Below are 115,343 nucleotides of genomic sequence, written 5' to 3' on the forward strand. Positions count from 1 at the left end.
GGCCGATGACATCCGCCGCTGCCGGATCGTCCGCGAGGAGATCGGGCCGGAGCGCAAGCTGATGGTCGACGCCAACCAGGTCTGGGATGTCGGTCAGGCGATCGAGTGGATGACCCACCTCGCGCCGTTCGACCCGTGGTGGATCGAGGAGCCGACCAGCCCGGACGACATCCTCGGCCACGCGACGATCGCCCGCGCGGTCGCGCCGATCGGCGTCGCCACCGGCGAACATTGCCACAACCGGATCATGTTCAAGCAGCTGATGCAGGCGGACGCGATCTCCTTCTGCCAGCTCGACGCGGCCCGCCTGGGCGGGGTGAACGAGGCGCTGGCGGTGCTGCTGCTGGCGGCCAAGTTCGGCGTGCCTGTCTGCCCGCACGCCGGCGGCGTCGGGCTGTGCGAATACGTCCAGCACCTGGCGATGATCGACTACATCGCGATCAGCGGGTCGATGGAGGGCCGCGTCGTCGAGTACGTCGACCACCTCCACGAGCACTTCGTCGATCCGGTCAGCGTCCTCGGCGGCCGCTATCTGCCGCCGGAGGTCCCCGGCTACTCGGTCGAGATGTGGCCGGAGTCGATCGCCGCCTACTCGTATCCCCACGGTGGGGCGTGGTTGCAGCTGGATTGACCGATGGGCGCGTCTGCCCGGTGGCTTGTGTGTCGTGAAGCATGGGGGTTGTGGCGATGGTGACGGGGAACACGGGGCCGATTGCGGCAGCGCCCACGCGGGGAATGGCGCGGCGTTGGCCGTGGCGCATCTGCATCGTTCTTGCGGCTGTGCTCCTCTTTGTCGGCAATCTCGGCCTGTGGGCCTATCGGACTACCTCCGACCAGACGGTCTTCGTTGATTCGACGCAGAAGGTGTTCGATCGGGAAGATGTGCGAAACGCGGTGGCGACGAAGATCGTCGATCGCATGCTGAGAGATTCCCCACGCATCCTGCAGGGCTTTCGCGACACACTCGTGCCGATCGTGGCCGGCATGCTGAAAAGCGCGCCGTTCAAGGGCGTGCTGGCGGAGATCGTGATCCAGCTCCATCGAGCAATCGTCACTGGCGAGCCGATCAACGTCACGATCAGCTCACCAGAGCTGCAGCAGATGGTTGTCTCGGTGCTGCAGGTGATTTCGCCCGCGGACGCGGCGACCCTGGCGCAGGACGATGCGACCATCACGTTCGAGCTGTTTGCGCACACGAACCTCCCCTCGTACCAGAAGGAGGTCGAGACACTGCGCTGGGTGGGCGTCGTAGGCGGGGTGGCGGGGCTTCTGCTGCTCGCGCTTCCGATCGTGGTCCGGCGCGATCGCTGGTCGGTCTGGCTGGCCGGCCTGGCGCTGATCGGCGTGTTCGTGGCGACAGCTCTCTTCGTGCTGATCGCCGGGCGCGTGATCGACCTGCAGATCATCGACCTACCGACGCGGACGATGGTCAGCGGTGTGGCCGACGAGCTGTTCGAGCGGCTGATCTCGCAGTCGCTGATCGTGCTCGCTATCGGGGTCGTGCTCTGTGTCGTCGGCCTCGTTCGCTGGCCAGGCGGCCGGGCGGGGCGCGTGGCGACAGCCACCTAGCCGGGCCGGCCGCGACGCCCGTCGACTGTATCGGCGAGATTCGCGTCACGCGAGACACGTATCGACAAAAATGGCGCGTCGTACCGCCTGTCGTCTGCTATCGTATCGCTACCTACAATTCTGCACGGTGATCGCAGGATCAGAACGGGTATGGTATGCCGCGCATCTTCGACAACATGAAGCAGAAGCTCTTGCCGGCCATTCGCTCGACCCTGTCGCAAGCCAATGGTATGGATATCTCGGTCGGCTATTTCAACCTGCGCGGATGGCAACTGATCGACGATCTCGTCGAGACGCTGCCGGTGAACGGCGCCGCGCCATGTCGTTTGCTGGTGGGAATGACACTCGCGCCACATGATGAGCTGAGACGAGCCCGGAGACTCAAGCCGGAAGAGGCGCCTGACCAGCAGGAACTGGCACGACGTCGCCGAAAGGTCGCGGAACAGTTCCGCGAGCAGCTAATTTTCGGTAGGCCGACGAACCAGGACGAGGACGGGCTTCGCCGCCTCAGCGCGCAGCTTCGAGCAGGAAAGCTGGTGGTCAAGCTCCATCTCGATCATCCGCTGCACGCCAAGCTCTATCTGTTTCGCCGCGATGATGCCGACAACCCGATGACGGGCTACGTCGGCAGCAGCAACCTCACGATGCCGGGGTTGTCGTGCCAGGGCGAGCTCAACGTTGACGTGCTCGATCATGATGCTTGCGAGAAGCTGGCAGAAGTGGTTCGACGATCGTTGGAGTGATCGCCGGTCGCTCGACATCACTGACCTGTTGGCCGACATCATTGACGAGAGCTGGGCGCGCGAGCAGACGATCCTGCCCTACCACGTCTACATGAAAATGGTCTACCACCTGTCTCGAGAGGCGCGCGAGGGGCTGGCGTCGTTTCAGATCCCCCGGGAGTTTCAGAGCGTGTTGTTCGAGTACCAGGCGGCGGCGGTCAGGATCGCGGCCCACCATCTCAACAAGCGTGGCGGTGTGATGATCGGAGACGTTGTCGGGCTCGGCAAGACACTGATGGCGACGGCGCTGGCGAAGATCTTCGAGCAGGACAGTGGCGTCTCGACACTGATCATCTGCCCCGCCAATCTGCCAACAGATGTGGCGCGACTATGCGAAGCGATATGGATTGCATGCCGAAGTCATGTCGTATGGCAAGGTGGAGAAGGATCTCGCGAAGGTTCCGGCGCGCTTCCGACTCCTGATCATCGACGAGAGTCACAACCTGCGCAACCGCGAGGGCAAGCCGCTACGCGGCGATCCGTGACTACATTCAGACGAGCGATAGCCGGGTGATCATGTTGACGGCCACGCCGTACAACAAGCATTACGACGACCTCGCCAGCCAGCTGCGGCTGTTCGTCGACCCCGAGGCAGGACATCGGCATCCGGCCGGAGGCGTATCTCCGGGAGATCGGTGAGATCACGTTCTCCCAACGCCATCAGGCCTCGCCGCGCTCGCTGGCGGCCTTCGAGCCGAGTCTCTACGCCGACGACTGGCGCGAGTTGATGCGGCTTTTCCTCGTCCGGCGAACCCGATCGTTCATTATCAACAACTATGCCCTCGCCGATCCCGCGACCGGCCGCAGATATCTCCCCCTCGAAGGCGGCGAGCGATCGTACTTCCCGGATCGTAAACCGTTGACGATCGAGTTCCGTGTCGACGAGAACGATCCCGACGACCCCTATGCCCGCCTCTTCGCCACCGATATCGTCGACGATCATCGATAGCCTCTATCTGCCGCGCTACGGACTCGGGAACTATGAAGCGCCAATAGTGATCTCCCGGCCGACGCCCGCCGAGCAGGAGCAGCTGGACAACCTCTCGCGCCGGCAAGCGCCTGATGGGCTTCTGCGCGGACCAACCTGCTCAAGCGGCTCGAAAGTGGCGGCGCTGCATTCCTGCAATCGGTCGACCGGCATATCCTGCGCAATCATGTCTACCTGTACGCCATCGAGAACGGGCTCGACCTGCCGATCGGCACGCAGGAGCCGGAGCAGCTTGACCCCGGCGAGACCGATGTCGACGCGATCACCAACGATGATGAGGCAGCGGTCGAGGAAGAGATTGCCGCGGCAACCCGGAGTGCACGCGACCTACCGACGGCGAGCCGAGGAGATCTATCGTCAGTACGCCGGCCCGTGGAAGAAGCGCTTCAAGTGGCTGCGCCCTTCCCTCTTCGACAAGGAGCTGCGCCGCCACCTGGATAACGACGTATGGGCGCTAATGGAGATCCTGCGTATCGCTGGCGAGTGGGATCCCGCCCGGGACGAGAAGCTGAACGAGCTGACCCGGCTGCTGACACGGACGCATCCATCGGAGAAGGTGCTCGTCTTCACCCAGTTCGCCGACACCGCCGACTACCTCGCCGAGCAGCTTCGCGCACGCGGCATTGCCAGCGTCGCTGGCGTCACCGGAGACTCCCAGAACCCGACGGCGCTCGCCCAGCGGTTCAGCCCGGTTGCCAATGATAAGCGCGGCGAGATTGGCCCCGGCCAGGAGCTCCGCGTGTTGATCGCCACCGACGTCCTCAGCTGAGGGGCAGAACCTGCAGGATTGTCATATCGTCGTGAACTATGACCTGCCCTGGGCGATCATCCGGCTGATCCAGCGCGCCGGCCGCGTCGACCGCATCGGCCAGCAGGCGGAGGCGATCCTCTGCTACTCCTTCATGCCCGCCGAGAGGATCGAGGATCTGCTTCGGCTGCGGGCGCGAGTGCGGCAGCGCCTGCAGTGAGAACGCCGAGGTCGTCGGTACGCGACGAGGCGTTCTTCGGCGATGGCGACGAGAACCGCATCGTCGTTGACCTGTACAACGAGAAGGCCGGCATCCTCGACGCCGACGCCGACGACGACACCGACCTGTCCTCACGGGCGCTGGCAGATCTGGAACAACGCGATCGAGGCGGACCCGCGGTTGAAGGGCATCGTCGAGAGGCTGCCCGACGTGGTCTATTCCTCGCGAACCCACCAACCCACGCCGGAGAACCCTGATGGCGTCCTCGTCTACATGCGCACGGCCCAGGACTACGACGCACTGGCGTGGGTCGGGCGCGACGGTGAACCGTTCACCGAGTCGCAGTTCGCGCATCCTGCAGGCGGCCGCCTGTCATCCAAACACACCAGCCGCGCCGCGCAACGATTCTCACCATGAACTGGTCGCAGCGGGCGTCGCGCGGATCACCGACGAGGCGATGGCCGAGGGCGGCCAGCTTGGCCGCCCCTCCGGCGCGCGGTACAAGACCTACATGCGCCTCAAACGCTTTATCGAGGAGAATGAGCGCACAGTGTGGGTCACCGACGAGCACCGGCGCGCTCTGGCCGATATCTATCGCTACCCCTTGCGCAACACGGCCACCGACACCCTGAATCGGCAATTGCGCGCGGGAATCGTCGATCAGAAGCTGGCCGAGCTAGTCGTTGACCTGCGGCGTGACGACCGGCTCTGCGTCATCCATGATGACGACGAGGACGAGGACGCCGAACCACGAGTCATCTGCTCGCTCGGCCTGTGGGGAGGGAACCAGCCATGAGCGTCGACATCAACCGCATCCGCAGGCGCGTCCGCGAGTTCGATCTGCGAGGGCTATTCATCGAGGAGCTGGGCTGGGACTACGATCGCGCGAAGTCGTTCGAGGCCGAGGGCTGGACGCTGCGGCCAATCGCCCAGAAGCGTGGCTTCCGGGTCTTCCACTGTGCGTCGCCGGATGATGATATGCCCGACCGCGCGATGCGGCAGAAGATCGACGGGCAGGTGGCAAAGAACATTGCGCTGGAACACCTGATCGTCTACACCGACGCCGGCAACACCCAGCAGGTCTGGCAGTGGGCGCTGCGCCAGCCGGAGACGCCGGTGAAGTACTTCACCGACCGGTACGAGGCCGGCCAGAGCGGGCAACGGCTGGCCGAGAAGCTCCAGCGGCTCCACGTCTCGATCGACGACGAGGACCGGCTGACGATCATCGATGTCAGCCAGCGGGCCGCGCAGGCGTTCCGGCGCGACAAGGTGACCAAGAAGTTCTACGACCGCTTCGCGAAAGAGCGCGAGGAGCTCCTGCCGAAGATCGAAGGCATCCCGGTCGAGGACGACCGCGCCTGGTATGCGTCGATCATGCTGAACCGGCTGATGTTCGTCTATTTCGTCCAGCAGAAGGGGTTCCTCAACAACGACCCGCACTACCTGCAGACGAAGCTGCGCGAGGTCCAGCAGCGGCAGGGGCGCGACCAGTTCTACTCGTTCTACCGCGAGTTCCTGCTGAAGCTGTTCCACGAGGGGCTGGCCAGCCCAGCCGCCGCGTCCGCCGGAGATCGAGGCGCTGCTGGGCGACGTGCCCTACCTCAACGGCGGTATCTTCGACCAGCATCAGATCGAGCTGAACCACCCGGACATTCAGATCCCCGACAGCGCGTTCGAGCGGCTCTTCGACTTCTTCGACGACTACCAGTGGCACCTTGACGACCGGCCGCTGCGCAAGGACGACGAGATCAACCCGGACGTCCTCGGCTACATCTTCGAGAAGTACATCAACCAGAAGCAGATGGGCGCCTACTACACCAAGGAGGACATCACCGAGTACATCTCGCAAGAACACGATCGTGCCGTTCCTGTTCGACGCGGCGAAGAAGGACTGCGCGATCGCCTTCGAGCCGGGCAGCGCGCTCTGGGGGCTGCTGCAGACCGACCCGGACCGCTACATCTACGACGCCGTCGCGCAAGGGAGTCGAGGTTCCGCTGCCGGCCGAGATCGCGGCGGGGGTGAAGGACGTCTCCCAGCGCGCCGGCTGGAACCGGCCGGCCGGCGAGGACTACGCCCTGCCGACCGAGACCTGGCGCGAGCACGTCGCCCGGCGGCAGCGCTACGAGGACATCTGGCAGAAGCTGGTCGGCGGCGAGGTGTCGTCGATCGACGACCTGATCACCTATAACCTGAACATTCGCCAGTTCGCCCAGGACGTCATCCACCACGCGGAGGGGCCGGAGCTGGTGCGCGCCTTCTTGCAAGGCGATCGCGAACGTCGCGGTGCTGGATCCGACCTGCGGCTCCGGCGCGTTCCTGTTCGCGGCGCTGAACATCCTCGCGCCGCTCTACGATGCCTGCCTGGAGCGGATGGAGGAGCTGGTCGCCGAGCTTGACCACTCGGCCGAGGCCCACCGGCCGGAGAAGTACAAGGACTTCCGCGCCACGCTGGCCGAAGTCGGGAAGCACGCCAGCCGCAACTACTACATCTTCAAGAGCATCATCATCCAGAACCTGTACGGGGTCGACATCATGGAGGAGGCGGTCGAGATCTGCAAGCTGCGCCTCTTCCTGAAGCTCGCCTGCCGCAGCTGGAGGCCGGCCAGACCGCATCGAGCCGCTGCCTGACATCGACTTCAACATCCGCGCCGGCAATACGCTGGTCGGCTTCGCGACGATGGACGAGGTGCGCAAGGCGGCCGCGATGGACGCCCGCGGCAATATGCGCCTGCCGATGCCGGAGGACGAGGCGGCCATGCGCCAGCTGGAGGAGCGCGCCGAGCTGGCCGATCGCGCCTACCGGCAGTTCCGCGAGCAGCAGACAACCTGGGGTGGCCAGATCGGCCCGCGGGCCAAGCTGGAGCTGCGCGACCGCCTGCGCGACCTCTCGGCCGAGCTGGACCGCTACCTGGCCCGCCTCTACGGCATCCACCCCGAATCCAGCCGCTCGCCGCTGGAGCACGAGCAGCAGTTCAACACGTGGCGCGAGAGCCACCAGCCGTTCCACTGGCTCGTCGACTTCTACGGGATCATGCACCGGGGCGGGTTCGACGTGATTATCGGGAATCCGCCGTATGTCTCGGTCAGGAAGATCTCGTATCTTAAGCCGTCCAACAACACAAGTCGGTATTCTGACATTTATGCATATGTGGTGATGCGCTGCCTCGAGCTGGCAGGGTCGCGTGGTCGATGCGGGATGATCGTTCCGCTGTCGCTCACCTTCAGCGAGGATTTCGGGTATTTGCGGTCGTCACTCAGCGAGTGGGGCCGCGGGTGGTACTCGTCGTACGACAACATCCCGGCTGCGCTCTTCAGCGGCGTCAGCCAACGCTGCACAATCTGGCTCGGCAGTCATGGCGAGAGCCAGATGCTTGTTGGCCCAATGCATCGTTGGCGCGCTAAGTACCGGCCCAGCCTGTTATCTACTATCACGTACACACCCATAGCAGTCACGCACGTACACACGTTCGGGATACCGAAGGTCGCAGGTGCCACGCTGCAAGATATTCTGACTCGCCAGCGGTTGTATGCGAGACCAGGCCCCCTCTATACACGCGACGATCCGCTCGCCACGCACCGGCTGATGTTTGCACCCTCGGCTCGTAACTTCATGTCGGTGTACGCAGAGCGTCCTCCGACCCTTGGCGTGGTATCGCTAGACAGGACCTCTTCAAAGAGTCCTGGTGTCCTTCGATTCCGTTCTAGCGATACGCGCTTTGCGGCACTGGCCTCCACGCTTGGTGAAACGGGGTTCTGGTACTGGCTCACCAGAGGTGATGGCTTCGACGTTACAGGGTGGTTACTCTCCGACTTCCTAATGGCGCTGAATGCGGTTCCAGCCGAGCATTGCGCGCTACTGTGCCAGCTTGGGGAGCTGCTGCATGAGCGGCGTTTCGAGGCGCTGGTGTTCAAGAAGAACGCAGGCAAGTTCGTCGGCAACTTCAACTATCGAGGCATGCCGGAGGTTACGCGGCGAGCCGACTTGGTACTCCTCGCTGGGCTTGGGGCATCGCGAGATGAGGCAGAAGAGTTATTCGACTATGTTCAGCGCACCTTGGCGATCAACGAACAGGCCGGTGAGAAGGGCATCCCCGATTCGATCAAGGCGATGTTCCCGCCGCTCCCTGTGGACGAAGACCGTCATCGATCCGTGTTCCGCGACGCGGACGAGCTCATCCAGCAGCATTACGGGTTCACGGACGAGGAGCTGGACTTCATCATCAATTACGACATCAAGTACCGGATGGGGCGCGCCGGGCTGGCGGCGGGCGGCGATGCGGGCGGGGACGAGTGAGCGGTGGTGATGGACACTGAGCAGATGCGGCAGCTGATCGCGGGTGGCGAGTCGTTCACCGTCGAGTTCAAGAGTGACAAGCAGCGGCTGTCGGATCGTGATCTGTGTGAGAACGTCGTCTGTCTGGCGAACGCCGACGGAGGTGTGATTCTCGTCGGCGTCGAGAACGACGGCCGAGTGACGGGAGCAAAGCCCCGGCACGACGGAACGACCGAGCCGCGCAAGCTCCAGGCGATGATCTTCAATAACACCGTCCCGTCGATCAACACTCGCGTCAGCGTCCATCGCATTGATGACACTGACGTGCTGGCGGTCGAGGTCGATGCCTACCCCGCGATCTGCGCGACGAATGATGGGAAGACCCTGCGCCGGGTCGACGGCATCGACGGGCCCGAGTGCCGGCCCTTCCTGCCCCACGAGCACGCGAGCCGCCGTAGCGACCTGGGCTTGCTTGACTACTCGGCGCAGCGAGTCGACGGCGCGACCTGGGACGATCTTGACCCACTGGAGATCGAGCGCCTGCGGCAGACGATAGCTCGCCTGAGCGGGGATCGGGCGCTTCAGGAGCTCGACAACGCCGACCTGGCACGCGCGTTGCAGCTCGTCGAGAGCAGAGATGGCGGTTTGATTCCGAACGTCGCGGGCATGCTGCTGCTTGGTCGTGAGCCAGCGATCAGGCAGGCCCTACCGACTCATGAGGTCGCGTTCCAGGTGCTTGATGAACGAGGCGACGTGCCGGTCAACGACTGGTTTCATGGCCCGCTCCTACGGACGCTTGAAGAGATCGAGCTGCGCTTCAGCGCGCGCAACGAGGAGCGCGAAGCAATCGTGGGCTTGTTTCGGTTGCCAGTGCCGGACTACGCCCCCGATGCCTTTCGCGAGGCATTAAACAATGCGGTCGTGCATCGCGACTATGCCAGACGTGGCGCAGTCCACATCCAGCTCTATCCGGACCATCTGTTTCTGAGTAATCCGGGTGGGTTTGTCGAGGGTATCCGTCTCGATAACCTGCTCACCCATGAGCCGAAGCCGCGTAATCAGCGTCTTGCGGCCGCGTTCAGAAGAATTGGTCTGGTCGAGACAACAGGACGGGGGATCGATCGTATTTTCGAGGGGCAGTTGCGCTATGGCCGTCCGGCCCCGGATTATGGCGCCAGCGATCGAGAGGCAGTTCGCCTGACGCTCCGTGGTGGTGATAGCAGCCTGGAGTTCGTCGTCTTTGTGTACGAACAGGACCGCGCTGGCAGCCGACTGAGCCTCGAAGACTTGATCGTTCTCGACCAGCTCCAATACGAGCGTCGACTGAGCGCAGAGACAGTAGCTTCGCTCATCCAGCGTGACGAGACGCGGGCGCGTGCCACGTTGGAGCGATTGGTAGAGAGGGGGTTGATTGAGGCAATCGGGAATGCCCGGAGCCGCTCATATCATCTCAGCGCAATGCTCTACCGTCGGTTTGGCACACCATCAGGCTACGTTCGGCTTCGCGGTTTCGATGCGATCCAGCAGGAGTCGATGATTCTCTCCTACGTTACGGCACACGGGCGGATCACTCGCCGTGAGGTCAGGACACTGTGCGGTATTGAGGACCATCAAGCACGCTATCTCCTTCAGCGGCTCGTACGAGAGAATAAGCTGCGGCAACGCGGCGAGCGCCGCGGCGCGTACTACGAGCTTCATTTGGATGAAACGCCATAGTTATGGTAGACAACTAAAACAACATGAGATGTATACCAGAACTATGGTATACCACCATATACCGCTTCATGGTTATGGATTGTACGTTCAGTTACCTGAGGGCTTTCTTCCCTATCGTCGACAACAGACAGCCATTGAAAAAGGGTCGGTGTCGTGACGACCAGCGATACCCCGATATGCCCACTCCTCGCCCTCTTCTGCTCGCGCTCCTGCCCTGGCAGCGTGATCCTGCGCGCCTACGATCTGGCGGTGGCGTTGCGCGGGGCCGGGGTGGCGGTGATCGGCGGGTTCCAGACGCCGATGGAGCGCGAGATGCTGACGGTGCTGCTGCGCGGCCGGCAGCCGGTGGTCGTCGTCGACGCGCGCGGCCCGCGCGCCCGCATGCCGGCCGAGTGGCGCGCGGCGAGCGAGGCCGGGCGCTTGCGCGTCGTCTCGCCGTTCGATGGTGTCCGTCGTCCGACCAGGCAGACGGCGACGGAGCGCAACCGGCTCGTGCTGCGGGCGGCCAGTGCCGTGCTGGTTGTCCATGCCAGCCCTGGCGGCCAGACCGAGGCGCTGGCGCGCGATGCGCCAATGGCCGGCCTGCCGCTGCTGACGATCGACTCCGGCGACGACGCGAACACGAACCTCGTCGCGCTCGGCGCAATCCCGATCTGGGCATCGCGCGATAGCTGGCCGGAGACGCTGCAGGTGCTGGCGCCGTCAGAACCGACAGCCTGACCCGCATCCCTGCTACGATGCGCGGGAACAGGGGCAAGCCCGGGCGGAGGGGAACGATGGGGCAGCCTGCGTCGGCGGTGTTTCCATGGTCGATCGTGCCGGAGCCGGGGGCCGGCGAGAAGCGCACGGGCTATCTGCGCTGGCGCGATGACGCGCTGCGGGGCTGGGAGTGGCCGTATTTCGCCATCCGTGGCAGCCAGCCGGGCCGGGCGGTGGCGATCCTCGCCGCGCTGCACGGCGGCGAGTACCCGGGCGTGCTGGGGGCGCTGCGTCTGGCGCGGATGCTCCAGCCGGAGCGGGTGCGCGGGTCGCTGCTGATCCTGCCGGTCGTCAACCAGCCGTCGTTCTGGGCGCGCTCGGCCTTCGTTACCCCGCCAGACGGCAAGAACCAGAACCGCGTCTTCCCCGGCAACGCGCTCGGCATGCTGACCGAGGTGCTTGCCTGGCGGCTGATGGAGGAGATCGTCGCGCCGGCCGATGTCGTGATCGACCTGCACAGCGGCGATGTCTTCGAGTCGCTCGCCGCGCACGCCTGCCGCTACGACATGGGCGACGCCGGGATCGACGATCTCACCACGCGGATGTGCGCGGCGTTCGGGCTGCCGTTCGCGATCACCTACCCGCGCCCGAAGGTGACCGGGTCGCTGGCCGGCAACGCGGCGCTGGCGGGGAAGCTCTCGATGCTGATCGAGGTCGGCGGTAACGGGCTGGCGACGGACGAGGACGCGCAGGTCATCTTCCAGGGGTTGATCAACACGCTGCGTGTCGTCGGCACGCTTGGCGGGATGCTGCCGGAGACGACGGTGCGTTGGCTGGTGGATGGGCAGCAGCTCCGCGCGCCGGCCGACGCGCTCTGGCGGTCTGCCGTCCGGCGGGGGCAGCCAGTCGCGGCCGGCGACGTGCTCGGCACGCTCTACGATCAGCTGGGTGAGGAGCTGGCGCGGCCGGTTGCCGAGATGGCTGGCATCGCGCTCTATCATCTGAGCGCGCTGGCGGTTCGCGAGGGCGACCCGCTGGTCTACATCACGCCGGAGGTGATGAGGTAGGGGGGTTCCGGCCTGGCGCTGGCTTGTGCAGGGCCGGCGCCAGACCGGGGGATGGAGGTGAGGCGGGGCGGCGTGGTCGCGCCGTCCGTTCTGTGGATGGTTCGCGGGAGGCGGGGGAGACTCCCGCGCGACGACCAGTTCCGTATCCGCGGCGCTCTCGGAGCGTTATCGCGCTCCGACGGAGCCATGCGCCAGCGGGGTTCGGGTCATCGCTCCCGGTCGGAACCGGGTATGCTCATATACTAGACAGATGTCCGAACGAGGACATCCGCACTGGGGACAGGTTGGCGTATCCAGCCGGACGGTTTTGACCCTGTCCTGATGGACAGGTCATGACGGTGCTGCGTGAAGGGGACGATCTCGTGCTGATCTTTGACCGGCTCGTGCTGGACGTCGCGCAGCTGGACCGCGCGATCGCCTTTTACACTCAGGCACTCGATTTCGAGATCGTCACGACCGCCGACTGGCTGGGCCATCGCACGGTGTTGCTGCAGCTCGGCGCGCTCCATCTGCTGCTGCTGGAGCAGCCGAACAGCGCCAATCCATTGAACCTGCCGAAGTCCGGGCCGGTGATGGCCCTGTCCGATACCCAGATCGACGATCGTTACCAGTTGCTCGGGCGGGCCGGAGTTGAGATCCTCGCCCCGATCGCGGAATCTCCCTGGGGCGGGCGCTCGTTTCTCGTGCGCGATCCCGACGACTACCTGATCGTGATCCAGGAGCCGACCGGCGAGCGCTAGCCCCCCTCGCTATTCGTTGCGGCTGCTTCGGCCGGCAAGTGCATCACCCGCAGAACCGCCAGCGCCGCGCCGAGGGCCAGCAACAGGTCGCCGATCGAGATAACGTTCGCCAGCGGCACCCCTTCGGGGATGGCGATGACATCGCCGAGGAACAGCAGGCGGGTGTCGTCGTCGGCGATCGTGCTGTTGGTGAGCAGCCAGTCGTCACCCGGCGCCTGCGCTTCGGACCGTTCGACTGCTTCCAGCTTGCCGGCGCGAGCCAGCGCTGCCTCGGTCGATGGCATGTAGCCGCCGTTGGCGATGATCACCAGCGCGTTCAGCGCAGCGCCGGCCGCCATGATCTTCATCCCCGGGATATGCAGGTTCAGCAGAATCGCGCCGAGGCTGGCCAGGACACTGGCGATGTAGATCAGCGAGCCGTACTCGTGGATGAAGTCGCGCGCGCCCAACAGCGGGGTGAAGATGAGAACCTGGACGACGGCTGCGCCGACGAAGAGCGGCAGGGCGCGAAAGCGCGCCTGGTTGGCGTGGGCCAGCGATCCGCCGGTCAGGTAGCCGGCAACCAGCGCCAGCAGAATGGCTACGAGGAGGACCACGATGCGGCCGATACCGGCTCTTTCGCCGTCTGATCTTCACTGCCGATGCTGCGGATCTTCGACCACTCGTCGACGATTTGCAGGAAGCTGGCGACGACCTGTGGGTCGAACTGGGTCAGCGCGCCGCTGCGGATCTCGTCCACGGCAATCTGCCGGGAGAGGCCCGGGCGATATGGGCGCGAAGTCGTCATTGCGTCGTAGGTGTCGGCGACAGCGATGATCCGGGCGGCCAGCGGGATGCTGGCGCCGACGAGCCCATCGGGATACCCCTTGCCGTCCCAGCGCTCGTGATGCGAGCGGACGATCCCCGTCTCGTGGCGGAACTGGCGGTAGGGGCTCAGGAGCTGCTCGCTGATGATCGGATGCCCCTTCATCACCGCCCACTCCTCGTCGGTCAGCCGGCCGGCCTTGTTGAGGACGTCGTCTCCGATCCCGATCTTGCCGATATCGTGGACGCGCGCGGCGATCCGCAATCGCTCGATGTCGCGCTCGTTCATCCCGTAGACCTCAGCGATCCGCACCGACAGCTCGGTCACCCGAAGCGAGTGGTCAGCAGTGTACGGGTCTCGCCGGTCGATCGCGTCGGCCATCGCGATCATCGCGTCCTGTGTCTGCCGCTGCAGCCGGCGGATCATCTCGAAGGCGATGTAGGTTGTGACGGCCGGGATGGTCAGCAGCGGGATCAGCACCGGGGTGGTCGTCCAGACGACGGCGACGAGAACGCCGACGACCTCGAGACAAATGAATGGCAGCGTCACCGGCACGTCGTTCGTTAGCCAGATGTGCTTCACCGAGCGGTTGCCGATCAGCGCCAGGGTGATATCGGTCAACAGGACGTTGATAGCGTAAAAGGCGGCGATCATCAGCGTGACGACCAGCAGTGTCCACGGCGAGGTGGGCGCCTGGTCTACGGCGATGTTGCCGAACGCCAGATACCAGATGAGCCCGGTCAGCCCGAAGGTGAGCGCGAAATTCGAAGCGTTGAACAACATAGTGAGCAACTGTTTGCCGTGGCGAATATCGGCAATCAGGACGGTGATAACTCCCACGATCGCGGCGAGCGGGAACGGCAGCATGAACACCATCGCCATATAGGTAACGGTCGAGAAGCTCGTGTCGCCGCCGATCAGGAGCGGGAAGTCGATGAATTCGAGCGCCAGGCTCAGCGTCCCGAGGATTACCGCGATGAGGATGACGGACCTGGTGATGTCGACATCGATGGTCGCCAGGGAAATGGCGATGAGCGCGCTAGCTGCAACAGTCAGCGAGAGGATGAAGAGGGTTGCGCTGAGGGGGAAGTCTCTGCGCACCAGGCGCTCCGTTCCACGCCGGAATCGTGGCCATTACCGATCAACAATCCCGGACACAGATGCCCGGCCGGTTTTGTTATCGGCGGACGCGGAGCCCGATACGCCACGATGGCCTGAATAGTACACCCTCGGACATAGTCAAGTCATGCAGTCGATCAAGTATCTGTCGCTGCGATGACGGGGTGCAGCTATCTCGGCATACGACGCCGGAGATACCCACGACGCTAGAACAGCTTGTGGGGAGCGCCGGATGCGACGACGAGTGAGAGGAGGCCGGCGAGCCAGAAGACGGTTGGGCCGACGCGGAGGCTGAGCTTCTTCATGATGAGGTCCCTTTCCAAAGATGCGCTGAGCGCGTTACGAACTAGAACAGCTTGTGGGGAGCGCCGGATGCGACGACGAGGGAGAGGAGGCCGGCGAGCCAGAAGACGGTTGGGCCGACGCGGAGGCTGAGCTTCTTCATGATGAGGTCCCTTTCCAAAGATGCGCTGAGCGCGTTACGAACTAGAACAGCTTGTGGGGAGCGCCGGATGCGACGACGAGGGAGAGGAGGCCGGCGAGCCAGAAGACGGTTGGGCCGACGCGGAGGCTGAGCTTCTTCATGATGAGGTCCCTTTCCAAAGATGCGCTGAGCGCGTTACGAACTAGAACAGCTTGTGGGGTGCGCCGGACGCGACGACGAGGGAGAGGAGGCCGGCGAGCCAGAAGACGGTTGGGCCAACGCGGAGGCTGAGCTTCTTCATGATGAGGTCCCTTTCCAGGCGGGCGCTGAGCGCTCCTGCTAGAAGAACAGGCTGCCGAAAGAATCGAGCTTGTGGGGAGCGCCGGACGCGACGACGAGGGAGAGGAGGCCGGCGAGCCAGAAGACGGTTGGGCCAACGCGGAGGCTGAGCTTCTTCATGATGAGGTCCCTTTCCAGGCGGGCGCTGAGCGCTCCTGCTAGAAGAACAGGCTGCCGAAAGAATCGAGCTTGTGGGGAGCGCCGGACGCGACGACGAGGGAGAGGAGGCCGGCGAGCCAGAAGACGGTTGGGCCGACGCGGAGGCTGAGCTTCTTCATGATGAGGTCCCTTTCCAAGCGGGCGCTGAGCGCTCCTGCTAGAAGAACAGGCTGCCGAAAGAATCGAGCTTGTGGGGTGCGCCGGATGCGACGACGAGGGAGAGGAGGCCGGCGAGCCAGAAGACGGTTGGGCCGACGCGGAGGCTGAGCTTCTTCATGATGAGGTCCCTTTCCAAGCGGGCGCTGAGCGCTCCTGCTAGAAGAACAGGCTGCCGAAAGAATCGAGCTTGTGGGGTGCGCCGGATGCGACGACGAGGGAGAGGAGGCCGGCGAGCCAGAAGACGGTTGGGCCGACGCGGAGGCTGAGCTTCTTCATGATGAGGTCCCTTTCCATGGTGCGATTCCGCCAATATGACAATCGTGCCGGATCACCGATCTCACAACTTATGTGATGCGTTGGAAACATCCTTGAATGGCAACCACCCGGCGACCCGACGCATCGTTGGTCATGTGCAGGCGGCGCGTTTTCTTCATCCGATCTCCTTTCAAGTTGTGGTATGATTTCGTTTGTTGAATAACGTTTCATGCGTAAGGGTGGCGCGTAGCCGATCAGGAGTTAAGAAGCAGCGGCGACAAACAGGTCGGCCAGAGCCAGGCAGTGCGAGCCGGGATATGATGTGTCGCTTGGCTGTGTCCTCCTAATCTGAATAAATTGTCATCAAACACCCCCGCGTTTAATACGGTAACAGAACCGCGACCGAAGATCAATCGGTTGCGCGTTTCTGTGTCCGGACGCATGGTATTCACTGGCCAGAACTCGGCTGCCATGCGGCCAGTCGGTGGACATCGTCTTTCGCCTGCCGCGTTGCCCGCTCGATCCAGATTCTGGTGCGTGACACTGGGTGGGTACTATTTGGGCGGTATACCGGAGCAATGCCCCGGTTGGAGTGTTGAATTGCTACCGGGAGGGTGACGATAGATGGTTGCCTGGATGTATATCGTTATTGTCGGGATGTTCGTGCTGGCTGCTGCCGGCACGGTCTGGATCACGCTCTGGACGATCAAGCGCAGCGGCGGTTACCGCCGATCTGAGCCGCCCGATCAGAAGCACAAGCCGGAATAGCCGCTGGCTTGCTCGATGATTGACCCGGACTTGTTGCTGCCCGACGAGGTGGGACGGGCACGGGTGGCCCTGGCGGCTGGAGATCTCGATCGCGCGGCCGCCGTCTGTGCCGGCCTACTGACGCGGTTCCCCGGGTATGCCGCTGCCTGGCGGCTCCTCGGCGACGCCGAGCGAGGGCGCGGGGATGCCCGCGCCGCCGGCCGCGCCTATGCAGCGGCGCTGGCCCGAGACCCGCGCCTCCCCGAGGCGTGGCTTGGCTACGGGCTGCTGGCTGAGGAGCGCGGCCGGCTCGACGATGCACTCGCCTATTGCCAGGTTGCCTGGGAGCAGGCCCCTGAGCGGGCAGATCTTCGTAGCGCTCTCGAGCGGTTGGCCGGCCTGCGGTTTGGGATTGGCGGCGCGCTGGAGCTGTCTCGCCCGGCGCTGGCCGTGATTCATCTGCGGGCCGGACGGCGCGAACGCGCCGCCAGCGAGTACACCGCGGCGCTGACCGCATTGCCGGATCGGCTCGATCTCCACCTTGGGCTGGCTGAATCTCTCTGGGGATTGGGCCACGACGATGATGCGGAGGCAATCTGCGTGTCTGTCCTGGCGACGCACCCGGAGGTGGCGCTGGCGCTGCTGATCCTCGCCGAGATCGAGCGCGGTCGCGGGGCCAGCGTGCTGACGGACGATCTCAGACGACGGTTGCTTGCGTCCGACCCGGACGGCGCGCTTGCCGGGGCCGCCGTCGCGGCGCACTCGCGCGTTACGTCCAGTTGACCCGGATCGGATCGGGCGTCCGCCAGAATGGAACGACGCGCGGGGCGGGAAAATGGGTGTGATACGCTTCTCCGCTGGTCGCGGGGGCCAGTCTGTGCCGCCCGCCTGGCGGAGTCGAAGCAATGGATACGGGGGCAGACGGGTGGCAGTCGAACGGACGTTGATCATTCTCAAGCCAGACGCGGTGCAGCGCGGGCTCATCGGCGATCTGCTGGGTCGATTGGAACGGCGGGGCCTGAAGTTCGTGGCGCTCAAGCTGATGCAGATCTCGCCGGAGCTGGCCGAGCAGCACTACGGCGTCCACAAGGGCAAGCCGTTCTATGCCGGCCTGGTTGAGTACATCACCTCTGGCCCGGTCGTCGTTGGTGTCGTCGAGGGGCCGTCGGCGATTGACGCGGTCAGCAACCTCGTCGGCGCGACCAATCCGGTCAACGCCGCGCCCGGCACAATTCGGGCTGACTACGCGATCACGATCGGTCGCAACCTGATCCATCGCTCGGACGGTGTGGAGACTGCCGCCCACGAGGTTTCTCTGTTCTTCACCAACGATGAAGTCATCTCATGGGGCCGCGACACCGACCGCTGGATCGTCGAAGAGTAGCTTTTCCCGAATCTTGGCCGAATCTCCGATGCCCCGCTAGCTCAGGCCGGCGGGGCATCATCGTCTCCGGCGACTTCCCGCCGCAGTGTCTCCGCGATCAGCGCGACCGGAACGGATCCGAACGACAGGAACCGGTCGTGGAAGCGGCGGAGTGAGAAGCGTTCTCGCTCCAATCTGGCGATTTCGGCGCGGAGGGCATGAATCTGATCGCTGCCGAAGAGGTAGATCAGGGCCGTGCCCGGAAACATGCTATTCCTGACTGCCTCGGCCCATGCTGCCGCGGCAGGCATTCGCACCGTTGCTTCGTAGAACGCTGCCGCGCCGGCGATCGACAGCCGGCCACCGTGCATTCGCAGGTCCACCAGCGCCCGCGCCGCCATCCGCGCTCGTCCGTGGAGCAGGGAAAGCTCCTGCGCCGGAGTGAGGAACCCGATCTCTCCCATCAGGTCGGTGGCGTAGCACGCCCATCCTTCGGCCATCGTCCCGCCGCTGAACATCGCGATTCGCGCGGCGCAGTCGACCGCCGCAACCTGCCCGATTCGCGATGCCGCCCGATACGCGTGCCAGTTCTGGACGTGGTGGCCGATGCCGCCGTGGTGGATGACGTGGTTCAGCGCGATGACACTCTCGTTCGTTCTTCGAAGAGTCTCCATCTGCTGGCGCGTCGCTGCGGAGTCTAGCGGCTCGATCAGATAGTCGACGACTGCGACAGGATCGAACGCTGCCGGCGCGCGGTAGAAGAGGAAGTAGAGATCCATCGCCGCGTCCTGCGCCCAGTTTGGGCGCGGAATATAGCGAAGCGGATAGTCTGGCCAGGTCAGCAGGCCATCGGTCACAGCCAGTGCGCGCGCTTCCCGCCAGACCTCGCCGAAGCGTGACTGGTAGCGATCGGCGGTCGGGTGGTCGTCAGCCAGAGCAGCGAGCGCGGCGCTCCAGTTGGCGAAGCCCAGCTTCGCTGCGCCGGCCGTTAGCTCGGCCAGGATGGCATCGAGCCGTTCGGCGGCGATGCGTTCCATCTCCTCCACGCCATCATCGAGGAAGTGGCCGCGTCGCAGGAGCAGATCCAGCGCCTCTGGCCCGGCGGCATAATCCTCGGTTGGCCGGCGGCGTAGATCGGCCTGCAGGTACTGGCGGTAGTCCGAGACGGCTCGCGCGCCGCCATCGACGGCCCGGCGGAGTCGCCGCTCCCCTCCTCCGGTGACTCCCTCATCGTGGAGAAGCCGGTCGATTCCATCAGTCAGCAGCGCGAGCGTGCCGTCGCACTCGCGGATCGCCCGTTCCGTCCAGGCCAGCGGCGCGGCGCGGATTGTCTCCTCGGCAGCGCCAAGCAGGGCCGGCATCCCCTCGAGCCGGGTGGCTGCCGAATCCAGGCGCTCCTCCAGCGGCGCAAACGGGCGCAAGAACAGGCTGATGACGCCGAAGGCCGACTCGCCGATCGCACAACCGGGGTTGCCGGCTTCGAAGTGGCGCGAGCGCTGTTCCCACTCCTCGATGTCGAGGAATCCGGCCGCCAGCTCGCGGTCCAGCTTCTGCGGCGCGTCGAGTGGCTCGGCCGGCAGTGAGCGCAGCCGGCTGCGAAGGCGTGCCAGGTCGTTCCTCAGATCCGCCCGTCCCCGGTCGGAATGATCCGGCAGGCGGCTGTCGTACTCATGGATGCCGATGAATGTCGCATTGACTGGCCGGTGGCGATAGTAGCTCTCGAAGAAATCGTCCAGCCAGGCGTCAAACGCCGGGGACGCGGCGGTCACTGTCGATGGGCCAACGGCAGGTCGACCCAGCGGCGCTCGTGGTGCGAGAGCGCGACGGCGTTGATTGCTTCCTGAACGCGGGCGCCATCGAAGAAGCTGCCCTGGTTGCGTTCTCCGCCCTCGATGATCTCGTCGATGAAGTCCTTGATCAGGTTCGCGAAGAAGAGCGAGCGCCAGGATTCGTTCGGGCTGCCGCCGGCCGGGTAGAACCGATCGGGGATCTCCAGCTCGCGGAACTCGACCTCGTCCGGCGTTGCGACACGGATCGTCTCCGCCACGCCGAATTCTTCGACCAGCCGGCAGATGATCGCGCCGCGGCTGCCGTAGATGCGCGCCTCGATGCCGGGGTAGTTACCGATCGTGACATAGCTGGTCTGGATCGAGCCAAGCACGCCATTGGTGTATTCAGCGAGGAAGATGTCACCGTCGTCGATGTTCATCCGCATCATCTGCCCGGTTGCGCGAACCATCCGCTCGGGGATGAAGTTGCGCATTGTTCCGACGACCCTGGCGTACTCCGCGCCAACCCACCAGCGCGAGATGTCGATGATCGGCGCGCCGTAGCTCTCCAGTGACGAGATCTGCAGCGCAGACTGGTCGGCAGTCGGGAGCTCCTGACGCAGCGGGGTTTGCGGGTCGAGCCACTGGGAATTCTGCTCGTACCCGTTGAAGATGAACGGCTCTCCGATGAAGCCGTCATCGATCAGCCACCGCGCGTACTGAACGCCCGGGCTGTAGCGAAACGTGAATCCGAGCTTGGTCTTCAGCCCGCGGTCGCGGGCTGCCGCGGCGAGGGCGAGCGTGTCGCGATCGTCGTGCGCCACCGGCTTCTCGCAGAGGACGTTATGGCCGGCCTCGATCGCGGCGCGAGCCAGCTCGAAGTGCGTGTGCGATGGTGTGACGATGTCGATCACGTCCAGGTCGTCGCGCGTGATGAGCGCCTGCCAGTCGGTCGTCACATCGCGGATGCCGAACTCCCGCGCGACGTCGTGGGCGGTGTCGCGGTCGATGTCGGCGATGGCGACGACCTCAGCGCGCGGGTCGCGTTGCCAGCCGGGGATATGGGCGAAGCGCGCCCATGCGCCAGCGCCGAGGATGCCAACGCGAAGCCTGCTGCTATTCACCGATGCATCACTTCCCGATGCCGTTTGGGTGTCGTCCGGTCAGGAGTCGACGCGATAGATGCGGGTCTGTTGGCGATTCCAGCGGTTCTGGAGCCGCGAGACGAGGCGGCGCGCGTCGGAGGGCCCGAAGGTCTCGTCGATATCCTCGCGGACTACTTCCGGCCGGCCACCGTATCGCTGGTTGTTGGCCATCGACAGGGCGTCGATGCGCAACTGCATCCACTGCGTCTCAGCGATCAGGTTCGTGCCATCGGTCATGAAGTAGAGGCCAAAGCCGGGCGACAGGGTGATGCCGAAGACCCCGGAGCGCGCGATGTTGTCGATGACCACCGGATAGCCAACGGCGGCTCGCCCGGTGTATTCAGCCTTGACCGCCTCCAGCAGTGGCAAGATCCGCGATCGCAGTGTCTGAAGTCGCCCGGCCAGGGCGATCGCGCTATCTGCAGCGGGCGCAGCCGCTATCCTGGAATCTGTTTGCGGATTCGCGTTCTCGCTCGCTGACATGTCCCCCACCCCTGTTCCGGGCTTCGCGCACGCTCGCCCATACGCTCGCTAGTATGGCAACTTTCCCGCGGAACTGTCCAGCCGGCAATCAGGCATCGGCCGGCGCGGCGGTAGTCGGTCGGGCCGGACTGGCGATCCGCACACCCAGGAGGTTGAAGAACCAGTCGATCGAGAGCCCGACCAGCAACGCAAAGATGATCGTGCCGGGGCCGAAGTCGCCCCCGAGCAGGATGCCGATGACGACGGCGGATACCTCGATCAGCCAACGGGCGACGCCGAGACGCAGCCCGGTTCGTCGGTGAACCACCAGCATGAATGAATCCCGCGGGCCGGCGCCGAAGCCGGCCTTGATATAGAGCGCCGAGCCAAGCCCGAGCACAACGACGGCAGCCAGCAGCATCGCGACCCGCGCCGGGTAACCCTCTGCTTTCGGGATCACCCCGCTCCAGAGGATCAGGTCGAGGAATGACCCGATCAGCAGCATGTTGGCCAGCGTCCCGAATCCGGGCTTGATCCCGCCGATCCAGGAGACGATCAGCATGACCAGCCCGACGAGCTGTGTCACGATGCCGATCGAGAGCGGCGTCTGCTTTGCGATGCCGTCGTGCAACACGGTCCACGAGTTGGCGCCGAGGTTGCATTGCAGCGAGAGCGCCATCGACACAGCGAAAATAAAGAGCCCACACACCAGCATCGCCAACCGTGCCGGCACTGACGCCCGGGTGTTACTCACCATCGACAACCGACATTTCCTTCGGTGCGGCAGGCGGCTCGACCGACCGGCTGGTAGCGGCCGCGTCGGCCAGATCGTGTCCCGGTTTGGGGGCCGATGCCTTTGGCGGATCGTTGGACGCGAACCGGCTGGTCATCCAGCGTCCCTGCCGCCAGCGCCAGATATTCATCATCATCAGGATCAGGTTGTCGGACGCCATCGCCAGATAGACGCCGCCCAGCCCCAACCCGAGCGTGATCGCAAACAGATAGGCCAGTGGGATGCGAAATATCCACATCGAGATGCCGGTGGAATACATCGGGAATCGAGTGTCCCCTGCCCCACGGAGCGCCCCGGCCAGCACAAAGCCGACGGCCTGAATCGGTTGGGCGAACGCGATCACCCGCAGCGCCGAGACCCCGGCGTCGATGATCGTCTGGCGCTCGTCGCCGGTCGCGGACAGCCTCATGATCGGCTCGGCGAAGACGAAGAAGAAGACGCCCATTGCCGACATCCAGACGACGCAGGCGCGGGTGGCGGTCATTGCCGCAGCCCGCGCGCGGGCTGGATTGCGCGCGCCGAGCGATTGCCCGACCATCGCCGTGGCCGCCATCGAGAAGCCGAAGCCAGGAAACATCGACAGGAAGACGGCGTTCTGGGCGATCTGGTGACTGGCGGCGACCGCCGTGCCGAGCATGAAAACGATGAAGATGAAGAGAATCTGCCCGCCAGAACGCAGCAGCGATTCCCCCATCGATGGGAGACTGATGTCAGCCAGCCGTTTCAGATAGTAGACATCTGGCACCCAGCCGTCGCGCCCGGCGATCGAGATGCCCTGTCGCCCGCGCAGGAGCAGCCAGGCCATGACCGCCGCGCCGATCACGCGCGAGATGTTCTGGGCCATCGCCGCGCCGTCCAGCCCGATGCCGGGGATCGGCCCGGCGCCGAAGATGAGCGGCAATGCGACGACGACGTTGATGACGTTGATCCCGGCTGTCACCAGCATCGGTGTCCGCGTGTCGCCAACCCCGCGCAAGGCGCCGCCGAGGATGAACATCAGCGCCATGAATACGTAGCCGGCCGACGAGATGCGCTGGAACCGGGCGCCAGCCTCGATGACGTTGGTCTCGGCGCCGAGCATTGCCAGCATCGGGTGGGCGAAGGCAAAGACAATAAAGGCAACGATGACGGCCAGGATCAGGCCGGCCGTCGTCGACTGCTTGGCGGCAACATTGATCCGACCATGCTCGCCAGCGCCATGGGCGTGGGCGACGATGACCGTGGTGCCCATCGAGAGCGCAAAGAATGCCGAAATGAACAGCATCTGCAATTGCTGCGATGCGCCGACGGCGGCGACGTCGGCCGAGCCGAGCCGGCTCACCATCAGGATGGTGATCATGCCCAGGACGCTCTGAAGCAGATTCTCGAGAATCGCCGGCCACGCGATGCGCAGGACGTCACGCCGGATCTGCTTCTGATCGACCGGTAGCTCCACTATAGGAAGAGTGCCGCCGGCCGCGCCGGCCGCCGCTGGACTGCGCCTGATCATCGTTGCATGTGTCTCCGCGCCCCAACGTACGATCGTGGAGCGCCCCCGGGGAAATCGGCATACGGACAACCCGCTGAGGGTAGCAGCGGACGGTGTTACAGTCAAACATCGCCGCTCGCGTCGTTATTCCGATGCGATGGCAACAAGAGGTCAGATTATGTCACCTACGATGACCCGCGCGACGATCACACACCCAGCCGCCTGACCCCAACCTGTACTTTCGGACAGTCGCACATGGTCAATCCGTCCGGTTGCGCAATATCAACGGTTCAGTGAATGCGCGCGAAGAAATCGGTACGATTAGCGATGGCCATCCGGGGCTGGTTGGCGCGCGCGTGTCGCTGGGACGCGCCGGCCGCCCGGCTCACGCGATATTTCGCGCGGTCGATGCTGATCGCGCGTTGTGTATTCTGAAGGGATCAAGCCACCATGTCGACCACAACCGCTGGCACACCGACCATCAACGCCTCCCCGGCGGCAGCGGATACCCCGATCATCAGCGCGTCTGGCGTTGTCAAAACCTACAACACTGGCAAGGTAACCGTTCCGGCGCTGCGTGGCGTGGATCTGACAGTCAATCGCGGCGAGATGGTCGCGATCATGGGGCCGTCGGGGTGCGGGAAGACGACGTTGCTCAACTGCCTCTCGGGGCTGGATACGATCGACGAGGGCGAGATTCTCATCGCCGGAAAAGACCTGGCGCATCTACCCGACGATGCCCGCACCGACTTCCGGGCGCGCAACATGGGTTTCGTGTTCCAGTTCTACAATCTGCTGCCGGTCCTTTCGGCAGTCGAGAATGTCGAGCTGCCGCTACTGGTATCCGGCGTCAAGCCGAAAGAATCTCGCGAGCGGGCGCTGAAGATCCTGGATCGCGTCGGCCTGCGCGACTGGGCCAGCCATCGGCCGGCCGAACTCTCCGGCGGGCAGCGCCAGCGTGTGACAGTCGCCCGCGCGCTCGTCAACGAGCCGGCCATCGTCTGGGCCGACGAGCCGACCGGTGACCTCGATAGCGAAACCGCGGACGATGTCATGAATCTGATGATCGAGCTGAACAAGACCCAGCAGCAGACGTTCGTGATCGTCACCCACGATCCCCGCATCGGCGACATGACGCAGCGCATCATCCGCATGAGCGATGGACGCATTGTCAACGATGGGTTGTCAGGCGATCGCTAGGAGTCATTGACGGCTCTATACAATGACTCAGCAATACACCATGCCTGAAGGGAATACCTGTGGATAGTATCTTCGGTCTGTCGATGACGACAATCATGCTCGTTGTCGTCGCGATCATGGCGCTCTGCCTGCTGACGACAGTCGTCATCGCGCTCAGAAATCCGGTCATCTTTCGCATGGCGCTCCGCAACATCCCACGGCGCAAGGCGCAGACGATCCTGATCATGGTCGGGTTGATGCTGGCGACGTTGATTATTGCTGCGTCGCTGACGACCGGTGACTCGATCGATCATTCGATCACCAGCTCCGCCTACAAGGGGCTCGGCGAGGTCGACATTACCGTCGCCTATGTCGGTGGCACTGGCGGCGAAGGCACGATCTCGGTGAACAATGTGCCGATCGATGCCTCAATCGCCGACCAGCTCGACGCGAAGCTGAAGGCAAACCCTGACATCGACGGCATCATGCCGGTTCTGACCGAAACGGTGCCGATCCTCAATGTCGACAAGCGCCTGTCGCAGCCGGCCGTTGTCATGACCGGGCTCGACCCGGCCAGGGTCCCAAGCTTCGGCGGGATGAAGACGACCTCGGGCAAGGCGATCGACTTTGCCGCCGTGACTGCTGGTTCCGAGCCGCTGCCAGCCGCGGACGTGGCGCTGCTCCAGCAGTACGCCAGCCGGATTCCTGGCGGGCTGAAGATCGACCCGGCCTCGTTGCAGGTATTCCCGGTTGTCCTGTCCAATGACCTGGCGCAGGAGATCAATGCGACCGACGGCGATCTGTTGGTCTTCTTCTATAACAACCAGGCGCAGCCGGTGCGGGTTGCGGCGATCGCCAGCGGCTCGATCATGACCGGTTTCGCTGGCGGCGGCCAGCAGTCGTCCGGCATCCACGGCTTTGCGATGCCGTTGGCAGAAGTGCAACGGATCACGAACCTCGAAGGCAAGGCCCGGTACATCGCGATCTCGAATCGGGGTGGCGTTGAGGGCGGAATCGCGCTGACCGATGCGGTTGTCCCGGCAGTCAAGGAAGCGCTGGCCGGTATCCCGGGCGGCAGCGACCTGGGCGTCAATCCAATCAAGCAGGACGCGATCAAGGGCGCGGAGACGTTCGGCAACGTGTTCATGAGCCTGTTCATTGTTCTCGGCCTGTTCTCAGTTGCGGCGGGCGTGCTGCTGATCTTCCTGATCTTCATGATGCTGGCTGCCGAGCGTCGCTCGGAGATGGGCATGGCCAGGGCGGTCGGGATGAAGCGTCGTCACCTGATTCAGGGGTTCATTGCCGAGGGCACCGCCTACGATCTCGGCGCGGCGCTCCTCGGCGCGGCGGCCGGGGTTGGAGTTGCCTTCGCGATCGCCGGAATCATGGGTCGGCTGCTGGGCGATTTCATCTCGATCGCGCCGTATGCGACATGGCGCTCACTCGTGGTTGCCTATTCGCTCGGCGTGTCGGTGACGTTCGTGACGATCCTCTTTGCCTCGGTGCGTTCCAGCCGCCTCAACATTGTTGCCGCCATTCGTGACCTGCCAGAGGAGGCGCACGCCAGTCGCGACAAGCGGCCGGCCTGGAACTGGTGGTCGAAGCTGCCGCGTGTCGGCCCGTCGATCGGCATCTCTCTGATCAGCATCCTCTGGTTTCCGCTTGAGGTGATCTGGAACGTGCTGCTATCGCCCGTGAAGGCTGCGATCTGGCTGCTGCGGATGCTGGCGGTCCGCGTTGGCTGGGGGCCGGCCGCAGCGGTTGTCGGCGCGCTGCTGATGCTGAGCGGGATGAGCGCGAAGAGTATCTTCCAGTTCTCGAGTGGCCTGACCTTTGTCGCTCTGGGTCTTTCACTGTTCCTGAGCCGCTATCTTCCGAAACGCGCGGTGTACACCTTCTTCTCGGCGGCGATGCTGATCTTCTGGCTGCTGCCGCAGGGCTGGTCGGAGAAGATCCTGCCGAACCTCGGCACTGGCGGCATGGAGATGTTCTTCGTCTCGGGCTTGTCGATGGTCACTTTCGCCACCCTGATCATTATGTGGAATGCCGAGATGGCCGTCGGGGTTGTCGGACTGTTCGGCCGGGTCTTCTCACGATGGATCCCGGCCGTGAAGACTGCGATCGCCTACCCTATTTCGGCGAAGGGGCGAACCGGGCTGACGATCGCGATGTTCTCGATGGTGATCTTCTCCCTGGTGACGCTGACGACGATCAACGCGAACTTCGTCCAGCTATTCTCGACGGACAAGGCGGGCGCGGGCTGGGACATTTCGGTGACGACCAGTCCTGCGAATCCGATCGCAGACCTGAAGGCCCAACTGGCCGGCAGCAAGGTGAACCTCGACGATATCCAGGCTGTTGGCCGGGTCAACGGCATCGCCTACGCGAACACCGAGATCCGTAACGTTGGGACGGACACCTGGAAGCACTGGCCGATCAGTGGCATGGATGACGCATACATGGCCGCGGCCGACATCCCGCTCGAGGCGTGGGCCGCCGGCTATGCCAGCGACGCAGATGTCTGGAAGGCGATCAAGGCCGGCGAGAAGGTTGCAATCATCGACGCGAACGCGCTTTCCACGCAGGGGTTTGGCGACCCGGAGGGGTTCCATGCGCCCGATGGTGTCAAGGTTGTCGACGGCTCGTTCCCGGCGTTCCAGGTCGAAATCGGAAGCAGCCGGAGTGACAAGACCGATACATGGACGATCATCGGGGTGATCGACAGCAAGGTGAGCATGCTGGCGGGCGTCTACACGTCGGATCAGGTGTTCAGCGGCCTGTTCGGCGGGTTCGACAGCTCGATGCTCTTCGTCCAGTTGACGCCAGCGGCGCGATCGCAGGCGGACACGATCGCGAAGGAGATAGAGTCGACGCTGCTGACCAGTGGCGTCCAGGCCGATGCGATTCAGAAGCTGCTGGAGGGCTTTGTCGCCGTCCAGACGGGTATCTTCAAGCTGCTGCAAGGCTTCATGGGACTCGGCCTCTTTGTCGGTATCGCTGCGTTGGGTGTGATCTCGTTCCGCTCGGTGGTCGAACGGCGGCAGCAGATCGGGATGCTGCGGGCGATCGGCTACCAGCGAAACATGGTGGCAGCGTCGTTCTTGCTGGAATCCCTGGTGATCGCGGGGTTAGGCGTGGTCAGCGGCACGGTGCTGGCCCTGATCCTGTCGTACAACCTGATGCATGCCGAGGATTTCACTTCGGGCCAGAGTATGGCCGGGTTCGTCGTTCCGTGGGGCACGGTGATCTTCTTCGTGGTGGCGTCGTTGGTCGCTGCGACGATCATGACCTGGATTCCGGCGCGCAAGGCGGCGTCGGTGCCGATCGCCGAGGCGCTTCGCTACGAGTAGCCGGCTTCACTCGCACCGACCTTACCTGACGATGGCGGCCCAACCGGGCCGCCATCGTTGTCTGGTTCGAAAATTGCAACGGGGGTCATCAGAAAGGAGGCCCCGAGATGGTGTGGTACCGAGACGGCTGGCCTGTTCCACGTGAAACATCGACGGTGAACCTGATCCTCCGGGTGCTCGGTCCCGAGCACACAGAGCGCGACTACGCCGCGTTGATGGAAGACCCCGGCGCGCTCAGAGACTGGAGCGCATCGGCGTGGCCCCCCGACGACTTCACAGCCGCGGAAAACGCCGCCGACCTGACGCGACATGAGGCGGAATGGGAGCGCCGCGAGGCGTTCGCCTACACGGTGCTGAGCGCCGACGAGTCTCGCTGCGAGGGTTGTGTCTACATCCGGCCATATGACAGCAGCCAGTGGCATCCGCGGATCGCCCCGACCAGCGCCGCGCCACAAGCGGACGAACATGCCGCCGTCGTCACCTGGTGGATGCGGCCGAGCGCGGTCGCTCAGAAGCTCGACGAGGAGCTGTTGGCTGGTCTCATGGGCTGGCTGAGGGCCGACTGGCGGTTCTCGGAGGTCTTCTTCCTGGTCAACCAGGAGCGCTCCCGAGACCTGCTGCTCCACCGCGAGGCGGGTCTGCATGAAATCGCGACCGCGCGGTCGGTTGACGGTTCGACGCGCTGGCATCTGTTCCGGCTGCAAGACGAAGGGGCTCCGGAACTGTAATCACGCCGATGTTCCACGTGAAACATCGGCGTGATGACGCTGGATCGAGCTAACGGCTGGTTCCGGGGATCGATCCGTGAATGTCGGCTGCGATTTCGTCGAGGGCGGCCATCGTCTCGCGGAAGACGCTCGTGGCGTACGTGACGCGCAGCGCGCCACACTCGGCGGCTGTGTCCAGCGATAGCGGCCCGCCACGGCGAACCGTCACGTTGATCACTCCCACTGCGTCGACCATCGCGCGAATCGCTGCCGGATCGCTGAGGGCGATCGGATAGATGCAGTCCGCCCCTGCTTCGCGATAGATTCGCGCTCGCCGCAGCCCGTCGGCAAGCTGCGTCTCTAGCGTCCCCTCGGACCGGATGAACACGTCGATTCGCGCGTTCAGCACCAGGTCGACGCCAAGAGCGCGCGCCTCGGCCTTCACCGCTGACAGTAGCTCCGCCTGCGTTTCGGCTGGGATCAGACCGGCGTCGCCGTGATGGTCCGATTCTTCGAGATTCATCCCAGCTACGCCGGCCTCGATCAGGCGTCGCGCGATCTCGGCTGGTGGCAGCTGGTAGCCCGCCTCGAAATCGACCGTGACTGGCGCGGACACAGCGCGGGCGATGCGCGCCGACGCAGCGAGCATCTCGTCGACCGGGGCTGCTTCGTGATCCGCGTAGCCGAGGGCGATCGCAACGCCCCCGCTCGTTGTCGCAATCGCGGGAAAGCCTGCCGCGACAATCCGCTGCGCGCTCGCCGCGTCCCATGCGTTCGGCATCACCAGCATCCCGGGGCCGGCATGCATGGCGCGAAACGCTTCGGTCTTTGCCGAGAGTTGTTCGATATCGGTCATTGCGTTGTCCAACCTGTTGTGCTGCCGGTCATCTCGACCTGGCGGCGTCGTGACTCAGATTCCTGTCTGGTGTCGAGAGGTAGTCGCGACTGGACGATCCTCACTATCCCTCCCAGACGTAGGGCAGGTCGATGATCGTCCCCGGCTCGGAGATCGAAACCAGCGCATTGAGCCCGTCGTTGATGATCTGCCGTTGCAACGCCTCGTCCCGTCCCAGCGGATACCCGAAGGGAAAGCGCAGCGACACGACCCTGGGCAGCTTGAGCTTGACCGCGATCTCACGGAAGAGTGTGACGGATACCGTCGAGATGCCGGCCTCTTCGATTGCCCGCTGAACCAGCCCCACGGACCGGTTGCAGCCCATTCAGGCAGGTGTCATGAAGACGGCGTCGACCCGGTCTTCCTTGAGGTGGCGTGCGACATCTTTCGCCGATGTCTCCGCCAGCGCCTCCAGATCCTTGATATAGCCGTAGAAGGAGTAGCAGCGTGGCCCGAGCTCGCCGATCACGCCCGCCTGCGCCAGCTCACGGAACCGATCCGTCGGCAGCATGAAGTTGAAATCGCCGTCGACATGGGCGTGATCGTAGTGGTTGTGGGTGACCATGAGGTCCGTGGCGGAAGCGTCCGACGGAACCTCCCGGTAGCTCCAGTCGTAGCCGTCGTTGTCGATATCGAACGGCTTCTGTTGCTTGAGGTGAACCCCACCGGTCGTCACCAGCGCCACTCGGCACTCGCTCAACGGCTTGGTCAGAGGCGTCCAGGGAATAGTCTCCATCGCGGGGGTAACCTCTACACCCCGCGGAAAGCGTTCGCCAGGATCAAGATACGCCGTCACACTCCACCAGTCTTCCCTTGCTCCGAGCGTATCCGTCCAGCCGCCGGATTCATCCGGCGTTGCGGAGCTCGTGAGCCAAACACGACGCCATGAGGCGCGGTCATCCGGCCCGGGCGCTACCTGTCACCAGCATCGGGGAGACCGCCAAACGACGGCGAGCCAGTCGTCGCCAATCTATCCCCACTGTTTACCGCCGTCAACAATGGCTGGAAGGCGAGCAGCGCAGAGCGCAAGTACATGACATAACGATGAGACCTGTTGTCGGAGTCGAACGACGTGTGGCGCTCACGTCGTTCGGGAGATCAAGCAGAGATATCGATCGGAAAGCCACTAACAATCGAATTCGTCGATAGTATGATCGGCCGGACCTATTCAGGCCGGAACGCGCCGTAGACGGCGTGGCCGGCGTAGGCCCAGAAGACATCGGCGGCGACGTAGCCGGCCTCGCGAAACCAGTCGAGCTGGTCCGCGATGGGTGAGGGGGTATCGATCGGGTCCGGATGATCGAAGATGTTCCAGTCGTCGCCGTCGAACAGCTCCCAGGCGTCGAGCGTGCCGGTCAGCTCCAGCGACCGGCTGCGCACTTCGTCGTCCCACTCCCGCGCGGCCAGTCGCAGCGCCGCCGGGCTGGCCGGCTGGAAGAGATCAGCAATCAACACCCCGCCGCCCGGTTTGAGCGCCGGCAGGAGTCGCCGGTAGAGCGCGCGCTTGCCAGCGGCGTCCCGGTGGTGAATGGCCAGGCTACTGACGACGCAACGGACTGGCGCAGGAAGCGCGTCGATCCAGCCCTCATCCTCCAGCCGGAACTGCCGGAGCTCGTAGCGGCCGGCGTACTCCGCAAGATTGCGCTCCGCCTCGGCGAGCATCGTGTCGCTGCCGTCGAGAAGGAGTGCGTGGGCGCGTGGGTATCGGGCGAGGATTGCCTTGCTCAGCCAGCCAACGCCAGCGGCGATATCGACGACGGTGAGCTCGGCGTCCGGCTTGCCGGGGACAAGCGCAACGATCGTTCGCTCGATCTCGTCGCGCCGGGGGATCATCACCCTGCCAACGTCGATGAATGTCGCTGAATCACTCTCCTGCCAACTGGCCGACGGGGCCGGCCGATCGCTGGACATGCGGACTCCGATCGCCGGGACTTCCCGGTCCTAGCCAGCTGTGTTTGCGTCGATGCCGTGCAGCAGGAAGTCGAGGACACTATCGGTCGCTTCTTCGGGGCTGATAGTCGCGCGCGCAAGTGGGACGCGATAGGCGCCGAGCAGCGCCAGCGTCATCCGGGCAGCGCTGATTGGATCGAGGGCGCGGAAGACTCCCTCGTGAATACCCTCGCGAATGATCCGCACCAGCAGGTCGCGGACCGGTGCGAAGCAGGCTGCGAAATCCGGGTAACGGTCGGGGCTGGCGATGCCAGCCAGATCCTGGCCCGCTCCGGCATTCGTGGCGAAATATCGCGCCTGGTGATCGACCAGCACACGTAGCCGCGCCCGCGCGCCGACCGCCTCATCGACCGCTGCAGTCGCCCCGTCCATGAAACGCCCGACCTCGCGGGTGAGGTAGGCGAGGAGCAGGTGCTCCTTGTCGGGGAAATAGCCGTAGACGGTGTTGCGGACAACGCCGGCCCGTTCAGCGACGAGGGTCAGCGTAATGTCGCTGTAACCGCGCTCGTCGAGGAGCCCGCCCCAGGCGTCCAGAAGCGCCGTCTCGGTGCGATGTCGATGCTTGGCGATGGTTGCTTCACTGATCCGTGGCATACAGGAAGTATAGCATATGGACGAAACGTCTTGACAAGTCGACGCAATGTCGTGAAAATAGGAGAGACCTGATCCTCACGAAGGGGGCAGCAGGCGAAGAGGCGACGTACGATTCACGTACAGAAGGGCGCACCCGTGCTCCATGCGATAACCGATGCCGCCAGCTCCCGACGGGGAAAGTGGATCTTCCTGGTGGCCTGGATTCTCCTCTCCGCGTTGATCATCCCACTTGCCCCAACGCTATCGAGCATCTCGACAAACGACCAGCTCCAGTTTCTGCCGTCCAGCGCTGAATCGACGCAGGCCGCGAAGCTCGTTCGAGAGCTCTATCCGAGCGCGAACACGCCAGCGATCATTGTGTTCCACAACCAGGCCGGCCTCTCCGATGCCGACATGCAGTCGGCGCAGACGGTCTACAACGCCGTCGCGGCGATGGCGAAAGAGCCTGGCAGCAACGTTGCGGGTGTCGTCTCGATTTTCAACATGCCACAGGCTCGTGGCCAGCTCGTCTCGGCGGATGGCGCGACGATGATGTTGATCGTGCCGATCAGCGGATCGCCGACCGATCCGGCGTTCGAGCAGCGGATCACGGCGATCCGTGAGGCAACGGCGGGTGTGACCGGCGATGTGCAGGTGAAGGTCAGCGGGCCGGCCGGCCTGCTGGCTGATCTCGTCGCCGTCTTCAGCAACGTCGATGTGTTTCTGATTCTCGTCACGGCGAGCCTGGTTCTGGTTCTGTTGATCCTGATCTACCGCTCTCCGATTATCGCCGTCGTGCCGCTGCTGATCGTCGCGCTCGTGCTCCAGCTCGCCGGCGGGCTGGCGGCGCTCCTCCTGCGCGCGCTGAGCTTCCCCGTCGATGCTCAGGCGAGTGGGATCATGACCGTGATCCTCTTCGGGGCCGGGACGGACTACTATCTGTTCATCGCATCCCGCTACCGGGAAGAGCTGCGCCGTCACGAGGACAAGCATCAGGCGATGCGCGCGGCGATGCGTGGCGTCAGCGAGGCGATCCTTTCGGCCGGCGCGACGCTCATGCTGGCGTCGTTGTTGTTGCTCTTCGCCGCCTTCGGCAGCTTCCGCTCGCTTGGCCCGGTCGTTGCGGTTGCGATCGCCACGATGATGCTGGCGGCGATCACGTTTATCCCCGCTGTCCTCACCATCGTTGGCCGCACCGGCTTCTGGCCATTTCGTCCAGAGTACACGCCGGGGGCAGCCGGGGAGCAGACGAGCCGCATCTGGTCCCGCGTCGGCCATCTCGTCCTCCGGCGTCCTGCCGTCGTTCTCGCCTCGACAGTGCTGGTGCTGTTGGTCATGGCCAGCGGTGTTATGCGATTTGTCCCCAGCTATGACACGCTCGAGAGCCTGCCTCCCTCTGTCGAGTCGGTTCAGGGGTTCCAGCTGCTGCGCGCCGGCTTCCCGGCCGGTGATCTCGCGCCGACCGACGTCTACGTTCGATTCCCGGCTGGTCAGTCGGCCTTCGACCCAGCAAACATGGCCACGCTGCAGGCTGTTGGTGTCGCCCTGTCCGGCCTGGATCATGTCGTCCAGGTCAGCGGGCCGATGGCTCCCGTCGGGATCGGCAAGGGTCCTGGCCAGGATGATGTCCTGAAGGCGTACCAGAGTGTGCCGGCCCCATTGCGCGAGCAGATCCAGCGGGGGCGAGCATCGGGGCAGGGCGGTCCGCCGGCCGGGGTCGACCAATCGTCCCCCGAGGCGCAGTCGATCGGCCTCTACACCCAGGCGCTGCAATTCGTGTCGACCGACGCCTCGGTCGCGCGGATCGAGGTCGTCCTCGACGAAAACCCGTATGGCACACCCGCGATGGATCTGATTCCGTCGATCCGCGCGACGGCAACAAGCGCCGCCACCGCGAGCGGGCCGGCAGGGACGACGGTCCTGGTCGGCGCCGACACGGCACAGAACGCCGACGCCCGGACTGCGACGACGCGCGACGAGCTGCTGGTGCTGCCAGCGATCCTGTTGGCGATCATGCTTGTTCTCGGCCTGTTGCTGCGTTCGATCGTCGCCCCGCTCTATCTGGGCGCGACGATCCTGCTGACCTACTTCGCCGCGCTCGGCCTGTCGACCCTCGTCTTCCGCTACGTGTTCGGTCATGAGAGTGTTGGCGCAACGGTTCCGTTCTACCTGTTCGTCTTTCTGAATGGTCTGGGGGTCGATTACAGCATCTATCTGATGTCGCGCATTCGCGAAGAATCCGAGCGAATGCCCCTCTCGCTGGCGACCGAGCACGCGCTCGAGCGGACTGGCGGGGTGATCACCTCGGCCGGAATCATCCTGGCCGGCACCTTCGCTGCTCTGATGACGCTCCCGATGCGTGACCTCTTCCAGCTTGGCTTCGCCGTCGCGGTCGGCGTCCTTCTCGACACGTTCGTGACCCGCTCGCTGCTGGTGCCAGCATTGGTCGAGCTATTGGGGAAGTGGAACTGGTGGCCAAATCGCGCACGGATGGACGCGACGACCGAGGCCGACCAGCGCCCGGCGGCAGGGGCGGCACAGGCAGTTGATGGCATAACGGCTGCATGATTCGGATGTGTTGCCGCACAGCCATTCAGGGCGCGGCGTTGGGAGGGCTTTCATGAGTATCATCGGCTGGATCATCATTGGCGCGCTGGCCGGCTGGATCGCCAGCAAGATCGCGGGACGCGATGCGAGCATGAACTGGCTGGAGAACATCGTCGTCGGCATTGTCGGCGCGTTGGTTGGCGGGTTCATCTGGGGATTGATCAGCGGCGCGAAGTATGCATCGTCGTTCAGTCTCGGCACGCTCCTGGTCGCGATCCTCGGCGCGGTCGTTGTTCTCTTCGCGTGGGGCGCCATCCGCGGCAAGGCGTAACGACCCAGTCGCCGGTCGCGGCAGCACCGGCCCCGTTGAGCTCGTCTCGCGGGGCCGGCTTCGTGTCTATCGCGGCAGACGCGATTGCGCCAAGCGACTGGTCGTGACGTTCGGCAACCGTTAACGTTATGGAGTCAGGACGATGATGTTCCTGCCGGCTGGATGGAGAGTGAGACCATGGACAAACGTCGCCGACGTCGCGCTCCCGGGAGCGTTGCTCTGCTGATCGGCATGCTGGTCATTCTCGGCAGCCTTCTTGCTGCCTGCGGATCGGGCAGCAGTAATGCGACTTCCACGAGCCAGCCTGCCGCGACGAGCACGGCAGCGGCCGCGACGACGCCAACGGCGCCGGCCGAGGCGACGGCCACGGAACCCCCAGCCGAGCCGACCGCGACCAGCGCGCCGGCCGAAGCGACGGCGACCACCGCCGCCCCGACCGCGACGACGTCCGGTTCGGTCGACACGCTGACCCTGTCGGTCTATTACATCCGCGACGAGAAGATCGCGCTGGCGCACCGCACGGCGCCGCACACGCTGCAGGTGGCCGCGGCGGCGATGCAGGCGCTGCTGGCCGGCCCGACGGCCGACGAGCAGACGGCCGGCATGAGCACGTCGATCCCCTCTGGCACGCGCTTCCTCGGCGTTACGATCGACAACAAGGTCGCGACCGTTGATCTGTCCGGTGAGTTCGAATCGGGCGGCGGGAGCGCCTCGGTGGCGGCGCGACTTGCGCAAGTGGTCTTCACGCTGACCCAGTTCCCGACGATTGAAAAGGTCACGTTCTCACTCGATGGCAAGCCGGTCGATGTATTCAGCGGCGAAGGCGTCATGCTGGATCGCCCGGTCGGACGCGCCGACTACGAGGAATGGACTCCGGCCATCTTCGTCGACACCGTCGCCATTGGCGACCACATCAGCAGTCCGGTCCGGATTGCTGGCACGGCCAACGTGTTCGAAGCGGTGTTCTTCGCCCAGATCCGTGCCGCCGACGGCAGCGTCGCCGTCGAGCAGATGGTCACCGCGACATCTGGCACCGGCACGCGCGGCACGTATGACGTCACGCTGTCGTTCGACCTGCCGCCTGGCCCGGCAACGGTCGTCGTCTACGCTGATTCGCCGAAAGACGGCTCGCAGATCAATGTGGTCGAGATCCCGGTGACAGTCGCGAAGTGACGTCGCGCGGGGCGGCACTCGCCGCCCCCGAGCGCCTCATCCTCGTAGACCAGTGGGTCGCGACGCGGTCGATGGTGTTTTGCGACATCGGCGCTCTCTCGGTGATGAAGAGCAGCCAGCGATAGCGCCTATAGCAGGTCACTCTTCGTCGCGGAGCTGGCTGGGAGATCAGGTCAGCCCGCGCCAGGCGATGCCGATCAGCCCGCCGGCCAGCACCAGCCAGGCCGAGTTGACCCGGAAGCGGATCAACAGCACCGCCGCGACGGCCGCGAGGGCGACCGTCATCGCGTCCACGATCGCCGCCGAGGCCAGCTCGATTAGCACCGCCGCCATCAGCCCGAGCGCCGCGACATTGACCCCGTCCAGCGCTGCCGCCGTCCACGGCGACTTGCGGATGTGCGGCAGGACCGGGATCGAGAGGGCAACGAAGGCGAAGGCCGGGATGAAGATGCCCAGCGTCGCCAGCGCCGCGCCCGGGAAACCGCCGACGACGTAGCCGACGAACGTCGCCGTCGTGAAGACCGGCCCTGGCGTGAACTGACCGACCGCGACGGCGTCCAGTAGCTGCTTCTCGGTCAGCCACCCGAGCCGCTCGACGAAGTCGTTGCGCAGGAAGGCGAGCAGGACGTAGCCCGAGCCATAGAGCACCGAGCCGATCTTCAGAAAGGTCAGGAACAGGCGGGATGCGCTGTACTCGATCGTTGCCCCGGCCGCGACCGCCGCGACGAGCGGCAGCGCCCAGGCCGGCGGGGCGATCGAGAGCGTCGTCCCGACCCGCGCCGACCGCATCCGCCGCCAGTTGCGGACCAGCATGACGACCGCCGCCCCGCCGAAGAGCAGGGCGATCTCGTTGCCGCCCAGGAGGTAGAGCGCCAGCACCCCGGCGGCGATCGCCGCCAGGAATGGTCCCTTCAGCGCCACGCGCCCCAGCCCCCAGAGTGCCTGCGCGACGACGGCGATGACGACCGGCTTGATGCCGTAGAGCAGCCACTCGCCGGTGGTCGTCGTGCCGTACTCGACGTAGAGCCAGGCGAAGACGAGGACGAGGAAGGCGGCCGGCAGGATGAAGAGCGACCCGCCGACGACCAGCCCGCGCCAGCCAGCACGCTGGTAGCTGGCGTGGATCACTAGCTCGGTCGAGTTCGGCCCGGGGATCAGGTTCGCGGCGCCCATCAGGTCGAGGAAGTGCCGGTCGGTCATCCACTTGCGCCGGACGACCACCTCGTCGCGCAGCATCGCGGTGTGCGCGGCCGGCCCGCCGAACGCCGTCCAGCCCAGTCGGAACATCAGCAGCGCCACCTCGCGCAGACCGCCCGGCGCCTTCAATGCCGGTAGGTCCTCCTCCAGCTCGTCCCGTGTGGCCATCGTGCCTCCTTCTCAATAGGGGTGGAGACTATGCATCGTTGAGGACGCTTGCAAGAGTCCCGTTCTGTCAGGCTGCGATCCAGGGTAGCTGGAGATGACCATGTTGCGTCAACGCCGAGGCGCATCTTCGACGCATCTTGTCAATGATAATAGATCGCTATACGATGGGTGGGCAGACTCGATCTGAAAGGCGAATCATGCCCCAGTCTGCCGATGAGCACAGCACCATCGACGCCGTCGGCAGCGTGGACCGCGCCGGCAACGGGATTGTCGGTCGCGAGCGCGAGCGCGGGATTCTTCGCGCCCAACTGCGCAGCGCGCTCGATGGCGTGGGGTGCCTCGTGCTGGTGAGCGGCGAGGCGGGGATCGGCAAGACCACCCTCATCGATGACCTGGCCGGCGCTGCTGCTGCGCGCGGCTGCCTCGTCCTCTGGGGCCACGCTTACGACCTGTCAGTCACCCCGGCCTACGGCCCCTGGGTCGAGCTGCTGCGGCGCTACCCGGCCGGAGTCGAACGGCTGCCAGAACCTCCCGCGTTCGTCGAGGACGCACGATCGGCAACTGCCGCTGGCAGCAGCGAGGCGCTATTCTTCGCGGCGGCTGCGTTCTTCGACGACGTGGCACGGGTTCAGCCGCTGCTGCTGATTCTGGAGGACCTGCACTGGGCCGACCAGGGCTCGCGCGACTTCCTGCGATTCCTGGCCCGCCAGCTCGCCGATCGACGAATCCTCGTCGCCGCCACCTACCGCTCCGACGAGCTGCACCGTCGTCACCCGCTCTATACGCTGCTGCCTGTCCTCGTCCGCGAGTCCGGCGTCGAGCGCCTGGACGTCCAGCGACTCGACTCCGACGGGAGCCGCGCCCTGATCGCCAGCCGCTATGCCATCGGCGGGGACGACGCTGCCCGGCTCGAGCGCTACATTCAGGATCACGCCGAGGGCAACCCGCTGTTCGCCCTGGAGCTGCTTCGCAGTCTCGCGGAAGGGGGGGTACTGCGGCTGTCAGGCGACACCTGGTCGCTCGGCGACACCGACCGCGTCCGCCTCCCTACGCTGCTCCTGCAGGTCATCGAGACGCGCCTCGACCGGTTGGGGGACGAGACACTCTCCCTCCTGCGAGTTGCGGCGATCATTGGCCAGGAGGTGCCGCTCGACCTCTGGCAGCAAGTGACCGGGGCGAGCGATGACGCGCTCGTCAAGGCGATTGAGCGAGGGCAGGCGAGCCACATCCTAAAAGAGGCCGCCAGCGGCACGGCCATCCGCTTCCAGCACGCGCTGATCCGCGAGGCACTCTACGAGAGCGTCATCTCCCTGCGACGCCGTGTCTGGCACCGCAAAGTCGCCGAGACACTGGCCGCACTGCCGGCCCCGGTCCCCGACATCGTCGCGCACCACTTCCAGCAGGCCGGCGACGTCCGAGCCGTCTCGTGGCTGCTGGAGGCGGCCCGGCGCGCCCGGATGGTCTACGCAACGACGACTGCCACCGACCGGCTTGAGACGGCGCTAGGGTTGGACGAGCAACAAGGCGGCGCCAGCGGCCTGCGTGGCTGGCTCCTGGCTGGCCTGGCAGGTCTGGGCGAGATGTTCGCTCGGTTTGACGAACGTCGGCGCATGCTCGACGAGGCGAGGGACATCGCGGTGCGCGCCAACGACGCGACGCTGCTTGGGCTCGTTGAATGGTATCGAGCGTTCATCGAGACGCATTTTGACGGTTCGACGGCAGAGGCTCTCGGGAGCGCGCGGGACCGTATTCAACGCCTGCCATCCGGTGAGCGAGCGCGGCTCTACGGCTTTCTCTACGGTATCGTCGGCACGCCGATCGGCGTTGACAGCGTCGATATGACATGCGAGATCATCGTATTTCAGGGACAATCCGGTCAGTATCGCGAAGCACTTGCCGCCATTGAGCGCGTATACGCGGAGTCTCCCATCCTGTCAGCCTCCGCCAGGCTGGATATCGACTCAGCGCTCGGGGCGTCATACCAGGCGTTCGGTCGGCCGGACGAAGTGTTGCAGGTCTACGAACGCCTCCTCCTGTCGTACCGTCGTAGCCACGCCTCAGATTGGGCAATGATCATCACCCATCTCATGCTGCGTGATGTGATCCTGGTCTACTCGGCAGATCGAATCGCGTCGCGACGCACAATCGCGCACGACGCAGTTTCCGCTGCCCGGCTGGCGAAAGCAGCGCAGACGTTCGGTCCCGAGATGCCGGATGAGTTCGGGATCGTCTCGCTGCATCTGCTTGAAGGGCGATGGGATGACGCGCGCCGAGCGTTAGAGCAGGCCGCCGTCGCCGGCCAATGGGCATCCTACCTGACCGCAGCGTTATGGATGAGCCTGTCGCATAACCAGGGATACCCGGACGAGGCACGGGCGCGACTGTCGACCGTGTTCCCCGATGGGGCTGCCGCGCAGCCAGGCCGCCAGAGTTACGAATCGTCCGTCTATTGCATGCATCCAGCGATCGAGATGGCGCTCGACGATGCCGACCTCGACACCGCACGCGCCTGGCTCGAATGCCACGACCGCTGGATCGACTGGAGCGGCCACATCCCGTTTACGACTACAGGCCACCGGCTCTGGGCACGCTATCACCGTGTCGCGGGCGACCGCCATGCTGCCGAGGAGCGCGCCAACCAGGCGCTCACCCTCGCCAGCGCGCCGCGCCAGCCGCTGGCGCTGCTGGCTACCCACCGTCTCCTCGGTGAGCTGGCGACTGAGGGCGGCGACTTCGACGGCGCGCGCCAGCACCTCGTCGAGGCGTTGGCGCTGGCCGACGCCTGCGAGGCGCCGTTCGAGCGGGCACTCACCCTCGTGGCGCTGGCCGAGCTGGCCAGCGCGGAAGGCCGGCCTGCCGTGGCGCTCCCGCTGCTGGCCGAGGCCCGTGCCATCTGTGAGCCGCTCCGGGCGAAGCCGACGCTGGAGCGTATCTTAGCGCTGGAGGCGCACCTTGCCGCCGCGTCCAGCCCGCGCTACCCGGCCGGCTTGAGCGTCCGCGAGGTCGAGGTGCTGCGGCTGGTAGCAGAGGGGTTGACCGATGCGCAGGTCGCGGAGCGACTCTACCTCAGCCAGCGCACCGTTGGCTCGCACTTGCGAAGCGTCTACAACAAGCTCGGCGTCAGCTCGCGGGCAGCAGCCACCCGCTTCGCCGTCGAGCACGGGCTGGTCTAGCGAGATCATCCCGCAATCGCTGCGTAGTCCTACGTAGACCACAGCTTCGACATCGCTAGGACCGATTGCGTAGGTCTCCGGATGTGCGTAGGCCGGCCGGCTCCTATTGTGTTCTCACCACCCGAACTGAGGTGGCAGAGGCAGAGAGGAGCCTTTGCGATGATCAACCCAACCGAGCTCGACACCCGCCTCATGAACCATGTCGCTTGCGTCGATGCCGCCAATCGGTACGGCGCCCTGATCTCGCCAAAGCGCCGCAAGCAGGACGGCCCGGGCAGCTTCGTGCTGCAGCTCCGCCGTCTAGCTGGCTGGTTCGGACTGGCACAGGTCAGCCAGCCGAAGGGTGGCGGCATCGCCGCCTGATCGGTGTCGGCGCCGTGCGCGAGGAGCCACCCATGACGTCATCCATCCCGGCCGCCCTCAGTGACATCGTTGAGCAGGCGCGTGACGTGCGCGAGCGCTGCCTCGACTGCGCCCTGGCCGCTATCCCCGAACGCGATGACGCCGAGGGCTGGCTCCTCTTCGTTACACGCCAGCTCATCCGCCCGCACCTGCTCAACGTCCCGCCCGGCATCTGCGACCTGGCGTGCCCCGGTGAACGGGAGCTCCAACGACTGACCTGCTGAACGACACACGTGAGGATGGAGCATCTCAATGTCCAACATGCAGCTTGACCAGCTCCGACTCCTGGCCGACCAGGCCGAACAATTCAGGACATCGTGCCCTGCGCTCTACGCGCTTCTCGCCGAGCGACAGCGCATGTTACGCCTCGCGCTCTGGCGCATCCCACATCCGGACGACCCCGAGGTAGTCAGGCCAGTGGCCGTCGACGCTGTCCTTATTGGCAAACTCCGATTCCTCGCGGCTGGTATCGACGACGTGCTGGCCGGCAATGCGGGCAGGAGCCACTGATGAAGCGCGACGGTGCACTGACGTTTGTCCTGGCGACTGGCGCATTCACCACAATGTTGCACGGCTCGATGCTGAGTCCTCTGCTCAAGGGTATTTCTACTGACTTCGACGTCAGCGTCGCCAGCGTGGGCCAGCTGGCGACGCTCTACGCCGGTCTCGCCGCCGTGATCGCTTTCGCCATCGCGCCGCTGATGGACCGCTACTCGCGCCGCGCGATGCTGCGTTTCGAGTGCAGCGTCCTCATCATTGCGACGCTGCTCTCCGCCCTGGCGCCGAGCTACGCCTGGCTGACCGTCGGCCGCGGTCTGGATGGGATCGGCGGGGCGTTCATCTTCGGTGTCTGCCTGGCCGCGGCCGGCGACCTGTTCGCCGACCCGGTCGAGCGCAACCGCCGGATCGGGATCATCGCCAGCGCCGGCAGCATCGCGATCATCGCCGGCCAGCCGTTGCTGACCCAGGTCTCTGCCCACGCCGGCTGGCGCTGGGCGGTCGCCGCCACGCTGGTCCCGCCGCTGGTCGTCCTGCTCGGCACCCGCTGGCTGCCCAGCGAGGCGCTACAAGCCGCCGAGGGCCGGCTGTGGGATTCCTACCGCGACCGCTACCGGCAGGTGCTGGCCAGCCGCGAGACCGTCTGGCTGCTCGCCGTCTTCATCGTGATGCTGTCGGTCTGGTCGGCCTTCTCGGTCTATCTCGGCGCGTACCTGGAGACGGAGCTGCGGGCGAACGCCAATGCGACCAGTCTCATTTTCCTGGTCAGCGGTGTCTGTTTCGCCGCCGGCAGCCTCATCGTCCCGCGCGTCATCGAGCGCGTCCCGAAGCGACGGGCTAACGTGACGTTCGCGACGCTGTTGGGTATCAATCTGCTCGGGGCGGGCGTTGTCTACACAAGCATCCCGATGGTGGCGGTCTTCGTGGGCGTCACCGCGCTGCTCGGCGTCAGCCTCTACCTGACCACTGGCATCCTGCTGCTCGACTCGCTGCCCGAGGCGCGCGGCGCAGTGATGGCGTTGCAGTCGGCCGGGAGCGAGGTCGGCCTGGCGCTCGGCGCGGCCTGGGGTGGCGCGGTGCTGGTTGCCAGCAACGACAACTACGTCGCTGTCTATCGGAGCCTGGCGTTCTTGCTACCGGTCGCCATGCTCTGTCTGATGATGAGCGCCCGGAGCATCCGGTTGCGGGCTAGCCCCGGACGCGAGGTGGCGATCGACCCGGGCAGATAGACGGCGCTGACCGCTGCCCAGAGAGTTCCCGCCCCCCTCTCCCAATACTGAGAGAGGGGGGCGGGCGACTGCCTGGAGGTTGGTTACGCTCGTGGCTTCTGCGGGGCGGGGGGCATGACGCCCGCGGGGATCGGGGTCTTGTAGGGCCGGTCGGTCGTGCGCTCCTTGAATTCGGCCTGCGCCTTCGCCAGCTCGTCCGGGTTGGTGTAGAGCTCGGCGGCGGTGATCGCCATCGCCTTGGCGGCGTGGATCATCCCCTTGTGGCCGATCGACATCGCGCCGGTCGCGGTGATACCCCAGCTGTGGCCGGGGATCCCGATCGGCCAGCAGGTGGAGTGGACCTGCACCGTCGGCGTGATCCAGCTGACGTCGCCGACGTCGGTCGAGCCAGCGCCGACCTTGCCCTCGTCGAGCGGGCTGACGATCTCGGTGTGGAGCGGCTTGGCCAGCATGCTCAGTGGCTGCTCCATCGACCGCATAGATGCCTCGCGTGTGCCGGCCGGGAAGCCATCGATGATCGTCTGAGCGAACTGCTGCTCTTCCTCGGTGAACTCCAGCGGCCCCAGCTCGCGCATCAGGCCCAGCGCCAGCTCGGCCAGCGCCCGGTTCGGCAGCACGTTGTATGCGCCGGCCTGGAAGTCTTCCTCGTAGCTCGTCTCGGTCATCAGCGTCGCGCCCTCGGCGATCTTGCGCACCCGCGCGGTGATCTCCTCGACCTGGTCGCGCTCTGGTGCGCGGACGAAGTACCAGACCTCAGCCTCATCCGGCACGACGTTCGGCGCGCCGCCGCCGTTGGTGATGACGTAGTGGATGCGCGCCTTCTCGATGACGTGCTCGCGCAGGTAGTTGACGCCGTTGTTCATCAGCTCGACCGCGTCCAGCGCCGAACGGCCCTGCTCCGGCTGGGCGGCGGCGTGCGCCGTCTTGCCGTGGAAGCGGAAGCGCAGGTTGTCAACCGCCAGCGAGCTGCCGAGCGAGACGGTCGTCGTGCCCCATGGGTGCCAGGTGATCGCGGCGTCGAGGTCGTCGTACGCGCCCGAGCGGGCCATGTAGACCTTGCCGGTGATCGTCTCCTCGGCCGGGCAGCCGTAGTAGCGCACCGTGCCGGACTGGCCGGTCTCCTTCAGCCACGCCTTGATCGCCATCGCCGAGGCCATCGCCGCGGTGCCGAGCAGGTTGTGGCCGCAGCCGTGGCCGGGGGCCTCAGCGACGACCGGGTCCTTGGTCGCCTGCGACTTCTGCGAGAGCCCCGGCAGGGCGTCGTATTCGCCCAGGAAGCCGATGATCGGCGACCCTTCGCCCGCACTCGGCGCTGAACGCCGTCGGCTGGTCGCCGACATTGCGGGTGATGCGGAAGCCATCGGCCTCCATCGTCTGCGCCTGTAGATCGCAGGCGAACGACTCGGCCATCGCGACCTCGGGTCGCTCCCAGATCTGGTCGGAGACGTCGGTGAACTGCTCCTGCCGCTCGTCGATCCAGTCGCCGAGCTCACGTTTTGCTGCCATTGTGTTCCTCCCTGTGGTCCAATCCATACGCGGCGGCACGATAGCACAGTCAGCGTAGGTGTCCAGCGGGAATCTGCAGCCCGTCGTGCCGGTTGGCATGTGCAGCGCGGGCGATTCGTCGTACCCTGTCGGACGGCACACGCTGCTCGCTGCGGAAGATGGGAGAGTGAAGACACGATGCTCAAGCTTGGATGGAAGGCCTCGGCCGAGCAATTCGGCCCGCGCGAGCTCCTCGACTTTGCCGTGATCGCCGAGGAGGTCGGGTTCGACTCAGTCATCGTCAGCGATCATTTCCAGCCGTGGCGGCACACCCACGGCCATTCGCCGTTCTCGTTCGCCTGGCTGGCGGCAGTCGCCGAGCGCACCAGCACTGTCCAGCTCGGCACCAGCGTGGTGACGCCGACCTTCCGCTACCATCCGTCGATCGTCGCGCAGGCGATGGGCACGCTCGGCTGCCTCGCGCCTGGCCGCGTTTTCCTTGGCGTCGGCACCGGCGAGTCGCTGAACGAGATCCCGGCGATCGGCGCTGACTGGCCCGAGTTCAAGGAGCGCTTCGCCCGCTTGCGCGAGGCAGTCGAGCTGATGAAGCGGCTGTGGACCGAGGATCGGGTGACGTTTGAGGGGGAGTACTACCAGACTGAGAAGGCGACGATCTACGACAAGCCGGACCAGCCGGCGCCGCTCTATGTCGCGGCCGGCGGCCCACTGGTCGCCCGCTATGCCGGCCGGGCTGCCGATGGGTTCATCTGCACCAGCGGCAAGGGGGAGTCACTCTACCGCGACAAGCTGGTCCCGGCCGTCCGGGAGGGCGAGGAGAAGGCCGGCAAAGCGCCGGGCAGCGTCGACATGATGATCGAGATGAAGGTCTCCTACGACCACGATCTCGAACGCGCCCGCCAGGACACCCATCACTGGGCCGCGCTGGCGCTGTCGTCGGATGAGAAGACGGGCGTCGAGGACCCGATCGAGATGGAGCGCCTGGCCGACGCGCTGCCGATCGAGCGCACCGCCTCGCGCTGGATCGTCTCCGACAACCCCGAGGCGCAGATCGAGCAGATCAAGCCCTACCTCGACCTGGGCTTCACGCACCTCGTCTTCCACGCCCCCGGCCCCGACCAGGAGCGCTTCATGCGCCAGTATGCCGAGGATGTCCTGCCCCGTCTCCGGGAGATCGCGGGGTAAGGGACGGGGGACGGGGGACGGGGGACGGGCGCGAAACGATCGGTTCGCGTGGAACAGGCGGAGAGCGCCCGCCCGGCGTGCGCCGGATAACGAGTGACCCCGCCTCTTATCCCCTCATCCCTAACCCCCCGTCCCTACGTACCGCCCGTAACGTTCGACCGTCCTGGTGGAGCAGGAGGGCGACGGCGCGGCCGTCCTCGATGACCTGTTCGACGCGGGTGGCGAGGACCTCGGAAGCCCATGCGCGGGCATCCTGGCGGATGAGGCGCATAGGAGGCTGGCCCTGCGGGGCGAGGTAGAGGTCGCCGTAGCGCACCAGCGCGATCAGCTTGAATCCGGACGGCAGCACCCATGTGCCGTCCAGATCGCGGCGTGGCGGGTCGACGACCTCGACGGGCGGATGTTCCGGCGCGGCGGTCTGCCATCCGTGCGCGGTCTGGACCGCATCGATGACCTCGTCGATCAGCCGGTCCGCGCCGCTGTGTGAGTCGGTATTGACCATGACCGCGACGGCGCGGCCGGCCGCTGGCCAGCCGTAGAGCTGGGCCGTGAATCCCGCGTCCGAGCCGCTGTGGCCGAAGCGCGGCGCGTCGGTGTCGTCGTTGACGAACAGGCCGAGCGCGACGAACGTGTCGAGATCCCCGGCCGGCGCAAACGTCGGCAGGATCGGCGTCAGCATCTGCCGCGCCATCTCCTGCGAGATGATCGCTCCCGCCTCCCCCTGCCAGGCGCGGATGATCCCCAGCGCGAAGCGTGCCAGGTCGGATGCGGTCGACCAGAGCCCGGCGGCCGCCATCTCCGGGTAGGTGTGCCAGCCGCCGGGAATCGGCGCGCCCCCGGAGCGGTGGCCCGTCGCGGCCTGCGAGTGGAGTCGCTCCGACAGAGGCTGCTCGTAGGTGCTGTCGTGCATGCCGAGTGGGTCGAGCACCAGCTCGCGCATCAGCGCGGCAAACGGCGTGCCGGTGACATCCTCCAGCACCTGCTGGACGATCGTCGTGCCGCCTCCCGAGTAGCGGAACTGCGTGCCGGGGACGATCGTGACGCGGACCGGATCGGTATTGGCTGGCAGCTCGCCGTCGAGGATCTGTGCCGTCGTTGGCAGCCCGCGGCCGGCCGGATAGCCGGGGAAGCCGTGGACCGTCAGCCCGGCTGAGTGGCTGAGCAGCTGGCGCAGGGTCAGCTCCGGCTGCCAGTCGCCGATCGGCGGCATCTTCCACGAGCGCAGGTAGCTGTTGATGTCGGTGTTGAGCGCGAGGACGCCTTGCTCGACGAGCCGCAGGACGCCGAGCGCCGCGACCGGCTTGCTGATCGAGCCGGCCAGGAAGCGCGTCTCGCTGGTCACCGGGTCGGGTTCGCCGGCCTGGCGGACGCCGTATCCCTTTGCCCAGGCAAGCTCTCCGCTCTCGACCACTGCGACCGACGCACCCGGCGTGTCGAGCCGCGCCATCCGATCGGCAAGGGTCGACTCACGGTCGGGGATGGCCGGCGTCCCGCCGCGGACCACCAGCCGCTGCTCGACCTGCCGCACTCGCGCCTCGAGTTCATCCCTTGCCACGCCACGCCCCTTCCACGAGCCAATCGCCTCGAGACGATACACCACGCGAGTGATCGAGATATGCGGTCAGACCTGATCGAGCTCGCTTTCGCCGGGATGGATGTATGAGTCTTTGATTCCCTCTACCTGTCGTGGCCCGAAATCGGCACAATACCTGCGACGGACTGGCCCGGTCGATGAAGGGATGCGACGGTGACACTGGGCGACTATGGAAGCGATGGCGCCGCGCGGAGGCCGCCCCTGCGGCATGCTGGCATCCTGCTGCACCCGACCAGCCTGCCCGGCCCCGGTGGGGTCGGCGATCTCGGCGATGCCGCGGAGAGCTTCGTCGACTGGCTGGCCGCTGCCGGCCAGACACGCTGGCAGATCCTGCCGCTGGGTCCGACCGGGATGGGCAACTCGCCATACTCGGCGTTCTCCGCCTTCGCCGGCAACCCCGACCTCGTCTCCCTCGACCGGCTCGTCTCCGATGGGCTGCTCTCGCCCGGCGACCGGCGCGCGGCCGCCGAATCTCGCGACGCAGACGCCACCCGGAAGCTACGGGATTCCGCGCTGCGGCTGGCTGCCGAGCGCTTCTTCGCCGGCCAGGGGCAGCAGCTGCGTCCCGCCTTCGACGCGTTTCGTCGCGAGCAGGCCGGCTGGCTGGACGATTTCTGCCTGTTTATGGCGATCCGTGTGGAGCAGGGGCAGACGGGCTGGATCGATTGGCCCGCGCCGCTCCGGCTGCGCGAGCCGGCTGCGCTTGCCGCGGCCCGGGAGCGGCTGGCCGCCGAGATCGACGCCGTCGCCTTCGCTCAGTTCGCGTTCGACCGGCAGTGGGCCGCGCTGCGACGCTACGCCAACCAGCGAGGCGTGCTGATCTTCGGCGATATCCCGATCTTCGTCGCCTACGATAGCGCCGACGTCTGGGCCAATCGCGCGCAGTTCCAGCTCGACTCCGGGGGGCGGCGCACACAGGTTGCCGGAGTGCCGCCGGATTACTTCAGCGCGACCGGGCAACTCTGGGGCAACCCGCTCTACGACTGGGAGCGGATGCGCGAGAACGGCTTCCGCTGGTGGATTGAGCGGTTTCGCGCCGTCTACCGGCTGGTCGACATTGCCCGGATCGACCACTTCCGTGGCTTCGCCGCCTACTGGTCGATCCCTGCCACCGCCCCAACAGCGATCGAGGGCGCCTGGCGACCGGGCCCGGGGATCGCCCTGTTCGACGCTGTCCGGCAGGCCCTCGCCCCGGACGACGCGCTGCCGATCGTCGCCGAAGACCTCGGGCTGATCACGCCGGACGTGGACGCCTTGCGGCATGCTGCCGGCTTTCCCGGCATGAGCGTCCTCCAGTTCGCCTTCGGCTCCGGCGCGGACAACCTCTACCTCCCGCACAACCTCCCGCGCGACACGGTCGTCTATAGCGGCACCCACGACAACGACACGACCATCGGCTGGTACCTTACGGCGGATGAGCGGGCGCGCGACCACGTCCGGCGCTACCTCGGGGTCAGCGGCGACGAAATCGCCTGGGACCTCATCCGCGCAGCATGGCGCTCGGTCGCGGAGACAGCCATCGTCCCGCTACAGGACGTGTTGTCGCTCGGCAGCGAAGCGCGGATGAACGTGCCGGGGCGGGCCGAGGGAAACTGGGGCTGGCAGATGGCGCCCGACGCGCTCGACCCGGATCTCGCTGTCCAGCTCCGCAATCTGACTGTGCTCTACGGCCGGCAGGGAACCTGGGAGGATGCATGATGGATGAACGGCGCGCGATTGTCCTGCTTTCGGGCGGGCTGGATTCGGCTACCTGCCTGGCAATCGCGAAGGTGGAGGGATTCACCCCCTACGCGCTTTCCTTCCGCTACGGTCAGCGTCATGAGGCGGAGCTGGAGGCGGCGCGGCGCGTGGCCGAGTCGCTGGGCGCGGCCGGGCATGTCGTCGTCGATATCGACCTGCGCACCTTCGGCGGCTCGGCCCTCACAGCCGACATCGACGTGCCGAAGGGTCGTGACATCGGCGAAGTGGGCCATGATATCCCGATCACCTACGTCCCGGCCCGCAACACCATCTTCCTCTCCTTCGCGCTGGCCTGGGCCGAGGTGCTGGGCTCGTCCGACATCTATATCGGCGTCAACGCGCTGGACTACTCGGGCTACCCCGACTGCCGGCCGGAATACATCCGTGCCTACGAGGAGATGGCCAACCTGGCGACGAAGGCCGGTGTCGAGGGAGAGCAGCGCCTGACGATCCATACGCCGCTGATGGACCTCACGAAGGCCGGCATCATCCTGCGCGGCGTCGAGCTGGGCGTCGACTATGGCCTGACCGTCTCCTGCTACGACCCGACCCCCGACGGCGCCCCCTGCGGCCAGTGCGACGCCTGCCTGCTGCGCGCCCGCGGCTTCACCGAGGCCGAGCTATCCGACCCTGCGCTGGCGGGGCGATAGGTAGACTCCCGGTTACCCAGGCAGGGGATGTTTGCCGATCAACCCGCGCGCCGATGCCGCTCAATAACCTTGGCCATCCGCGTGGCGACTTCGCGTAGAGCGGACTCGGGCTGGAGGATGGTGAGGCGGATCCAGTCGTCCCAGCCAGTGCCGAAGCCTGCGCCGGGCAGGACGAGGACGTCCTCCTCGTCGAGCAGGTGATAGGAGAGCTGGGTCGCGGTCAGGCCGGTGCTGGTGACGTTGGCCCAGATGTAGAGCCCGCCGCGTGGCCGGCCATAGCCGATCCCCATCCGGTCCAGCTCGGCCATCATCATCCTGCGCCGGGCGTCGTAGATCCGGCGCATCTCCTCGACGCACTCCTGCGGGCCGTCGAGCGCGGCGGCTGCGGCCCACTGGGAGACGGTCGGCGCCTGGACGTTGACCATCTCCTTTAGCGCCGTCGCGGCGCGGATGAAGCTGGCCGGCGCGGCGAGATAGCCGATCCGCCAGCCGGTCATCGCGTACGTCTTCGAGACGCCGTTGAGGGTGATCGTCCGCTCGGCCATGCCGGGCAGCGAGGCGACGCTGACGTGGAGGGCATCATCGTAGATGAACTTCTCGTAGATCTCGTCGGCGATGACGATCAGGTCTCGCTCGACAGCGAGCGCGGCCAGTCCGCGAACCCACTCCGGCGGGGTGACTCCGGCGGTCGGGTTATTCGGCGAGATCAGCAACAGCACCTTCGTCCGCGGGGTGATTCGTCTCGCGACCTCGTCCGGATCGAGCGCAAAGTCGTCCTCGACGCGCGTCGGGACGAGGATCATCCGACCGCCGGCCAGCGCGATCGCCTCGTCGTAGGACGTGTAGCGTGGGTCGGGGACGATGATCTCGTCGCCCGGCTCGATCAGCGCCTGGATGAGCAGGAAGAGCGCCTCCTGCCCGCCGGTCGTCACCAGCACCTCGGTGTCGGGGTCGGCCACAATGCCGTTATCGCGAGCCAGCTTGCGGGCGATCGCCGCCCGTAGCTCCGGCAGGCCGGTCGTGGCGGTGGGACCGGTCCGACCGGCGCGGATCGCCTCGGCCGCGGCGGCGACGATGTGCGGCGGGGTTGGCAGGTCGGGGTCGCCGAGGCCGAGCGAGATCGCGTTCGGCTTCTGCCCCGCCAGCTCGAACAGGTCGAAGATATTGACCGACACCCAGTCTCCTCCCTCAGCCGCAGGTGTTGTGGAACGCGGCCAGCCGCGCGATTCCCTCGCGCAGCGCATCGACGTCAGCGTCCAGCCGGATGCGCGTGTAGCCGCGCGCGGTCGGCCCCCATGCCGACCCTGGCCCGACAATTACCCCGGCGGATTGCCGGATCATCGCCGCGGCCTGCCGGTCGTCGGGGTGGATCAGCCGGGTGTCGAGCAGCAGCGGCGGCCAGGCATCTGGCGGGATTGCCGGGATGCCGGCCGCGTCGAGCGCGGTGGTCGCCTCGTCGCGGATGGCCAGGAAATGGGCGCGGCGACTGGCCAGCCAGTCGTTCGGCCCCTCCAGCGCGGCGAGCGCGGCGAACTGTGACGCGGTGCTGGTGCAGATCGACATCGCCTGCTTGAGCTCCTGCATTCGGGCGCGCTGGTCGAGCGGGGTGGTGAAGTAGCCAGCCCGCCAGCCGGCCATCCCCCAGGCGTGCGAGAACGAACCTGCCGTCATCACACGCGCGCCGATTTCCGCATCGGCGAATGGCATCCCGGCCGGATCGAATGCGCTCCACGCCAGCGAGCGATCGATGATAACCGCCATCTCGCGATCCAGCGCAGCAGCGGCGAGACGTTCGATTGTCCCATGCGGCAGTGTGATTCCGCTGGCCGGCGACGGATTGCCGGCCAGCAGCACGCTCGCCATCGTTCCGGCCGGGATCTCGCCCCCAGCGGGGATCCACTCGACCCGCCCACCCATAAACACGAGCATCCGAGCGACGTTCGGCGCGATGGCGCCGGCCACCAGCACGCCGGTCCCGGGTGTAACGACTGACTGAAGCAGGATGTAGAGCGCCTCCGAGCCGCCGTTGGTGACGACAACCGCGTCGGGCTGGGCCGGATACCCCTCGATGGTCGACTGCTCTGCGATCTTCTCGCGGAGTGGCAGGATGCCCTGGCGATCGGTGTAGTGTGTCTCTCCACGCTCGAGCGCCGCGATGGCAGCGGATTGGACGTGCTCTGCCGGGCCATCGGGGCCAGCAACGGTCAGGTCGATCGCGCCGGCCGGCCCGGACATCTCGCTCACACCGAGCAGCTCCCGAGCGCGTCCCGCAATCCTCTGGCCGATCTGATCGTTCATGCTCGTCCTCCAGCGCATTGACTCACCGGCACGATGGTATCAGCGTTGGGCGCGCGACGACGAACCGCCTCCCCGTCAGGGAGGCGGTTCGTCGATGAGAAGATGTCGATTGAAAGGCTTCGCGCGGGCTAGATGCTGTGGAGAACGTGGATGAGCATCCAGCCGAAGACGGCGATCATGATGACGATCAGAAATGGTAGCAGCAGCCCGACGACCGACTCAGGATTCCAGCCGGTGCCATAGATCCCCACCCGAGCCTTGAGACGATCCCGCATCTCGATCAGCATCCTGTGCACCCCCTGGTCGATACGCCCGCAAACGCATACGCGAAGAGCCGGGGGAGTGAACCCCCACCCATTGTGCCGCTCATTCTAGCATGCTGCGACGGCGCTGATGGAACCCGCGCCTGCCGGCCGAACGCCTGATAAGGCAATTTGGGAAAAGGGTATTGACAACTGGTCACAGACCCGATAGAGTAGGTGTACGGTCCCGATGAGTTACGTCGGAATCGACGCAGCGGAGACGATCGATTCGTCGGTTGTTGAAGTATCGCTCAGAACCACGGCAAACCGAGTCGCATTGATGACATATCAGCTTCGGCTGTGTCTCGATAGCGAAGACGAGGCGGCGGGGACGGGCAGCACCGGAGGCTTCGGCCCGGGTGCAGGCTCAGATCAGATCGAAGCATGGCCGGGAGACTGGTCGAGCGGAGAGAGATCAAAGGCCGGGATAGCGTCGAAACCAGAGGCTCGTCGGGGCCTTTCCTTTTGCCTGCCGTTCTGTCGGGAGCAGCCGATGACCAACCTGGCCTACCACCTTGTTGCCGAGAATTGGTACAAGCGGCAGCCGGCTGACAAGCCCTACCTCCCACAGGCATACCCGCTCGACGGCTTCGTCCACCTGACCCACGGCGAGCACGAGGTGGTCGAGGTCGGCAACCGGTACTACACCGGCGATTCCCGTCCGTACCTCCTGCTGACTATCGACCTCGACCGGGTCACGTCCGAGGTGCGCTACGACGACCCCGACCGCCGCTACCCGCACGTCTACGGCCCGATCGACCGCGAGGCGATCCTGGCAGTGCGGGAGGTCTACCGCGGCCCGATGGGCTTGTTCCTGGCGATCGTCGGCTGACGATGCCGAGCCTGACGATGCCGGCCATCTTGCTCGTTACCGCCTGGGACGACCTGGACTGGGCTATCGCCGACGTGTCCGCCGACGATATGCTGCGGCAGATCGACGGAACCAGCTGCTTTGCCTGGACGCTCGCGCACGTCACCTTTCAGGTCGATTCGTGGATCAATCGTCGCTTCCAGCACCTGCCGCTGGATCCGCTGCTGAGTAGTCCGCGCTTCGGTATTGGCGGTGACGGCGGGGCCGACGACTGGCCAGCGATCCGCGATGCCATCTCCAGCGTGCGCGATCGCCTGCGGCCGTACTTGCTGTCCCTCGACGAGGCGGGCCTCGATCTGACGCTGCAGTACGATGGCAGCTATAAGCCGTTCCGCGAGACTGGCATCAACCTCCGCATCGCGATCGTCCAGTGCGCAATTCATCATGTGTTCCACCTCGGTGAGATCGTCGCCAAGCGCGAGCTGATTGGCTACGACACTGGCGCCTTCCCCGGCGCGTTCGGCGCGGCACTGGTGGGCGCGCACTACCAGCGCTAACGATCGTCGATGCGATAGCATCGACGAGGCAAGCGGAGAGCGGAGTGGCGCGTGAGTGGACAGCTGATTATCGGTGTGTTGTTCCTGGTGGTGTACGTGCCATTGGTCGTCTGGCTCTATGGCCGGCGTGGAAGGTGGACGGCGGCATCCGGCTGGCTGTTGCTGATGGGCGGCGCGTTGCTGGTGCTCGGTGGCGAGGGCGATGCGTTTCCCTGGGCCGGGTTGTTGTGGACAGGCGTAGCCACGTTCGGTGTATTGCTATTGGCGATGGACAGAGTTGCGCTTCGCAAGCGCCGCTAGCAGGCTAGAGGATCGAGCCGACGCCGGCCCAGAGCAGCCAGCAGAGACAGCAACCAACCAGCAGAACGATTGCGGCGATTATCAGGCAGGTCCGGTTTCCTCCACGGACGACCTTCACCCGCCCACTGCTGAATGTCGTCGTCTGCGCGTGGCCCTGCCAGCCGGCGTGCGCCGCCTGCGACTCCTCAACCGGCTCTGGCTCACCGCTCGTCACATCGATGACCTGCCCCGGCCCGCCGAGCCATGCTCCGCAAGAGCGACAATGGACATCCTGTGCGGTGTTCGACGTTCCGCAGTTTGGACATGTGACCGTGCCGGCCAGGTTACGTTCGTCTTGGTCGTCCACTGTTCCGTCCTCTCCGCCGTTTCGTGGGCAACAATACTACTGACTGAGATGAACGAACGAGACGAGGCAGTGTGAGACACGAAGAATCGGGGACAGGGACGCTCTACCTCGTCGCGCTGCCGATCGGTAATCTGCAGGACATCACCATGCGGGCTGTCGATGTCCTCCGCGCGGTCGACCTGATTGCCGCCGAGGACACCCGCGACTTCCGCGCGATCGCGCGAGCGCACGATATCGCCACGCGTGTTGTCTCCTACCACGACTTCAACGAGCAGGCGCGCGCTCCGGAGCTGGCCGGTCGGCTGCTGGCCGGCGAGAACATCGCGCTCGTGTCTGACGCTGGCACGCCGCTGGTGAACGACCCTGGCTTCCGGATCGTTGGCGCGGCGATTGAGGCTGGCGTGCCGGTGACCAGTATCCCCGGCCCGAGCGCGGTAACGACGGCGCTGGCGGCGGCCGGCCTGCCGGTCGCGCCGTTCGTCTTCCTCGGCTTCCCACCGCGCACCAGTGGCAAGCGCCGAACGTTCTTCTCCCCCTGGCTGCGAACCCCCGCGACGATCGTCTTCTTCGAGGCGCCGCACCGGTTGATCGATACGCTGGAGGATCTGCTCGTTGCTGGTGGCGATCGGCCTGCCTGCCTGGCTCGCAACCTGACGAAGCCTCACGAGCGCTACCAACGGGGGACACTGGCCAGTCTGCTGGCCGATCTGCGCGCAGAAGGGGACGTTCGCGGCGAGACGACGGTCGTCGTCGGCGGCGGGGAACCCGGCGCTGGGGAGGACGAGCAGGCCGAAGGCGCTGCCGATGCGGCCGCCGCGATGCTGGCGCAGGGGCTCGACTCGAAGACAATCCTCGACCGGTTGATCCGCGAGCACGGGCTGAAGCGCCGAGCAGCCTACGACCTCATCCTGCGCACCCGGAGCGAGGGAGTGTCCGGTGAGTGAGATCCGGCTGGATGATGTCCTGGCGCGGGTCGCAGTCTCCCGACGCTACCGGCACGTCTCCGATGAGGTTGTCCGGCGGCTGGCGACGGAAGAGATCGTCAAGTCGCACAACCTGGCCGATGCCGAGAAGCGGACGAAACGTCGCCTGCACCAGATATTCGGCGCATATACCGGCCAGCCGGACTATCCGCAGCGCCTGCTGGCCCTGGCCCGCGCGATCGATGGCGGCGACGCGGAGTCCGTCCGCGAGGTCTGCCGTCTGGCAATGGCCGGTCACGTCTCGACGCGTGAACGGCTGCCGATCCTCGATCGCTTCTACGCGGAGCTGCTCGCGGTCACCGGTGTTCCGTCGGTCGTGTGCGATATCGCCTGCGGCCTGAATCCGCTCGCTGTGCCGTGGATGGGATTGCCAGCCGGCGCGCGCTACGTAGCCTGCGACATCGACAGCCAGCTCGTCGGCTTCGTCGCGGCGGCGCTCGATCTGTTCGGCATTGACGCGCAGGTTGAGCTGCGGGATGTCGTGACGTTGCCACCAGCCTGCGACGCGGATATTGCGCTGCTGCTGAAATCCGTGCCCTGCCTCGACCAGCAGGGTGCTGGCGTGGCAGCGCGCGCGCTGGCCGGGCTGCGGGCGCGACACATCGTCGTATCCTTCCCCGTCCAGTCGATCGGCGGGCGGGAGAAAGGCATGGAGCGCACCTACCGGGCGCGCTTCGCGACGCTGATCGATGAGCTGGGCTGGCAGGAGCGGCGGGTTCAGGAGCTGTCAATATCGGGCGAGCTGGTCATTGTGATCGAGGGGGAACGCTGATGGCCGAGGCGCGCGCGACGCTGACGACCCGGCGGGGCGAGATCGCCATGCCAGCCTTCCTGCCGGACGCGACTCGCGCCGTCGTGCGTGGTGTTACGTCGTCTGACCTTGTCGAGGTCGGCACTCCGGCGCTCGTCGTCAACGCCTTCCACCTGCTGCGCCGTCCCGGCGTGCGGGTGGTCCAGGCGCACGGCGGCATCCATGCCTTCATGGGTTGGGATCGGCCGGTGCTGAGCGATTCCGGTGGCTTCCAGGTCTACTCGCTGATCCGACAGAACCCTGACTATGGCGTCATCCGCGCCAACGAGGTGATCTTCCGCGAGCCCGATACCGGCGAGAAGTGGACGCTGACCCCCGAGCGGGTGATCCAGATCCAGTTTCAGCTTGGCTCGGACATCGTCGTCTGCCTCGACGACTGCACTGACGTCGGCGCCGGGCTGGACGAGCAGGAGCGCGCAGTCGAGCGGACCATCCGCTGGGCGCGGCGCTGTCGCGAGGAGTACGACCGGCTGGCCGGCCAGATGAAGCGCGAGCAGCCGCCGCTGATCTTCGCCGTCGTTCAGGGCGGCGGTAGCGAAGCATTGCGTCGAGCCTGCGCCCAAGCCCTGGTCGAGATCGGGTTCGATGGCTTCGGGTTCGGCGGCTGGCCGCTGGACGCCGACGGCGCGCTCCTGACCGACGTGCTCGGCTGGGTGGCCGATGCGCTGCCGCCGGATGCGCCCAAGCACGCGCTCGGCATCGGCAGCCCGGCGCACGTCGTCACCGCCCGCGCGCTCGGCTACACGACGTTCGACTCCAGCTTCCCGACCCGCGATGCGCGACATAACCGGCTCTACGTCTTCCAGCCCGACTTTCCCGAGCGCGCCCCGCGACCAGGCGAGCGCTTCTACCGCACGCTCTACATCCTCGACGCCGACTATCGCGCCGACCGCGAGCCGGTCGACCCGGGCTGCGATTGCCCGCTCTGCCGGACATACTCGCGCGCCTACCTTCACCACCTGTTCAAGATCGGCGACGCGGCCGGCGAGCGGCTGGCGACTCTCCATAACCTGCGCTTCTACGCGCGTCTGCTGGCGGCGCTGCCGTAGGCAGCCTCGTCATGCAGTTGCTCGACCTCGTCGGGCTTCCAGCGAAGCGGCAGGCGTTGGCCTTCCCCGGCGCGCCGATGGTCGCCCAGTAGCGGTCAGGCAGGCGCGCCATCGCGGGCGTAGCACCACCTGACGAACTCCAGATAGCGGCATTCCTGAACGCTGCAGATGTGTTCAACAGATGCATACCGCTCGCGCAGCCTGATCAGTCGCCCGATCTGCTCTGGCGTGAAGCCCTGCACGATCAGGTCGGCGACCGTGATTGTGGTTGCCATCGTCTTACTCCTTGTCGCCTGCAACGCCATGCCTCACTCGTTTCCCGTCATCCTCGCGATCACGCGGTGGTGACATTCACAGCATGCTCTGGCCACCGCGCTCACGCATCCGTTGATGTACGCAATCCCGATCTGTGGCACGGAATACGTAGTGTGACGGGGATAGTGAGATGTCCCGGAATGCGGGGTAAGATCAAGTGTTTGAAATCACGAAGGGGAGGTAGTAGCTGAACATGACCGACGAAGAGCAACAGATGGGGCTGTCCGAGGACGCCGAGCGGGTTGACGGGCAGTCCGAGATAGATCTCAGCACGAAGGCGCTTGCGCCGACTCGGCCAGAAGAGATGCCGAAGCGAGCGTTGGTGATCGTCGCCCATCCGGACGACGCCGAGTTTTCCTGCGGCGCAACGGCCGCGAAGTGGTCGCGCGATGGCTGGGACGTGCGCTATGTGATCGTGACCGACGCATCCGGCGGTGGCGATGATAATGCGACCGACGTTGGCCCCGAGGCGCGCAAGGCGATCTCCGACCGGCGCAAGGCGGAGCAGCGTGAGGCGGCGCGGGTCGCTGGCGTTGCCGGGGTGGATTTCCTCGACCAGCGCGACGGCACGATCGAGCCGACGCTGGCGCTCCGGCGCGAGATCGTGCGCTGCATCCGGCGACACAAGCCGTCGATCATCGTCTGCCCCAGCCCGGAGTATCGCTGGGATCCGTTCTACATCGGCCGGCACCATCCCGATCACCTTGCTGTCGGACAGGCAGTGATCGCCGCGATCTATCCCTCCGCTCGTAATGCCTGGGATTTCCCCGAGCTGCTGGAGGAGGGGCTGCTGCCCCACCGGGTCAAGGAGCTCTGGGTTGTCGGCGCGCCGAACACGAACCACTTCGTCAACGTGTCCGAGACGGTCGATGTCAAGATCGAGGCGCTGCGCGCCCACGATAGCCAGCTCGGCGCGCATTTCGACGAAGTCGCAAAGAACGTTCGCTCTGGCCTGCAGCTCAACGGCTCGAAATACGGCGTCTCAGCGGCCGAGGAGTTCTATCGGGCTGGCGTGGGGTGACCCCTCCCCCGCCCTCCCCTGTGAAGGGAGGGAGAGACGGGGAAGGAACGCGTCATCTCCCGGGGTTGAGAAAGCCCCTCCCTTCCTAGGAGACGGAGAAACGAGGGATGAACGCGTCGGCGCTGAGATTGAGAAAGCCCCTCCCTTCGCAGGGGAGGGGTTGGGGAGGGGTCCGTGACCATCGAAATCCCACGACCAACGCAGGATCCTGAGGCGCTAGAGCGTGTGCTTGGGGCACGTCGCGTGCTATTCGTCGGCGCGCACCCCGACGATCCCGACGCAGCGGCTGCCGGGACGGTGGCGCGGCTGGTCGACGCCGGCGCGCGTATTCACTATCTCGTCGTTACCTCTGGCGATAAAGGCGTGCCGAAGGAGGAGCTGATCGATCCGCGCCACTTCATCGAGCGGCGCGAAGCAGAGCAGCGCGCCTCGGCGGCACATCTCGGTGTCGAGGAGGTTGTCTTCCTGCGTCAGCGTGATGGCGAGGTGTTTGACACACTTGAGCTGCGCGAGAAGATCGTCCGCGAGATTCGCCGCCTCCAGGCCGATCTCGTTATCACCCACGACCCGCTCACCCGCATGCTGCGCCAGCATCCGGACCATCGCGCGGTCGGCTTCGCGACGCTGGCTGCAGTGTTCCCGTCCTGCCGTATCGCCAGCTTCTTCCCCGAGCACCAGGCCGAAGGGCTGTCGTCGCTCGATGTCCACATGTTGCTGCTCGTCGGGGGTGATGAGCCGAACCTGTGGGTCGATATCGCGCCGACGTTCGAGCGGAAGGTCGAAGCGTTGATGCTTCACGAAAGCCAACGCGGGGCGTTCGTCGGCGGTGTTCGTGGCCGAATGGAGACGCGCGCCCGCCGAGAGGGCGCTCTGGTCGGGCTGGATCTGGCCGAGGCGTTCACCTGGGCGTGGCTGGAGTAGCCGTCGCCGGCCTCAGACACAAAAACAGCCCGATCCTTTCGGACCGGGCTGCGTCGCGGGTTGGGTGTGAAGGATTCGCTATGCGGGCGCCTTCGGGCCTCTGGCGGCCTCCGGGCGCATCCCCGTGACTCCTTCGCCCTGGATGAGCGATCCGGCCTTCCACGGAGCGCCGAGGGTTGGGAGCAGGTAGCGGTCGAGACCGAAGTAGCCTGCGACCTTCCAGCCGAGGACCAGGAAGACTGTGATGCCGAACATCACCGGGTTGCTGCTGACTGTGCCGGCCATCATGAAGCTGAAGTTGAGCAGTGTGCCGAAGAAGGCGGCGATGCCTACCACTGCGCCGACGATCAGTCCGAGCCCGATCAGGAACTCGCCAACTGCGATCAGCTTGGCAAACCAGGTGTACCACTCGTTATTCAGCATATAGGTCAGGAGGTTGTGGTACCAGTCGTAGGTGCCGGCTCGTGAGGCGACCGCGCCTTCGGGGATCGCCGTCGCGCCCTTCCAGAAGCCCTTCAGCGCAGTGCCGCCGTCCATCCAGGCGCTCGATCGGACCTTGTGCTCGCCGGCAGTCAACCACTCGTAGCCGATGAAGAAGCGTAGTGGCAGCCAGAGAACCGCGAAGTAGACGTTGCCGAGCAGCAGCCGCCAACTCTTCGGATCCTCGGTCTGGCCTTCGGTCTTCGTGGTTACCGGAGCGATGTCGACACCCGACTCCGGGATTCGCTGCGCCTGCACGACGCCGGCGACGATGATCAGGGCCAGGAACAGATAGGTGAAGATCGTCATGTTGGTGAAGTAGTTGGTGGCAGTCTCACCCGACCCGATCTTCATCGAGAACAGGTGTCCGAGCCTGAACATACCGTCTGCGAATGCCCAGTTCAGGAAAAGGAAGAGTAGAGCCGAAAAGGCTGTCAGGATGTACATTCGTTGGCGCGTCATCACTTGAGTACCCCCTTGATGCGCATGATCGTCGTTCTCGCGTCTGTTTTCGTCTGGTTCACCCGAACCCGCTTTTCCCCCGTGCGATCCTTGCACCTCCCATTAGTCAGGCCTGGTGGGGACTCCGTTGTCCTCACCGATTGTGCGTCTGTCTCGATTGGTAACGTTCCTCGGGGCTTCGATCGTGTGCTTGCCAGTCCGTCCCCGTCGATCTGTATGGGACAACCATAGTCGTCGGGTATCGCCAAAGTCGTAACAGAGATCGGCCTGGGCGTGTAGATTCCGTGACAATTCGGAAAAACCGCCGAGGAGTGATCTGGCCGGCCCGTGTCATTGACCGGCCGGTTCGATCACCCCTGGACATCAATGGACGCGTCTGTTGAGGCTTATTGGGCGATGGTTGAAGCGAGGTGCTCGGCCAGCATCGCGGCCGGAAGGTTGGTGTTGGCCCGCATGACTCGTGGGAAGATCGACGCGTCACAGACCCAGAGATTATCCAGCCCGTGGACGCGGCCATCTGGCCCGACGACGGCGAGTGGATCGTCGGCGCTGCCCATCCGGCAGCTACCAGCGGGGTGGTAGTAGATGCCGACCGCGGCACGGACGAACTCGACGATCTCCTCGCGAGAGAGTGTCTCCAGCGAGGGGCCGAAGCTCCCGCTGAATGGCGCGGTCGCCAGCAGCCCGGCGGCCAGCTCGACACCGTCGGCCAGAACGTCGAGATCGTGATCGTCAGGGTCGGAGAGGAATCCATGGTCGATGACCGGCGCGTCCTTGGGGTTCGTCGAGGCGAGCGTGACCGAGCCATGCGACCAGGGCTCGACGCAGGCGACGCAGACCATGCAGTCCCAGATCCCGGTCGCCGGCGACCGACCCGAGACGGCGTAGAGATGCAGGTCGAACGCCTCGGCGCAGCGGCTGCTGCGCGTCTTGACCAGCGTCTGTTCGTCGGGCAACCATCCGCGCGAGCTTGCGTCCGTCATCCGCGTCTGCAGCGAATCCGATCGATCCAGCCGCAGATTGACGGCAGGGTGATCGGCGAGCGCTTGCCCAACCCCCGCGAGTGGATGCGTTACCGCGATCCCGAGCCGTTCCAGCTCGTCGGTCGGGCCGATACCCGATCGCAGCAGGACGGCCGGAGATCCGTAGGCGCCGGCCGACAGCACGATCCGCCGGGCCGCGATCCGGACTGACGTGTCGTCGATCAGCGCGTCGACCGCGACGGCGCGGCCGTTCTCCATGACAACCCGATCGACGAGGCAGTCACCAACGACGCGCAGGTTCGGCCGCTCGCGGACCGGATCGAGGTAGGCGAGCGCGGTGTTCCAGCGCATACCATCGACGATATTGACTGGCGACGCGCCGACACCGACATTCTCGTCTGGATTGTCGAGGTCGTCGGTCCAGGGGATGCCGTGGGCGATGCAGCCATCGACAAAGACCCGTTGCCAGGGTGTGATCTCGTTGTCGGCGACGGAGCGGACGCGGAGCTGCCGCTTCGCGCGCTCGAATGCGGGTGTCACCGACGCCCAGTCCCACCCGGGCGCGCCGAGCCCCGGCCATGCGTCGTAGTCGGCGCGGGCGCCGGACAGCGCGACGCAACCGTTGTGGGACGAGCAGCCGCCGATGATCCTCGCCCGGTCGTAGCCAGTTGGCTGGGTGTGCGAGGGGTGAGCCATGCCATAGTAGGCCCACTGGTGGCTACGGCAGATCTCGATGGCGTTCAAGGCGTCGGCCGGCCAGCGCCCAGCCGCGAGCGGGCCGTAGTCCGGCCCGGCCTCCAGCAGCACGACCTGCAGGTCCGTGTCTCGCGCGATGATCCCGGCCAGCGCCGCCCCAGCCGTCCCGCCGCCACAGATCAGGATGTCGATATCGCTGGGGATGGAGTGCGTGCCTGCCATGGTGTACCTCGCTCGTTTCGTTCGTCCCGACCGTCGGAGCATCATAATAAAGGAACATGGCATCGCAGCGAGAGAGCGGAGGAGGCGGACATGCCAGAGTCGACGATCGAGAGATCAGATCGCGAGCAACTTCTCGCCGTTCTGGCCGACCGGGCGAAGTTCGTGCGGACCGAGACGCTGCGGCTGATCGCGATCGCGAAGAGCGGGCACTATACCAGCGTCTTCTCCTGCGCCGAGATCTTCGCGGCGCTCTATTACCACACGCTCCGCATCCGGCCCGACGCGCCGCAGTGGGAGAATCGCGACCGCCTCGTGCTGGGCAAGGGCCACGTCGCGGTCGGGCAATATCCGCTGCTGGCCGATCTCGGCTACTTCGAGCCGTCGTTGCTCGACACCTACACCCGCGTCGGCAGCGCTTTCGGCGATCACCCGGACATGAAGCTGATCCCCGGCGCGGACTTCTCGTCCGGCTCGCTGGGCCACAACCTCTCCGTCTCGGCCGGCATGGCGCTGGCCGGCCGGATGGATGGGCTGGACTACCGCGTCTTCTGCCTGCTGGGTGATGGCGAGATGAACGAGGGCCAGAACTACGAGGCGATGATGGCGGCCGGCAACTTCCAGCTCTCCAACCTCGTCGCCATCGTCGACCGCAACCAGATGTCGCTGGACGGCTTCACCGAGGAGGTCATGCCGATCGAGCCGCTGGCCGACAAGTTCCGCGCCTTCAACTGGGAGGTCTGGGAGATTGACGGCCACGACCTCGGCGCGTTGGTCGACACGTTCGACGCGCTCGATCAGCGGACCGACCCGCGACCGCTCTGCATCATTGCCCACACGCGCAAGGGTTACGGCCTGTCGTTCATGGATCTCTCGCGCGAGTGGCACCTCGGGCTGTTGCTGGGGGAGGACTACGACCGGGCGATGGCTGAGCTGGTCGGCGATGAACCGGCCCCGGCCTACGGGAGTTACTCCGAGTGGGCGCGCGAGCACCGCGCCGAGCGCTCGACCATTGCGCGCGCCAAGCCGGCCACCGAGCGCTCCAGTGTCACAGCGCCCGTCTCGATCGTCACGCCACCCACCGCTGCGCCACCAACCGAACTACACGACAAGCGGTCCTGGAGCCTGACGACCTCGGCGAGCCAGACGACGGAGGCCGTCTCCGGTCGGGTACTGGCGGGTCTGGCGGGCCAGCACCCTGAGATCGTTGGTTTGACCGCCGACCTGAAATACTCGAATCGGCTCAGCGACTTCGCCGAGGAGTGGCCGGAGCGTTTCGTCAATGTCGGCATCGCCGAGCAGAACATGGTCTCGCTTGCGGCCGGCATGGCCGCCGCGGGCAAGATGCCGTTCGTTGGCACCTTCGCCGCGTTCGTTGCGCTGCTCTGCGCGGAGCACATCCGCACCGACCTTGCCTACAACAACCTGCCGGTGCGCATCCTGGCCCACCATGCCGGGATCACGATGGGCTACTACGGGACCAACCACCACGCGCTGGAGGATCTGTCGATCACCAGGACGATGGCGAATCTGACCGTCTTCTGCCCGGCTGACGCGCCGTCGATCCGGGCCGGCATCGAAGCGTCGCTCGACTGGCCGGGGCCGATCTACTTCCGGCTGGGCCGCGGCCGCGAGCCGGTCGTCTATCACGATGGCCTGCCGGACTTCGCTTTCGGCAAGGCGATCACCTACCGCGACGGTTCCGACCTGACCGTGATCACCAACGGGTTGACGATGGCGGCGGCGGTTGCCGCAGTCGAGACGCTGGCCGGCGAAGGACTCGACTGCCGGCTGATCGACCTGCACACGGTGCGGCCGCTGGACCGCGATGCGATCGCCCGGGCGGCGCGCGAGACGGGCCGGATCATCACCGTCGAGGAGCACAACATCACCGGCGGTATCGGCTCGGCGGTGGCTGAGGTACTGGCTGAGGAGGGCATCGCTATCCCGTTCAAGCGTCACGGTATCTACGACGAGTTCGCAGTGATCGGCCCGCCGGCCGCCCTCTACGCCCACTACCGCCTTGACGCCCCCGGCATTGCCGAGGTCGTCCGTGAGTGGCTTGCCATCATCTGACGCCAGTGCCGGCGGGTTTCCGGCGGCGAATGTCACGAAGTTGAGATGCTGGAGGATCGGGTTTCATGCGCCTGATACGCAGACGGGCGTAGTCTCGTTACGCAATAGACGAGGAGGGCAGCATGAATCTCACAGCATGGATGAAGACAGCCGCCCGCGAGCACTGGCTGCCGCTGCTGGCTCTGGCAGTGCCGATCTTCTGGGTGGTCTGGAACTCGGATGCGTCCACCGCCATGCCGATGCTTCCGCTGCCGATCGTGGCGCTCGCGGTCGGGTACTTTCTGCAGCCACGTCGTGTCTGGCTGGTCTGGCTCGGCGCTGTCGTCGTTCAGTGGGTCGCGATGCTTGTGCTCGGCAAGTACGGTGATCCAGGCCCCGACGAGACGCGCCTGAGCCTCACGATCGAGGCGTTTGCCTGGATGGCGATGGGTGTCTTGCTGCCGGTCTGGCTTGGCCGGTTCGGTCGGAGGGCGAAAGACGAGGTTCCGCCCAAAGAATTGGCCGGCTAAACCTCGACCTGCACCTCACCGTCGATGACGCGGCAGGAGTACGTGCGCAGTGGCTTCTCGGCCGGCGGGATTTCGACCTCGCCGGTCCGCACATTGAAGACCGCGCGATGCATCGGACACTCGATCTCGTCCCCCTCCAGCAGTCCGCCGGAGAGATAGTAGGCGTCGTGGGTGCAGATGTCGCTGATGGCGAAGAATTCGCCGCCCACGTTGCAGACGGCGATCGGTTGATCGTCGACAAACACCTGCTTCGGTGTTCCTGCCGGGATGTCCGCCGCGCGTGCGACTGTGATGAACCGTGGCATCGCGTATCCTATTCAGCTTTCATTCGTTCATACTCATAGAAGCATCGCTCCCGGTCGGAAGTATGCCCGCTGGGAGCGGTTGTCTGCCCCGTTGATTTGGCTGGGTGGACGGCTGTCGGTACAATCGACAGGTTGCCCGGCATCGGGGAATGCGATTTCGTCATGTCCGGAGGGGGTGACGACGGTCGCTGATGCCGGTATGCTGTCAATATTGACGCTCAACCGCGGGAGATGGCGCGGCCGCGCCGGATTCTGTGGCGGGAAGGATCATTGTGACGCTCCATCTGCCGACGAGGCTGCGAACGGCGCTTCTGTCGTTTGCGCTCGTCCTCACCCTGGTCGCGCCGCTGCAAGCCCCCTTAGTTGCTCGCGCGGAAGAATCGCTCCCGCCGGCACAGGTGGTTGCGACGCCGCTGGAGGTCGCGCCGGCGATCCAGTCGGTCTGGCAGGCCGGCGACGGCGATGCCGCCGCGACTGCGCGGGCGTGGCTGTGGGGCGAGAAGCCATTGGCGATCGCGGTGGAGTATCAGCACGATAGCCCGACCGGTCTCCGCTCGATGGTGTATTACGACAAGGGCCGGCTCGATATCCCCGATCCCTCGAAAGATCAATCCAATCCATGGTATGTCGTGCCAGCATCGCTCGTCCGCGAGATGCTGACCGGGGAGATTCCGTTCGGCGACAACGTCGACGTGCAGCGCGGCAAGGCAACGATCCCGGTCGTCGGCGACGCAGCCCAGCCGCAGGCGCTGACCTATGCGACGCTGGCGCCGCTGGCCTCTCTCGAGGCTGCTCCGAGTGCGCGCACAGGGCTCGGCCTTGTCGAGCACGATGCTGTCACGCCTCGCGTCGCGACGCCGGGTGTGTTGGTGACATCGTTGGTGAGCGCGCAGGGGGGCGTGACACTGGGCGTCGTCACCGACGCTGGAGTCAGAATCAGCACGTTCGACGCGGTCACTGCGCACAACGTCGCCGAGCCGTTTGCCGACTGGGTGGCGGCTCAGCCGTATCCCGATTTCTACCTCCTCGGTCATCCGCTGACTGAGCCGTACTGGGTCGATACGACCTTCGGCGGCCAGCCAGAGCGCGTGCTGATCCAGGCATTCGAGCGCCGTATTCTTGTCTACCGGCCGGCCAATCCTGAGGGCGCGCGAGTCGAATCGACCGACGTCGGTCGACATTACCGGCTCTGGCGCAACCTTTCGCAGCCGACCAATCCATCACTGGCGCCGCTGGCCGGCAGCGTCCCGTTTGGCGAGGAGATCGTCGCCGCCGCGACAGCCAACCTGATCGACCCACATCTGCTGGCCGCGATCGAGCTGGTGGCCTCGAACGGCAACCCTGCCGCGACGTTGAAGAATGGCGGCAAGGGCATCCTCGGCCTTCGGCCGGAGGCAGCGATCGAGCTGGGCGTTCCCGAGAAGACGCAGGCCGAGAAGCTCGCCGAGGAGAAGGCAAAGGCCGAGGCTGTCGCGAAGGCCTCCGGCACGAAGCCGACGACACAGACGGGCACGAAGACGAAGCCGATGATTGTGTCCGCGTCGCCGACATCCGTTGCGAGCGCGACGCCCACAGCCGGCCAGACGCCAACGACGAGCACTTCGATCAACGCGGAGGTTGCCTCCGCCGACGGATCGATGACCCGACTCCAGGTCTCCGACGAGGAGGTCACCGTCCGGACGGTCATGGCAGATCCGGGGCTGAACGCGGCCTATGCCGCCCGAGACGTGGCGCGCTGGAACTCCCAGTCGCTCAACTTCGCTGACATCGTTGCCGACTACTACTCGGGCGGGAAACCGGATGACAACGATCCGGCCCAGAAGGCGTTCGTCGAGCAGGTCGTCAAGACGCGCGATGAGCTGCTGGCAAAGTACCCGTCGGCGCCGATCACTCCAGCCCCTGGCTCGGAGGTCGGCCAGCTTCTTGGCGCTGGCCACTCGGCCTACTACTCGCCCAGCTACGACCGCGCATGGTGGGAGCGGACATTGCGGCTCTACGAGAGCTGGAATCTGGTCGCCCCTGGCTGGAAGGACGATCCGAACGGTTACTACTGCGTGCGGCCGGGCTACATCCCCGGCTACAAGCTGCGACTCGTTGCCAATGGTGTGACGATCGACTGCACCGTCGGTGACATGGTCGCGGATCCACACCTGGGAAGCTGGCTGGCCCACTGGGTCATTGAGATGAACTGGGAGACATTCACGGCGCTCGGCCTGGATCGCAATAACTCCGTTGAGGTCTACCACCTAGGCAGCGATCCGGTTCCCGCGGTGCCGCCTGTCCCGCCGACCGAGCCGACGCCAACTCCGGAGCCGCCGGCAGTCGCCGTCGAGCCCAGCCCGGTTCCGGCGCCGGCGGAGCCGACCGCAACGCCAACGCCAACGCCGGAACCGACCCCGCCGGCCGAGCCAACACCGCCGGCCGTGACGCCGACGCCGTCGCCGGAACCCGCACCGCCGACCGAGCCGACGGCTACTCCACAGCCGAGCCCGACGCCGGTCGTGCCGACGTTCAAGACCGTTGACGAGCTTGCTACCTATCTGGTCGAACGCGAGCCTGCATTCACCGCACTCTCGCGGAACGACCTGGCGACGCTGACGACCGAGGCGGTCAAGCGACGGATCGCGGTCGACGGCATGACGCCAGAGCAGATCACCGCATTGACCCAGGGTGATTACAAGCGTCTGGTGGAAGAGCGCTTCAGAACGCTCACGAACGAACAGATTACTGCGCTGGTCGACGAGCGGATCGCGAAGCTGACCGAGCAGGACATCGTTGCGATCATCGAGACGGTGAAGGTACTCATGCCCGCCCTCCCGACAGCCAAGCCACTTGGCGCGACGCCGACACCGTAATATCTGTCCACACCGAAGCTGACAACGCCCCCGCTGGCCCGGGGGCGTTGTTGTTCCTGCGGTTGTTCGAATGACTGTGCCCGGCGTATTCTGGCGCAGCCGCCCTGGACAGCGGAAGCGGCTGGATGTGGGAGTTGGGGGTGGCCGACGCATGAACGAGGTTCTCGCGCGAGATGGTTTGACCGAGATCAACGGGCTCCGGCTGGCCTGGCAGGAATGGGTTGGCGGCGACGCGCGGCCACCGGTCCTGTTGATCCACGGGCTGGGGTCATCGAAGCGTGTCTGGGATCTGGTCGGGCCGATCCTCGGGCGAGAGCGGCGCGTTGTCGCTCTCGATCAACGGGGCCATGGCGAGAGCGACAAGCGGGATGACGGCTACGACATCGAGCAGATCGTCCGCGACGATCGCGCGCTGGCGGAGGCGCTTGGTCTACGGCTACCGGTCGTCGTCGGCCATTCGTGGGGGGCCGACGTCGCGCTGGCCTACGCATCGCTCTTTCCCTATGGCGTCAGCGCTGTCGTCCTGGTCGATGGCGGAGTCGTTGATATGCGGTCGTTGTCCGACGCGAGCTGGGCGGACATCGAGCACGACCTGCAGTCCCCGGATGTGAGTGGGCTCTCGCGAGATGAGTTCCTGGCGCGGACACGATCGCGGCGCGATCTGCCGTGGCGGCCCGAGCTGGATGAGATCGCCCTCAGCACCGTGTGTGTGCGTGAGGATGGCGCAATCTCGCCTCGACTCACGCGCGAAAGCCAGCGCAAGATTCTTCGCTCGGTCCGGGAGTACCGGCCGGCCGACTACTTCGAGGCGGTTGCCTGCCCGGTGACGATCGTGCTGGCCGATAACTCGACCGCCGATGAGCGGGCGCGCGCATTCCTCGCGCTCAAGCAGCAGGGGGCCGACGCGGCGCTGATGGGACTGCGACGCTCACCCGACCGTCGGGTGGTCTGGTTCTCGGAGACGGCCCACAACATCCCGGTTCACCGCCCGGAGGCGCTGACAGCTGAGATCGAGATGACGATCGCAACGCTGGATGATGAATGAGCGAGATACGAACCGGGAGGGCGATTGCCCTCCCGGCTCGTGGGCCTGTTGGTGGGGTGCGAGGGTATCCGAGGTTACCCCTTGGACTTGACGTAACGCTCGTTGACGGCGTCCCAGTTGATGGTATTCCACCAGGCGGCCAGATAGTCTGGCCGGCGGTTCTGGTATTTGAGGTAGTAGGCGTGCTCCCAGACATCGACGCCCATGATCGGATAGTTCCCGTCCATGAACGGGCTGTCCTGATTGGCGGTGCTGATGACCTCCAGGCCACCGCTGCCATTCGCGATCAGCCAGGCCCAGCCGGAGCCGAACCGGCCAGCGCCGGCCGCGTTCATCTTCGCCTTGAGCTCGTCAAGACTGCCGAACGTGCTCTTGATCGCGTCGGCCAGTGCGCCGGTTGGCTCGCCGCCGCCATTCGGGCCCATAATCTCCCAGAACATGGTGTGATTAGCGTGCCCGCCGCCATTGTTACGGACTGCTGTGCGCTTGGCTTCGGGGACTTTGTCAATATTCCGGAGCAGATCCTCGATCGCCATGTCGGCGAACTCGGTGCCGTCGACCGCGGCGTTGAGGTTGTTGACATAAGCAGCATGATGCTTATCGTGGTGGATACTCATCGTCTGCTGGTCGATATTCGGCTCGAGCGCATCTTCTGCATACGGCAGTTTCGGAAGATCAAATGCCATACGTTGAACCCTCCCTGTGACTATCGCGATGAACCGTTTGGCCGTGCCGTCGGGTGGCAGCGGCGCCAGAACCACAGGCGCCACACGGCTACCGTCTAGAATAGCCAACCATAGCGGCAATCGCAATGCGAAACACGTCGCATGCGCGTGGCCGGCCACATATTCCATAGCACAATGCTTGCCAGGATCAGTCGGACGACGGATGACGAGGAGTAGTTGGATGTGGAGTGATGCCGCGCGGGTCAGTGTTGCGCTGGATCGGCGTCGATTCCTTAGAATTCTGGCCGGCGCGATAGCCATGCCGCTCGCTGCAGCCTGTGGCGGCAAGGGTGATACGACGCCATCCGCCTCGCCGACGACGACGGGCCCACGAACGCATGTGGTCAGCATGACCGATGCGCCAGCGTTCGACCCGGCCGAGCTCACGATCGCGGCCGGCGACACCGTTACCTTTGTCTCGGCCGGCAACGAGCCGCACACGACGACCTGCGATCCGGCCCGGCTGCCCGATATTGCAGCACTCCCCGAGCTCGCCGCCATCTGGGATTCCGGCCCGCTCCTGCCCGGCCAACGCTTCAGTGTCCGCCTGACTGTTCCCGGCGTCTACACCTATGCCTGCATTGACCACGCCACCGAGGGGATGGTCGGGAAAGTGACGGTCGCGGGGTAGGATCCTTACGCCTTGACTAACTGGACCACGCGCCCGCCAGTCAGATCGAGCAGGTCGCGAACGCGAATCTCCAACATTCGGTCATCGCGCCCGGATCCGCACCAGGCGATGTCGATCTGCGTGACGGCCTCGTCGAAGATGACGCGGGCGCGGACGACCGGCGCGATCGGCGCGAGGCCCTCCGGGTCGCAGCCGAGCGCCCAGCGCGCATCGTCGGCCGATGCGGGCGAGAGATCGGCCGGCCGGACACCGACGACGCGCGCCAGTCGGTCCAGGTCGATCGTGTCTCCCAGGCGAATCACCGCCAGCGTCCACTGCCCGCGCCCGGTGTGAAAAGCGACGGTGGTCAGCCAGAGCTGGCGGGTCTGTGGCGCCAGATCGCGGTGGATCAGCCGATACGGAACCCGTTGTTCCAGCAGTTGGCGGAGAATGCGATCATGGGCTGGAAGCATCGTGGAATTCCTCCCCCGGTGGCGTGACGCGAGCCACCGCGCCGATCAGACAGGCACGAGCGGGGTGTGTGGCTCGGCCGGCAGCATGACCTCGACGGTGTCCTCCTCACGGACGATACCGCCGGTGATGACGATGGCCATCACGCCTGCCTTGCGGACGAGGTTGCCCTCGGCGTCGCGGTCGAGTGTCGCCTTCATTAACCCCTGCTCGATCTCGTCGAGGAGCGCGCAGGGATTCCGAAGCCCGGTGACCTCGACAACCGCTTCGGCGCCAAGCCGCAGCCGTGTGCCGGTCGGCAGCCCCAGCAGATCGATGCCGCTTGTCGTCACGTTCTCGCCGAGACGGCCCGGGATGGCTGTGAAGCCTCCGGCCCGCAGCTCGTCGAACAGCTCGGCGTGGATCAGGTGAACCTGACGCAGATTCGGCTGGTCTGGATTGCGCGCCACTCGCGCGCGATGCTTGACCATGACTCCCGCGTGGGCGTCTCCCTCGACCCCCAGCCCTTCCACCAACGTGATCTCCGGCTCGCTCGGCTTGCTCAGCGTATGCGTCGCGCTCCGGCTCACTCCGACAACTTTCCCACTCACTCTGACCCAGCTCCTGTCAACGTGGGCGAACCTCGTGTTCGCCCAAACGAACCCATGTCCTTGCGTCCTGCGTCACGATTACCGCACGCCGACTGCCAACGCGCGACCTTCGACGAATTGAAAGTCGGGACGGTTGAGGATCGACGCGTCCCCGGCTGGCTCGACGAGCGCGGCAAGCGCGGCCTGCTGTTCGGGCCGGAGTGTCTGGATGCCTGGCGATGTGGAACACAGGTATGGGATCGCGACATCCAGGAAGCGTCGCTCGTCGTCGGTCAGTGGATGGACATAATCCCGCATCCGCAGGTATCCGCGCACCTCGCGCAGGCCGGCCTCCAGCAGATAGCCACGCAGCTTGTGGCCGGTGAACCAGTCGACAAACCCCTCGTCAGTCCCGGTGTCGCCGCGCGGCAGGCAATCCTTCAGCGCGATCAGCAGCTCGTCCGGCATCGGGCCGAGCATCATCGGGTGCATTTCGACGTCCTGGACGGCAACCTTGCCCCCCGGGCGAACGACGCGGACCATCTCGCGGATGGCGGAGACCGGGTCTGCGACATACTGGAGCGATCCGGCGCACCAGACGGCGTCGAACGCGGTGTCTTCGAACGGCAGCGACGACATCGGCCCCGTGTGCAGCTCGATCTGCCCCGCCCACGGCTGGCCGGCGATCCGGCTGCGGGCGATCTCCAGGTTCTCGGCGTCCGCATCGACGCCGACAATCCGACCCTCTGGCCCGACGATCGCGGCGATCCAGCCGAAGTGCGTGCCGCTGCCACAGCCAAGATCGAGAACCCGATCTCCCGGCAATAGCTCTGCCTGATTCAGCAGCGAGTGATAGACCTCGGCCATAGCCCGGAAGTGGCTATGCATCCAGAGGTCGCTGGTCAGGTCCAGCGCCGCCTCGCTTCGCAGGATCGAGCGGTGCGACCGTTCGTCAGTCATCCGTCATCCCCCACCCTGTACATCGAGCGCCGCCTCGGTGAAGGCATTGACGAAGGCGTCGATCTCCATCGTGCCCATCGGTGTCGAGAGGCAGCCCATCAGCGACGGCGCGGTGATAATGCCATGCGCCATCAGCCCGCGGTGTAGCGTTGCGACGCGGGTGCGTTCCTCGCCGGCCGGCACGCTGCCGCGATAGTCGCGGATCGGCCGGTCGTGGAGATGAATCTGGAAGAGCGAGCCGGCCCCGGTTACCTGGCCCGGGATGCGCGCGCCATCCAGCGCCTCGGCCAATGCCTCACGGAGATGCGCGCCGAGAGTGGCCAACCTGTCGTACTCGGCCGGCGTCATCTTCTCCATCGCCGCCAATCCGGCGGCCATCGTGATCGGGTTTGCGTTGAACGTGCCGCCATGTGGCGCTTTCGTTGGGCCGTGGCGGGGGTCGAAGGCGCTCATCACCTCGGCCGAGCCACCGACCGCGCCAACCGGGAATCCCCCGCCGATGATCTTGCCCATCGTTGTCATGTCTGGCGTGATGCCGAGTATCGACTGCGCGCCGCCCCAGGCTGAGCGCAGCGCGATGACCTCGTCGAAGATCAGCACGATCCCCCGTGCGCGGGTCATCTCGCGCAGCGCCATCAGGAACGACAGGTCGGCGGGGACGAGGCCGGCCCGCATCGGCATCGGGTCGATCAGCACAGCGGCCAGGTCGTGCCAATGCCGGTCAATCAACCGTTCGGTTAGCGCCAGGTCGTTCATTCGCGAGATGACTACGTTGTCGAGCACCCCCTGCGGTGTGCCGGCCGAGTAGGGCAGCGACGGCGGTTCCGCGAGGTTCCAGGTGTCGGCCGGCGGAGTCATCGACACCTCGGCGAAGTCGTAGGAGCCGTGGTAACAGCCCTCGAACTTCATAATCTTGCCCCGGCCAGTGTGCGCCCTCGCCCCCTTGATCGCGATCATCACCGCCTCGGAGCCGGAGTTGGTGAAGCGGATCTGGTCGACCGACGGCACGCGGCTCGTCAGCAGCTCGGCCAACCGCACCTCCTGCTCGGTCGGCATCGCGAAGGCGACGCCACGCGGCAGCTGGGCGACCACCGCCGCGGTGATGTCCGGGTCGGCGTGGCCGTGGATCAGCGACGTGTAGTTGTTCAGGAAGTCGTACCGCGCCTGGCCATCGACATCGATGAGTACCGCGCCGCGCCCCTCGGCGGCATAAGGCGGGTATGGCGATTGATAGACCGTTGTCCGGCTGTTCCCGCCGGGCATGACCTTGCGTGCCCGCTCGTAGAGCTCACCGGCCTGCGAGCCGGGCGCGAGGAACGCCTCCTCGTGGCGGCTAACCTCGACCATTACTGACCTCCCCGTCGACTGCCGCGCTCAAGACGCGTGCAGAGTAGAGGTTCTTGCCATGAATGACAACGGGCGACGCGCGGGAGAAGCGGCGTCAGCCTTGTCGGGCTTGTGGCGTCATCGGGTCGAGATAGTCGGTCGGGCTGATCGAGTGCTTCCCTTCCGCGAAACGGGTGTAGCGCACCAGGCTCAGGTCCAGCGCGAGCGATCCGCCCGTCGTCATTAGCTCGGCCATCACTGCGCCGACGGCCGGCGAGATCTTGAAGCCGTGGCCACAGAAGCCGACCGCGCAGAAGAGCCCATCGGTCTCCGGCACGCGGTCCAGCACCGGCAGGTCGTCGGGCGTCATGTCATAGATCCCGGCGAGACTCCGCCGGACTCCCGCGTCGTGCATGGCCGGGAATCGCTTTGAGATCCGCTCACCCACGCGCTCGATGTGCGCCGGGGACGTCGTCTCGCTATACGTGTCGGGGTCATCAGGCGTGCCGGTGCCGGTGCCGATCAGGGTGAGATTCGACCCCTCGGGGCGAAAATACAGATCCATCGCCCCGTCGAGGATCGTCATGTGACCATTGGCGAGCGCTGGCGGCCGCTCGGCCACTGCCACCTCGTGCCGTTCGCCATAGATCGGGAGATCCTGACCGACCGACTGCAGGAGCGGACGAGACCACGCATTCGCGGCGATGAGCACGATTGGCGCTGCGAACTGACCCTGACTGGTATCGACGCCCGTCACGCGGCCGTTCTCAGTCAGAATCCCTGTCACCGCAGTGTTGGTGCGGAGCCTGACGCCGCGGTCCCGGGCAGCGCTCATCAGCGAGGATGCGGTTGATGACGGATCCGCGTAGCCGGACTCTGGCTCGTAGGCCGCGGCCTCGATATCGTCCAGCCAGAGACCCGGCTGGATCTCGTCGATGTCGGCTCGGGAGATGACCTGCGTGTTGACACCGATGTCCTGCTGCATCCGCACGTTGGCGCGCAGCTTGGACATCACCTCGGGCGTTGCCAGCCGGAGGACGCCAGTCTGAACGAACCCGCAATCGCCGCCGACGATCTCGTCCCAGTGCTTGAACCACTGAAACGCCCGAAAGGCGAGTTGCGTTTCAATCGGGTTCGTGTAGTGCATCCGCACCAGTCCGCTCGACTTGCCCGTCGCGCCGCTGGCGACCTGCCGGCGCTCGAGGACGAGCACGTTGGTCACACCTCGTCGCGCGAGGCTGAAGGCGGTGCTGGCGCCCACGACGCCGGCCCCGATGATGATGACGTCCGCGGTTTCCATATTGGACCTCTCCTGCCTCTCGAAGATCGATTCGTTACGCAGCGGCGGTTTCAAGCTGTTCGGCGATTACATAACGACACGACACACAAAGTGACGCCACCGTAAGAATTGAACGGTATCGACCCAAGGCGACTTCTCATCTGGGAGACTGTCACGATGCTAGGCGATGCAGGAAGTTGCTGTCAATACACCGTACTAACTACTCATACGCGATCAACCAATGGTGTTGACATTCGCCCCCGAACGAGGGTAATCGGTTGGACATTACGGCGAGTGATAATCAATCTGACAGTGATCTCGCAGAGAGTATCTGCGTGCATCGGTGGCGCCATACGGTTCAGCGGCCAGATCGGTACAAGCCTGTGCCTGGCGTCTCGGCTGCGCCCAGCGTTAGAGGATTGGGCGGAGTACAACTATGTCTTGCGACAAACGTTCTCGATCTCACTCGCTTTTTACGTTGATCGATCGGTGAGAAGTGTCCCGGAAACGTTCAGGTCGGTAGGGAGTCAATTCGGGGACTTCAGCACCAAGAAGGTCCTCGCGCACGAGGTTTGAAACGATCGCCGACAGGGTCATGCCACTATGCATGACGAGATGGTAGAGGCCTGCGATGTCTGGATCAAAACCGATAATTGGGTGGCCGTCCTTTGGCATCGCCAAGATTCCGAGGCGAACCCCCTCCACCCTGACGCCAGCAATACCGGGGATGATCGCCGTCGCATTCTGAACTGCCTGCTGCGGGAATGGGTGACCACTCTCTAGTGGCACTTCCGATTCAACTAATACATCGTAGTCATAGCGAGATAGTAGTAACCGCCAGCCACCGTCGGCGCGCATGGAGGTCTCGGGGGCGTTGATGACGCTGCGTAGCGACACCGGCGCCGGTTCGGTGACAATCAATAGCCCCGACTGGCGCTCTACGGGCAGATCGATTCCGGCTAACGCGGCCACGCGTTTTGCGTCGGGGCCGGCCGCGTTGATCACCGCGTCGGCCGGCAGGCGCTCCCCGCTGGCCAGCACCACCCCCTCGACCGTGCCAGACTGGACCGTAATCCCGACGATCTCGTCGCGGACGATCTGCGCTCCGTAGCGACGGACTGCCGCGCTGAGCGCGCCGTGGCACAAGCCGACGCCATTCAGCCAGCCCTCATGCGGGGCGACGTAGACCTCCTCGACGCGGTCCGGGTCAATGAACAGATCTGGCTCCAGCTCGCGCATCACCTGCTCGGGGCTGAGCGTCTCGACCCGGTAGCCCCACTGACGCAGGCTGCGCACACGCTCGCGCAGCGGCTCGGCGTGGTCGCGGTCGTCGTGGTGCGCCCAGGTGATGCCGCCGCCGATGTGGACCCAGTCGCCGCCCAGCTCGCGGGCGAGGTCCTGATGCTCGCCGATCGAGCGCAGGTTGAGCCGGTGGTAATCGCGCGGGGTCTTGCCGAACGAGTTCAGCCAGGCAAAGGAGCTACCGGACGTGCCGGCCCCCGGGAAGCGTCGCTCGACGACGGTCACCGCCGCGCCGGCCTGCGCCAGCCGGTACGCCGTCGCCGACCCGACCGCCCCGGCGCCAATGATGACTATCGACGCATCACTGAAGTATGAGGCCCCTATTAGCACTGGAACACCACCTTCACATGTTGACCCCGGGGCTAGGTTAGCGCCCCCGAGAGCGTGTCAGCAACTGATCGCTATTGACGATGAGAGCCAGTCTCTGGTCATCATCGAACTGAAGAACGGGCTGCGTGTGCGGAACAAATGCACAGTTAGCGATGTCAGAATGGCACTGAATTGCTTGATGCGCAATGGTGCGGCAAGGATACGGACTTCCTACAAGGTGTCTCGCGCTACTAGCCACTTACCGCTGGGATCGGAGGCAGGGCTAGTACCTCGGGTGTTACGCAGCACGAACTCAGCACCGTCACGCGAGTCAGGCCGGCAGACATTGGAGCGACACAGCGAGAAGCAGAGTGCAGGGTCGTGCAGAGGCGCAGAGTATCTCGCTTGACGTAGTTGATACGGCGTGATAGGTTCACCTTACAGACCACAACGCAGTGGAATCGTTTGAGTTCGGCACACACGGCTGTCAGGCCAAGATGGCTGCCAGGTTCGTCCATCTGGCGATACTGTGGCGCTCTTGAACCGACCAATGATCGTGATGGCGTGGCTTGCTGCAGTGCCTGTGTCCACGTTTTTGCACTACTTGAGTAGCTAGGTGGGTTCGGTTTCCGGAGGAAGGGGACAGCGGTGGACGATTCTACGCGGCAGTATCTGATTGAGCATGTGGCCGGCGTCGGTCGGGCCGGCAAGTTCACCCGCCGACGGCTCCTGTCGTTGGCCCTTGCCGCCGGAGCTACAGGCCTCACCGGCACGCTGCTGGCGGCCTGCGGCGGTGGTGGCGGCAGCCTGAGTTCGGGGCCGACGGCGACAAGCGGGGCCACCGCGCAAACACCGGGAGCCACTGTTCCTGCCGGGCAAACACCTGCTACAGGGCAGACACCGACGGCCGGCAAGGCTACCGAGCCACCTGTTGCGCCTGGCACAGCGACGCCGAAGGGACAGGTCATCGTCGGTTTGTCACAGGAGCCGACGGTCTTTAATCCACTGATGGCGCACATTGAGGTCGATGACGGCGTCTATTTCAACCTGTTTGATCCGCTTTGGGGTGTTGACGAAAAGGGTCAGTATTTCCCGATGCTCGCTACCGAGGTGCCGTCGGTCGAAAATGGCGGCATCTCGGCTGACGGCCTGATTTGGAAGGTCAAGCTTCATGACGGTGTGATTTGGCACGATGGCCAACCGTTCTCTGCTGACGATGTGAAGTTCACTTGGGAACTCATCATGCGGGATGACTTCAAGGCCGGCAGTCGTCTCGGGCACGATCTGATCAAGACCTTTGACGTCACTAGCCCGACCGAAGTTACCTGGACGATGAAGGAGGCCTACGCTCCCTATATCGCCATCCTGGCCTCGACATTCATCGTACCCAAGCACATCCTGGGCAAAGCAGCTGACCCGAATACCGCCGACTTCAACAATGCGCCGGTTGGCACCGGGGCCTTCGTTTGGAGCGAGCGTGTTGCCGGTGATCACATTACGCTTACAGCTAACCCGAAATATCACGGCGACGGGCCATACTTGGAGAAGCTTGTCTTCAAGTATATTCCCGATCTCACTGTGATGTTCACGCAATTCAAGACGGGTGAGATCGACCACACCACCATTCAGGGCATCACTGCCGATCATTATGCAGAGGCTAGCAAGCTCGCTGACCGTACCATCTACGTCGGCCCAGCACCCTTCATCGAGAACATCTGGTTCAATCTCGCCAAGGAGCAGTTTCAGGATAAGGCTGTCCGCGAGGCACTGTACTATGCCATGGACAAAGACACGATCATTAAGAACATCTACTACGGTCTGCCGGGACAGGCTGAGAGCTACTTGCCGAAAGAGTCTTGGGCTTATAACCCTGACCTCCCCATTCATGAGTACAACCCCGATAAAGCGAAGGAAGTACTCGAGACCGCTGGATGGAAGACTGGGTCAGATGGCATCCGCGAAAAGAATGGTGTCAAGCTTGCTTTCCAGAACTCCACTACAGCTGGAAACAAGGTGCGTGAACAAGCGCAGGCATACCTCCAGCAAAACTGGAAAGACATTGGGGTCTCGATGGAAATCAACAACATGCCCGCAGCCGTCATCTGGGGGGACTACTTCAATCAATCACAGTATGACTCCGTCATGATTGGTATTCTCTACGGAATCGGTCCCGATCCGGATGCTTCTGCTTACTTCCACAGCAGGGCTATTCCAGCCAAGGGTGGAAGCGGCAGTAATACGATGCAGTTGATTGACCCGGACCTCGACACGTTGCTGGATGAAGCGACAGCAACAGTTGATGTCTCCAAACGTACGACACTGTACCAGCAGATCCAATCGCGGCTGCGTGAGAACTTGTACTTCCTGCCGATCTTCCAGTACGCCAGCATTGAAGGCACCAAGAAGGAACTCATCGGTTACGTCGCGAATCCTAATGTCCGCTCCAACTGCTGGAACATTCCTACCTGGCGCTGGCAAGCGTAGGGTCGACCATGCAATGACCGAGCAGTCGAAAAACCTGCTCGGTCTGGCTTGGAGAGCGGCATGACTCAGTTTCTCCTGCGACGGCTGATCCAGAGCGTCATTCTGCTCGTCATCGTCTCGTTCATCGGATTCATGATCCTGAACCTTGCGCCGGGTGGGCCGCTGGCGGCCTATGCGCTTAACCCCAACATGACGCAGGCGGATCGGGTACGCCTGGCTCATCAGATGGGCCTCGATGATCCGCTTCCCGTCCAGTACTGGCGTTGGGCATCGAGTCTCGCGCGAGGGGACTGGGGGCGGTCTTTTCGCGACTCGCAGCCCGTGCTGACAATCATCCGTGACCGCATTCCAGCAACACTGCAACTGATGGTGACCTCTACGGTGTTGGCGATTATCCTTGGCTCGCTCATCGGGTTGCTTGGCGCGCTGAAGCGTTACTCATTCTTCGACTACTTGGCGACGATCGGCGCGATGATTGCGCTCTCGATTCCCACCTTCTGGTTCGGGCTCATGATGATCTTCCTCTTTTCGGTGCAACTTGGCTGGCTGCCCTCGGGTAGTATGACAACCATCGGCGGCTCTGGGTCACTCACCGATCGTCTCCATCACCTGATTGCGCCGACTCTTGTCTTGTCACTCGTTACCGTCGCTATCTGGAGCCGATACTCACGCTCAGCGCTGCTTGATGTCGTCGGTCAGGATTACATGCGCACTGCGCGGGCAAAGGGACTGCGCGAGTGGGTCGTCCTGCGTCGTCACGGGTTTCGCAATGCCATCCTGCCGCTGATTACTCTCGGCGGCCTGCAGTTGCCGACGCTATTTGGCGGGGCGCTCGTCACTGAGACTGTCTTCACCTGGCCTGGAATGGGCCGCCTGTTCGTCGACTCGCTTGGTTACCGTGACTACCCCGTATTGCTGGGGATCATGATGGTGACGGCTTTTCTCGTGATCCTCGGCAATCTACTGGCTGACCTGCTGTACGCGGTCGTGGACCCGCGTATTCGCTTGAACTAGGGACCCTGCATGGTGAGTCACACTCAACAGCCTGCCACGCCGACGGAGTTCCAAGCCGAGGCGATGGTCAGCCGGAGCCCCCACCGGATGGTGTTGCGACGCCTGATGGAGCACCGTTTGGCCGTCTTTGGTCTGGCCATGATTGTCTTCCTTGGGCTTGCCAGTGCGATCGGGCCTATGTTGACTCCGTTTGACCCGCTTTTTATCGACTTCAGAGCGAAGTTTGCGCCACCACTAACGGGGCAACACATTCTCGGTGGCGATGAGCTCGGGCGAGATCTGCTGACGCGATTGCTGGTTGGTGGACGGGTCTCTCTGATTGTCGGGCTCGCAGCAATGACGCTCAGTGTCACGATCGGGGCGATCGCGGGCGCGCTCGCCGGCTACTACGGCGGATGGATTGACGTGCTGATTATGCGTTTCGTCGACGCAGTGCTGAGCTTCCCAACCATCTTTTTGCTGCTGGCTCTTGCAGCGTTCATCAAGCCAAACCTGTTCACGATCACCATCATTATTGGCGCCACGGCGTGGATGGAGGTGGCGCGCATTGTCCGCGGTCAGATACTGTCGTTACGCGAGCAGGAATTCGTGCTGGCGGCGCGATCTATCGGTGCTTCGAACTCTCACATCATCGCTCGCCAGTTGTTGCCGAATGCCGTCGCGCCGATCGTCGTCGCGGCGACATTGAATATTGCCAATGCGATTCTGCTCGAGTCATATATCAGCTTCCTCGGCTATGGTATTCAGCCGCCGACCGCGAGCTGGGGGAACATGCTGAATAATGCCCAGAGTTATTTCAATACTGCGCCATGGGTAGCCATCTTCCCTGGCGTGCTGATCACATTAGCTGTGACCAGCTTTAACTTCGTTGGTGACGGCCTGCGCGATGCGCTTGACCCGCGGCTTGGTAAGCGCTGACCTGTATCGGTCTTGATTGCACCGGATGAGGTCGTATCGCGCGTGGGCTTAGAGAGGGTGGGGAGTCGACAGCAGACGTTGTCGCCATAAGTGATAGTAGTGGTGCGTTCAATGTCGCAAGGATCAAGGCTCGCAGCGGCTATCCCAAGGGAGATTATCTGGCTCCTGGTGCTGGCGGTAAGAACATTGCGGTGGTGTGGATACACCTACGAACCAGACTGGGAACTATGTGGCTTTCACTAACCACGATGGTTCTTAGCACTGGAGCCGGATGTGCCATGTAGCCCAAGGGTTCGAAACATTGTGAAGGGACCTCGAGGTGGATCGTCAACGTATCTCAACCGGATCGGAACTCGAGCGAACAGCCGGATACTCCCGCGCTATGCGGGTAGGCAACATGGTGTTCGTCTCGGGCACGGCGGCCGTTGATCAGGGCGGCAACACCATTGCACCAGATGACGCGGAGACGCAAACGCGGGAGATCCTCAAGAAGATTGAGCGAGCGCTGCACGAGGCAGGCTCAAGGCTTGAGGATGTCGTCATGACCCGCATGTACGTGACCGATATTGCGCATGCGGGCGCGGCTGGCCGCGTCCACGGGGAATTCTTTGGTGAGATCAGGCCCGCATCATTACTTGTCGAGATTAGCGCTCTCGCTCGACCTGGACTAGTGGTCGAAATCGAGGCGCAGGCGGTTATCGAGGACCGCTGAGCCTGTAGTTCTCTGGGTTCCTGGGAAGCAGTGGAAGTCGACGGTCGATCCGAGTGGCCAGTGTGGACATTGCGGCCGGATCGCACCCCGTTGGAGCCGCCACAAGGATTAGTGAATATTCGCGCTAACAGTTAACGGAGTCGGTTCCACCGAGTATCGAGACGGGGCGTGTCGTCCTGAATGAACGAGACGTGGATGGGGAGGGACCAATGAAATCTCAGGCTGATGTCGTCGTCATCGGTGGCGGCATCATGGGTAGCGCCATCGCCTACTACCTGGCTAATCGAAAGACCGACGTCGTGCTGCTGGAGAAGGGCACGGCTGGTGGTGAACAGTCAACGCGCGCCTGGGGTTTCGTCCGTCAACAGGGCCGCGACATTGCTGAGTTGCCATTGGCGGTTGCTATGAACCGCATCTGGCCCGAACTGGCGGCTGAACTGGACGCCGACCTCGAATGGACTCAGGACGGCGTGCTCCTGGTCGCCGATACCGAGGAACGGTTGCAGCAGTTCCGCGAATGGGTCGATGCTTCCAGTGATTACGGTATTGGCACGCAAATTGTCTCGGGTCGTGAGATTCATGAGCTGATCCCTGCCATGCAGGGGACATTCCTTGGCGGCATGTATACACCGAGTGATGGCCATGCTGAGCCAACCAAGGTACCAATGGCGTTCACCAATGCCGCCCGTCGACTTGGCGCGACGATCTACGACGGATGTGCCGCGACCGGCATCGAGGTCACTGCCGGCCGAGTGACGGCTGTTCACACCGAGCGCGGAACAATCCACACGCCGATCGTTGTTTGCGCTGCCGGGGCGTGGTCGAGCCGGCTGGCACGCATGGTCGGTCTGGAATTGCCGCAGTTGGTCGTGCGTGCCACGGTTGCCGAGACTTACCCAGTCGAGCCCGTTACGGGAATTGGCGTCGCTATCCACGGAGACGTCGCCTTCCGGCAGCGCCCAAACGGCTCGATCTACATGTCGATTCTCGGCCAGAGCGACCATGAGTTGATGATTGACTCGGTACGCTACGCGCGCTGGTTCATGCCGAACTTCCGACTCAACCGTGAATTCATTCATGTCCATGTCAACACGGCACTGGTGCGCGACATCGCCCATTCGGTGCCGATGCTGCCCGAGCGCCTGCAGGGAGCGGATCCGCTATCTTCGTACGAATCCGTTCCAGCACGCAACGTCGTGGAACATGCTCGGGCACGGCTCGGGACGCTGATCCAAGCGTTAGGAAACGTGCCGATTTTGCGCACCTGGGGCGGCAAGATCGATATGATGCCAGACGCGATCCCTGTGATTGGTGCGGTTGATCGCCCAACGGGGTTCATTCTTGCAACGGGGTTTAGCGGTCACGGATTCGCCCTGGGCCCGATCGTCGGCCAGGTGGTCTCCGAGCTGATCCTCGACAATCAACCGTCGATCGACCTGCACGCATTGCGTTTTAGCCGCTTTGCTGAACGAGATCTCGCTCCGGCACGCGCGGCAGTGTAGCCAGCCCTGTCAGTTGACTCTGAGTGATTGTGTCCCATCACGTGCGCGATTCTTGGTTCTCAACATTCGAACCATGGAGTAATACAGCCAATCGCGAGCAGTAACCCCGTGGGCGCAGCGACGCCCGGTCGAGGGGACCGGGCGGCGCCATGCGAAGGGTTCGTCGGCCGGCGCGAGGTGATGGGTTCGCGCCGGCCGGGGTTGAAGTTAGCTGATTGGGGCCGCCGGGGAGATAACCTGGAAGATCTCCGGGTTCGCTTCACCCTCGACGACAAGGTGGCCGGCCGCGCCTTTGCTCACACGGCCGAGACTGTGGTCGACCAGCACGTAGGTGCCAGGAATCTCGAGATCGAGCTCGACCATCGTCGCGCCACCGGCCGGAACCAGCGTCGTCTGGACGTGGGTATGAACCTCCTGCGCGGCCTCGGGGTAGCAGCGATCGAACACCTCACCGATGATGTGGAAGCTGGAGGTGATATTCGGGCCGCCGACCCCGAAGAAGACCCGAATCGTCTCGCCGACGTTCGCCTTGAGCGCGCGTTCGCCGGTCAGCGAGCCGACCGCGCCATTGAAGGTCACATAGTCCGGCTTTTCGTCGAGCATCTTGTCGACCGAGAAGGGGCGCAGACCCTTGTCACCGCGGCCACCTTCGAGATACAGGTCGCCCTGCATCACGTAGAACTCGCGGTCGACCGGCGTCAGCCCGCCCTCTGGCTCGATGACGACCAGGCCATACATGCCGCTGGAGATGTGATGTGGGACCGGCGGCGTGGCGCAATGGTAGACAAAGACCCCCGGATGGCGCGCCTTGAAGCGGAACGTTGCCTGCTGGCCCGGCTGGATCAGCGTTGCCTCTGCGCCGCCACCTGGCCCGGTGACAGCATGCAGGTCGATGTTGTGCGGCATCATGCTCCCGGCAGGGTTGACCAGAGTCAGCTCGATGTGATCGCCGACGCGGGCGCGGATCATCGGGCCGGGGACCGTCCCGCCGAATGTCCAGAACGTGTAGGCAACCCCGTCGTCGACATAGCCGATGACTTCGTGGATCTCGACGGTCTGCTTGACTGTCTGCGGCTCGCGCGCGCCGACGGGCGCGGCGACGACCGGGTTCGGCAGGCGATCCGCCGTATACGGCTGACCGGCGCCGGCCGGCATCGGCACCGAGTGGTCCATCGCGTCGTGCGAGGATCCCGCTGTTGCGCCGTCGCCAGTCACGGTGAAGGAGCCCTTCATACCAGCCTCCCGGTGGCCGGGAACCAGGCACGCGAACTCGAACGACCCGGCGGCGGTTGGCGTAAACTCAATCACCATCTGGTCGCCGCTCCCAGCCGCGGCGTAGGCCAGCTTCTTGGCTGTTGCCTCGTCGTGGAGCCCGGTGGCCCGATCGCTCATCGCCTTCGGCGGCGTCACCGTCGAAAGGCCGTCCACCGTCAGCCCGAGGATCTCGATGTCGTGCTCAATGGCGCCCTTGTTTATGAAGGTCAGACGGACTGGCTGGTTGGCCGGGGCGGACAGCTGCGCCGGCTCGAACTTGAGATCCAGCGCCGTCACTGTCAGCTCGGTCACCGAGCCCGCCGCGGCGGCAGCCAGCGGCGGGCCGGAGACTGATGCAGTCTGCGGTCGGCTTCCCTTCTCCATCTGGGCTGGCGACATGTCGGGCCCGTTCGTGCCGCAGGCGGAGAGCAGCGCGCCGGCAGCCGGCAGGGTCAATCCCAGCAGCCCGGCCCGCTTCAGCAGCGAACGCCGGTTCATCGTCGTCGAGTCGATCTGGTCAAGCGCCATTTGGGTGCCCCTTCGCAAGTCTGCTTGCGCCTCATCGCGCGTCCATCACCTTATGGCTCTAAGCCTATGGAGCGGAGTTTCCTGACCCTGTGACTTTCGTCTCATTCGCGTTACAGTACTGTGACAAATTTCACGAAGGGAGTTTGGCCGGATGATGAATCGCGAACGGTACCGTGATCTGCTCCGGGGGACGTCCTACTTCGCCCGGCTCGACGATGCCGGCCTCGACGAGGTCATCACGGTTGCAATTGCCCGGCGCTACGGCCAGGGTCAGCGGCTGTTTACCGAGGGACACAACGAGGGGCGTTGCTCGCTGCATATCGTCGAGACAGGTCTGGTGCGCGTCTTCAAGACATCGGCCGAGGGGCGCGAGCAGGTGCTGCGCCTGATGCGGCCGGGTGAGGCGTTCTCCGATGTGCCGGTCTTCGACGGCGGCGCATATCCGGCGAGCGCCGATATTGTCGAAGCCTCGACGGTGCTGGCGATCCCGCGGGACGCGTTGATGCCGTTGATGGATCGCTACCCTGCGATCGCGATTGGGGGGCTGCAGAATATATCTTCGCGGCTGCGTCACATGACGGCGCTGGTCGAGGATCTGTCACTCCGGAGAGTGATGAGCCGGGTCGCCCGGCTGCTGCTGGAAAACCCGAACGAGATCCACCTGACCCAGTCGCAGATGGCGTCGATGGTCGGCACTGCCCGCGAGATGGTCAATCGCTCGCTCCACACGCTCGAGGATCGCGGCATCATCCAGCTCCGCGGCCAGGAGATCACCATCCTGGACGCCGCGAAGCTGGCCGACGTCATCGACGCGGGCTGAAAACACGCCGTCGATTCGTATTCTGTGCCGTCTGTTTCTGCCCGAAGAAGATACGGGGCGCTACCCGTTGCTGTGTCGGGACTTGACGTAAAGGACCGGATCGACGGATTCAATGACTGCGATGCGTGATGAATGCCGGGGATTCGCAGGGAAGACGATGACGTTGTCGCCCAGAAGAGTTGCGGAGGGTACGAGCATCGCCTCGTGTCCGAGGAGGACGGCTGCCCCGGCGATCGCGTGACCGATGAGATATGCCTGCTCCTCACCAGAGCCATCATCGCCAGACAGATCATGTTTCTGGAGGCCGAACGATGATACGTCTCGACAATCCACGACGTTGGCTAACTCCAGATAGAGCTTCGAGATTCTGCGATTCCGCAGACGGGTGAATTGTGGTTTGCCGTCTTCGCCGAGATGCTTGATAAGCTCACCGAGTACGATGTCCCTGCCGAGTGACAGATATAGCGCTTCCCAGCATTCCGCCGGGTCGAATTGATCGTGGCCGCGGTTGTATCTGCCCGAGAATTTGATCGATCCGGCGCTATTCGTCGCCTCGCGAGCGGCGGCGTGATGACGCCACGCGTGACCATGCCACTCCGAAGATCGACAGGCTTGGATCATCGCGAGTGGATCCCAACCCGGTGGTATCCCCACGCTAGACGAAGATCCCCTCGTCTAGCGCATCGAGTGCAGCCTCCACGACGTCGAGGCGGCCGGCCGCCGCAACCTCCGCGGGGCGGAGGCCCCGTAGATAGCGATTCTTCGAACGCATCCACTCGAGCATGGCTTCGTGAGAGTCGAAGGTTTCGCGCAGCCGTTGATCCAGTGCGAGAAGGGCCCGGATTCTCGCACGGGCATCGTGCTGAGGATGATGCGACTGGACTTTCCATCGGGAAAGCGTGCGGCTGGTGGTCCCTAGCGCGTCGGCAAGCTCGTTCTCAGTCAGCCCCAGGTCGCCTTCGAGTCGTTCGATCGACTGCCTGATGGTCATATCGAATGTAATCAGTGATGACGAGCCTGCTTCGTGGCGCATGGCGACCTCTGTTCTTTGATCACGAAAATGGATGGCTGCCGATGAATCTAGTCGCCAGATTCTGGCAGCACAAATGCGACGTCTGGAGTATACACGTCATGCCCGCTCCGCTGAACAGAGCTCAGGTGGTGGTGATCGTCGATCTACGGGAGCAGGCGTTCCCTGGATTCTTCTCGCAAGATCACCCGCAGTTCACCTCTCGTTCATGTCATCGTCACATGCGGATGTTATCGTCGGTGGCTGAAGGGGAGTAGCCTGGGAGCGCAAGCTCCTTGCCCGGGTCGTCAGTTCGAGCTTCGGCTCCGGCCCGGCGCCCAGACCGAACGAGACACGGATCTGGGGGCAAGACCTTCGCAAACGGTGGCGCTTGATGCTGCCGGATGCGGGGGGATTGCCCCCGTTGTGTTGTCTCGCCGGGGAAGCCCGGCGTGTCTGGGAGGAGTGCTCGTGGCCGAATCAATCGGCTCGCCGTGGCTCTGGGCAGGATTCACTGCCTTCGTCCTGTTGCTGCTGACGCTCGATCTGGGGATCTTCCATCGCCGGCCACACGCAATCGGCGCGCGAGAGGCTGCGCTCTGGACGGCCGGTTGGGTTGCGTTGGCTGCCGTCTTCAATGTCGGGGTCTACCTGGTGGCCGGCTCCGAGCGGGGGCTGGAGTTCACGGCCGGCTACCTGGTAGAGCTGGCGCTCAGTGTCGACAACATGTTCGTCTTCGCGCTGATCTTCGGCTGGTTCGTTGTGCCGAAGGCCTACCAGCACCGGGTGCTGTTCTGGGGCATCCTCGGCGCGCTGGTGATGCGGGCAGTCTTCATCCTGCTTGGCTCGGCGCTGCTGCAGTCGTTCCACTGGATCATCTATATCTTCGGCGCGTTTCTGATCTACACGGGATTCAAGATCCTGCGTGAGCGTGAAACGCAGATGGATCTCGAAATGAACCTGGCGCTACGGCTGTTGCGCCGGCTGATGCCGGTAACGAACGAGTACCATGGCCAGCGCTTCACAATCGTCGAGGCGGGCAAGCGGATCGCGACACCGCTCATGGCGGTCCTGGTGCTGATCGAGGCGACCGACCTCGTCTTCGCGCTCGATTCGGTCCCAGCGATCTTCGCGATCACCGACGACCCATTCATCGTCTACACCTCCAACGTGTTCGCAATCCTCGGGCTGCGCTCGCTCTACTTCCTGCTTGCCGGGATCATGGATTCGTTCCGCTACCTGAAGGTCGGGCTCGGCGCGGTGTTGATGTTCGTCGGCGCGAAGATGGCGCTGTCCGACGTCTACCACATGCCGATCGGTCTCTCATTGGGCGTCATCGTCGCGCTGATCGGCGGGTCGGTCGTGCTCTCGCTGCTGCGGCCGGCCGGGGTCCGCCCCGCGCCCGCGGGCTCGCTTGGCGACCCGCGGAGTGACGACTAGCCATGCGGTCCATCTGGAGGTGTGATGCCTGAGTTCGAGGATCTCGGCTGTGTGGTCATCGGCCTGATCGTCTTGCTGGTCGTGATCGCTCTCGTCGCCTGTGTCGCGATCGTTGTCGTTCTTGCCGGCGCGGGCACATTTATCCGTTAGTCGCCGATCGAGGGATCGGCGACGCGAAGCCCAGGGAGGTTCCCATGTCAGTTCCAGGTCTGTCGTGCCCCAAGTGTCAGTCGCCGATGCGCGTCTACGAGCGCAGCGGCGTGACTGTCGACCGCTGCACCGAGTGCGGCGGCATCTTCCTCGACCGGGGCGAGCTCGACCACCTCATCCGGATGGAGGGTGAGTACACCGAACGGCAGTTTGCCCAAGCGTCCCGTTACCGCGACGACAACGACGATGATGACTACAAGCGCCGCGGCTCTGGTGACGATACCTATCGCGAAGGCGGCTACCGGAAGAAGAAACGTAAGAACTTCCTCGAAGACCTGTTCGACTTTGGGTAGGCCGTAGGGACGTGGCACGGTAGGGGCGTGTTGCATACATCGAACACGCCCGACCGGCGCCTGCTGCGCCCGTCACATCGCTCGATAGCGTCGGCGATTCTGTCGGACGTATGTAATACGCCCCTGCATCCCGCGGCTCACCCTCGGTCGGCCTCGATCCGCTGAAGCGTTGGGAAGAGCGAGGAGAGGCGGGCGTAGAGCTCACGATAGGCGGAGTAGCCGGCCCGGTAGATCGTGGCGTTGGCTGGGTCCGGCTCGAAGGCTCGACGAACCTCCGCAAAACGCGTGACCTCGCCCCAACGCTCGAACAGACCCACGCCGATGCCGGCGACGAACGCCGCGCCGAGCGCCGAGCCTGCCTCGCCAGCGACGACCTCGACGCGCCGGCCGGTGATGTCGGCGGCGATCTGCATCCACAGGTCGCTGCGGCTGCCGCCGTCGGTCGCCAGCACTCGCCGGATCGGCCGCCCAGCCTCCGCCAGCAGGTCGAGGTGGTGCTGGAAGCCGTAGCAGACCGCCTCCAGCACGGCGCGATAGAGATGCGCGCGGGTATGGTGCAGCATCACTCCGGCGAAGACGGCGCGGGCGAGCGGGTCGAAGATCGGCGTCTTCTCGCCCAGCGCGTAGGGCAGCGCGACGATCCCGCCGGCCCCGGCCGGGACGTTCGCCGCCTCGCGGTCGAGCTCCGACAGCGGCGCGCCGCCGGCCAGCTCGGCGGCGAACCACTTCACCAGCGAGCCGCTTGCCGCCATGCAGCCGTTGATCAGATAAAGCCCCGGCACGTCGTGCTCGTCGAAGTAGAAGCGCCGGTCCGGCGTCGGGTCATCGGCGCAATACAGGATGTCGCCCCCGCCGCCGAACTTCAGCAGCGTGTCGCCGCGTTCGGCGAGGCCCGCCGCCAGCGCCGCCGCGACATGGTCGGCACTGCCGGCCACGACTGGCGCGCCAGCCGGCAGGCTGGTCGCCCCGGCTGCCTCCTCCGTCACCTGCCCGACGATATCGCTCGGGCGACGGACCGGCGGCAGCGTCCCCGCTCGTATTCCTGCGCGGTCCAGCCACGGCGCGATCCACTCGTGCTGCCGGATGTCGTACAGCCCGCTCTCGACCGCCCAGTTGCGCTCCAGCGACCACACCCCGGTCAGCAGGTGGGTGATGTAGTCATACGATCCACAGAGATACGCGGTCTTCTCGACGACCTCCGGCTCGTGTTTCGCCAGCCAGCGCCAGCGCGGCTCAATGTTCTGCTGGTTGGGCGTGCCGCCGGTCCGGGCGAAGAACTCGTCGGGGTCGACGGCGGCGCGGAGTTCCTCGACCTCTGCGGATGCGCGGGCGTCGTTCATCAGGATCGCCGGCCGCAGCACCCGACCGTCCCCGTCGAGCAGCACCATCGCCGGAACCATCCCGGTGACGCCGACCGCCGCGATCGACCCGACCGGCAGCTGCCCGACCAGCTCGCGGACGGCGTCGCAGGTCGTCGCCCACCACTCGGCAGGATCCTCTTCAGCCCAGCCAGAGCGCGGCGACCGCAGCGTGTGGTGGCGGTGCGTTTGGGCAACGACGCCGTGTCGCGGGTCGAGCGCGACTACCTTCAGCCCGGTCGTTCCGACATCGATGCCGATGGCGAGCGGCCCGGCCATCGGTCAGCCGGCTCGGTCGCGAGCTGCGGATGCCGCATCCATGAAGCGCAGGACGCGCTCGGGGTCGACCGGGTTCCATGTATAGCCGTCGCGCTTCATCCCGGTGCCGACGATGACGCCGTCGGCGACACCGAGTGTCGCGGCAACTGTCTCTATCCGGACGCCGGTGTTGGCCAGCACCGGCGTGTCCGGCACGGCCTGCTTTGCCTCGTAGATGTGTGTGACGTCGGCCGCCTCGCCGGCCATCGGGCCCGAGATCAGGATCGCGTCGGCCAGCGACGAGGTGACGACGCTCTTCGCCAGCGCGCCGATCGGCCGCTGCGCGAGCGGACGGGCGAACTCCGGCTCGATGTTGAAGAACAGTCGGATATTGCTCGCGCCGAGGTGGTCGCGATAGTCGAGCGCCGCCCCGGCATTGGGCTGCCAGAGGCCCATGTCGCTGTCATAGACGCCGGTGAATACCTCGCGGGCGAAGCAGGCACGCGTCGCCTGGGCGACGGCAATCGCCGCCTCGGGATCCCAGAGCAGATCGACGCCGTAGGGCACGCGGATATGCGGCCGCAGCTCGCCGATCGCCGCCGCCATCGCCGCGATCGGCCCGCGATCGGTGTGCAGCGGATACGGCCGGTCGCCCTCGTTGCAGAACAGCAGCCCATCGACGCCGCCGGCCTGCAGCGCTTCGAGGTCGCGATGGAGCGCCTCGACGATCGCGTTCATCCCCCCGCTGCGGTCGTAGAGCGGCCGCCCCGGCAACGGCAGCAGGTGCATCATCGCGATCACCGGCTTCGGCCGGCCGAAGAGCTGTTCCAGGACCGACGGATTACTCACTCACGGCTCCCTTAATGTCAGGGATGAGGACCCCTCCCCCATCCCTCCCCTGTGAAGGGAGGGGCGTGAGTGCGTGACGCTAAGTCCGTGGCCCACACGCCCTCGTCCCCCATCCCTCATCCCTCCGTTTAAACAACCGCCCGCATCGCGCCGCCGTCGACCTGCAGGGTCGCGCCGGTGACGTAGGACGCGGCGTCGGAGAAGAGGTAGACCGCCCCGCGAGCGTACTCCTCCGGCGTGCCGAGGCGACCCATCGGGATCGCCAGCTCGGATTCCCGGCGAACCTCCTCGATCGGCCGGCCGGACTTCGCCGCGTTCGCCTCGTCGAGCTGCTGGATCCGCGCGGTCAGGATGCGGCCCGGCACGATCTGGTTGACCCGGATGTTGTCGGCCGCCAGCTCGTTGGCCAGCGACTTCGCCAGCGCCGAGACCGAGGCGCGCATGACCGTCGATAGCGTCAGGTTGGGGATCGGCTCCTTCACTGACGAGGACGTCGACATCACGATCGACCCACCGCCGCGCTCGCGCATCGACGGCACGACCCCGCGGACCATGCGGATGACACTGAGGACCAGCAGATCGAACGCCTGCTGCCAGGCGGCGTCGTCGAACTGCAGGAAGACACCGGGAGGCGGCCCGCCGGTGTTGGTGAACAGCAGATCGACCCCGCCGAAGCGCTCGAACGTCGCCTGCTGCCAGCGGGCGATATCGTCGCCGTTGCGGGCGTCCGCCTTGATCGCGAGCACCTGCCCGCCGAACTCCTGCTCGATCTGCTGCCCCGCCGCCGCGATCGCCGCCTCGTCGTGCGAGGCAATCGAAACGCTCACCCCCTCGGCTGCCAGCAGCCGGGCGACGTTGAACCCCAGCCCCCGGCTCCCCCCGCCGACCATCGCCACCTTGCCCTGTAGCCCGAGCTCCATGCTGGCCCTCCCTCATGTCGTTCGTCTGTTGTGTGCGACATAGTAACAGGGACGGGGGGACGGGGGACGGGGGACGGGGGACGGGGGACGGGTTGCTCGTAGGGGCGAACCTTGTGTTCGCCCTCTTGCCGGCCGGGCGTTCGGTCTCGCGACAGGCGGTGGACGCGCCTACCCGTGCCTGACGATGTCGACCGAGATCTCGACCGCCGGAGTTGTTCCCCGGTTCTCGAGCCAGTGCAGCGTGTTGTGGTCCTCGGGCCAGCCGACTCCCGGCGAGGGGTAGTCCGTGGCGACGCCGTCGCGGTGGTCGGTGATCGTGCCCTGCAGCATGTAGACGATGCCTGGGCGGTCGACGTGGTCGTGGAGCGGGCCGAAGACGCCGCCCGGCGCGATCGTCACCATCCGCATCCGTAGCTGTCGCCCGGCCATGCCCTCGATCTCAGCGCCGAGATCGACCGTCGCAAGCAGTTCGACTGTAACGCCGCGTGTCTCATGCTCTGTCTGATCGTTGCCCATCGTGCTTTCCCTTTCGTGCGCTGCAATGTCGGATGAGCTGACCTGTCGCGTCTGTGTGCGTCCGTTCGGGTATTGGGCGTGGACATAGCCCCTGCGACCCGTACAGACGATCCGTGGCTGTTATTGTGGCGGAACAGGAATCGGATGTCGCTGTGCGTCGATGAAACCGGGTTGGACACAGATCGGCATATGCAGTCTCGCGATACGATTCACGTCGTCCGCCGTCTCTGAGATAGGCCACTCCCTGAATGAACATCGATGATATCAACGGGTTTATCGAACGCGGTGAGTCGACTGACCTCGAGCTCAAGAAGTCGACCGGCCAACGGACCGAAGCGGCGAAAACAGTTTGCGCGATGCTGAACGGTATCGGCGGCTTCGTTGTATTCGGCATCACGCCCGATCGCAACATCATCGGTCAGAGTGTCTCAGAGAAGACGCTGGAAGACCTCTACCACGAGCTCCAGAGAATCGAGCCGCCGGCATTCCCACAGATTGACATAGTCCCGCTTCCGAACGGTCAGAAAGTCATCATCCTGACCGTGGCGGGCGGGGCCGGCAGCGAACTCTACACGTATGATGGACGGCCATACCACCGGCAGGGACCGACAACATCTCGAATGCCGCGTCAACAGTACGACCGCCTCCTGATCGAACGGATGCACGCATCTCACCGTTGGGAGAACCAGCCCGCTACCGGAATCAGCAGCGACGATCTTGACCCGGAAGAGATTCTGAGAACCATTGAAGAAGCCATCCGTCGGGGCCGAATGGAGGATCCGGGGACACGTGACCTCAGCGAAATCCTGATGGGGCTGGGCCTGATCCATGATGGAGAGCTACTGAACGCGGCGGTGGTGTTGTTTGGTCGGTCTGATCGCCTGCTGCCGCTGTACCCGCAGTGTGTCTTGCGGATGGCGCGGTTCCGCGGGATCGATAAGAACGAATTCATTGACAATCGGCAGGAGTATGGCAACGCTTTTCAATTGCTGATCCGCGCGCAGCGGTTCTTGCTCGACCATCTACCAGTCGCCGGCCGGATTGTGCCGAACCTGTTCGAGCGGATAGACGATCCGCTCTATCCAACCGAGGCTCTGCGTGAGGCACTCGCCAACGCGCTTTGTCATCGTGACTATGGAGTTCCTGGCGGCGCGGTTAGCATCGCAATCTTCGATGACCGGCTCGAAATATCCAGCACCGGTATCCTGCCGTTCGGCCTGACCCCTGACGATCTGACGCGGCCGCATCGATCGCGACCATGGAATCCGCTAATAGCCCAGGTCTTCTTTCGGCGCGGCATTATCGAGCAATGGGGGCGAGGGACGTTGAAGATCGCTGAGTTAACTGAGCGAGCCGGTTTGGTTCCACCTGAGTTCGAATCGCGCAGCGGAGAAGTCCTCGTGCGTTTTCGTCCGACGCGGTATGTACCACCGACCCGCGTTGGTCACCTTCTGACCCCCCTCCAGCGTAGTGTGCTAGAGGTCCTTGCCCGTTCGGGGCCATCGCAATTACAGGCAATCATGAGCCGCTTGCCTTCAGGTACGCCCGAGCGGACAGTCCAGGATAACCTGCAGATGCTACGCCTGCTCGATATGGTGGACGTCATCGGCCGTGGCCGTGGCGCTCGGTGGTTGCTCCGCGCGGACAACCCCTCGATGGACGGCGACGGTGTGCCGTTGTAGACGAGTCGTATCCCGTGTGATTCCGTGTGATTCCGTGTGATTCCGTGTGATTCCGTGTGATTCCGTGTGATTCGCGACTCTGCCGGCCTTCGTACGGATGCACGGCTGCCGATTTATCGTAGCCACGACGGTTTCGTGCCGTGTAATTCGACGTGTCAATACGCATCATGGCGATGGCGGAGATGACGTATCTCCACAGCCGCCGAAGAACTCCGCGAATCCGTAGTTGTCGTCGTACTCGACGCGCAGGTAGCGGGCGAGGCCGGCGGGGGTGGTGGTCGCGGCGGAGAGGGTGGCGGCTTGGCCGGGTGTCATCCAGCGGTCGGGGCGTTCGAGCATGCGGGCGTTGAGCGCCTTGCCGTGGACGTGGGCGCGAACGGCGGCAGCGTAGCCGGCCAGCGCGTCGTCGTTGATGCCGCCGGCCAGCGCGGTGGCGAGAAGCTCGGCCTCGCGTAGCGCCTCGTTGATGCCGCGGGCGACGATCGGGTTCTTCATATGGATGGCGTCGCCGATCAGCGCCCAGCCTGGCCCCCAGGCCGTCCGGTCGTACCCCGGCACGCCAGCGATGCCGCGCACCGGCGAGGCGAGCTCCGCCCCGGCCAGCATCCTGACCATCCACGGGTGGGCGTTGACGCGCGCCAGGTAGCTTGCGCGATGGTCGTGGCGGAAGGCGTCGAAGTCTTCGTTGTAAGCGCCGAGGATCACCATCTGCAGGCCGGCGTTCATCGGCATCGTCATGACCGAGTCGCGCTCGGTGTCCGACTCGGTCAGCGCGACCGGTCCTGGCGGGACAGCGTCGCGGAAGTAGGCGTAGTACCAGTAGCGGCCCGGCGTGACGACGTTCTCCTCGACCGCGCCGACCTGGCGGGCGATGGCGGAGTTGCGTCCGTCGGCGGCGATGACGAGCTCGGCCTCGACTGGCCGGTTTCCGGCCAGCATGACGCCATGGACCCGTCCGTTCTGGCGGAGCAGGTGACGCACCGCTGTCCGGTCGAACGCATCGACGCCGGGAGTTGCCGACGCGGCAGCCCAGAGGATGCCGTCCAGCTCCAGCCGGCGGACGCAGAGCAGGTAGTCGATGCCGTCGAAGGGGACGATCTCGGTCAGCACCTCGTTCTCGCCGCGGACGAGTCGGAAGTGACGGGCCGGCGGCGCGCCGGTCGCCAGGGCCTGGTCGAGCACGCCGAGGCGGCCCAGCGCGGCGATGCCGTCCGGCCAGAGGACGTGGGTCGAGAGCGTGTCGGAGGGCATCGCCGAGCGCTCGACCAGCAGCACGCGGTAGCCAGCACGGGCCAAAGTGATCGCCGCCGCGCTGCCGGCCACGCGGCCGCCAATGACGATGATGTCGTAGCGTGCGTCCATGCTCTATCTCCCGAAACGCGCCATCACGCGGTGCTGGATAGCTCGCATCTCCGGGACGTCGAACGCCAGCAGGCCGGCAGCGTAGATTATCGCGCCGATCCCGGCCGGGATGACGACGATGACCACCTCGCGCAGGAGCGTCCCCGCTCCGCCGGACGGCTCGGGCAGCCGGTGCGCCAGTAGCCAGGCGAGCGCGCCGGCGACGATGGCCATCCCGAGGGCGACGATCGTCGAGGTCCGAATCGTCCGGATCAGCCGGGGCGTGTCGAAGCGGCGGGCGGCGGGCGTGCCGTAGGGGAAGATGCGCCGCAATAGCACGATCATCAGGATTGCGTGGAAGATGAATTGCGCGCTGTTGGCCGCGACCAGGCCGGCCATGCTGAAGCGTCCGACCAGCGTCAGGGCGAAGAAGAAGTAGACGCCGACTGCCACGACGCCGACGATCTGTGGCGTCATCGTGTTCTTGCGGGCGTAGTAGGCGAAGATCAGCGCCTGGTCGAAGGCGGCGAAGAGTGTGCCGGGCAGATAGATCAGCAGCGCGATCAGGATCTGCACCGCCGCGTCGTGGCTCGTCTCGCCATGCATGAACATGAGCTGGACGGTCGGCCAGGACAGGACGGCCAGCCCGAGTGTCGCGGGGATGACCAACACCGTGATCATCCGCAGCCCGTTCGCCAGCGTGCCCCAGTACGCCTCGTCGTCGCCGGCCGAGAAATGGCGCGAGAGGGCCGGCAGTGAGGCGAGCGAGATGGCCGCGGCGACCAGCCCGAGCACCATCTGGTTGAGCGTCGTCGCGTAGCGCATCGCTGCTGGCGCGTACTCTCCCGCGCCCCAGGCGAGGTTGCGATCGACGATCAGCGCGAACGTGTTGGCCATCAATCCGATGAAGATCGGCAGATAGAGCAGTCCGATTCGCCGGATTGCCGGGTGGTTGATGTGGAAATTGGGGATCGGCATCGTGTCGCGCAGGCCGGGGAGCTGGACAACGACCAGCAGCAGCGCGCCGAGGACGATGCCGATCGCCATCGAGCGCACCCCCAGCGCCGTCCGCCCGAGCGTCAAGGCGCTGAAGATGATCGCGACATTGCGCATCGAGAGCGACAGCGACGGCAGCGTAAATCGCTGGAGCGCGAAGAGCGTCGACATCAGAATCGTTGAGATCGCCAGCAGGAGCACGGCCGGCAGGATCCAGCGGACCAGCTCGATCGTCAGGTCGACCGTCGCGATGCCACGGGCCGCCTCGCCGCCGCCGAGCGCCGTCATCACCTTCACAGCCGCCGGGGCGAAGATCATCAGCAACGCAACGACGCCGCCGACGGCGGTGACCGATAGCACCAGCAGCGCGCCGGTGATCCGCCGCAGCTCGTGCCGCGTGTGCTCGCCAACGTACTCCGAGAGGACCGGGATCAGCGCGGCCTGCATCATTCCGCTGATGACGAGGTCGAACAGCATTGTGTGAACGTTGTCGGCGATGATGAACGCTGCCATCTGGTCGCCAGCGCCGAACATATACGACGCGGTCTGTTCCCGGACCAGCCCGAGAACGCGCGAGAGAATGTTGCCGATCATCAGGATGGCTGCCGCGAAAGCGATTCCACGGCTGCCGTGCGACTCGCTCTCGGCGGGCGCCGCGTTGATGATGGGAGTGGACGGTTGGTCTGAATCGAGAGGCGGCGCGAGCTCGAACGGATCGGTGTCGCCCGATCGGCCGGAGAAACGGACAGTTTCGTCGGGCCAGTGGGGCGGGACGGTCGGGTAGGGCATCGTGTCGCCGGCGCGACCCGGCGCCTGGCGGCGCGGCGGCTGGCCGCTCATCGGACGGGCTGCCCGGCGCGGATGGCTGCGACGATCTCGCTCGTCGAACGGCTCGCCTCCAGCGACAGGATCACCGTCTCGCCGCCATACGCCGCGACGGCAGGCGCCTCCGGCAGCTCGGCCCCGCCCGGGCCGTAGTCGCCCCCCTTGACGTAGATGTCCGGCCGCAGGAGCTCGATGCAGCGCCCGGCGGTGGGTTCGGGGAATATCACGACATAATCCACGCAGTCGAGGCCGGCCAGCAGCTCGGCGCGTTCGCCCTCCGGCAGGATCGGCCGGCCGGCGCCCTTGCGGACGGTCGTCGTCGCGTCGTCGTTCACTCCGACGATCAGGACGTCGCCGAGTCGCCGCGCGCCCTGCAGGTAGCGCAGATGTCCGACATGGAGCAGGTCGAAGTGGCCGTTGGTGAAGACGACCCGCTTGCCTTCGTGGCGCATCGTCTCGCCAAGCGTCGCCAGTTGATCTCGTTCGATGACTATGCCCACTGGGCCGTTCCGATCCCCGACTGATGCGGACGTTCCGCGCAGCGAGTCATCGTATCAAGTCGGACCGGTCCGGTGCTGGGGTGAGGAGGCCGGCGTCGAGTCGGGAGACAATGGATGACGCCGGCCTCAGCGGGTGGACGAACGGATCAGTCGCGGCGGGTCAGTCGGGTTGGACGATCTGCCACTGGATAATGTCCCCGTCGTTCCACTCCGGGTCGGTTTCGAGATGTTCGCGAAGCTGGCGATACCAACGGTCGGTCTGGGGGTCGTTGGCGTTGCGGACGTAGGCGTCACGGTCGGTGAATGCAACGACGAGCATATATTCGTTCGGGCTGTTGTCGAGCCTGTAGACGAACTCGGCAGTCTGTCCCCGAGCCGCGCCCAGGGTAGTCGTCCATTCGTTGCTGAGGCGCTGGACTTCCTGCTCGTGTCCGGGGAGAACCTTCATCCGCGCGATGGTCCCGAACATATCATCATCCTTTCTGGTCGAAGGGATCGTGACACATGAAACCCGTTCGGATTGGAGGGCCGCGCGCGACGGATGATCCCCGCCGTCGTGCAGGCTCGAAATGGTCAATGCGCAGGGCGCGCCGAAACCTGCCGCCAGGCCGGCATCGCGCAAGGCTGCCAGCAGGGCTCCGGACCTGTTGAAACGGCACAACCCGGTGACCGACCATGACCGGGCAGACGATCGAAAGATCGACAATCGATGCCATCTGGCTCCCGCAAACGCGCGACGAGTGGTGTGATGAACGAGCAGCCAATAGCGATGGGTATATGTCGATACGAGTAATATCGACGCACCCCAGTCTAACATGCGTTCAATCGGGCCTAGAGGATGTCGCCGGCCTCGACTCGCGTGCGCGTGCGGGACGCGCGTCGGCCAAGCGACAGGGCGCCGGCTGCCAGCGCGGCGGCAACGAGGCCGGCCACGATCAGGCGGATCGCCGCGACCAGGTCCGGCGCCGGGGCCAGGTGGCTCGGAACCGCGCCAAGCCGCAATGCCAGCACCAGGCCGACGAGCGCGACGCCGAAGCTCGTGCCAAGCCCGCGCATCATGTTCAGTGTGCCGCCGGTGACGCCGAGATGAGTCTGGGGGGCGGCGGCCATGATGCTGGCGTTGTTGGCCGGAACGAACAGCCCCGAGCCGAGCCCGAGCAGCACGAGCCCGCCGACTAGCCATCCAAGCGCGCCGCCGGCCGCCCACCAGACGACGACCAGGCCAGCTGCTGCGATCGCCATCCCCACCACGGTTGGCAGCTTCGGCCCGAGCCGGTCGGTCAGCAATCCGCCGATCAGCGCGACGAGCGCCAGCGCTGCCGGGACCGTCGTCAGGATCAGGCCGGCCCGGTCGGGGTTCTCGGAAAAGGCGCGCTCGAGGAGGATCGGCACCGCGAATAATGCGCCGAACAGCACCGTGTAGGAGAGAAGCCCGGCGCTCAGCCCAGCCGCCATCCCGGGCGTGCGGAGCAGTGTCGCGCCGATCAGCGGGTGGTCGGCGCGGCGCTCACTCCAGACAAAGCCGAACAGGAGCAGTGCCGACATCGGCAACAGCAGCCAGGCGATGTGCAGGAATGTCAGCGCCAGCAGCAGCGCGGTGATCGAAAGCGGCAATAGCAGTGCGCCGAGCCGGTTGAAACCCTCGATCCGGGAGGCGTGACCGCTGGCCGGCAGGATGATCACGCCGAGCGCCGCGCCGAGCAGACCGATCGGCAGGTTGATCAGGAAGATCCAGCGCCAGTCTACCCAGGCGATCAGGATGCCGCCGACGGTCGGCCCGATCGCCAGGCCGAGCGCCTGAGCGACTCCTTGAATACCGATCGCCCGGCCAAGCTTCTCCCGCGGGGTGGCGCTGGTGATGATCGCAACACTGTTGGCCTGCAGAAGCGCCGCGCCGACTCCCTGCGCAGCCCGGGCGGCGATCAGCAGGCCGAGGCTCGGCACGATCCCGCAGAGCGCCGAGGCGGCGGCGAAAACGACGAAGCCGATTGTGTAGAGCGCCTTGCGGCCGAGGTGGTCGGCTACTCGACCCATCGGCACAACCAGGCCCGTCAGCACGAGCAGGTAGACGATCGCTACCCACTGAACATGGTTGACGTGGCTGTGGAACGTGTCCTCCAGGGTCGGCAGGACGAGACTGACAATGCTGGCGTCGAGCTGGCCCATGAATGCGCCAACGCAGACAGTCGCGACGACGAGCCAGGGGTAGAAGTCACGCCGTGCCAGGCCGGCCAGCGGTTCGGGTTCGTGCAGTAGCCGGAGCCATGGGGAGGGCCGCGCCTGCTCGGCCATCGTCATCGAGCTGCCGCGCCCGCCCGCGCCAGGACGCGGTCGAGCAGCGCGTGAAGCTGTTCGCGCTCGACGATATCGAGGTCGGTCAGCAGATCTTCCAGCAGCAAGCGGCGCTCCTCGCGCCAGGCATCGACCCACGCTGCCCCCGCTTCGGTCAGGGACAGGACAACGACACGCTCATCCTCGCGCGAGCGTTCGCGAGTGACCAGCCCGCGCCCCTCCAGCCGCTGGCTGGCGGTTGTGACCGAATTTTGGGCAATACCGAGCGCGCCGGCCAGATCACCCACCCGCGCTGGCCCGATGCGCCGGAGCTGGCGCAATAGCCAGAACTGCTGGGCAGTGATGTCGCCTTGCTGCGTGGGGGCCGAGACGGTGTGCAACACCCGCCACAACCGCACCAGTGACTCGATCAGCTCGTCCGATGCCACAAGCATGCCTCCTCACTCACTCTACAAACGAGTATATCGATATACGAGGTAATTGTCGAGATGGAGACGCCCTGTCTCACAGCCAGGCGTCGATCGGAACCTGTTCGGGCGAGTCGGGGCGCATGCGGATAAAGGTCGGTGTCAGTCCACGAGCGCGGCGGCGATTTCGGCGCGGCTGGCCTGGGCGTTGCTCCACTTGCGGACGACGACGCCGGCCGCTGCCTGCGCGAGGTGCGAGGCCTGCTCGGGCGTCCCGCCAGCGAGCAGCGCGGCGGTCATCACCGCGACGACGGTGTCGCCCGCCCCGGTGACGTCGAACACCTCGCTCCGATTGGCGGCCGGGATCTCGCGGTAGCCGTCCTCGCCGGCCAATGACGCCCCATCACCGCCGCGAGTGACGACGAGAGTCCGGCAGCCAAGCTGGTGTCGCAGCGCGGCGAGATCGGCGGCGCGGCTAGCGCGGTCGCCAAGCGGATGGCCGAGCGTCTGCTCTGCCTCACCCTGGTTGCACTTCACCAGCCCGAAGCCGGTGAATCGGAACAGATCCCCCTGCGAGTCGACAGTTGTCAGAATGTTGTCGCGCCCCTGTCGATCTGCGATCCCGGCGACCAGTGATGTCGTCACCACGCCGGAACGGTAGTCCGAAACGAGCATCGCGTCGCACCGGGACGATTCGACAACGGCGCGCAACGAGCCTTCGACCGCGGGTGACACTGGCGAGCGATCCTGACGGTCGATCCGGACAACCTGTTGGGGAAAGAGAAAGAAGCCCTCCGCGACGACCCGCGTCTTCACCGTCGTCGGTCGGGTAGGGTCGATGATGACGCCATCGGTGTCGATGCCAACGTCACTCAGCAACGTGCGCACACGCTGACCTTCGGGATCGTTCCCGATGACACCGCAGATTGCCACCTCGCAGCCGAGCCTGGCCAACGCCAGGGCAGGAGCCGTCCCCCCGCCGAGCCGATCCTCCTGCCGATCCTCGGTCAGCACCATAATCGGCGCTTCGCGCGAGACGCGGCTGGGGTGGCCGAAGATGTAGCGGTCGAGGTAGAGGTCGCCGACGACGAGGACTCGGCTGCCGCCGATCCGGTTCAGCAGATCGAGCAGGCCGGCGGATGATGTTGGGTCGAGCATCACTCTCGCCTTCTCATCGGAAGCGGATCCAGGTGATTCCGAACGGAATCGCCATGAAGAGAAAGTCGGGAATCAGCCGAAGCTGAAATGCCTGGCGCACCCCCGGCGCGTTCAGGTGATTGAGGAGCAGGTCGAGATTCAGGAACGGGCTATGCCAGGCGATCACGACTCGCGAGACGACGACACCAAGCAGAACGCAGCCCATCGCGATGGCTCGCAACTCCCGCCCGCGCTTGTATTTCGTCACCCAGGCGATGCCCTCAGCAACGCCGAATCCAAGCAGCAACGCGCAATAGAACTGCCAGTTGGGAATGAGGCCCCAGATCGCCCCGGCCGCGGAGGCAATAACGACTCCAGTGACGATCGCCTTCAGCAGGACCCCACTGCTTGTCTGGTAGATTGCCGGCCGCGGTCCACGGGCGCAGTCGGGGCAGCGATAGCCGACGGGCGTAGCCACCATGCAACGCGGGCAGATCGGCTTGCCGCAGCGCGAACAGCGCAGCCGCGTCATGACGTTGGGATGGTAGGAGCATGGTTGTTCGAGAGGATCTGTCGTCGTCACCGTGTTCGCTGGCCTGCCCGTCGTCCGTTGTCCGTCTTGCCTGTTGCCCGTCTCTCGCGCTCGCGACAGACCAGCGCGACAAAGAGCGGGAGCGCGAGCTGTCGTCGCCAGCGCCATGGCTGACGGGCCAACCGGTAGAGCCACTCCAGCCCGGCGCGGCGAACCCAGGAAGGCGCTCGAGGGATCCGGCCGGAGAGATAGTCGAATGTGCCGCCGACACCAGCGGCGACCAGTATGCCACGCTCGGCTAGCCGCTCCCGATGGCGAGCGATCCAGAGATCCTGACGTGGGTGGCCGAACGCGATGAGCAGAATCGTTGGCTGCGCTTCAGCCAGCCTGCGCTCGATCTCCGCGAATCCATCGTCGTTCGGTGTGCCGGAGTATGTGCCGACGATTGAGACGCCGGGGAAACGTTCGGCCAGCCGGTCGGCTGTTTCGGCAGCGATGCCGAGCCCGGCGCCGAGCAGGAAGATGCGCGCGGCGGGATGCCGCAGGGCCGCGATCCCCTCGGTCAGCGCGACGCCGGTGACACGTGGCCCGATCGGCTCTCCCATCAGCCGGCCGGCCAGCACAATCCCGATCCCGTCGGCTGTCGCCAGATCGGCGCCCTCAAGCGCTGCCGCGAACTCCGGGTTTCGCCGTGCCTCGATCACGAATTCGGGATTGACCGTTACGATGTGGTGAAGACCAGCGCCCGAGTCGAGCCAGCCGGCAACGTACGCCAGCACCCCGTCCAGATCCAGCGGGTCGATGGCTACGCCCAGGATAGTCGCGCGATTCACATGCCCTCCGATCGTCGGGAGTGATCGTAGCAGGTGGGTGAGGATTTCCCCGCGCGTGCCCCATACTCATTGCAGGCGATTCGCGTGACGACAACGGTCGGTGGAGGTAGCGGTGACGGAGCTGGGCTGGCTGCTGGATATCCTGCGGCGACATGGGTTGACGCCAGACGAGCCAGGCTGGCGAGTAACACTCGCGCCGGGCGGGTCGACCGATCGCACGTATCGCGTCAGCGGTCCGGACGGCGAGCACCAGCTGACGTTGCGTCTGGCGCGGCCGGGGCTCCGGCGCTGGCTGCGCCACGAGGCGGACGTGCTGCGCGAGCTAGCCGTGATCGAGGGCGCCTGTACCCCGCGGGATGTCACCCAGATCACCGACCCGGCGCTACCCGAAGGGGAGATGCTCGTCCACGACCATCTGCGCGGTGAGCCGATGGCGTTGCGTGAGCTGCCAGCCGAGGCTCGCGAGCGGCTCGGCGCGTGTCTGGAGGTCGTCCACCGTGCCATCCGGCCTGGCTACATGGTCTGGCCGTCGCTGGAAGTGCGCGAGGGTACGCGGGCCGATGCGTTCCGCGCCAGGGTCGAGGTGCTGACCCGCTATCGTGCCGCTCGCGAGGGGCTGGCCGAGATCGACGCGCGGGTGGACGCGTTGCGATCGACCGACCTGCCGGCCGCGGCCGGTTGGGACGAGCCGGTCTTCTCGCTGCTCCACGGGGATCTCTCGGCCGGCAACATCATCTGGGACGTCGGCCGGCCGACATTGATCGACTGGGAGTTCGCCCGAGACGGCGACCCGGCTGAGGATCTGGCCTACCTCACCAGCGAGGCGAGGCTCGATCCGGAGCAGCTTGCCGATATTGCCGAGGGGTACGTCGCGGCCGGCGGCGAGGCATGGGCGTTCGCCCGTCTGCCGGTCTGGCTCCCGCTCGTTCGTCTCGATGCCGCGCTCTGGTGGGCCGACTACTGGCTCGAACGCGGCGTCGACCCGCTCGCGACCAGCGAGGTGCGGGCGAGGATGGGATAACAGACGGGAAGTGCTATTGTTAGATGAACCATTCTGTTGAACGCCGATCGAAGGTGCCCGATGGCGATACCCGCAACGACGCCCCGATTGACAGCCGATGATCTGCTCCAGATGCCCGACGACGGTCATCGGTATGAGCTCGACTGCGGAGAGTTGGTGCAGTTGCCGATGTCGAGCTTCAACAGCAGCCGGATCGCCGTCAGGATATCTTCGGCGATGTATGCATTCGTGAATGCTCGCGGCCTGGGCTATATTGCCGGCGTGGATGGCGCGTACATCCTGAAGCGCGATCCCGACGTCGTCCGGGTGCCGGACGTATCGTTCGTGCGCGCCGAGCGAATGCCCCCGGAGGAGCAGTGGTCGCGATTTCTGGACTTGGCGCCGGATCTGGCCGTTGAGGTCATTTCTCCGTCCGATACTGTTCGCGATAGCCTCGATAAAGTACGCGAGTACCTGGACGCAGGCGTCCAGCTCGTCTGGGTCGTCCAACCGAGCCGTCGAATGGTGACCGTCTACTACCCCGACCGCACCGCGCGGCTCTATTACGATGACGCCACCCTCGACGGCGGCGATATCCTCCCCGGCTTCACCCTCCCGGTCGCCGACATCTTCGCCTGACCATCGACGCCACGGCGCCCCCTGTGGATACCCCCAACCTCGATTGTCGCCGCATGCGGAGCCATCATGTAGCTGCATATAACCCACTGCCTGCCGACAATCTGCTTGACTCGAAGGCACGGACGTGGCTGTATTGATGATGAGCCGACGGAGGTATACGTACATGAACGATCTTGCCGGTGGTGTCGCCATCGTGTAGCGTGGGCAACGCACCCACACACTGCCCCGATGGGGCCTGACAGCGCCGAGCGATCGTTTCCCGATGCGTCGGTTGTGAGGATGGGGAGGTCAGTGATGACGAATGGTTTCTGCCGATTGATCCAACCGCGTCTCCCGGGTCGGAAGGGTCTAATTTCGCTTACCGCGGTCACCGCCGCGCTGGCCCTGATCGCGGTCAGCCTGTTCAGTGCCGCGGCAGTCGCTCCGGCCAATCCGGCATTCCAGGATACCTGGGCCAGGACCGACCAGCCGGTGAGCTCCGGCCAGGCCGAACGAACCTGGATGTGGGGCCCGGCGGCGAACACCAGCGCGATGCAGGAAGCCTACGCCGAATCGCCCGGCGGCATGCGCACCGTTCAGTACTACGACAAGACGCGGATGGAGATCAACAACCCGTCCGGCGACCAGTCGTCGCTCTGGTACGTCACCAACGGATTGCTCGTCCGCGAGATGATCATCGGTGAGGTGCAAGTCGGCGACGCGACATTCGAGCCGCATGCCATTGCCGACACGATCAACGTCGCCGGTGACCCGGATGATCCGAACGGCCCGACCTACGCGTCGTTCGCCAGCCGGCTCGGCGACCCTGCGCTGCCGATCGGCACGGTAATCACCCAGCGCCTCGCGCGTAATGGCGATGTATCGACCGACACGACGCTCACGTCATACGGCATCACAGCTGCTCACCGGGTAACAGTGACGGATATCGACCATACGGTCGCTTCGGTGTTCTGGGACTTCATGAACTCGACCGGTGTCGTCTATCAGGGCGGTCAGTTCGTCCAGGATAGCCTGTTCGTCAACCCGTTCTACGCAACTGGCTACCCGATTGGCGAGGCGTTCTGGGCCAACATCAAGGTTGCCAACAACCAGCAGGATGTCCTGATCCAGTGCTTCGAGCGGCGCTGCCTGACCTGGACACCCGGCAACCCGGACGGCTGGAAGGTCGAGGCCGGGAACGTCGGCCAGCATTACTTCCGCTGGCGCTACGAAATCACTCCTCCGACACCCACCCCGACGCCATCGCCGACGCCCGGCCCCGCGCCAGAAGTCAGCGAGGGAGTCTTCTCGGCATACCTCGCCGGCGCGAATGTGGTGCCGCCCGTTACCACCGACGGCGCTGGGACCGCGTACTTCTACGTCCACGCAGACGGCAGCGGCGTTGACTTCTCGATCAACACCCAGGGCCTGACAAACGTAACCGCGGCAAGCATCCGCGAGGGAAGCGCGACTGAAAACGGCAACGTCGTCGTCACGCTGTTCAGCAGCGCCAAGCCGGTAACGACCAACGGCGTCCTCGCCAGCGGGTCGATCGCGCAAGCGAACCTGCCGGCGGACTGGACGATTGCCGACCTGGAAGCAGGCATGGCCGACGGCAGCCTCTACGTCGATATCCAGACGACGGGTCAGACATCTGGCGCGGTCCGAGGCCAGCTCGGCGCGCTCGGCGATACGTCGTTTAACGCTGTGCTGCTCGGCGGGAACCAGTCACCCCCGACGACGTCAACCGCCGTCGGTGCGCTTGGCCTCAGCTATCATGCCGCCGACGCGACGCTCGACTACGAGCTCTACGTTCTGAACATGACCAAGATCACGGCGGCGCATATCCATTCCGGCGTGGCCGGGGCGAACGGCCCGGTGGTCGCGACGCTCTTCACGGCGGCGCAGCCTGTGACCGGTCCGTTCAACGGCATGCTGGCTGAGGGAACGCTCGACGCCGGCGACCTCACCGGCCAGACAATGCCGCACTTCGTCTACCTGCTGCTGACGGGCGGCGCCTACGGCAACGTCCATTCGGTCGATTACCCCGACGGAGAGATTCGCGGCCAGATCCAGGTCGGCAACCAGACCGATCTCGGCGCGGCGACGTATATCGCCAGCCTGGACAACACAGCCGAGAACGACTTCATGGCGATGTACATGCCGATCGACACCGATGCATCGGGACTGGCGCTCCTTTGGCCGAGCAAAGACGGTAAGACGCTGAACTACGTCGTCATCGTCACGAACATCGACCGCGTTCTTAGCGCGCAGTTGCGGATCGATGGCGTGCCGACCGCTGGCGAGGTCGTCACGATGCTGTTCGACTCGACAGCGAACGCGACCGGACCTGTCAATGGCGTGCTTGCCAGTGGCGTGATCAACGATGCAGCGGTGATCGGCCCGCTCAAGAATACGGGAGTGAGCGGGCTGCTCGGCGCGATTGATGTGGGAGAGATCTGGGTCGGCGTTACGACAGTGCAGAACCCGGCCGGCGACATCTGGGGATTGGTAGCGCCAATTTCCTGACGCGCTGAAGTAGCTCCACTCGAAAAAGGCCGGCCGCGTCATCGATGGCGCGGCCGGCCTTTCTTGTTGCCCATCGGCTCGTTCGTCACAGCCCGAGCGGCGGCGTCGTCTGGATCCCTCAGAGCAGGCAGGCGGTGCCAGACATCTGGGCGATTTCAGTGAGGAGCCCGTACGAGCGTGGCCCCAATGCCGTAACCAGCGCCTGGATGCTGTCGGTCAGCCGAACGATCGTCCGGCTGGTGTCGAAGTCAAGCTGGCCGAAGATCTGCGCGCCGTCGGCGACGAGGAACTCCAGCGGCTCATCGGCCTCGGCGAGCGAGATGAGCTGTTCGGGATAGATCCACATGAACAGCGGGTGCTCGTCGCGGGCGACGATCCGCGCGGTGTCGTCCAGCGTCGCGGCATAGACGGCGATCGGCGCGACTGACTGGTATTCCTCCGACCACGGCTCGAACGGCGTGGTCCCGAATCGGCGGTAGACGAGCGCCACCGGCCCTGGCTCGTCGGTGATTGCGACCGTGTCGATATCGTCGGGCGAGTGGACGATCAGCGTGTATTCCTGCTCGATCAGCCGGATGGCGCTGCCGGTCTCCTCGATCGACTCGCGCAGCGCTGCCGCCGAGAATGTCTCACTTCCCTCGGCCCAGCCACCAACGCCGGTCAGGCGCAATAACACGCGTTGCTCGCTATAGATCAATGGCCGGCCGGCCAGCAGAAAGCGTCCCCGGTCCACCAGCAGCAGGCTCGATGCGCGCGCCGTGTCGGGCTCGACCATCTCCGAGAGCCTCGCCATACGATGTATCTGTCTCACGTTACCCTCGCGACGCGGCGTCATTGAGATGTGATGCGTGCGCGACCCCAACGCATGATCGCACCAGTCCGCGTTACTGTCCACTCTCAATAGTACGCCTGTCGTCCAGCACTCACGGCGCGGCATATGTGGACGCGGTGAGTCGTGCGCAACTCATGCCAACTACGTCACCGTTGTCACGCGTCGCTGGCCATGCCGATAACGACGGCTCGACATGCCAGCGCGTCGGCGCGGGCGCGATGGCCGCCGGCCGGCAGGCCGAACCGCGTCGCTGCAATTTCGAGTCGGTGCCAGCGATAGTTGCCGTAACGCTCGTTCCACTGTGCGGCGAATTGCGCATATTGCAGCATTGCACATTGCCAGTTGCCACCTGGCGGCTTCAGGCCGGCGTGGTGGTTCATCTGCCCAACCAGCCTCCGATCGAAGTCCGCGTTGTAGACGACGACAGTGCGGCCCGCGAGCAGCGGCTGGAGCTGTTGGTGCACATCGCGCCAGCGTGGGGCAGTTGCTACCATCGTATCGTCGATCCCGTGGATCCGTGCCGCATCGGCAGGAATCCCCCGTTCCGGGCGGACCAGTGAATCCAGCAGAATGCGCCCAGAAACGTCAATTACCGCAATCTCGACGATCTCGGCTCGATCATCCAGACCGGTTGTTTCGGTGTCGAGGAAGACGACATCGGGCTGCCTGAGTATCGTCGCAGCCCACGCGACCGCCCCGGACCGCGCGGCTCGACGGCGTGCTTCGCTGGGCTCTGATCTATCTGGCGCGAAGAACGGTGGCATTCCGCATTCCATCAGTGAGGACGAGTACGATAATACCGCTATCGCCGTCGATCATCGTGCGGCGGATGTGGCGATCATAGACAGTGTTGGGCAAGCGCGTCAACGATGCGCGTGCCGTGGGAGTTAGCAGGATACATGGACCATCGCAACGGCCCTCGTTTCCAGCCCCGGATGGCCGCGCTGATACTGGCGATCGTGGCGCTCGGGCTTGTCGCGGCAAGCTTCCCTCCGCTGGCGCGTGAGGCTGCCGCCAAGTCGGCAAGCTGGAGCGAATACAACACAACCCTCGACGTGCATGCCGACGGAACCATGACGGTGACTGAAGATCAGGTGATCGCCTTCGAGGGCGGACCCTTCACCCATGGATACGCGACGATCCCGCTTGGGCGTATCGAGAACATCAGCAACATTCTGGTGCTGGAGAACGGCGTCCCGTACAAGCCGGGCAATAACACGCCTGGCGCCTTTAGCACGACAAATAGCGGCAGCCAGATGGACATCGACTGGTGGTTTACCCCGACGAGCGACGAGAATCGCAGCTTCACGATCCGCTACGACGTCACTGGCGCGCTCCGTGTCTATGCCGACCGGCAGCAGCTCTGGTGGAGGGTTATCGACACCGATTTTGCCGGCAATGTGGATTCCGCGACGATTACCGTCAATCTGCCGCAGGCTGTTGCCGAGGATCAGCTCTCGGTTGCCTGGTATGCGTCGAGTGGATCCAGCTTCCCGGTAGACTGGCAGGTCACCAGCCCAACCCAGGTCATCTGGCGCGCGACCAGTATCAATCAAGGCGAGGCCCTGGAGGCGCGGCTGGAGTTCCCGCCGATCACTAGCGCAACTGCGCCGGCCTGGCAGGCTGCTGACGACGCCGAACGCGCGCGCGAGGAACGGCTGGCGCCGTACAAGGCGCTCCTGAACGTGCTGCTGCTGGCAGGCGGCCTGCTGTTGCTGGTCGGGGGCTCGGTCGGCGTTCTGATGCTGTGGTTCAGTCGCGGCCGAGATGTGCCGGTCGTCGCGCCAATCGACCTGCTGAAGCAGCCGCCGGATGACCTGCCGGCCGCGGCAGTCGGGGCTCTGGTTGATGAGCGTGCCAACGACTGCGATGTCATCGCCGGAATCATCTCGCTGGCCGGCCGTGGTGTGCTCCGGATCGAAGAGAAGCAGCCCGGCGGCGTTCTTGGCGGGCTTGGCTTCGGCAGCCGGGATTTCACCTTTTACCGGCTGGAGAGCAATATAACGTTGCGTCCGTTCGAGCAGGAGCTGCTCGGCGCGATCTTCACGGGCTCGCAGACGGAGGCTCGTCTTTCGACGATCAGAACTCGATTTTCCGATCGTCAGGCGCTTGTCAAAAAGGGCCTCTACGACGAGCTCGTCGGCCGGGGCTATTTCGACCGCAACCCGCAAACGACGCGACACTTCTATCGCGGGGCCGGCGCGCTGCTTCTGGTCGCTTCGACGGCCGGCGGCCTGCTTCTTTGCGTGTTGATCGGCTCGTTTGCGCCGTTCGTTGTTGTGCCGGTTATCGGCGCAGCGGTTGTGGGCTTGCTCTTGATGATCGTTGGTGGGTCGATGCCCCGCAAGACACAGGCGGGCGCCGAGGCGGCTGCGCGCTGGCAGGCGTTCCGCCGCTACCTGGCCGATATCGAGCGTTACGATTCGGTTGCCGACGCCAAGGCGGTCTTCGACCAGTACCTGCCCTATGCGATTGCGTTCGGCCTGGAGCGAGGCTGGGTCAGCAAATTCGCGCAGGCCGGCGCCCCGGCGCCCACCTGGTATGGCGGCTGGGATGGCCCGGTCCAGACTGGCAGGATGCCGCGTGGGCCGCGCGGTGGCGCCGTCATCATCGTCCCCGGTGGCCGGCCCGGCGGTGGCGGTGGTGGAGGAGGTGGCCTTCCCGACCTCCAGCAGACGAGCGACCGGATGGCTGGCTCGCTTCAGAGCATGAGCAATGGCCTGTTCGACCTGTTCAGTGAGGCCGGCAAGGTGTTCAGTCCACCCCCCAGCAGTGGTGGTGGCGGTGGTGGCCGCAGTGGTGGCTTCGGCAGCTTCTCCGGCGGTGGCGGTTCCTTCGGCGGCGGCGGTGGCGGCGGAGGCCGCGGGTTCAACTAGGGCGAGAGGGTGTCTGCCGCCACGGATCCCCCCTGTGAGGGGAGGGGCGAGACGAGAGTCACTCTCAGAAAGCCTGCGTAGGGACAGCATCTTGGCCTGTCCGCGGCCCGCAGGGCCGCTTGTTTGGACGTCGAGAGCTGTCGTTAACCGGATACGTGATTGAGCTGGCTACTGATCGGCAGCGGCGGAAGATCGGCCATCTTGATCACTGACCTCATCGCGTTGGGGTCTTTGGCGTACTCACCGAGCCGGCGGATGATCGCGATGAGTACTTCGCGTATCCAGTTCTCTTCTATCGGTGTTAATGACTCCATCTCGTGAGCCTTGCGGGCGGTTCTCTCATCGCCGCGTTCAGACGTCAAAGCGCCGAGATTATCCAGGATTCCCGGTTCGATGCCGTAGGTACTCGAAGCGCAAGGACGGTTTGCTCTCCCCTTCTTTTTCGTAAGCAGCGCGACACTCTTTTCGACGACAGTCAGACAGAAATATGCCATTGAAGGTAGCGGCTCGTGGCCCTCTAGGTACTGCTCATACCGGAACCACATCCGATCGACATCCCGGGAACTGACGAATCTGTCCGGTGGTGATGGGTATGCGCGACGCAGTACGGTTATCTTGGCAGTTCCGGTCATTGATTGGACCCCCGCGGCCGAGATCTCAATCGACTGCGGTTCTCCGGGTGGTGGTGGATCGCGATCAATGACATCAGCGTCCTTGTAGTCGAAAGTTACGTCTCGACGACGATACTCAAGCGCAGCCGAGAGTTCCCAATCTCTGAGAAATGGCTCGACCCGGCTGCGGGCCAATTCAATCGTGGGGTGGTGCTCCTTCATTGTGACGGTCACCAGTCCGTCGGCTAAGCGCACACGGAAGTTATGGTAATCACGCTCCACAGCAGGCGGATCGTGAAACGTATCGCCTCCGGCCAAAACAAGGCAATAACGAAGCTTCTCTACGTGTGGATCGCGCATCTCGTCTCTTCCGGCGTCGAAACGCTATACCGGTGACTCGTTCTTAAACAATACGTGGGTCTTGCCACACTCCTCTCGGTGGTGGGCATTGAGGTCATGGTACGCCATAGCGTGTCGGCGATGGGCTGTATACTTAGGTGTTTGCCTCGGGCGCATTGTCGCTATGAACCACGGAGCCACCTTGACCTTCACGCTTGCCACCGATATCGAACAGGAAGCCGCCCGCAGGCGGACGTTTGCGATCATCTCGCACCCGGACGCCGGCAAGACGACACTGACCGAGAAGCTGCTGCTCTACGGGGGCGCGCTGCAGTTGGCGGGGTCGGTGGCCGGGCGCAAGGCGCAGCGGGCTGCCGCCAGCGACTGGATGAAGATGGAGCAGGAACGCGGCATCTCGATCACGTCGACGGTGCTGTCGTTCCCCTACCGCGACCGCCAGGTGAACCTGCTCGACACACCCGGTCACCAGGACTTCTCCGAGGACACCTACCGCACGCTCACCGCCGCCGACAGCGCCGTGATGGTGCTGGACGCGGCGCGGGGCATCGAGCCACAGACACTGAAGCTGTTCGAGGTCGCCCGCCAGCAGGGCATCCCGATCTTCACGTTCGTGAACAAGATGGACCGGCCGGCCCAGAGCCCGTTGGCGCTGCTCGATGAGATCGAGCGCACGCTCGGGATGGCCGTCTGCCCGATGAACTGGCCGATCGGCGATGGGTCGGATTTCCAGGGCGTCTACGACCGCGCGACCGACCAGGTGCATCGCTTCGAGCGCACCGAGCACGGCGCTCACCGCGCGCCGGTCAGCGTGGCCGGTGTCGACGATCCGCGACTCGACGCGATGATCGGCGCTGCTCCCGCGGCGCAGCTGCGCGAGGATGTCGAGCTGCTGGAGATGGCCGGCGCGCCGTTCGACCGCGATCGTGTGCTGGCCGGCGAGCTGACCCCCGTCTTCTTCGGCAGCGCGCTGACCAACTTCGGCGTCCAGCTCTTCCTCGATGCATTCGTCGACATTGCTCCCTCGCCCGGCCACCGATCGACGAGCGATGGCGGCGTCGATGCTAGCGACGAGGCGTTCAGCGGGTTCATCTTCAAGATCCAGGCGAACATGGATCCGCGCCACCGCGATCGCGTCGCCTACCTGCGCGTCTGCTCTGGCCGGTTCGAGCGCGACATGAGCGTACGCCACGCCCGCACCGGCAAGATGGTGCGGCTGGCCCGGCCGATGAAGCTATTCGGGCAGGATCGGGAGACGGTCGAAGAGGGCTACGCTGGCGATGTCGTCGGGCTGATCAACCCCGGCACGTTTGCCATTGGCGACACTGTCTCCAGCGAGCCAGTCGGCGCGTTTCCGCCGCTGCCGCGCTTTCAGGCGGAGCACTTCGCGCGACTGGAGAATATCCGCACCGATCGCTACAAGCAGTTCCTCAAGGGGCTGGAGCAGATCGAGGAGGAGGGCGGCATCCAGCTGCTCTATCCGACCGACTCCGGCCGGCGCGAGCCGATCCTCGCCGCCGTCGGCCAGCTGCAGTTCGATGTCGTCCGCGATCGGCTGGAACACGAATACGGCGTCGAGACGCGGCTGGAGCTACTGCCCTACGAGCTGGCCCGCTGGGCGCGCGGCGATGCCGCGAAGATCGCCGAGCTGGCCCGTAGCCGCGGCCGCCTGCGCTGCGAAGATCGTGACGGCAACACCGTCCTGTGCTTCTCGACGACCTGGGACCTGAACTACGTGATCCAGAACACTGAGGGTGTCGAGCTCGCCACGAGCGCGTGAGCGACGCCCGTGTCCTGTCATCCTGAGGCCGTATCCGAAGGATCTCCTCCGCGTTGACGATGTCCGGCCGGGGAGATGCTTCGCTACGGCTCAGTAGTCGACCGCAGTGAATGTGTCAGGCCGGCAGCCACCCCTCCCGCTGTCATTCTGAGCGGAGCGAAGGATCCGGTTCCCTGCGTTCGGTCGCAGCTGCCGGGGAGGAACGGAGTCTTCGCTGCGGCTCAGAATGACAGGATCACTGGGGTCGCCTACTCAGTACAGTGACTAGCATGATGTGTCAGGTTGGCAGCCTCCCCGCACCTTGTCATCCTGAGGCCGCAGCCGAAGGATCTCTCCTGCGTTCGACTGTATCCAGCCAGGGGAGATTCCTCGCTGAGGCTCAGCATGACAAACGGCCGGGGTGGCTGTCGCACCACAGTACAGGATACATCACGTTAGTCGGTGCACTCAGTGCTTCGACTAGCATGATGTGTCAGGTTGGCAGCCTCCCCGCACCTTGTCATCCTGAGGCCGCAGCCGAAGGATCTCTCCTGCGTCTGAATGCATCCAGCATGAGGAGATGCTTCGCTGAGGCTCAGCATGACAAACGGCCGGGGTGGCTGTCGCACCACAGTACAGGACACATCACGCTAGTCGGTGCACTCAGTGCTTCGACTAGCATGATGTGTCAGGTCGGCAGCCACCTGTGCCTCTGTCATGTGTGGCCCAGAGGGCACCCCGAGCGAAACATCCGTCCTCCCCGTTTCTCGGTTTCCAGACGGGAAAACGGATCCTTCACCCCGTTCAGGATGACAGAGGGAAGGGGGCCTACCGTACCCAACGACATGACAGATCACGCTGGTCGCTGTACTCAGCATGACAAGGGCAGGATCGGCTGTCGGCGTTGTCGCTTGTCATTCCGAGCCGCAGCGAGGAATCTCCCCTCGACCAGCTGTAGTCGAACGTAGCGGAGATCCTTCGCTGCGGCTCGGGATGACGGGGCGACTGCATCACTCCTGCTCTTGTAGATTCCTGCTTTAGAGGCCAATCGGAAGCGGACGCTGCCAGATGATGACGCCTCGTCGTGGCCGCCGGTCGCCGGTCGGTTGACGCGCGTATGCTTCCGTGGACAATCGAGGCAACGAGCATGGATGCCACCAGAGAGCAGGAGGACATATGCCCATCACCGCACGCGGAGCAATTGCGCGGACACCGGGAGCGCCGGTCTCGATCGAGGAGTTCACGATCGACGACCCGGGGCCGAACGAGGTGCTGGTGAAGATCTTCGCCTCCGGTGTCTGCCACACCGATCTGGGCGTCAAGAGCGGCACGTATGGCACCGATGGCTTCCCGTTCCTGATGGGGCACGAGGGGGCCGGTGT

The 115,343-nt window shown here is 65.0% G+C and carries 114 protein-coding genes (2 of these 114 cut by a window edge); 64 read left to right on the forward strand and 50 right to left on the reverse strand.

Annotation, left to right across the window (positions count from 1 at the left end; all coding sequences use genetic code 11):
• The 18 genes from V9F06_01805 to V9F06_01890 form a co-directional block, all read left to right on the forward strand.
• Positions 1–631 carry the end of an L-fuconate dehydratase gene (locus V9F06_01805; GenBank protein ID MEI2616358.1) on the forward strand. 671 nt of this gene lie to the left of the window's left edge, so only the last 631 of its 1,302 coding nucleotides appear in the window; its start codon lies beyond the left edge, outside the window; it ends in the stop codon at positions 629–631.
• Positions 632–687: 56 nt separating this feature from the next.
• A complete protein-coding gene (locus V9F06_01810) occupies positions 688–1,569 on the forward strand; it encodes a hypothetical protein (protein MEI2616359.1) in 882 nt (293 codons plus the stop codon).
• 155 nt (positions 1,570–1,724) lie between these two features.
• Positions 1,725–2,312, forward strand: a complete 588-nt coding sequence (locus V9F06_01815) for a restriction endonuclease PLD domain-containing protein (GenBank protein MEI2616360.1) — start codon at positions 1,725–1,727, stop codon at positions 2,310–2,312.
• Positions 2,263–2,865, forward strand: a complete 603-nt coding sequence (locus V9F06_01820; GenBank protein ID MEI2616361.1) for a hypothetical protein — start codon at positions 2,263–2,265, stop codon at positions 2,863–2,865. The genes V9F06_01815 and V9F06_01820 overlap by 50 nt, the downstream gene beginning before the upstream one ends.
• Complete coding sequence (locus tag V9F06_01825) at positions 2,862–2,990, forward strand: hypothetical protein (GenBank protein MEI2616362.1); 129 nt, start codon at positions 2,862–2,864, stop codon at positions 2,988–2,990. Before V9F06_01820 ends, V9F06_01825 begins: the two co-directional genes overlap by 4 nt.
• 88 nt (positions 2,991–3,078) lie before the next feature.
• On the forward strand, positions 3,079–3,300 hold the full coding sequence (locus tag V9F06_01830) for a hypothetical protein (GenBank protein ID MEI2616363.1): 222 nt from the start codon (positions 3,079–3,081) through the stop codon (positions 3,298–3,300).
• Between the two features lie 337 nt (positions 3,301–3,637).
• Positions 3,638–4,108, forward strand: coding sequence for a hypothetical protein (locus V9F06_01835; protein ID MEI2616364.1), 471 nt, complete (start codon positions 3,638–3,640; stop codon positions 4,106–4,108).
• A gap of 31 nt (positions 4,109–4,139) precedes the next feature.
• Positions 4,140–4,307: a hypothetical protein gene (locus tag V9F06_01840; protein MEI2616365.1), complete on the forward strand. Its 168-nt coding sequence runs from the start codon at positions 4,140–4,142 to the stop codon at positions 4,305–4,307.
• Positions 4,304–4,564: a hypothetical protein gene (locus V9F06_01845; protein MEI2616366.1), complete on the forward strand. Its 261-nt coding sequence runs from the start codon at positions 4,304–4,306 to the stop codon at positions 4,562–4,564. Before V9F06_01840 ends, V9F06_01845 begins: the two co-directional genes overlap by 4 nt.
• A gap of 65 nt (positions 4,565–4,629) precedes the next feature.
• Entirely contained in the window at positions 4,630–5,103 is a 474-nt protein-coding gene (locus V9F06_01850; protein ID MEI2616367.1) for a hypothetical protein, read from the forward strand.
• The gene (locus V9F06_01855; GenBank protein MEI2616368.1) at positions 5,100–6,026 is read left to right on the forward strand and encodes a hypothetical protein; all 927 of its coding nucleotides are present in this window, start codon (positions 5,100–5,102) and stop codon (positions 6,024–6,026) included. The genes V9F06_01850 and V9F06_01855 overlap by 4 nt, the downstream gene beginning before the upstream one ends.
• 300 nt (positions 6,027–6,326) lie before the next feature.
• Entirely contained in the window at positions 6,327–6,704 is a 378-nt protein-coding gene (locus V9F06_01860) for a hypothetical protein (protein MEI2616369.1), read from the forward strand.
• Positions 6,592–6,936, forward strand: coding sequence for a DNA methyltransferase (locus tag V9F06_01865; protein ID MEI2616370.1), 345 nt, complete (start codon positions 6,592–6,594; stop codon positions 6,934–6,936). The genes V9F06_01860 and V9F06_01865 overlap by 113 nt, the downstream gene beginning before the upstream one ends.
• 58 nt (positions 6,937–6,994) lie before the next feature.
• The gene (locus tag V9F06_01870; GenBank protein ID MEI2616371.1) at positions 6,995–8,602 is read left to right on the forward strand and encodes an Eco57I restriction-modification methylase domain-containing protein; all 1,608 of its coding nucleotides are present in this window, start codon (positions 6,995–6,997) and stop codon (positions 8,600–8,602) included.
• Positions 8,603–8,611: 9 nt separating this feature from the next.
• Positions 8,612–10,297 (forward strand): ATP-binding protein, encoded by a 1,686-nt coding sequence (locus V9F06_01875; GenBank protein MEI2616372.1) that lies wholly within the window; start codon positions 8,612–8,614, stop codon positions 10,295–10,297.
• A 153-nt stretch (positions 10,298–10,450) separates the two neighbouring features.
• Positions 10,451–11,017, forward strand: a complete 567-nt coding sequence (locus V9F06_01880; GenBank protein ID MEI2616373.1) for a hypothetical protein — start codon at positions 10,451–10,453, stop codon at positions 11,015–11,017.
• Positions 11,018–11,073: 56 nt separating this feature from the next.
• Positions 11,074–12,063, forward strand: coding sequence for a succinylglutamate desuccinylase/aspartoacylase family protein (locus V9F06_01885; protein MEI2616374.1), 990 nt, complete (start codon positions 11,074–11,076; stop codon positions 12,061–12,063).
• A gap of 332 nt (positions 12,064–12,395) precedes the next feature.
• Positions 12,396–12,803, forward strand: a complete 408-nt coding sequence (locus V9F06_01890; GenBank protein MEI2616375.1) for a VOC family protein — start codon at positions 12,396–12,398, stop codon at positions 12,801–12,803.
• Here V9F06_01890 and V9F06_01895 read toward each other — a convergent pair.
• Positions 12,800–13,399 (reverse strand): DUF5317 domain-containing protein, encoded by a 600-nt coding sequence (locus V9F06_01895; protein ID MEI2616376.1) that lies wholly within the window; start codon positions 13,397–13,399, stop codon positions 12,800–12,802. The genes V9F06_01890 and V9F06_01895 overlap by 4 nt on opposite strands.
• On the reverse strand, positions 13,384–14,709 hold the full coding sequence (locus V9F06_01900) for an HD-GYP domain-containing protein (protein MEI2616377.1): 1,326 nt from the start codon (positions 14,707–14,709) through the stop codon (positions 13,384–13,386). Before V9F06_01900 ends, V9F06_01895 begins: the two co-directional genes overlap by 16 nt.
• Positions 14,710–16,687: 1,978 nt before the next feature.
• On the opposite strand from V9F06_01900, the gene V9F06_01905 reads away from it, so the two are divergent.
• From V9F06_01905 to ndk, 3 genes are all read left to right on the forward strand, one after another.
• Positions 16,688–16,831 carry a hypothetical protein gene (locus tag V9F06_01905; GenBank protein ID MEI2616378.1) on the forward strand — a complete coding sequence of 48 codons (144 nt, stop codon included), beginning with the start codon at positions 16,688–16,690 and terminating at the stop codon, positions 16,829–16,831.
• A gap of 15 nt (positions 16,832–16,846) precedes the next feature.
• On the forward strand, positions 16,847–17,593 hold the full coding sequence (locus tag V9F06_01910) for a tetratricopeptide repeat protein (protein ID MEI2616379.1): 747 nt from the start codon (positions 16,847–16,849) through the stop codon (positions 17,591–17,593).
• 142 nt (positions 17,594–17,735) lie between these two features.
• Positions 17,736–18,194, forward strand: a complete 459-nt coding sequence (gene ndk / locus V9F06_01915) for a nucleoside-diphosphate kinase (protein MEI2616380.1) — start codon at positions 17,736–17,738, stop codon at positions 18,192–18,194.
• A 41-nt stretch (positions 18,195–18,235) separates the two neighbouring features.
• Here ndk and V9F06_01920 read toward each other — a convergent pair whose 3' ends face one another.
• From V9F06_01920 to V9F06_01940, 5 genes are all read right to left on the reverse strand, one after another.
• Positions 18,236–19,942, reverse strand: coding sequence for a DUF885 family protein (locus tag V9F06_01920; GenBank protein ID MEI2616381.1), 1,707 nt, complete (start codon positions 19,940–19,942; stop codon positions 18,236–18,238).
• The gene (locus V9F06_01925) at positions 19,939–21,066 is read right to left on the reverse strand and encodes a Gfo/Idh/MocA family oxidoreductase (GenBank protein ID MEI2616382.1); all 1,128 of its coding nucleotides are present in this window, start codon (positions 21,064–21,066) and stop codon (positions 19,939–19,941) included. Before V9F06_01925 ends, V9F06_01920 begins: the two co-directional genes overlap by 4 nt.
• A 39-nt stretch (positions 21,067–21,105) precedes the next feature.
• A complete protein-coding gene (locus V9F06_01930; protein ID MEI2616383.1) occupies positions 21,106–21,570 on the reverse strand; it encodes a hypothetical protein in 465 nt (154 codons plus the stop codon).
• Between the two features lie 88 nt (positions 21,571–21,658).
• Positions 21,659–22,306 carry a membrane protein gene (locus tag V9F06_01935; protein MEI2616384.1) on the reverse strand — a complete coding sequence of 216 codons (648 nt, stop codon included), beginning with the start codon at positions 22,304–22,306 and terminating at the stop codon, positions 21,659–21,661.
• Complete coding sequence (locus V9F06_01940; GenBank protein ID MEI2616385.1) at positions 22,296–23,831, reverse strand: MATE family efflux transporter; 1,536 nt, start codon at positions 23,829–23,831, stop codon at positions 22,296–22,298. The genes V9F06_01935 and V9F06_01940 overlap by 11 nt, the downstream gene beginning before the upstream one ends.
• A gap of 429 nt (positions 23,832–24,260) precedes the next feature.
• On the opposite strand from V9F06_01940, the gene V9F06_01945 reads away from it, so the two are divergent.
• The 3 genes from V9F06_01945 (at position 24,261) to V9F06_01955 (ending at position 29,067) form a co-directional block, all read left to right on the forward strand.
• Positions 24,261–25,010 carry an ABC transporter ATP-binding protein gene (locus V9F06_01945; protein MEI2616386.1) on the forward strand — a complete coding sequence of 250 codons (750 nt, stop codon included), beginning with the start codon at positions 24,261–24,263 and terminating at the stop codon, positions 25,008–25,010.
• A gap of 59 nt (positions 25,011–25,069) precedes the next feature.
• A complete protein-coding gene (locus tag V9F06_01950) occupies positions 25,070–28,339 on the forward strand; it encodes an FtsX-like permease family protein (GenBank protein ID MEI2616387.1) in 3,270 nt (1,089 codons plus the stop codon).
• 107 nt (positions 28,340–28,446) lie between these two features.
• Positions 28,447–29,067, forward strand: coding sequence for a hypothetical protein (locus V9F06_01955; GenBank protein ID MEI2616388.1), 621 nt, complete (start codon positions 28,447–28,449; stop codon positions 29,065–29,067).
• 49 nt (positions 29,068–29,116) lie between these two features.
• Here V9F06_01955 and V9F06_01960 read toward each other — a convergent pair whose 3' ends face one another.
• From V9F06_01960 to V9F06_01980, 5 genes are all read right to left on the reverse strand, one after another.
• Positions 29,117–29,902: an isocitrate lyase/phosphoenolpyruvate mutase family protein gene (locus tag V9F06_01960; protein MEI2616389.1), complete on the reverse strand. Its 786-nt coding sequence runs from the start codon at positions 29,900–29,902 to the stop codon at positions 29,117–29,119.
• A gap of 103 nt (positions 29,903–30,005) precedes the next feature.
• Positions 30,006–30,248 carry a hypothetical protein gene (locus V9F06_01965; protein ID MEI2616390.1) on the reverse strand — a complete coding sequence of 81 codons (243 nt, stop codon included), beginning with the start codon at positions 30,246–30,248 and terminating at the stop codon, positions 30,006–30,008.
• An 18-nt stretch (positions 30,249–30,266) separates the two neighbouring features.
• Complete coding sequence (locus V9F06_01970) at positions 30,267–30,737, reverse strand: glycine/sarcosine/betaine reductase selenoprotein B family protein (GenBank protein ID MEI2616391.1); 471 nt, start codon at positions 30,735–30,737, stop codon at positions 30,267–30,269.
• A gap of 368 nt (positions 30,738–31,105) precedes the next feature.
• On the reverse strand, positions 31,106–31,852 hold the full coding sequence (locus V9F06_01975; GenBank protein MEI2616392.1) for a class I SAM-dependent methyltransferase: 747 nt from the start codon (positions 31,850–31,852) through the stop codon (positions 31,106–31,108).
• 30 nt (positions 31,853–31,882) lie between these two features.
• The gene (locus V9F06_01980) at positions 31,883–32,485 is read right to left on the reverse strand and encodes a TetR/AcrR family transcriptional regulator (protein MEI2616393.1); all 603 of its coding nucleotides are present in this window, start codon (positions 32,483–32,485) and stop codon (positions 31,883–31,885) included.
• Between the two features lie 192 nt (positions 32,486–32,677).
• Between V9F06_01980 and V9F06_01985 the strand changes: the two genes are divergently transcribed.
• The 3 genes from V9F06_01985 to V9F06_01995 all read left to right on the forward strand — a co-directional run bounded on the left by V9F06_01985 (position 32,678) and on the right by V9F06_01995 (position 36,515).
• Positions 32,678–35,032, forward strand: a complete 2,355-nt coding sequence (locus tag V9F06_01985; protein MEI2616394.1) for an MMPL family transporter — start codon at positions 32,678–32,680, stop codon at positions 35,030–35,032.
• Between the two features lie 52 nt (positions 35,033–35,084).
• Positions 35,085–35,342 carry a GlsB/YeaQ/YmgE family stress response membrane protein gene (locus tag V9F06_01990; protein MEI2616395.1) on the forward strand — a complete coding sequence of 86 codons (258 nt, stop codon included), beginning with the start codon at positions 35,085–35,087 and terminating at the stop codon, positions 35,340–35,342.
• Positions 35,343–35,519: 177 nt separating this feature from the next.
• A complete protein-coding gene (locus tag V9F06_01995; GenBank protein ID MEI2616396.1) occupies positions 35,520–36,515 on the forward strand; it encodes a GerMN domain-containing protein in 996 nt (331 codons plus the stop codon).
• A gap of 168 nt (positions 36,516–36,683) precedes the next feature.
• Here the strand turns inward: V9F06_01995 and chrA are convergent, their stop codons facing one another.
• Entirely contained in the window at positions 36,684–37,880 is a 1,197-nt protein-coding gene (gene chrA / locus V9F06_02000; protein ID MEI2616397.1) for a chromate efflux transporter, read from the reverse strand.
• A 197-nt stretch (positions 37,881–38,077) separates the two neighbouring features.
• Between chrA and V9F06_02005 the strand changes: the two genes are divergently transcribed.
• From V9F06_02005 to V9F06_02025, 5 genes are all read left to right on the forward strand, one after another.
• Entirely contained in the window at positions 38,078–41,053 is a 2,976-nt protein-coding gene (locus tag V9F06_02005) for an AAA family ATPase (protein ID MEI2616398.1), read from the forward strand.
• Positions 41,054–41,212: 159 nt separating this feature from the next.
• Positions 41,213–41,416: a hypothetical protein gene (locus tag V9F06_02010; protein MEI2616399.1), complete on the forward strand. Its 204-nt coding sequence runs from the start codon at positions 41,213–41,215 to the stop codon at positions 41,414–41,416.
• A gap of 32 nt (positions 41,417–41,448) precedes the next feature.
• On the forward strand, positions 41,449–41,679 hold the full coding sequence (locus V9F06_02015) for a hypothetical protein (protein ID MEI2616400.1): 231 nt from the start codon (positions 41,449–41,451) through the stop codon (positions 41,677–41,679).
• Between the two features lie 28 nt (positions 41,680–41,707).
• A complete protein-coding gene (locus V9F06_02020; GenBank protein ID MEI2616401.1) occupies positions 41,708–41,965 on the forward strand; it encodes a hypothetical protein in 258 nt (85 codons plus the stop codon).
• On the forward strand, positions 41,965–43,182 hold the full coding sequence (locus V9F06_02025; protein MEI2616402.1) for an MFS transporter: 1,218 nt from the start codon (positions 41,965–41,967) through the stop codon (positions 43,180–43,182). The genes V9F06_02020 and V9F06_02025 overlap by 1 nt, the downstream gene beginning before the upstream one ends.
• An 83-nt stretch (positions 43,183–43,265) precedes the next feature.
• On the opposite strand, the gene V9F06_02030 is transcribed toward V9F06_02025, so the two are convergent.
• Both V9F06_02030 and V9F06_02035 read right to left on the reverse strand, forming a co-directional pair.
• Positions 43,266–44,468 carry an amidohydrolase gene (locus tag V9F06_02030; GenBank protein MEI2616403.1) on the reverse strand — a complete coding sequence of 401 codons (1,203 nt, stop codon included), beginning with the start codon at positions 44,466–44,468 and terminating at the stop codon, positions 43,266–43,268.
• A complete protein-coding gene (locus tag V9F06_02035; GenBank protein MEI2616404.1) occupies positions 44,386–44,688 on the reverse strand; it encodes a hypothetical protein in 303 nt (100 codons plus the stop codon). The genes V9F06_02030 and V9F06_02035 overlap by 83 nt, the downstream gene beginning before the upstream one ends.
• 177 nt (positions 44,689–44,865) lie before the next feature.
• On the opposite strand from V9F06_02035, the gene fgd reads away from it, so the two are divergent.
• On the forward strand, positions 44,866–45,870 hold the full coding sequence (gene fgd / locus V9F06_02040) for a glucose-6-phosphate dehydrogenase (coenzyme-F420) (GenBank protein MEI2616405.1): 1,005 nt from the start codon (positions 44,866–44,868) through the stop codon (positions 45,868–45,870).
• A gap of 106 nt (positions 45,871–45,976) precedes the next feature.
• Here the strand turns inward: fgd and V9F06_02045 are convergent, their stop codons facing one another.
• Positions 45,977–47,425, reverse strand: a complete 1,449-nt coding sequence (locus V9F06_02045) for a serine hydrolase domain-containing protein (GenBank protein MEI2616406.1) — start codon at positions 47,423–47,425, stop codon at positions 45,977–45,979.
• Positions 47,426–47,617: 192 nt separating this feature from the next.
• Between V9F06_02045 and malQ the strand changes: the two genes are divergently transcribed.
• Positions 47,618–49,162, forward strand: coding sequence for a 4-alpha-glucanotransferase (malQ, locus tag V9F06_02050; GenBank protein ID MEI2616407.1), 1,545 nt, complete (start codon positions 47,618–47,620; stop codon positions 49,160–49,162).
• Complete coding sequence (gene queC, locus V9F06_02055; GenBank protein MEI2616408.1) at positions 49,162–49,854, forward strand: 7-cyano-7-deazaguanine synthase QueC; 693 nt, start codon at positions 49,162–49,164, stop codon at positions 49,852–49,854. The genes malQ and queC overlap by 1 nt, the downstream gene beginning before the upstream one ends.
• Before the next feature lie 38 nt (positions 49,855–49,892).
• Here queC and V9F06_02060 read toward each other — a convergent pair whose 3' ends face one another.
• From V9F06_02060 to V9F06_02070, 3 genes are all read right to left on the reverse strand, one after another.
• Positions 49,893–51,029, reverse strand: coding sequence for a pyridoxal phosphate-dependent aminotransferase (locus V9F06_02060; GenBank protein MEI2616409.1), 1,137 nt, complete (start codon positions 51,027–51,029; stop codon positions 49,893–49,895).
• 13 nt (positions 51,030–51,042) lie between these two features.
• Entirely contained in the window at positions 51,043–52,152 is a 1,110-nt protein-coding gene (locus tag V9F06_02065; GenBank protein MEI2616410.1) for a pyridoxal phosphate-dependent aminotransferase, read from the reverse strand.
• Positions 52,153–52,280: 128 nt separating this feature from the next.
• The gene (locus tag V9F06_02070) at positions 52,281–52,439 is read right to left on the reverse strand and encodes a hypothetical protein (protein MEI2616411.1); all 159 of its coding nucleotides are present in this window, start codon (positions 52,437–52,439) and stop codon (positions 52,281–52,283) included.
• A 205-nt stretch (positions 52,440–52,644) separates the two neighbouring features.
• On the opposite strand from V9F06_02070, the gene V9F06_02075 reads away from it, so the two are divergent.
• Genes V9F06_02075 through V9F06_02085 form a run of 3 tightly spaced genes read left to right on the forward strand, consistent with a single transcriptional unit; the run spans position 52,645 to position 54,122 of the window.
• Positions 52,645–53,286, forward strand: a complete 642-nt coding sequence (locus tag V9F06_02075; GenBank protein MEI2616412.1) for a DUF952 domain-containing protein — start codon at positions 52,645–52,647, stop codon at positions 53,284–53,286.
• Positions 53,287–53,288: 2 nt separating this feature from the next.
• Positions 53,289–53,822 carry a DinB family protein gene (locus V9F06_02080; GenBank protein MEI2616413.1) on the forward strand — a complete coding sequence of 178 codons (534 nt, stop codon included), beginning with the start codon at positions 53,289–53,291 and terminating at the stop codon, positions 53,820–53,822.
• Between the two features lie 51 nt (positions 53,823–53,873).
• Positions 53,874–54,122 carry a hypothetical protein gene (locus V9F06_02085; protein MEI2616414.1) on the forward strand — a complete coding sequence of 83 codons (249 nt, stop codon included), beginning with the start codon at positions 53,874–53,876 and terminating at the stop codon, positions 54,120–54,122.
• A gap of 4 nt (positions 54,123–54,126) precedes the next feature.
• Here the strand turns inward: V9F06_02085 and V9F06_02090 are convergent, their stop codons facing one another.
• Positions 54,127–54,468, reverse strand: coding sequence for a zinc ribbon domain-containing protein (locus V9F06_02090; protein MEI2616415.1), 342 nt, complete (start codon positions 54,466–54,468; stop codon positions 54,127–54,129).
• A gap of 71 nt (positions 54,469–54,539) precedes the next feature.
• On the opposite strand from V9F06_02090, the gene rsmI reads away from it, so the two are divergent.
• The 3 genes from rsmI to tgt are packed head-to-tail and all read left to right on the forward strand — an operon-like array spanning position 54,540 to position 57,311.
• Positions 54,540–55,412, forward strand: a complete 873-nt coding sequence (gene rsmI, locus V9F06_02095) for a 16S rRNA (cytidine(1402)-2'-O)-methyltransferase (GenBank protein ID MEI2616416.1) — start codon at positions 54,540–54,542, stop codon at positions 55,410–55,412.
• Positions 55,405–56,223 carry a hypothetical protein gene (locus tag V9F06_02100; GenBank protein MEI2616417.1) on the forward strand — a complete coding sequence of 273 codons (819 nt, stop codon included), beginning with the start codon at positions 55,405–55,407 and terminating at the stop codon, positions 56,221–56,223. Before rsmI ends, V9F06_02100 begins: the two co-directional genes overlap by 8 nt.
• A complete protein-coding gene (gene tgt / locus V9F06_02105; GenBank protein ID MEI2616418.1) occupies positions 56,223–57,311 on the forward strand; it encodes a tRNA guanosine(34) transglycosylase Tgt in 1,089 nt (362 codons plus the stop codon). Before V9F06_02100 ends, tgt begins: the two co-directional genes overlap by 1 nt.
• Before the next feature lie 95 nt (positions 57,312–57,406).
• Here the strand turns inward: tgt and V9F06_02110 are convergent, their stop codons facing one another.
• Positions 57,407–57,586: a hypothetical protein gene (locus V9F06_02110; GenBank protein ID MEI2616419.1), complete on the reverse strand. Its 180-nt coding sequence runs from the start codon at positions 57,584–57,586 to the stop codon at positions 57,407–57,409.
• Between the two features lie 233 nt (positions 57,587–57,819).
• Here V9F06_02110 and V9F06_02115 point away from each other — a divergent pair, with 233 nt between their 5' ends.
• Entirely contained in the window at positions 57,820–58,647 is an 828-nt protein-coding gene (locus tag V9F06_02115; GenBank protein MEI2616420.1) for a PIG-L deacetylase family protein, read from the forward strand.
• Positions 58,648–58,821: 174 nt separating this feature from the next.
• Positions 58,822–59,568 carry a PIG-L family deacetylase gene (locus tag V9F06_02120; protein ID MEI2616421.1) on the forward strand — a complete coding sequence of 249 codons (747 nt, stop codon included), beginning with the start codon at positions 58,822–58,824 and terminating at the stop codon, positions 59,566–59,568.
• Between the two features lie 78 nt (positions 59,569–59,646).
• On the opposite strand, the gene V9F06_02125 is transcribed toward V9F06_02120, so the two are convergent.
• Complete coding sequence (locus V9F06_02125) at positions 59,647–60,510, reverse strand: hypothetical protein (protein MEI2616422.1); 864 nt, start codon at positions 60,508–60,510, stop codon at positions 59,647–59,649.
• Positions 60,511–60,896: 386 nt separating this feature from the next.
• Positions 60,897–62,411, reverse strand: coding sequence for a GMC family oxidoreductase (locus V9F06_02130; GenBank protein MEI2616423.1), 1,515 nt, complete (start codon positions 62,409–62,411; stop codon positions 60,897–60,899).
• Positions 62,412–62,501: 90 nt separating this feature from the next.
• Between V9F06_02130 and V9F06_02135 the strand changes: the two genes are divergently transcribed.
• Positions 62,502–64,484, forward strand: coding sequence for a transketolase C-terminal domain-containing protein (locus V9F06_02135; protein ID MEI2616424.1), 1,983 nt, complete (start codon positions 62,502–62,504; stop codon positions 64,482–64,484).
• 122 nt (positions 64,485–64,606) lie between these two features.
• Entirely contained in the window at positions 64,607–64,993 is a 387-nt protein-coding gene (locus V9F06_02140; GenBank protein MEI2616425.1) for a hypothetical protein, read from the forward strand.
• Here V9F06_02140 and V9F06_02145 read toward each other — a convergent pair.
• The gene (locus tag V9F06_02145; protein ID MEI2616426.1) at positions 64,990–65,298 is read right to left on the reverse strand and encodes a non-heme iron oxygenase ferredoxin subunit; all 309 of its coding nucleotides are present in this window, start codon (positions 65,296–65,298) and stop codon (positions 64,990–64,992) included. The genes V9F06_02140 and V9F06_02145 overlap by 4 nt on opposite strands.
• A 272-nt stretch (positions 65,299–65,570) precedes the next feature.
• Here V9F06_02145 and V9F06_02150 point away from each other — a divergent pair, with 272 nt between their 5' ends.
• A complete protein-coding gene (locus tag V9F06_02150) occupies positions 65,571–68,153 on the forward strand; it encodes a hypothetical protein (protein MEI2616427.1) in 2,583 nt (860 codons plus the stop codon).
• Positions 68,154–68,304: 151 nt separating this feature from the next.
• A complete protein-coding gene (locus V9F06_02155; protein ID MEI2616428.1) occupies positions 68,305–69,198 on the forward strand; it encodes an alpha/beta hydrolase in 894 nt (297 codons plus the stop codon).
• 74 nt (positions 69,199–69,272) lie between these two features.
• On the opposite strand, the gene V9F06_02160 is transcribed toward V9F06_02155, so the two are convergent.
• Positions 69,273–69,884 (reverse strand): superoxide dismutase, encoded by a 612-nt coding sequence (locus V9F06_02160; protein ID MEI2616429.1) that lies wholly within the window; start codon positions 69,882–69,884, stop codon positions 69,273–69,275.
• A 220-nt stretch (positions 69,885–70,104) separates the two neighbouring features.
• Between V9F06_02160 and V9F06_02165 the strand changes: the two genes are divergently transcribed.
• On the forward strand, positions 70,105–70,554 hold the full coding sequence (locus tag V9F06_02165) for a plastocyanin/azurin family copper-binding protein (protein ID MEI2616430.1): 450 nt from the start codon (positions 70,105–70,107) through the stop codon (positions 70,552–70,554).
• A 5-nt stretch (positions 70,555–70,559) separates the two neighbouring features.
• Here the strand turns inward: V9F06_02165 and V9F06_02170 are convergent, their stop codons facing one another.
• From V9F06_02170 to V9F06_02195, 6 genes are all read right to left on the reverse strand, one after another.
• Positions 70,560–71,006: a YbaK/EbsC family protein gene (locus tag V9F06_02170; protein MEI2616431.1), complete on the reverse strand. Its 447-nt coding sequence runs from the start codon at positions 71,004–71,006 to the stop codon at positions 70,560–70,562.
• Positions 71,007–71,051: 45 nt separating this feature from the next.
• Positions 71,052–71,594, reverse strand: a complete 543-nt coding sequence (locus V9F06_02175; protein ID MEI2616432.1) for an MOSC domain-containing protein — start codon at positions 71,592–71,594, stop codon at positions 71,052–71,054.
• Positions 71,595–71,672: 78 nt separating this feature from the next.
• Positions 71,673–72,533: a methyltransferase domain-containing protein gene (locus V9F06_02180; GenBank protein MEI2616433.1), complete on the reverse strand. Its 861-nt coding sequence runs from the start codon at positions 72,531–72,533 to the stop codon at positions 71,673–71,675.
• Between the two features lie 3 nt (positions 72,534–72,536).
• Positions 72,537–73,880, reverse strand: a complete 1,344-nt coding sequence (locus V9F06_02185; GenBank protein ID MEI2616434.1) for an aspartate aminotransferase family protein — start codon at positions 73,878–73,880, stop codon at positions 72,537–72,539.
• A 94-nt stretch (positions 73,881–73,974) separates the two neighbouring features.
• Complete coding sequence (locus V9F06_02190; GenBank protein MEI2616435.1) at positions 73,975–75,159, reverse strand: FAD-binding oxidoreductase; 1,185 nt, start codon at positions 75,157–75,159, stop codon at positions 73,975–73,977.
• A gap of 441 nt (positions 75,160–75,600) precedes the next feature.
• Positions 75,601–76,770, reverse strand: a complete 1,170-nt coding sequence (locus V9F06_02195) for an FAD-binding oxidoreductase (GenBank protein MEI2616436.1) — start codon at positions 76,768–76,770, stop codon at positions 75,601–75,603.
• 627 nt (positions 76,771–77,397) lie between these two features.
• Between V9F06_02195 and V9F06_02200 the strand changes: the two genes are divergently transcribed.
• From V9F06_02200 to V9F06_02220, 5 genes are all read left to right on the forward strand, one after another.
• Positions 77,398–79,233 carry a peptide ABC transporter substrate-binding protein gene (locus V9F06_02200; GenBank protein MEI2616437.1) on the forward strand — a complete coding sequence of 612 codons (1,836 nt, stop codon included), beginning with the start codon at positions 77,398–77,400 and terminating at the stop codon, positions 79,231–79,233.
• A 60-nt stretch (positions 79,234–79,293) separates the two neighbouring features.
• A complete protein-coding gene (locus V9F06_02205; protein MEI2616438.1) occupies positions 79,294–80,247 on the forward strand; it encodes an ABC transporter permease in 954 nt (317 codons plus the stop codon).
• A 9-nt stretch (positions 80,248–80,256) separates the two neighbouring features.
• Positions 80,257–81,165: an ABC transporter permease gene (locus V9F06_02210; protein MEI2616439.1), complete on the forward strand. Its 909-nt coding sequence runs from the start codon at positions 80,257–80,259 to the stop codon at positions 81,163–81,165.
• Positions 81,166–81,484: 319 nt separating this feature from the next.
• The gene (locus tag V9F06_02215) at positions 81,485–81,877 is read left to right on the forward strand and encodes a RidA family protein (protein ID MEI2616440.1); all 393 of its coding nucleotides are present in this window, start codon (positions 81,485–81,487) and stop codon (positions 81,875–81,877) included.
• A gap of 209 nt (positions 81,878–82,086) precedes the next feature.
• Positions 82,087–83,379 carry an FAD-binding oxidoreductase gene (locus tag V9F06_02220; protein MEI2616441.1) on the forward strand — a complete coding sequence of 431 codons (1,293 nt, stop codon included), beginning with the start codon at positions 82,087–82,089 and terminating at the stop codon, positions 83,377–83,379.
• Between the two features lie 207 nt (positions 83,380–83,586).
• Here V9F06_02220 and nirK read toward each other — a convergent pair whose 3' ends face one another.
• Positions 83,587–85,161 carry a copper-containing nitrite reductase gene (nirK, locus tag V9F06_02225; protein MEI2616442.1) on the reverse strand — a complete coding sequence of 525 codons (1,575 nt, stop codon included), beginning with the start codon at positions 85,159–85,161 and terminating at the stop codon, positions 83,587–83,589.
• A 154-nt stretch (positions 85,162–85,315) separates the two neighbouring features.
• On the opposite strand from nirK, the gene V9F06_02230 reads away from it, so the two are divergent.
• Positions 85,316–85,981, forward strand: coding sequence for a Crp/Fnr family transcriptional regulator (locus V9F06_02230; protein ID MEI2616443.1), 666 nt, complete (start codon positions 85,316–85,318; stop codon positions 85,979–85,981).
• 60 nt (positions 85,982–86,041) lie between these two features.
• Here the strand turns inward: V9F06_02230 and V9F06_02235 are convergent, their stop codons facing one another.
• Positions 86,042–86,602, reverse strand: a complete 561-nt coding sequence (locus V9F06_02235; GenBank protein ID MEI2616444.1) for an RES family NAD+ phosphorylase — start codon at positions 86,600–86,602, stop codon at positions 86,042–86,044.
• A 34-nt stretch (positions 86,603–86,636) separates the two neighbouring features.
• Positions 86,637–87,014: an MbcA/ParS/Xre antitoxin family protein gene (locus V9F06_02240; protein ID MEI2616445.1), complete on the reverse strand. Its 378-nt coding sequence runs from the start codon at positions 87,012–87,014 to the stop codon at positions 86,637–86,639.
• A 447-nt stretch (positions 87,015–87,461) separates the two neighbouring features.
• Here V9F06_02240 and V9F06_02245 point away from each other — a divergent pair, with 447 nt between their 5' ends.
• Genes V9F06_02245 through V9F06_02255 form a run of 3 tightly spaced genes read left to right on the forward strand, consistent with a single transcriptional unit; the run spans position 87,462 to position 88,933 of the window.
• The gene (locus V9F06_02245) at positions 87,462–88,430 is read left to right on the forward strand and encodes a TerC family protein (protein MEI2616446.1); all 969 of its coding nucleotides are present in this window, start codon (positions 87,462–87,464) and stop codon (positions 88,428–88,430) included.
• A gap of 24 nt (positions 88,431–88,454) precedes the next feature.
• Complete coding sequence (locus V9F06_02250) at positions 88,455–88,580, forward strand: hypothetical protein (GenBank protein ID MEI2616447.1); 126 nt, start codon at positions 88,455–88,457, stop codon at positions 88,578–88,580.
• 44 nt (positions 88,581–88,624) lie between these two features.
• A complete protein-coding gene (locus V9F06_02255; protein MEI2616448.1) occupies positions 88,625–88,933 on the forward strand; it encodes a zf-TFIIB domain-containing protein in 309 nt (102 codons plus the stop codon).
• A 137-nt stretch (positions 88,934–89,070) separates the two neighbouring features.
• Here V9F06_02255 and V9F06_02260 read toward each other — a convergent pair whose 3' ends face one another.
• The 4 genes from V9F06_02260 to V9F06_02275 all read right to left on the reverse strand — a co-directional run bounded on the left by V9F06_02260 (position 89,071) and on the right by V9F06_02275 (position 92,834).
• Complete coding sequence (locus tag V9F06_02260; GenBank protein ID MEI2616449.1) at positions 89,071–90,570, reverse strand: FGGY-family carbohydrate kinase; 1,500 nt, start codon at positions 90,568–90,570, stop codon at positions 89,071–89,073.
• A 3-nt stretch (positions 90,571–90,573) separates the two neighbouring features.
• The gene (locus tag V9F06_02265) at positions 90,574–91,398 is read right to left on the reverse strand and encodes a BtpA/SgcQ family protein (GenBank protein ID MEI2616450.1); all 825 of its coding nucleotides are present in this window, start codon (positions 91,396–91,398) and stop codon (positions 90,574–90,576) included.
• A 128-nt stretch (positions 91,399–91,526) separates the two neighbouring features.
• Positions 91,527–92,318, reverse strand: a complete 792-nt coding sequence (locus tag V9F06_02270; protein ID MEI2616451.1) for an SDR family oxidoreductase — start codon at positions 92,316–92,318, stop codon at positions 91,527–91,529.
• Positions 92,319–92,486: 168 nt separating this feature from the next.
• Complete coding sequence (locus tag V9F06_02275) at positions 92,487–92,834, reverse strand: hypothetical protein (protein ID MEI2616452.1); 348 nt, start codon at positions 92,832–92,834, stop codon at positions 92,487–92,489.
• A 248-nt stretch (positions 92,835–93,082) separates the two neighbouring features.
• Here V9F06_02275 and V9F06_02280 point away from each other — a divergent pair, with 248 nt between their 5' ends.
• On the forward strand, positions 93,083–94,516 hold the full coding sequence (locus V9F06_02280; protein ID MEI2616453.1) for an ATP-binding protein: 1,434 nt from the start codon (positions 93,083–93,085) through the stop codon (positions 94,514–94,516).
• A gap of 165 nt (positions 94,517–94,681) precedes the next feature.
• On the opposite strand, the gene V9F06_02285 is transcribed toward V9F06_02280, so the two are convergent.
• From V9F06_02285 to V9F06_02325, 9 genes are all read right to left on the reverse strand, one after another.
• Positions 94,682–95,878 (reverse strand): NAD(P)/FAD-dependent oxidoreductase, encoded by a 1,197-nt coding sequence (locus tag V9F06_02285; protein ID MEI2616454.1) that lies wholly within the window; start codon positions 95,876–95,878, stop codon positions 94,682–94,684.
• A 3-nt stretch (positions 95,879–95,881) separates the two neighbouring features.
• The gene (locus V9F06_02290) at positions 95,882–97,693 is read right to left on the reverse strand and encodes a murein biosynthesis integral membrane protein MurJ (protein MEI2616455.1); all 1,812 of its coding nucleotides are present in this window, start codon (positions 97,691–97,693) and stop codon (positions 95,882–95,884) included.
• Positions 97,690–98,178: an adenylyltransferase/cytidyltransferase family protein gene (locus V9F06_02295; protein ID MEI2616456.1), complete on the reverse strand. Its 489-nt coding sequence runs from the start codon at positions 98,176–98,178 to the stop codon at positions 97,690–97,692. The genes V9F06_02290 and V9F06_02295 overlap by 4 nt, the downstream gene beginning before the upstream one ends.
• A 160-nt stretch (positions 98,179–98,338) precedes the next feature.
• Positions 98,339–98,647 (reverse strand): hypothetical protein, encoded by a 309-nt coding sequence (locus tag V9F06_02300; protein MEI2616457.1) that lies wholly within the window; start codon positions 98,645–98,647, stop codon positions 98,339–98,341.
• 362 nt (positions 98,648–99,009) lie between these two features.
• Positions 99,010–100,476 (reverse strand): MFS transporter, encoded by a 1,467-nt coding sequence (locus V9F06_02305; protein MEI2616458.1) that lies wholly within the window; start codon positions 100,474–100,476, stop codon positions 99,010–99,012.
• Complete coding sequence (locus V9F06_02310; protein ID MEI2616459.1) at positions 100,473–100,898, reverse strand: MarR family transcriptional regulator; 426 nt, start codon at positions 100,896–100,898, stop codon at positions 100,473–100,475. Before V9F06_02310 ends, V9F06_02305 begins: the two co-directional genes overlap by 4 nt.
• Before the next feature lie 141 nt (positions 100,899–101,039).
• Positions 101,040–102,035 carry a bifunctional ADP-heptose synthase gene (locus tag V9F06_02315; protein ID MEI2616460.1) on the reverse strand — a complete coding sequence of 332 codons (996 nt, stop codon included), beginning with the start codon at positions 102,033–102,035 and terminating at the stop codon, positions 101,040–101,042.
• A gap of 13 nt (positions 102,036–102,048) precedes the next feature.
• Complete coding sequence (locus V9F06_02320; GenBank protein MEI2616461.1) at positions 102,049–102,597, reverse strand: hypothetical protein; 549 nt, start codon at positions 102,595–102,597, stop codon at positions 102,049–102,051.
• Positions 102,594–103,379 carry a WecB/TagA/CpsF family glycosyltransferase gene (locus tag V9F06_02325; protein ID MEI2616462.1) on the reverse strand — a complete coding sequence of 262 codons (786 nt, stop codon included), beginning with the start codon at positions 103,377–103,379 and terminating at the stop codon, positions 102,594–102,596. Before V9F06_02325 ends, V9F06_02320 begins: the two co-directional genes overlap by 4 nt.
• A gap of 112 nt (positions 103,380–103,491) precedes the next feature.
• On the opposite strand from V9F06_02325, the gene V9F06_02330 reads away from it, so the two are divergent.
• From V9F06_02330 to V9F06_02340, 3 genes are all read left to right on the forward strand, one after another.
• On the forward strand, positions 103,492–104,400 hold the full coding sequence (locus tag V9F06_02330; protein ID MEI2616463.1) for an aminoglycoside phosphotransferase family protein: 909 nt from the start codon (positions 103,492–103,494) through the stop codon (positions 104,398–104,400).
• A gap of 60 nt (positions 104,401–104,460) precedes the next feature.
• The gene (locus V9F06_02335; protein ID MEI2616464.1) at positions 104,461–105,018 is read left to right on the forward strand and encodes a Uma2 family endonuclease; all 558 of its coding nucleotides are present in this window, start codon (positions 104,461–104,463) and stop codon (positions 105,016–105,018) included.
• 294 nt (positions 105,019–105,312) lie between these two features.
• Positions 105,313–107,526 (forward strand): CHRD domain-containing protein, encoded by a 2,214-nt coding sequence (locus tag V9F06_02340; GenBank protein MEI2616465.1) that lies wholly within the window; start codon positions 105,313–105,315, stop codon positions 107,524–107,526.
• 118 nt (positions 107,527–107,644) lie between these two features.
• Here V9F06_02340 and V9F06_02345 read toward each other — a convergent pair whose 3' ends face one another.
• On the reverse strand, positions 107,645–108,301 hold the full coding sequence (locus tag V9F06_02345; protein MEI2616466.1) for an NUDIX domain-containing protein: 657 nt from the start codon (positions 108,299–108,301) through the stop codon (positions 107,645–107,647).
• A 212-nt stretch (positions 108,302–108,513) separates the two neighbouring features.
• A complete protein-coding gene (locus V9F06_02350; GenBank protein ID MEI2616467.1) occupies positions 108,514–109,122 on the reverse strand; it encodes a 3'-5' exonuclease in 609 nt (202 codons plus the stop codon).
• A 135-nt stretch (positions 109,123–109,257) separates the two neighbouring features.
• Between V9F06_02350 and V9F06_02355 the strand changes: the two genes are divergently transcribed.
• Positions 109,258–111,234 (forward strand): DUF2207 domain-containing protein, encoded by a 1,977-nt coding sequence (locus V9F06_02355; GenBank protein MEI2616468.1) that lies wholly within the window; start codon positions 109,258–109,260, stop codon positions 111,232–111,234.
• 143 nt (positions 111,235–111,377) lie between these two features.
• Here V9F06_02355 and V9F06_02360 read toward each other — a convergent pair whose 3' ends face one another.
• Positions 111,378–112,205, reverse strand: a complete 828-nt coding sequence (locus tag V9F06_02360) for a hypothetical protein (GenBank protein ID MEI2616469.1) — start codon at positions 112,203–112,205, stop codon at positions 111,378–111,380.
• A 181-nt stretch (positions 112,206–112,386) separates the two neighbouring features.
• Here V9F06_02360 and V9F06_02365 point away from each other — a divergent pair, with 181 nt between their 5' ends.
• On the forward strand, positions 112,387–113,982 hold the full coding sequence (locus V9F06_02365) for a peptide chain release factor 3 (GenBank protein ID MEI2616470.1): 1,596 nt from the start codon (positions 112,387–112,389) through the stop codon (positions 113,980–113,982).
• Between the two features lie 1,155 nt (positions 113,983–115,137).
• On the forward strand, positions 115,138–115,343 hold the beginning of the coding sequence (locus V9F06_02370; protein MEI2616471.1) for a zinc-binding dehydrogenase. The gene runs 889 nt beyond the window's last position; the window shows 206 of its 1,095 coding nt (coding positions 1–206); the start codon lies at positions 115,138–115,140; the stop codon falls past the right edge of the window.

This window comes from Thermomicrobiales bacterium (assembly GCA_037045155.1).
Taxonomy (GTDB): domain Bacteria; phylum Chloroflexota; class Chloroflexia; order Thermomicrobiales; family CFX8; genus JAMLIA01.

Bases quoted from the DNA above. Each gene is read 5' to 3' on its own strand.
- V9F06_02005 (MEI2616398.1), top strand. From the start codon at position 38,078: ATGCCCCAGTCTGCCGATGAGCACAGCACCATCGACGCCGTCGGCAGC.
- V9F06_02160 (MEI2616429.1), bottom strand. From the start codon at position 69,884: ATGGCATTTGATCTTCCGAAACTGCCGTATGCAGAAGATGCGCTCGAG.
- V9F06_01890 (MEI2616375.1), top strand. From the start codon at position 12,396: ATGACGGTGCTGCGTGAAGGGGACGATCTCGTGCTGATCTTTGACCGG.
- V9F06_01815 (MEI2616360.1), top strand. From the start codon at position 1,725: ATGCCGCGCATCTTCGACAACATGAAGCAGAAGCTCTTGCCGGCCATT.
- V9F06_01960 (MEI2616389.1), bottom strand. From the start codon at position 29,902: ATGACCGATATCGAACAACTCTCGGCAAAGACCGAAGCGTTTCGCGCC.
- V9F06_02025 (MEI2616402.1), top strand. From the start codon at position 41,965: ATGAAGCGCGACGGTGCACTGACGTTTGTCCTGGCGACTGGCGCATTC.
- V9F06_01885 (MEI2616374.1), top strand. From the start codon at position 11,074: ATGGGGCAGCCTGCGTCGGCGGTGTTTCCATGGTCGATCGTGCCGGAG.
- V9F06_02250 (MEI2616447.1), top strand. From the start codon at position 88,455: ATGCCTGAGTTCGAGGATCTCGGCTGTGTGGTCATCGGCCTGATCGTC.
- V9F06_02130 (MEI2616423.1), bottom strand. From the start codon at position 62,411: ATGGCAGGCACGCACTCCATCCCCAGCGATATCGACATCCTGATCTGT.
- V9F06_02255 (MEI2616448.1), top strand. From the start codon at position 88,625: ATGTCAGTTCCAGGTCTGTCGTGCCCCAAGTGTCAGTCGCCGATGCGC.
- tgt (MEI2616418.1), top strand. From the start codon at position 56,223: ATGGCCGAGGCGCGCGCGACGCTGACGACCCGGCGGGGCGAGATCGCC.
- fgd (MEI2616405.1), top strand. From the start codon at position 44,866: ATGCTCAAGCTTGGATGGAAGGCCTCGGCCGAGCAATTCGGCCCGCGC.
- V9F06_02290 (MEI2616455.1), bottom strand. From the start codon at position 97,693: ATGAGCGGCCAGCCGCCGCGCCGCCAGGCGCCGGGTCGCGCCGGCGAC.
- queC (MEI2616408.1), top strand. From the start codon at position 49,162: ATGGATGAACGGCGCGCGATTGTCCTGCTTTCGGGCGGGCTGGATTCG.
- V9F06_02355 (MEI2616468.1), top strand. From the start codon at position 109,258: ATGGACCATCGCAACGGCCCTCGTTTCCAGCCCCGGATGGCCGCGCTG.
- V9F06_02240 (MEI2616445.1), bottom strand. From the start codon at position 87,014: ATGCGCCACGAAGCAGGCTCGTCATCACTGATTACATTCGATATGACC.
- V9F06_02165 (MEI2616430.1), top strand. From the start codon at position 70,105: ATGTGGAGTGATGCCGCGCGGGTCAGTGTTGCGCTGGATCGGCGTCGA.
- V9F06_02300 (MEI2616457.1), bottom strand. From the start codon at position 98,647: ATGTTCGGGACCATCGCGCGGATGAAGGTTCTCCCCGGACACGAGCAG.
- V9F06_02285 (MEI2616454.1), bottom strand. From the start codon at position 95,878: ATGGACGCACGCTACGACATCATCGTCATTGGCGGCCGCGTGGCCGGC.
- V9F06_02065 (MEI2616410.1), bottom strand. From the start codon at position 52,152: ATGAACGATCAGATCGGCCAGAGGATTGCGGGACGCGCTCGGGAGCTG.
- V9F06_02070 (MEI2616411.1), bottom strand. From the start codon at position 52,439: ATGCTGATCGAGATGCGGGATCGTCTCAAGGCTCGGGTGGGGATCTAT.
- V9F06_02185 (MEI2616434.1), bottom strand. From the start codon at position 73,880: ATGGTCGAGGTTAGCCGCCACGAGGAGGCGTTCCTCGCGCCCGGCTCG.
- V9F06_01905 (MEI2616378.1), top strand. From the start codon at position 16,688: ATGGTTGCCTGGATGTATATCGTTATTGTCGGGATGTTCGTGCTGGCT.
- V9F06_02345 (MEI2616466.1), bottom strand. From the start codon at position 108,301: ATGGTCGAGCCCGACACGGCGCGCGCATCGAGCCTGCTGCTGGTGGAC.
- V9F06_02180 (MEI2616433.1), bottom strand. From the start codon at position 72,533: ATGACTGACGAACGGTCGCACCGCTCGATCCTGCGAAGCGAGGCGGCG.
- V9F06_02340 (MEI2616465.1), top strand. From the start codon at position 105,313: ATGACGAATGGTTTCTGCCGATTGATCCAACCGCGTCTCCCGGGTCGG.
- V9F06_02190 (MEI2616435.1), bottom strand. From the start codon at position 75,159: ATGGAAACCGCGGACGTCATCATCATCGGGGCCGGCGTCGTGGGCGCC.
- chrA (MEI2616397.1), bottom strand. From the start codon at position 37,880: ATGGCCACACGGGACGAGCTGGAGGAGGACCTACCGGCATTGAAGGCG.
- V9F06_02145 (MEI2616426.1), bottom strand. From the start codon at position 65,298: ATGCCACGGTTCATCACAGTCGCACGCGCGGCGGACATCCCGGCAGGA.
- V9F06_02275 (MEI2616452.1), bottom strand. From the start codon at position 92,834: ATGGGCAACGATCAGACAGAGCATGAGACACGCGGCGTTACAGTCGAA.
- V9F06_02305 (MEI2616458.1), bottom strand. From the start codon at position 100,476: ATGACGATGGCCGAGCAGGCGCGGCCCTCCCCATGGCTCCGGCTACTG.
- V9F06_02010 (MEI2616399.1), top strand. From the start codon at position 41,213: ATGATCAACCCAACCGAGCTCGACACCCGCCTCATGAACCATGTCGCT.
- nirK (MEI2616442.1), bottom strand. From the start codon at position 85,161: ATGGCGCTTGACCAGATCGACTCGACGACGATGAACCGGCGTTCGCTG.
- V9F06_02360 (MEI2616469.1), bottom strand. From the start codon at position 112,205: ATGCGCGATCCACACGTAGAGAAGCTTCGTTATTGCCTTGTTTTGGCC.
- V9F06_02220 (MEI2616441.1), top strand. From the start codon at position 82,087: ATGAAATCTCAGGCTGATGTCGTCGTCATCGGTGGCGGCATCATGGGT.
- V9F06_02035 (MEI2616404.1), bottom strand. From the start codon at position 44,688: ATGGCAGCAAAACGTGAGCTCGGCGACTGGATCGACGAGCGGCAGGAG.
- V9F06_01820 (MEI2616361.1), top strand. From the start codon at position 2,263: ATGATGCTTGCGAGAAGCTGGCAGAAGTGGTTCGACGATCGTTGGAGT.
- V9F06_02115 (MEI2616420.1), top strand. From the start codon at position 57,820: ATGACCGACGAAGAGCAACAGATGGGGCTGTCCGAGGACGCCGAGCGG.
- V9F06_01910 (MEI2616379.1), top strand. From the start codon at position 16,847: ATGATTGACCCGGACTTGTTGCTGCCCGACGAGGTGGGACGGGCACGG.
- V9F06_02135 (MEI2616424.1), top strand. From the start codon at position 62,502: ATGCCAGAGTCGACGATCGAGAGATCAGATCGCGAGCAACTTCTCGCC.
- V9F06_02335 (MEI2616464.1), top strand. From the start codon at position 104,461: ATGGCGATACCCGCAACGACGCCCCGATTGACAGCCGATGATCTGCTC.
- V9F06_02210 (MEI2616439.1), top strand. From the start codon at position 80,257: ATGGTGAGTCACACTCAACAGCCTGCCACGCCGACGGAGTTCCAAGCC.
- V9F06_02125 (MEI2616422.1), bottom strand. From the start codon at position 60,510: ATGACGCGCCAACGAATGTACATCCTGACAGCCTTTTCGGCTCTACTC.
- V9F06_02260 (MEI2616449.1), bottom strand. From the start codon at position 90,570: ATGGCCGGGCCGCTCGCCATCGGCATCGATGTCGGAACGACCGGGCTG.
- V9F06_02155 (MEI2616428.1), top strand. From the start codon at position 68,305: ATGAACGAGGTTCTCGCGCGAGATGGTTTGACCGAGATCAACGGGCTC.
- V9F06_02230 (MEI2616443.1), top strand. From the start codon at position 85,316: ATGAATCGCGAACGGTACCGTGATCTGCTCCGGGGGACGTCCTACTTC.
- V9F06_02315 (MEI2616460.1), bottom strand. From the start codon at position 102,035: ATGCTCGACCCAACATCATCCGCCGGCCTGCTCGATCTGCTGAACCGG.
- V9F06_01940 (MEI2616385.1), bottom strand. From the start codon at position 23,831: ATGATCAGGCGCAGTCCAGCGGCGGCCGGCGCGGCCGGCGGCACTCTT.
- V9F06_01930 (MEI2616383.1), bottom strand. From the start codon at position 21,570: ATGTCAGCGAGCGAGAACGCGAATCCGCAAACAGATTCCAGGATAGCG.
- V9F06_01830 (MEI2616363.1), top strand. From the start codon at position 3,079: ATGCGGCTTTTCCTCGTCCGGCGAACCCGATCGTTCATTATCAACAAC.
- V9F06_01980 (MEI2616393.1), bottom strand. From the start codon at position 32,485: ATGCCACGGATCAGTGAAGCAACCATCGCCAAGCATCGACATCGCACC.
- V9F06_01995 (MEI2616396.1), top strand. From the start codon at position 35,520: ATGGACAAACGTCGCCGACGTCGCGCTCCCGGGAGCGTTGCTCTGCTG.
- V9F06_02140 (MEI2616425.1), top strand. From the start codon at position 64,607: ATGAATCTCACAGCATGGATGAAGACAGCCGCCCGCGAGCACTGGCTG.
- V9F06_02270 (MEI2616451.1), bottom strand. From the start codon at position 92,318: ATGGAGCTCGGGCTACAGGGCAAGGTGGCGATGGTCGGCGGGGGGAGC.
- V9F06_02110 (MEI2616419.1), bottom strand. From the start codon at position 57,586: ATGGCAACCACAATCACGGTCGCCGACCTGATCGTGCAGGGCTTCACG.
- V9F06_01875 (MEI2616372.1), top strand. From the start codon at position 8,612: ATGGACACTGAGCAGATGCGGCAGCTGATCGCGGGTGGCGAGTCGTTC.
- V9F06_01855 (MEI2616368.1), top strand. From the start codon at position 5,100: ATGAGCGTCGACATCAACCGCATCCGCAGGCGCGTCCGCGAGTTCGAT.
- V9F06_02205 (MEI2616438.1), top strand. From the start codon at position 79,294: ATGACTCAGTTTCTCCTGCGACGGCTGATCCAGAGCGTCATTCTGCTC.
- V9F06_01975 (MEI2616392.1), bottom strand. From the start codon at position 31,852: ATGTCCAGCGATCGGCCGGCCCCGTCGGCCAGTTGGCAGGAGAGTGAT.
- V9F06_02015 (MEI2616400.1), top strand. From the start codon at position 41,449: ATGACGTCATCCATCCCGGCCGCCCTCAGTGACATCGTTGAGCAGGCG.
- V9F06_01955 (MEI2616388.1), top strand. From the start codon at position 28,447: ATGGTGTGGTACCGAGACGGCTGGCCTGTTCCACGTGAAACATCGACG.
- V9F06_02020 (MEI2616401.1), top strand. From the start codon at position 41,708: ATGTCCAACATGCAGCTTGACCAGCTCCGACTCCTGGCCGACCAGGCC.
- V9F06_02350 (MEI2616467.1), bottom strand. From the start codon at position 109,122: ATGCCACCGTTCTTCGCGCCAGATAGATCAGAGCCCAGCGAAGCACGC.
- V9F06_02280 (MEI2616453.1), top strand. From the start codon at position 93,083: ATGAACATCGATGATATCAACGGGTTTATCGAACGCGGTGAGTCGACT.
- V9F06_02235 (MEI2616444.1), bottom strand. From the start codon at position 86,602: ATGATCCAAGCCTGTCGATCTTCGGAGTGGCATGGTCACGCGTGGCGT.
- V9F06_01945 (MEI2616386.1), top strand. From the start codon at position 24,261: ATGTCGACCACAACCGCTGGCACACCGACCATCAACGCCTCCCCGGCG.
- V9F06_01935 (MEI2616384.1), bottom strand. From the start codon at position 22,306: ATGGTGAGTAACACCCGGGCGTCAGTGCCGGCACGGTTGGCGATGCTG.
- V9F06_01810 (MEI2616359.1), top strand. From the start codon at position 688: ATGGTGACGGGGAACACGGGGCCGATTGCGGCAGCGCCCACGCGGGGA.
- V9F06_02075 (MEI2616412.1), top strand. From the start codon at position 52,645: ATGAGTTACGTCGGAATCGACGCAGCGGAGACGATCGATTCGTCGGTT.
- V9F06_02080 (MEI2616413.1), top strand. From the start codon at position 53,289: ATGCCGAGCCTGACGATGCCGGCCATCTTGCTCGTTACCGCCTGGGAC.
- V9F06_02170 (MEI2616431.1), bottom strand. From the start codon at position 71,006: ATGCTTCCAGCCCATGATCGCATTCTCCGCCAACTGCTGGAACAACGG.
- V9F06_01990 (MEI2616395.1), top strand. From the start codon at position 35,085: ATGAGTATCATCGGCTGGATCATCATTGGCGCGCTGGCCGGCTGGATC.